At 64.1% G+C, this 115,343-nt stretch carries 82 protein-coding genes, 3 tRNA genes and 2 pseudogenes (2 of these 87 only partly in view); 30 read left to right on the forward strand and 57 right to left on the reverse strand.

Features of this window, described 5'->3' with window-relative positions; all coding sequences use genetic code 11:
• The 7 genes and pseudogenes from AC1PPK_RS24080 to AC1PPK_RS24110 form a co-directional block, all read right to left on the reverse strand.
• On the reverse strand, nucleotides 1–181 hold the 5' end (the start) of the coding sequence (locus AC1PPK_RS24080) for an aromatic/alkene/methane monooxygenase hydroxylase/oxygenase subunit alpha (protein ID WP_481115509.1). It extends 1,325 nt beyond the left edge of the window; only the first 181 of its 1,506 coding nucleotides appear in the window; the start codon lies at nucleotides 179–181; its stop codon lies beyond the left edge, outside the window.
• A gap of 381 nt (nucleotides 182–562) precedes the next feature.
• A complete protein-coding gene (gene cysC, locus AC1PPK_RS24085) occupies nucleotides 563–1,087 on the reverse strand; it encodes an adenylyl-sulfate kinase (RefSeq protein ID WP_481115510.1) in 525 nt (174 codons plus the stop codon).
• A 180-nt stretch (nucleotides 1,088–1,267) separates the two neighbouring features.
• Complete coding sequence (locus tag AC1PPK_RS24090) at nucleotides 1,268–12,145, reverse strand: Ig-like domain-containing protein (protein ID WP_481118263.1); 10,878 nt, start codon at nucleotides 12,143–12,145, stop codon at nucleotides 1,268–1,270.
• A gap of 351 nt (nucleotides 12,146–12,496) precedes the next feature.
• Nucleotides 12,497–13,144 (reverse strand): annotated as a pseudogene (locus AC1PPK_RS24095) (DUF4347 domain-containing protein); the annotation flags it as partial.
• Nucleotides 13,141–13,989, reverse strand: coding sequence for a sulfotransferase family protein (locus tag AC1PPK_RS24100; RefSeq protein ID WP_481115511.1), 849 nt, complete (start codon nucleotides 13,987–13,989; stop codon nucleotides 13,141–13,143). The gene AC1PPK_RS24100 and the pseudogene AC1PPK_RS24095, both read right to left, overlap by 4 nt.
• Before the next feature lie 9 nt (nucleotides 13,990–13,998).
• Nucleotides 13,999–15,558: a methyltransferase regulatory domain-containing protein gene (locus AC1PPK_RS24105; RefSeq protein WP_481115512.1), complete on the reverse strand. Its 1,560-nt coding sequence runs from the start codon at nucleotides 15,556–15,558 to the stop codon at nucleotides 13,999–14,001.
• A 236-nt stretch (nucleotides 15,559–15,794) separates the two neighbouring features.
• Nucleotides 15,795–16,061 (reverse strand): hypothetical protein, encoded by a 267-nt coding sequence (locus AC1PPK_RS24110; RefSeq protein ID WP_481115513.1) that lies wholly within the window; start codon nucleotides 16,059–16,061, stop codon nucleotides 15,795–15,797.
• Between the two features lie 470 nt (nucleotides 16,062–16,531).
• Here AC1PPK_RS24110 and AC1PPK_RS24115 point away from each other — a divergent pair.
• Together AC1PPK_RS24115 and AC1PPK_RS24120 are read left to right on the forward strand one after the other, a co-directional pair.
• Nucleotides 16,532–18,087 (forward strand): IS3 family transposase gene (locus tag AC1PPK_RS24115; RefSeq protein WP_481115514.1). Its coding sequence is split into 2 segments (ribosomal slippage): nucleotides 16,532–16,961 and nucleotides 16,961–18,087, totalling 1,557 coding nucleotides; the frame shifts between segments, so codons are not numbered across the junction.
• A 31-nt stretch (nucleotides 18,088–18,118) separates the two neighbouring features.
• Nucleotides 18,119–18,916, forward strand: a pseudogene (locus tag AC1PPK_RS24120) (transposase); the annotation flags it as partial.
• 169 nt (nucleotides 18,917–19,085) lie between these two features.
• Here the strand turns inward: AC1PPK_RS24120 and AC1PPK_RS24125 are convergent.
• From AC1PPK_RS24125 to AC1PPK_RS24135, 3 genes are all read right to left on the reverse strand, one after another.
• Nucleotides 19,086–19,808, reverse strand: a complete 723-nt coding sequence (locus tag AC1PPK_RS24125) for a hypothetical protein (RefSeq protein WP_481115515.1) — start codon at nucleotides 19,806–19,808, stop codon at nucleotides 19,086–19,088.
• 94 nt (nucleotides 19,809–19,902) lie between these two features.
• Nucleotides 19,903–20,976, reverse strand: coding sequence for a DGQHR domain-containing protein (locus AC1PPK_RS24130; RefSeq protein ID WP_481115516.1), 1,074 nt, complete (start codon nucleotides 20,974–20,976; stop codon nucleotides 19,903–19,905).
• 779 nt (nucleotides 20,977–21,755) lie between these two features.
• Nucleotides 21,756–22,217, reverse strand: a complete 462-nt coding sequence (locus tag AC1PPK_RS24135) for a GNAT family N-acetyltransferase (RefSeq protein WP_481115517.1) — start codon at nucleotides 22,215–22,217, stop codon at nucleotides 21,756–21,758.
• A gap of 213 nt (nucleotides 22,218–22,430) precedes the next feature.
• Here AC1PPK_RS24135 and AC1PPK_RS24140 point away from each other — a divergent pair, with 213 nt between their 5' ends.
• From AC1PPK_RS24140 to AC1PPK_RS24160, 5 genes are all read left to right on the forward strand, one after another.
• On the forward strand, nucleotides 22,431–22,634 hold the full coding sequence (locus tag AC1PPK_RS24140; RefSeq protein ID WP_481118264.1) for a cold-shock protein: 204 nt from the start codon (nucleotides 22,431–22,433) through the stop codon (nucleotides 22,632–22,634).
• Between the two features lie 361 nt (nucleotides 22,635–22,995).
• Complete coding sequence (locus AC1PPK_RS24145) at nucleotides 22,996–23,358, forward strand: hypothetical protein (RefSeq protein WP_481115518.1); 363 nt, start codon at nucleotides 22,996–22,998, stop codon at nucleotides 23,356–23,358.
• Nucleotides 23,359–23,418: 60 nt separating this feature from the next.
• On the forward strand, nucleotides 23,419–23,676 hold the full coding sequence (infA, locus tag AC1PPK_RS24150; RefSeq protein ID WP_481115519.1) for a translation initiation factor IF-1: 258 nt from the start codon (nucleotides 23,419–23,421) through the stop codon (nucleotides 23,674–23,676).
• Nucleotides 23,677–23,754: 78 nt separating this feature from the next.
• Nucleotides 23,755–23,943 (forward strand): hypothetical protein, encoded by a 189-nt coding sequence (locus tag AC1PPK_RS24155; protein WP_481115520.1) that lies wholly within the window; start codon nucleotides 23,755–23,757, stop codon nucleotides 23,941–23,943.
• Nucleotides 23,944–24,079: 136 nt separating this feature from the next.
• Entirely contained in the window at nucleotides 24,080–25,081 is a 1,002-nt protein-coding gene (locus tag AC1PPK_RS24160) for a diguanylate cyclase (RefSeq protein ID WP_481115521.1), read from the forward strand.
• Between the two features lie 110 nt (nucleotides 25,082–25,191).
• Here AC1PPK_RS24160 and AC1PPK_RS24165 read toward each other — a convergent pair whose 3' ends face one another.
• Nucleotides 25,192–26,145, reverse strand: coding sequence for a GGDEF domain-containing protein (locus AC1PPK_RS24165; protein WP_481115522.1), 954 nt, complete (start codon nucleotides 26,143–26,145; stop codon nucleotides 25,192–25,194).
• A gap of 373 nt (nucleotides 26,146–26,518) precedes the next feature.
• On the opposite strand from AC1PPK_RS24165, the gene AC1PPK_RS24170 reads away from it, so the two are divergent.
• The 5 genes from AC1PPK_RS24170 (at nucleotide 26,519) to AC1PPK_RS24190 (ending at nucleotide 31,533) form a co-directional block, all read left to right on the forward strand.
• Nucleotides 26,519–27,676 carry a helix-turn-helix transcriptional regulator gene (locus tag AC1PPK_RS24170; RefSeq protein WP_481115523.1) on the forward strand — a complete coding sequence of 386 codons (1,158 nt, stop codon included), beginning with the start codon at nucleotides 26,519–26,521 and terminating at the stop codon, nucleotides 27,674–27,676.
• A gap of 449 nt (nucleotides 27,677–28,125) precedes the next feature.
• Nucleotides 28,126–29,202: a PEP-CTERM sorting domain-containing protein gene (locus tag AC1PPK_RS24175; RefSeq protein WP_481115524.1), complete on the forward strand. Its 1,077-nt coding sequence runs from the start codon at nucleotides 28,126–28,128 to the stop codon at nucleotides 29,200–29,202.
• 15 nt (nucleotides 29,203–29,217) lie between these two features.
• Complete coding sequence (locus AC1PPK_RS24180; protein WP_481115525.1) at nucleotides 29,218–29,346, forward strand: hypothetical protein; 129 nt, start codon at nucleotides 29,218–29,220, stop codon at nucleotides 29,344–29,346.
• Nucleotides 29,347–29,779: 433 nt separating this feature from the next.
• On the forward strand, nucleotides 29,780–30,763 hold the full coding sequence (locus tag AC1PPK_RS24185; RefSeq protein WP_481115526.1) for an IS5 family transposase: 984 nt from the start codon (nucleotides 29,780–29,782) through the stop codon (nucleotides 30,761–30,763).
• Nucleotides 30,764–30,780: 17 nt separating this feature from the next.
• A complete protein-coding gene (locus AC1PPK_RS24190) occupies nucleotides 30,781–31,533 on the forward strand; it encodes a hypothetical protein (RefSeq protein ID WP_481115527.1) in 753 nt (250 codons plus the stop codon).
• A 330-nt stretch (nucleotides 31,534–31,863) separates the two neighbouring features.
• Here AC1PPK_RS24190 and AC1PPK_RS24195 read toward each other — a convergent pair whose 3' ends face one another.
• The 6 genes from AC1PPK_RS24195 to AC1PPK_RS24220 all read right to left on the reverse strand — a co-directional run bounded on the left by AC1PPK_RS24195 (nucleotide 31,864) and on the right by AC1PPK_RS24220 (nucleotide 39,256).
• Entirely contained in the window at nucleotides 31,864–33,477 is a 1,614-nt protein-coding gene (locus tag AC1PPK_RS24195; RefSeq protein ID WP_481115528.1) for a methyl-accepting chemotaxis protein, read from the reverse strand.
• A 103-nt stretch (nucleotides 33,478–33,580) separates the two neighbouring features.
• Nucleotides 33,581–35,008 carry an MFS transporter gene (locus tag AC1PPK_RS24200; RefSeq protein WP_481115529.1) on the reverse strand — a complete coding sequence of 476 codons (1,428 nt, stop codon included), beginning with the start codon at nucleotides 35,006–35,008 and terminating at the stop codon, nucleotides 33,581–33,583.
• Between the two features lie 237 nt (nucleotides 35,009–35,245).
• Entirely contained in the window at nucleotides 35,246–36,061 is an 816-nt protein-coding gene (locus AC1PPK_RS24205) for a sugar phosphate isomerase/epimerase family protein (RefSeq protein WP_481115530.1), read from the reverse strand.
• Between the two features lie 8 nt (nucleotides 36,062–36,069).
• Nucleotides 36,070–36,696 (reverse strand): NIPSNAP family protein, encoded by a 627-nt coding sequence (locus AC1PPK_RS24210; protein ID WP_481115531.1) that lies wholly within the window; start codon nucleotides 36,694–36,696, stop codon nucleotides 36,070–36,072.
• A 17-nt stretch (nucleotides 36,697–36,713) separates the two neighbouring features.
• Nucleotides 36,714–38,447 (reverse strand): FAD-dependent oxidoreductase, encoded by a 1,734-nt coding sequence (locus AC1PPK_RS24215; RefSeq protein WP_481115532.1) that lies wholly within the window; start codon nucleotides 38,445–38,447, stop codon nucleotides 36,714–36,716.
• Complete coding sequence (locus AC1PPK_RS24220; protein WP_481115533.1) at nucleotides 38,444–39,256, reverse strand: IclR family transcriptional regulator; 813 nt, start codon at nucleotides 39,254–39,256, stop codon at nucleotides 38,444–38,446. The genes AC1PPK_RS24215 and AC1PPK_RS24220 overlap by 4 nt, the downstream gene beginning before the upstream one ends.
• 211 nt (nucleotides 39,257–39,467) lie before the next feature.
• On the opposite strand from AC1PPK_RS24220, the gene AC1PPK_RS24225 reads away from it, so the two are divergent.
• From AC1PPK_RS24225 to AC1PPK_RS24235, 3 genes are all read left to right on the forward strand, one after another.
• Entirely contained in the window at nucleotides 39,468–40,262 is a 795-nt protein-coding gene (locus tag AC1PPK_RS24225) for a shikimate dehydrogenase family protein (RefSeq protein WP_481115534.1), read from the forward strand.
• A 1-nt stretch (nucleotide 40,263) separates the two neighbouring features.
• On the forward strand, nucleotides 40,264–42,000 hold the full coding sequence (locus tag AC1PPK_RS24230) for an FAD-dependent oxidoreductase (protein WP_481115535.1): 1,737 nt from the start codon (nucleotides 40,264–40,266) through the stop codon (nucleotides 41,998–42,000).
• Nucleotides 42,001–42,107: 107 nt separating this feature from the next.
• Nucleotides 42,108–43,523 carry a porin gene (locus AC1PPK_RS24235; protein ID WP_481115536.1) on the forward strand — a complete coding sequence of 472 codons (1,416 nt, stop codon included), beginning with the start codon at nucleotides 42,108–42,110 and terminating at the stop codon, nucleotides 43,521–43,523.
• A 127-nt stretch (nucleotides 43,524–43,650) separates the two neighbouring features.
• Here the strand turns inward: AC1PPK_RS24235 and AC1PPK_RS24240 are convergent.
• The 28 genes from AC1PPK_RS24240 to AC1PPK_RS24375 all read right to left on the reverse strand — a co-directional run bounded on the left by AC1PPK_RS24240 (nucleotide 43,651) and on the right by AC1PPK_RS24375 (nucleotide 82,515).
• Nucleotides 43,651–43,727, reverse strand: a tRNA-Met gene (locus tag AC1PPK_RS24240).
• Nucleotides 43,728–43,854: 127 nt separating this feature from the next.
• Nucleotides 43,855–45,165, reverse strand: coding sequence for a DUF1329 domain-containing protein (locus tag AC1PPK_RS24245; RefSeq protein WP_481115537.1), 1,311 nt, complete (start codon nucleotides 45,163–45,165; stop codon nucleotides 43,855–43,857).
• A gap of 22 nt (nucleotides 45,166–45,187) precedes the next feature.
• On the reverse strand, nucleotides 45,188–46,735 hold the full coding sequence (locus AC1PPK_RS24250) for a DUF1302 family protein (protein ID WP_481115538.1): 1,548 nt from the start codon (nucleotides 46,733–46,735) through the stop codon (nucleotides 45,188–45,190).
• 91 nt (nucleotides 46,736–46,826) lie between these two features.
• Complete coding sequence (locus AC1PPK_RS24255) at nucleotides 46,827–49,211, reverse strand: efflux RND transporter permease subunit (protein WP_481115539.1); 2,385 nt, start codon at nucleotides 49,209–49,211, stop codon at nucleotides 46,827–46,829.
• Between the two features lie 114 nt (nucleotides 49,212–49,325).
• The gene (locus AC1PPK_RS24260; RefSeq protein WP_481115540.1) at nucleotides 49,326–50,342 is read right to left on the reverse strand and encodes a WD40/YVTN/BNR-like repeat-containing protein; all 1,017 of its coding nucleotides are present in this window, start codon (nucleotides 50,340–50,342) and stop codon (nucleotides 49,326–49,328) included.
• Between the two features lie 476 nt (nucleotides 50,343–50,818).
• The gene (locus AC1PPK_RS24265) at nucleotides 50,819–51,613 is read right to left on the reverse strand and encodes a ZIP family metal transporter (RefSeq protein ID WP_481115541.1); all 795 of its coding nucleotides are present in this window, start codon (nucleotides 51,611–51,613) and stop codon (nucleotides 50,819–50,821) included.
• 67 nt (nucleotides 51,614–51,680) lie between these two features.
• A complete protein-coding gene (locus AC1PPK_RS24270; protein ID WP_481115542.1) occupies nucleotides 51,681–52,544 on the reverse strand; it encodes a hypothetical protein in 864 nt (287 codons plus the stop codon).
• Entirely contained in the window at nucleotides 52,541–54,817 is a 2,277-nt protein-coding gene (locus tag AC1PPK_RS24275) for a hydantoinase B/oxoprolinase family protein (protein ID WP_481115543.1), read from the reverse strand. The genes AC1PPK_RS24270 and AC1PPK_RS24275 overlap by 4 nt, the downstream gene beginning before the upstream one ends.
• A gap of 46 nt (nucleotides 54,818–54,863) precedes the next feature.
• Nucleotides 54,864–56,999 carry a hydantoinase/oxoprolinase family protein gene (locus AC1PPK_RS24280; RefSeq protein WP_481115544.1) on the reverse strand — a complete coding sequence of 712 codons (2,136 nt, stop codon included), beginning with the start codon at nucleotides 56,997–56,999 and terminating at the stop codon, nucleotides 54,864–54,866.
• Nucleotides 57,000–57,091: 92 nt separating this feature from the next.
• A complete protein-coding gene (locus tag AC1PPK_RS24285) occupies nucleotides 57,092–57,478 on the reverse strand; it encodes an acetone carboxylase subunit gamma (RefSeq protein WP_079436260.1) in 387 nt (128 codons plus the stop codon).
• A 17-nt stretch (nucleotides 57,479–57,495) separates the two neighbouring features.
• Nucleotides 57,496–59,433: a hydantoinase/oxoprolinase family protein gene (locus AC1PPK_RS24290; protein ID WP_481115545.1), complete on the reverse strand. Its 1,938-nt coding sequence runs from the start codon at nucleotides 59,431–59,433 to the stop codon at nucleotides 57,496–57,498.
• A gap of 425 nt (nucleotides 59,434–59,858) precedes the next feature.
• Nucleotides 59,859–62,468 (reverse strand): efflux RND transporter permease subunit, encoded by a 2,610-nt coding sequence (locus tag AC1PPK_RS24295; RefSeq protein WP_481115546.1) that lies wholly within the window; start codon nucleotides 62,466–62,468, stop codon nucleotides 59,859–59,861.
• Nucleotides 62,443–63,270, reverse strand: coding sequence for an outer membrane lipoprotein-sorting protein (locus AC1PPK_RS24300; RefSeq protein WP_481115547.1), 828 nt, complete (start codon nucleotides 63,268–63,270; stop codon nucleotides 62,443–62,445). The genes AC1PPK_RS24295 and AC1PPK_RS24300 overlap by 26 nt, the downstream gene beginning before the upstream one ends.
• A gap of 34 nt (nucleotides 63,271–63,304) precedes the next feature.
• The gene (locus tag AC1PPK_RS24305; protein WP_481115548.1) at nucleotides 63,305–64,561 is read right to left on the reverse strand and encodes a DUF1302 family protein; all 1,257 of its coding nucleotides are present in this window, start codon (nucleotides 64,559–64,561) and stop codon (nucleotides 63,305–63,307) included.
• Complete coding sequence (locus tag AC1PPK_RS24310) at nucleotides 64,549–65,316, reverse strand: SDR family NAD(P)-dependent oxidoreductase (RefSeq protein ID WP_481115549.1); 768 nt, start codon at nucleotides 65,314–65,316, stop codon at nucleotides 64,549–64,551. The genes AC1PPK_RS24305 and AC1PPK_RS24310 overlap by 13 nt, the downstream gene beginning before the upstream one ends.
• A 5-nt stretch (nucleotides 65,317–65,321) precedes the next feature.
• Nucleotides 65,322–66,125 carry an SDR family NAD(P)-dependent oxidoreductase gene (locus AC1PPK_RS24315; RefSeq protein WP_481115550.1) on the reverse strand — a complete coding sequence of 268 codons (804 nt, stop codon included), beginning with the start codon at nucleotides 66,123–66,125 and terminating at the stop codon, nucleotides 65,322–65,324.
• A 29-nt stretch (nucleotides 66,126–66,154) separates the two neighbouring features.
• A complete protein-coding gene (locus AC1PPK_RS24320; RefSeq protein ID WP_481115551.1) occupies nucleotides 66,155–69,034 on the reverse strand; it encodes an aminotransferase class III-fold pyridoxal phosphate-dependent enzyme in 2,880 nt (959 codons plus the stop codon).
• Between the two features lie 19 nt (nucleotides 69,035–69,053).
• Nucleotides 69,054–70,343 carry a beta-ketoacyl synthase N-terminal-like domain-containing protein gene (locus AC1PPK_RS24325; protein ID WP_481115552.1) on the reverse strand — a complete coding sequence of 430 codons (1,290 nt, stop codon included), beginning with the start codon at nucleotides 70,341–70,343 and terminating at the stop codon, nucleotides 69,054–69,056.
• Entirely contained in the window at nucleotides 70,336–71,613 is a 1,278-nt protein-coding gene (locus AC1PPK_RS24330) for a beta-ketoacyl-[acyl-carrier-protein] synthase family protein (RefSeq protein ID WP_481115553.1), read from the reverse strand. Before AC1PPK_RS24330 ends, AC1PPK_RS24325 begins: the two co-directional genes overlap by 8 nt.
• Nucleotides 71,610–72,746, reverse strand: a complete 1,137-nt coding sequence (locus AC1PPK_RS24335; protein ID WP_481115554.1) for a beta-ketoacyl synthase N-terminal-like domain-containing protein — start codon at nucleotides 72,744–72,746, stop codon at nucleotides 71,610–71,612. The genes AC1PPK_RS24330 and AC1PPK_RS24335 overlap by 4 nt, the downstream gene beginning before the upstream one ends.
• Nucleotides 72,743–74,026, reverse strand: coding sequence for a beta-ketoacyl-[acyl-carrier-protein] synthase family protein (locus AC1PPK_RS24340; RefSeq protein ID WP_481115555.1), 1,284 nt, complete (start codon nucleotides 74,024–74,026; stop codon nucleotides 72,743–72,745). The genes AC1PPK_RS24335 and AC1PPK_RS24340 overlap by 4 nt, the downstream gene beginning before the upstream one ends.
• Entirely contained in the window at nucleotides 74,023–74,598 is a 576-nt protein-coding gene (locus tag AC1PPK_RS24345) for an acyl carrier protein (protein ID WP_481115556.1), read from the reverse strand. Before AC1PPK_RS24345 ends, AC1PPK_RS24340 begins: the two co-directional genes overlap by 4 nt.
• Nucleotides 74,599–74,848: 250 nt before the next feature.
• On the reverse strand, nucleotides 74,849–75,268 hold the full coding sequence (locus AC1PPK_RS24350; protein ID WP_481115557.1) for an ArsR/SmtB family transcription factor: 420 nt from the start codon (nucleotides 75,266–75,268) through the stop codon (nucleotides 74,849–74,851).
• Between the two features lie 186 nt (nucleotides 75,269–75,454).
• Complete coding sequence (locus AC1PPK_RS24355) at nucleotides 75,455–77,494, reverse strand: sigma-54-dependent Fis family transcriptional regulator (RefSeq protein WP_481115558.1); 2,040 nt, start codon at nucleotides 77,492–77,494, stop codon at nucleotides 75,455–75,457.
• Between the two features lie 615 nt (nucleotides 77,495–78,109).
• Nucleotides 78,110–78,745 carry a CoA transferase subunit B gene (locus AC1PPK_RS24360; RefSeq protein ID WP_481115559.1) on the reverse strand — a complete coding sequence of 212 codons (636 nt, stop codon included), beginning with the start codon at nucleotides 78,743–78,745 and terminating at the stop codon, nucleotides 78,110–78,112.
• Nucleotides 78,746–78,748: 3 nt separating this feature from the next.
• Nucleotides 78,749–79,471 (reverse strand): CoA transferase subunit A, encoded by a 723-nt coding sequence (locus tag AC1PPK_RS24365; protein ID WP_481115560.1) that lies wholly within the window; start codon nucleotides 79,469–79,471, stop codon nucleotides 78,749–78,751.
• A 348-nt stretch (nucleotides 79,472–79,819) separates the two neighbouring features.
• Nucleotides 79,820–81,352, reverse strand: a complete 1,533-nt coding sequence (locus tag AC1PPK_RS24370) for an AMP-binding protein (RefSeq protein WP_481115561.1) — start codon at nucleotides 81,350–81,352, stop codon at nucleotides 79,820–79,822.
• Nucleotides 81,349–82,515, reverse strand: coding sequence for an acetyl-CoA acetyltransferase (locus AC1PPK_RS24375; RefSeq protein ID WP_481115562.1), 1,167 nt, complete (start codon nucleotides 82,513–82,515; stop codon nucleotides 81,349–81,351). The genes AC1PPK_RS24370 and AC1PPK_RS24375 overlap by 4 nt, the downstream gene beginning before the upstream one ends.
• Before the next feature lie 351 nt (nucleotides 82,516–82,866).
• Here AC1PPK_RS24375 and AC1PPK_RS24380 point away from each other — a divergent pair, with 351 nt between their 5' ends.
• From AC1PPK_RS24380 to AC1PPK_RS24390, 3 genes are all read left to right on the forward strand, one after another.
• Nucleotides 82,867–84,108, forward strand: a complete 1,242-nt coding sequence (locus AC1PPK_RS24380; protein WP_481115563.1) for a CobW family GTP-binding protein — start codon at nucleotides 82,867–82,869, stop codon at nucleotides 84,106–84,108.
• Between the two features lie 203 nt (nucleotides 84,109–84,311).
• Nucleotides 84,312–85,349, forward strand: a complete 1,038-nt coding sequence (locus AC1PPK_RS24385) for a zinc-dependent alcohol dehydrogenase family protein (protein ID WP_481115564.1) — start codon at nucleotides 84,312–84,314, stop codon at nucleotides 85,347–85,349.
• A gap of 96 nt (nucleotides 85,350–85,445) precedes the next feature.
• Nucleotides 85,446–86,765, forward strand: a complete 1,320-nt coding sequence (locus AC1PPK_RS24390) for a methyl-accepting chemotaxis protein (RefSeq protein WP_481115565.1) — start codon at nucleotides 85,446–85,448, stop codon at nucleotides 86,763–86,765.
• A gap of 42 nt (nucleotides 86,766–86,807) precedes the next feature.
• Here AC1PPK_RS24390 and AC1PPK_RS24395 read toward each other — a convergent pair whose 3' ends face one another.
• The 3 genes from AC1PPK_RS24395 to leuA form a co-directional block, all read right to left on the reverse strand.
• A complete protein-coding gene (locus AC1PPK_RS24395; RefSeq protein ID WP_481115566.1) occupies nucleotides 86,808–87,989 on the reverse strand; it encodes a porin in 1,182 nt (393 codons plus the stop codon).
• A 61-nt stretch (nucleotides 87,990–88,050) separates the two neighbouring features.
• Entirely contained in the window at nucleotides 88,051–89,115 is a 1,065-nt protein-coding gene (locus tag AC1PPK_RS24400) for an NAD(P)-dependent alcohol dehydrogenase (RefSeq protein WP_481115567.1), read from the reverse strand.
• Nucleotides 89,116–89,435: 320 nt separating this feature from the next.
• A complete protein-coding gene (leuA, locus tag AC1PPK_RS24405) occupies nucleotides 89,436–91,136 on the reverse strand; it encodes a 2-isopropylmalate synthase (RefSeq protein ID WP_481115568.1) in 1,701 nt (566 codons plus the stop codon).
• Nucleotides 91,137–91,269: 133 nt separating this feature from the next.
• On the opposite strand from leuA, the gene AC1PPK_RS24410 reads away from it, so the two are divergent.
• The 3 genes from AC1PPK_RS24410 (at nucleotide 91,270) to AC1PPK_RS24420 (ending at nucleotide 93,468) form a co-directional block, all read left to right on the forward strand.
• Nucleotides 91,270–91,746 (forward strand): Lrp/AsnC family transcriptional regulator, encoded by a 477-nt coding sequence (locus AC1PPK_RS24410; RefSeq protein WP_481115569.1) that lies wholly within the window; start codon nucleotides 91,270–91,272, stop codon nucleotides 91,744–91,746.
• Between the two features lie 95 nt (nucleotides 91,747–91,841).
• A complete protein-coding gene (locus tag AC1PPK_RS24415; RefSeq protein ID WP_481115570.1) occupies nucleotides 91,842–92,540 on the forward strand; it encodes a hypothetical protein in 699 nt (232 codons plus the stop codon).
• A gap of 115 nt (nucleotides 92,541–92,655) precedes the next feature.
• A complete protein-coding gene (locus AC1PPK_RS24420; protein ID WP_481115571.1) occupies nucleotides 92,656–93,468 on the forward strand; it encodes a class I SAM-dependent methyltransferase in 813 nt (270 codons plus the stop codon).
• A gap of 358 nt (nucleotides 93,469–93,826) precedes the next feature.
• Here the strand turns inward: AC1PPK_RS24420 and AC1PPK_RS24425 are convergent, their stop codons facing one another.
• The 4 genes from AC1PPK_RS24425 to AC1PPK_RS24440 all read right to left on the reverse strand — a co-directional run bounded on the left by AC1PPK_RS24425 (nucleotide 93,827) and on the right by AC1PPK_RS24440 (nucleotide 99,364).
• The gene (locus AC1PPK_RS24425) at nucleotides 93,827–95,218 is read right to left on the reverse strand and encodes a porin (protein WP_481115572.1); all 1,392 of its coding nucleotides are present in this window, start codon (nucleotides 95,216–95,218) and stop codon (nucleotides 93,827–93,829) included.
• Nucleotides 95,219–95,402: 184 nt separating this feature from the next.
• The gene (locus tag AC1PPK_RS24430) at nucleotides 95,403–96,956 is read right to left on the reverse strand and encodes a fatty acyl-CoA synthetase (protein ID WP_481115573.1); all 1,554 of its coding nucleotides are present in this window, start codon (nucleotides 96,954–96,956) and stop codon (nucleotides 95,403–95,405) included.
• 44 nt (nucleotides 96,957–97,000) lie between these two features.
• A complete protein-coding gene (locus tag AC1PPK_RS24435; RefSeq protein WP_481115574.1) occupies nucleotides 97,001–98,191 on the reverse strand; it encodes a thiolase family protein in 1,191 nt (396 codons plus the stop codon).
• 33 nt (nucleotides 98,192–98,224) lie between these two features.
• Nucleotides 98,225–99,364: an acyl-CoA dehydrogenase family protein gene (locus tag AC1PPK_RS24440; RefSeq protein ID WP_481115575.1), complete on the reverse strand. Its 1,140-nt coding sequence runs from the start codon at nucleotides 99,362–99,364 to the stop codon at nucleotides 98,225–98,227.
• A 369-nt stretch (nucleotides 99,365–99,733) separates the two neighbouring features.
• On the opposite strand from AC1PPK_RS24440, the gene AC1PPK_RS24445 reads away from it, so the two are divergent.
• Nucleotides 99,734–100,780: an AraC family transcriptional regulator gene (locus AC1PPK_RS24445; RefSeq protein ID WP_481115576.1), complete on the forward strand. Its 1,047-nt coding sequence runs from the start codon at nucleotides 99,734–99,736 to the stop codon at nucleotides 100,778–100,780.
• A gap of 20 nt (nucleotides 100,781–100,800) precedes the next feature.
• On the opposite strand, the gene AC1PPK_RS24450 is transcribed toward AC1PPK_RS24445, so the two are convergent.
• Both AC1PPK_RS24450 and AC1PPK_RS24455 read right to left on the reverse strand, forming a co-directional pair.
• Nucleotides 100,801–104,220 carry a PAS domain S-box protein gene (locus AC1PPK_RS24450; protein WP_481115577.1) on the reverse strand — a complete coding sequence of 1,140 codons (3,420 nt, stop codon included), beginning with the start codon at nucleotides 104,218–104,220 and terminating at the stop codon, nucleotides 100,801–100,803.
• 333 nt (nucleotides 104,221–104,553) lie between these two features.
• A tRNA-Met gene (locus AC1PPK_RS24455) sits at nucleotides 104,554–104,630 on the reverse strand.
• A gap of 325 nt (nucleotides 104,631–104,955) precedes the next feature.
• Between AC1PPK_RS24455 and AC1PPK_RS24460 the strand changes: the two genes are divergently transcribed.
• Complete coding sequence (locus tag AC1PPK_RS24460) at nucleotides 104,956–105,753, forward strand: hypothetical protein (RefSeq protein ID WP_481115578.1); 798 nt, start codon at nucleotides 104,956–104,958, stop codon at nucleotides 105,751–105,753.
• Nucleotide 105,754: 1 nt separating this feature from the next.
• Here the strand turns inward: AC1PPK_RS24460 and AC1PPK_RS24465 are convergent, their stop codons facing one another.
• Nucleotides 105,755–106,381 carry an SOS response-associated peptidase gene (locus AC1PPK_RS24465; RefSeq protein ID WP_481115579.1) on the reverse strand — a complete coding sequence of 209 codons (627 nt, stop codon included), beginning with the start codon at nucleotides 106,379–106,381 and terminating at the stop codon, nucleotides 105,755–105,757.
• Between the two features lie 272 nt (nucleotides 106,382–106,653).
• Nucleotides 106,654–106,729 (reverse strand) — tRNA-Thr (locus AC1PPK_RS24470).
• A 137-nt stretch (nucleotides 106,730–106,866) separates the two neighbouring features.
• Between AC1PPK_RS24470 and AC1PPK_RS24475 the strand changes: the two genes are divergently transcribed.
• The 7 genes from AC1PPK_RS24475 to AC1PPK_RS24505 all read left to right on the forward strand — a co-directional run bounded on the left by AC1PPK_RS24475 (nucleotide 106,867) and on the right by AC1PPK_RS24505 (nucleotide 114,097).
• Complete coding sequence (locus tag AC1PPK_RS24475; protein ID WP_481115580.1) at nucleotides 106,867–108,426, forward strand: PAS domain-containing sensor histidine kinase; 1,560 nt, start codon at nucleotides 106,867–106,869, stop codon at nucleotides 108,424–108,426.
• On the forward strand, nucleotides 108,423–109,064 hold the full coding sequence (locus AC1PPK_RS24480; protein ID WP_481115581.1) for a response regulator: 642 nt from the start codon (nucleotides 108,423–108,425) through the stop codon (nucleotides 109,062–109,064). Before AC1PPK_RS24475 ends, AC1PPK_RS24480 begins: the two co-directional genes overlap by 4 nt.
• A 154-nt stretch (nucleotides 109,065–109,218) precedes the next feature.
• On the forward strand, nucleotides 109,219–111,024 hold the full coding sequence (locus tag AC1PPK_RS24485) for a GGDEF domain-containing protein (protein ID WP_481115582.1): 1,806 nt from the start codon (nucleotides 109,219–109,221) through the stop codon (nucleotides 111,022–111,024).
• A gap of 69 nt (nucleotides 111,025–111,093) precedes the next feature.
• Nucleotides 111,094–111,432, forward strand: a complete 339-nt coding sequence (locus AC1PPK_RS24490) for a hypothetical protein (RefSeq protein ID WP_481115583.1) — start codon at nucleotides 111,094–111,096, stop codon at nucleotides 111,430–111,432.
• Entirely contained in the window at nucleotides 111,429–112,622 is a 1,194-nt protein-coding gene (locus AC1PPK_RS24495; RefSeq protein ID WP_481115584.1) for a hypothetical protein, read from the forward strand. Before AC1PPK_RS24490 ends, AC1PPK_RS24495 begins: the two co-directional genes overlap by 4 nt.
• Nucleotides 112,619–113,332: a type II secretion system protein gene (locus AC1PPK_RS24500; protein WP_481115585.1), complete on the forward strand. Its 714-nt coding sequence runs from the start codon at nucleotides 112,619–112,621 to the stop codon at nucleotides 113,330–113,332. The genes AC1PPK_RS24495 and AC1PPK_RS24500 overlap by 4 nt, the downstream gene beginning before the upstream one ends.
• A 108-nt stretch (nucleotides 113,333–113,440) precedes the next feature.
• On the forward strand, nucleotides 113,441–114,097 hold the full coding sequence (locus AC1PPK_RS24505; RefSeq protein WP_481115586.1) for a prepilin-type N-terminal cleavage/methylation domain-containing protein: 657 nt from the start codon (nucleotides 113,441–113,443) through the stop codon (nucleotides 114,095–114,097).
• Between the two features lie 21 nt (nucleotides 114,098–114,118).
• Here the strand turns inward: AC1PPK_RS24505 and AC1PPK_RS24510 are convergent, their stop codons facing one another.
• Nucleotides 114,119–115,343, reverse strand: the 3' portion of a protein-coding gene (locus tag AC1PPK_RS24510) for a monovalent cation:proton antiporter-2 (CPA2) family protein (RefSeq protein WP_481118265.1). 752 nt of this gene lie beyond the right edge of the window; the window shows 1,225 of its 1,977 coding nt (coding positions 753–1,977); its start codon lies beyond the right edge, outside the window; it ends in the stop codon at nucleotides 114,119–114,121.

Raw genomic sequence — 115,343 nt, forward strand, 5'->3', positions numbered from 1 at the left:
CCTTCACGTATTCCGGATAGGTCTGCTTGTAGGGCTCGTCGTAGTTTTCCCAGGCGCTCAGCGGCAGACCGAATTCGCCCGACAGCTTGGGCGGAAACAGTTCGTCCTCGGTAACGTACTTGGGTGTCCAGTTGGTGGAACGGGCCAGGTCATACCAGTCCATCCGATTGAGTACGGCCATTCATGTCTCCTTCATAACGGGATGCAGGAGCCCTGCAGCTCCCCCTCGTATCCGGTCGATCTGCGCCGACCGGAGCGACTGATCGAAGCGACGCTGCGTTTCGATCGTGTGGAGGAAAGTTATAAGGAAACGAAAACGCGGGGTATTAGACGATGGTTTAGGTGCTGTGCAACATGGGGGCGACGAACGTCACGCAAAACGAGAAGCTGGCGCGCCACAGATCCCGCACCTCCTGGGCCAGCATCGAGCACGCCCACAGGTAATCCAATGCCTCACCAGGTGGATGTCGAATGTCCCCGGTGTGGCCTAAGCGCAGAATTCGAGTTCGCCGAGGTTTGCCGTATCGAACGAAAAACTGAGCACCATGCGTAGCGATGAAATCTAGATGATGTCCAGGTGACTGACTACCTGACGGACGATTTCAGGAGTGGCCAGGCTGAGCGTATCCAGACGGAATTCAGGCGCTTCGGGGGGCTCGTACGGGGCATCCCAGCCGGTGAGCCCGCAGATCTCGCCGGCCCGTGCCTTGGCGTACAGGCCTTTCGGGTCGCGCCGCATGCACTCCTCCAGTGGCGTGCTCAGGTGAATTTCGATGAACTGTCCGTTGGGAACCCGGTTTCTGGCCTGTTCTCTGTCGGCTCTGAAGGGCGAGACAAAGGCGCATATCACGTCCAGCCCCGCGCTCCACATCAGCCGGGCGACTTCGCCAGCGCGCCGGATATTCTCGCTGCGGTCCTCGGGCGAGAGCCCCAGGTCGGCACACAGGCCTTTGCGCAGTTCGTCCCCATCGAGTACGAAAGCTTGCCGCCCTCGATCCTTCAGCGCGGTGGCGAGCGCGTGGGCGAGTGTCGTCTTTCCAGCGGCAGGCAAGCCGGTGATCCAGTAAATTCGCGGTGGGGCAGCCATAAGGGGCGTCGGGTCAGGTTGTGTAGATATGACCAAATGTTGGGCGTTGGAGCACGATGCTCGCGCAGCAAATTACCATGAGGGGCGGCGGCTGCATGCAGCCTCGCGATTTTGAGATCAAAAAAAGACGGGGGATTTCCCCCCGTCAAAGATCTGAATCGCCTTGTTGGCCCCCGCGCCTTACGGCAGGAAGCGGTCGTGGTACTCGGTGGTCTGCGTGAACAAGCCGATGACTTCCGTGACGGGCATGCCGTCATCCAGCTTGCCCATCCAGTAGTCGAACCCGGCCGGCTCGGGGGTGCGTCCAAGCAGGCCGACGTAGTCCAGCGTCACGCCGACGGCCTGATCGGTCGCGGCCCGGGCTTCGGCGGACTGGGTGATCTCCAGCAACACGTCGCTGCGGCTGCTCCCGCCGGTCAGGCGGTCCTGCCAGTAGGTCTGCCCGGCCGTGTCCGGGGCCCGATCCAGCACGTGCTGGTAGAGCTGGCTCAGGAAGCCGGCGTTGTCGAGCCCGTCATACAGGCCCTTGAACTCGGCGCTGCCGGCAAAGTCCGCACCGATCGTGGCGAGGCTGTGGTCGCTCAGGCGTTCCGCCATCCAGTAGTCCATCCCGGCCTTGTCGGGCAGGCGACCGAAGGCGCCGAGGTAAAGCCGTGCGAGCCCCCCCGCGCCGCCCTGGAATTCCGGCGACTCAAGAAAGCGCAAGGCGACCTCGTCGCGGGTCAGCGTCCCTGAGCCGATCTGATCCATCCAGTAGTTCAGACCACCGCTTTCCGCTTCACGGAACAGGGTGTCGCGATAAAGCTGCATGACGAAGAACTTCGTGCTGCCGAAGACGTCGTTGTCCTTGGTGCCGACGGTCAAGCCATTGGCCGCTTCCAGCGCATCGGGGAACTGATCGTTGTCGCTGTCGCTGCTGCTGGTCGTGGCCCGATAGCCGGGTGCGCCCGGATCGCTGATCACGCCGTTCTTGACGCCGTCACTGTCGAACTCGCTCCCGTCGGTGATCTGGAAGTCCAGGCGCGTCTTGCCGCCTTCGATGACGACCTGGCCGCCGTATGGGGCGCTGGCCAGGTTGACCCAGTCGCCGGCCGCATCCTGCTTCCAGTAGCCGTTGATGGGGATGCTGCCATCCACATACAGGCTGAAGTGCTCCGTCCCGCCGACGGTGGCAAGGTCCGCCTGGAAGCCGATCAGCCCCAGCGGCATGGCGAGGTCGGCGGGCTTGTCGGCCGGGGCGTCGAGCTGCTGAACGGCCTTGAGGACCGTGGGCGTGGCCTGGGTCGTATCGGTCTTGCCATTGATCGAGTCGCTGACCAGCGTCACGAAGACCGGCGGGGCGTCCCCCGGATGGCTCTGGGCGGTGTCGGTGTTGAGGAATGGTACCGACGTGACATTGGCCTGCTGGCCATCGGCGACCCCATCGCCGTTGCCATCCCCCGTGACACCGCCGGCCTCGAGTACCGGGACGAGCTGCTCCGTGGAGGACGGAACGTTGTCGCCGTCATCCGCGGTGTCGATGGTGACGGACAGGCTGGGGGAGGCGAGGCTGACGTTGCCGGCCGTGTCGAGGGCTTTGGCGGTCAGCGTATGGACACCGTTGTCCAGGGCACTGGCGGTGATGCTCCAGTTGCCACTGTCGTCCGCCACGGTCGAGCCGAGCAAGGTGGTGCCGTCGGTGTCGTAGAGGGCGACGGCCATGCCGGCCTGGGCGGTGCCGACGAAGGTCGGTGTCGTGCTGGAGGTCAGGTTGTCGCTGGAGGAGGTGCCGGTATCGCTGGCCGGGGTCATGTCCGGCGCGGAGGGGGCATTTGGTGCCAGCGTGGCCACCGTGATGGTGCGTGTCGCCGTGCTGCCGACGTTGCCGGCCACATCGGTCTGGGTTGCGCCGATCGTCTTGACGCCCTCGCCCATCGCCGTGATGTCGGCAGCGACCAGCGTGTAACTCCAGCTCGTGCCGTCGACGGTGGCTGTGCGCGTGTTGCCCCCCAGGCTCAGCGCGACGGTGGCGCCGGCCTCGTTGCTGCCGGTGAGGGTGGTGCCGACCTCCTGTGCGTTGATGATGTCGTCGGCGGCAACGACGTGGATGTCGGGCGCCGCGGGCGCAAGGGTATCCACGACATAGTTGAGCGTGCTGGCGGTACCCGTACCGGTGTTGCCGGCCGCATCGGCCACGCCGGTGTTATCCAGCGTGATGAGGTTGCTGGTGTCCGTGACGCCGGCGGTCGGCGTGTAAGTCGCCGTCCAGGTGAGGCCGCCGTCGCTGGAACTGACGGCGGACAGGGTGCCGTTGGCGACGCTCAGGTCGGCATTGCTGAAGCCACTCACCGCTTCGCTGAAGGTGACGGTGACGGTGGCCGTATCGCCGATCTTGAGGGCGCTGTCGGACAGCGCGATCGTTGCCGTCGGGCGCTGCGTGTCGATGGCGTAGTGGGCCGAATCGGTGCTGCCCGTGCCGGCATTGCCCGCCGCGTCGGTGATGCCGGCGTTGTCCAGCGTGATGAGGTTGCTGGCGTCCGTGACGTTGGCGGTCGGCGTGTAGATCGCCGTCCAGGTGGTCCCGCCGTCGTTGGAGCCGACGGCGGACAGGGTGCCGTTGGCAACGCTCAGGTCGGCATTGCTGAAACCACTCACCGCTTCGCTGAAGGTCACGGTGAGGGTGGCCGTCTCGCCGACCTTGAGGGCGCTGTCGGACAGCGCGATCGTCGCCGTCGGGCGCTGCGTGTCGATGGCGTAGTGGGCCGAATCGGTGGTGCCCGTGCCGGCATTGCCCGCCGCGTCGGTGATGCCGGCGTTGTTCAGCGTGATGACGTTGCTGGCATCCGTGACGTTGGCCGTCGGCGTGTAGATCGCCGTCCAGGTGGTCCCGCCGTCGTTGGAGCCGACGGCGGACAGGGTGCCGTTGGCGACGCTCAGGTCGGCATTGCTGAAGCCGGTGACCGCTTCGCTGAAGGTGACGGTGACGGTGGCCGTCTCGCCGACCTTGAGGGCGCTGTCGGACAGCGCAATCGTTGCCGTCGGGCGCTGCGTGTCGATGGCGTAGGGGGCCGAATCGGTGGTGCCGCTACCGGCATTGCCCGCCGCATCGGCCACGCCGGCGTTGTTCAGCGTAATGGCGTTGCTGGTGTCCGTGACGTTGGCGGTCGGCGTGTAGATCGCCGTCCAGGTGGTCCCGCCGTCGTTGGAGCCGACGGCGGACAGGGTGCCGTTGGCAACGCTCAGGTCGGCATTGCTGAAGCCGCTGACCGCTTCGCTGAAGGTCACGGTGACGGTGGCCGTCTCGCCGATCTTGAGGGCGCTGTCGGACAGCGCGATCGTCGCCGTCGGGCGCTGCGTGTCGATGGCGTAGGGGGCCGAGTCGGTGCTGCCCGTGCCGGCATTGCCCGCCACGTCGGTGAGGCCGGCGTTGTTCAGCGTGATGACGTTGCTGGCGTCCGTGACGTTGGCGGTCGGCGTGTAGATCGCCGTCCAGGTGGTCCCGCCGTCGCTGGAGCCGACGGCGGACAGGGTGCCGTTGGCAACGCTCAGGTCGGCATTGCTGAAGCCGGTGACCGCTTCGCTGAAGGTGACGGTGACGGTGGCCGTGTCGCCGACCTTGAGGGCGGTGTCGGACAGCGCGATCGTTGCCGTCGGACGCTGCGTGTCGACGGCGTAGTTGGCCGAATCGACGCTCCCCGAGCCGGCGTTGCCGGCCGCATCCGAAATGCCGGTGTAGTCCAGCGTGAGGGCGTTGGTCGCGGCGGTGGTGGCCGCTGTCGGGGTCAGCGTGGCGGTCCAGGTGAGGCCGCCGTCGTTGCTGCTGAGGTTGGACAGGCTGCCATTGGCGACCGTCACGTCGGCAGTCGTAAAGCCGGTGACGGCTTCCGTGAAGGCGAAGGTGACGGTGGCCGTGTCGCCGACCTTGAGGGCCGTATCCGAGATCGCGATGCTTGAGGCGAGGGTCGGGCGCACGGTATCGACCGCGTAGCTGGCACTGTCGGCCGTGCCGGTGCCGGCATTGCCGGCCGCGTCGACGATGCCGGTGTAGTCCAGCGTGAGGACGTTGGTCGCCGCGGTGGTGCCGGCGGCCGGGGTCAGCGTGGCGGTCCAGGTGAGGCCGCCGTCGCTGCTGCTGAGCTTGGAGAGGCTGCCATTGGCGACCGCCACGTCGGCGGTCGTGAAGCCGCTGACGGCTTCCGTGAAGGCGAAGGTGACGGTGGCGGTGTCGCCGATCTTGAGGGCCGTGTCCGAGATCGTGATGCTTGAGGCGAGGCTCGGGCGCACGGTATCGATGGCGTAGTTCGGCGAATCGACGGTCCCCGAACCGGCATTGCCCGCCAGGTCGGTGATGCCGGTGCTGTCCAGCGTGAGCGCGTTGGTGGCGTCCGTGATGCTGGCCGTCGGGGTCAGCGTGGCGGTCCAGGTCGTGCCGCCGTCGCTGCTGCTGAGCTTGGAGAGGCTGCCATTGGCGACCGTCACATCGGCCGCGGTGAAGCCGGTGACGGCTTCCGTGAAGGCGAAGGTGACGGTGGCGGTATCGCCGATCTTGAGCGCCGTGTCAGAAATCGCGATGGTCGACGCGAGGCTCGGGCGCACCGTGTCGATCGCATAGTTGCCACTTTTAACCGTGCCGGTGCCGGCATTGCCGGCCGCGTTGGTCACCCCCGTGTAGTCCAGCGTGAGGACATTGGTCGCGGCGGTGGTGCCGGCCGCCGGGGTCAGCGTGGCGGTCCAGGTCGTGCCGCCGTCACTGCTGCTGAGATTGCTGAGGGCGCCATGGGACACCGTCACGTCGGCGGTGGTGAAACCGCTGACCGCCTCCATGAAAGTGAAGGTGACGGTGGCGGTATCGCCGATCTTGAGCGCCGTGTCGGAAATCCCGATGCTTGAGGCGAGGGTCGGGCGCTGCGTGTCGATGGCGTAGTTCGGCGAATCGACGGTCCCCGAACCGGCATTGCCGGCCGCATCCGTAATGCCGGTGTAGTCCAGCGTAAGGATGTTGGTGGTGTCAGCGACATTGTCCGTCGGGGTCAGCGTGGCGGTCCAGGTGGTGCCGCCGTCGCTGCTGCTGAGCTTGGAGAGGCTGCCATTGGCGACCGTCACATCGGCCACGGTGAAGTCGCTGACGGCTTCCGTGAAGGCGAAGGTGACGGTGGCGGTATCGCCGATCTTGAGCGCCGTATCCGAAATCGTGATGTCCGACGCAAGGGTCGGGCGCACCGTGTCGATCGCGTAGCTGGCACTGTCGAGGGTGCCCGATCCGGCATTGCCGGCCGTGTCGGTCACCCCCGTGTAGTCCAGCGTGATGACATTGGTCGCCGAGCTGATGCTGGCATCGGGGGTCAGCGTGGCGGTCCAGGTGATGCCGCCGTCCGACGAACTCAAGCCGCTGATCTTGCCGTTATCTGCAAGCAGATCGGCGGTGGTGAAGCCGCTGACCGCCTCCGTGAAGGTGAAGGTGACGGTGGACGTGTCGCCGATCTTGAGCGCCGTATCGGACAGCGAAATCGTCGCGGTCGGACGCTGCGTGTCGACGGCGTAGTTCGGCGAATCGACAGTGCCCGAGCCGGCGTTGCCGGCCGCATCGCTGATGCCGGTGTAGTCCAGCGTGAGGACGTTGGTCGCCGCGGTGGTGCTGGCACTGGGCGTCAGCGTGGCCGTCCAGGTCGTGCCGCCATCACTGCTGCTGAGGTTGGAGAGCGTGCCATGGGGCACCGTCACGTCGGCGGTGGTGAAGCCGCTGACCGCTTCCGTGAAGGTGAAGGTGGCCGTGGCGGTGTCGCCGATCTTGAGCGCCGTGTCCGAGATCGTGATGGCCGATGCCAGGCTCGGGCGCAGCGTGTCGATCTTGTAGTTCGGCGAATTGCTTGTCCCTGTGCCGGCATTGCCGGCCAGGTCGGCGATGCCGGTGTTGTCCAGGGTGAGGATGTTGGTGGCGTCCTCGATGTCGGCCGTCGGCGTCAGGGTCGCCGTCCAGGTGGTGCCGCCGTCACTGCTGCTGAGCTTGGAGAGGGCGCCATTGGCGACCGTCACGTCGGCGGTGGTGAAACCGCTGACCGCTTCCGTGAAGGTGAAGGTCACCGTCGAGGTGTCGCCGACCTTGAGTGCCGTGTCGGACAGCTTGATGGCACTGGCCAGGGCGGGCGCCGTGTCGTCGATCTCCACGGTGGTGGCCGGGGATGCCGCGCTGACATTGCCGGCCACGTCGGTCACTTCGAGGGTGACGCTGTGCGTACCGGCACTCAGGCTCGAACTGGTGACCGACCACTTGCCCAAGGCGTCGGCGGTCGTGGTGCCGATGACGGTCTTGCCGTCGGTATCGAACAGCTTGACGGCGGCGAAGGCTTCGGTCGAGCCGGAGAAGTCCAGGGTGGTGAGATTGGTGATGCCGTCCGAGCTGGAGACACCGGAGTCGGAGCTGGCGGACAGCGTGGGCGCGGCCGGTGTCGTGGGGACCGTGGTGTCGACGGTCACGCTGAGCGCAGAGGAGGCCGCGCTGGTGTTGCCGCCGGCATCGGTGGCCTTGGTGGTGAGGGTGTGGCTGCCCTCGCTCAGGGTGCTGCTGGTGATGGACCAGTTGCCCTTGCCATCGGCGGTCGCCGTGCCCAGCACGGTGCTGCCGTCGGTGTCGTAGAGGGTGACGGTGGAATTGGCTTCGGCGGTGCCGGTGACGGTGGGCGTGGTGGCGTTGGTGAGCTTGTCGGTGCTGGAGCTGCCGGTGTCGCTGCCGCTCGCCAGGTCCGGCGTGCCGGGGCTGCTCGGTGCGGTGGTGTCGAGGGTGACCGTCAGCTCTCCGCTGGCGACGCTGGTGTTGCCCGCCGTGTCCACCGCCTTGGTGGTGAGGGTGTGGCTGCCCTCGCTCAGGGTACTGCTGGTGATGGACCAGTTGCCGCTGCCGTCGGCGGTCGCCGTGCCCAGCACGGTGCTGCCGTCGGTGTCGTAGAGGGTGACGCTGGAATTGGCTTCGGCCGTGCCGGTGAAGGTCGGCGTGGTGCTCTTGGTGATGTCGTCAGCGTTACTTGAACCTGTGTCGCTCGCGCTATCCAGGTCGGGCGTGCTGGGGGCGCTGGGGGCGCTGGTGTCGATCGTGACGCTGAGGGTAGACGACAGCGCGCTCTGATTGCCGGCGACATCGGAAACCTTGGCTCCAATGGTATGGTCGCCGTCGCCGAGCTTGCTGCTGGTGATGCTCCACTTGCCGGAACCATTGACTGTGCCGGTGCCCAGTACGGTGGTGCCATCGGTGTCATACAAGGTCACCGTGGAGCCGATTGTGCCCGTGCCATTGAAGGTCGGAGTGGTCTTGTTGGTGATGTTGTCGCTGGAGGACACGCCGCTGTCGGTTCCCGCCGTCAAGTCCGGCGCCAATGGCGCATCGGGAGCCGTCGTGTCAATGGTGACGGACAAGCCGCCAGATGCGCTGCTGACATTGCCTGCCGTGTCGGTGGCCTTGGTGGTGAGGGTATGGCTGCCCTCGCTCAGGGTACTGCTGGTGATGGACCAGTTGCCGCTGCCGTCGGCCGTGGCGGTGCCCAGTACGGTGGTGCCGTCGGTGTCGTAGAGGGTGACGGTGGCGTTGGCTTCCGCCGTGCCGCTCAGGGTGGGCGTGGTATCGCTGGTGATGTCGTCAGAGTTACTTGAGCCGGTGTCGCTGCCAGCATCCAGATCCGGCGTCGACGGTGCCGCCGGCGCAATGCCGTCAATCACCACAGCCGAGGTTTCCGCCAGCGAATGACCGCTGCTGGTGCCGGGCAGGGTCAGGTCCGCCGCGCTGCCATTGGCCGCCGAGACGATCGTGCCGCTATTCAAATCAAATGAAGCGGTGTCGAAATACTGCAGATCGGCGCTGCTGTCGCCATCCTGAACGGTATAGGCAAACTCCAGGTCTTGGCTGCCACTGCCGGAGACATAAGCCGCATATTCGTCGTTGGTACCGGTCTCAAGCAGAATGCGCGGCGTGCCATTGGTGTAGTCAACCACCACCGCCTGGTCGAAGCTGACCTTGAAGGTCACGATGTCCCCGACCTTGTAACTCTTGTCGCCCGAGGTCTGGATCACCTCGGAGACCACTGGCGGGGGGGTCACCACGGTCAAGGTGTTGGTGGTATCGGCCGACGTCGTGACGGCGGTATTCCAGCTGGACGCCGCGCTCAAATTGTAAGTATGGCTGTCGCTCGCCTGAGTGCCGTCCTTGTTCAGCAAAGACGCCAAGATGGCAAAGTCGAGACCGTTGAGCTTCACCGAGAAGGTGGTCGCCGACGTCACATCCACATTGTTCGACGTCAGCGTGTAGGCCGACCCGCCCAAACCGCTCACCGTCAGCTTGGAAACCGTCACATCGTTGTTGCTGCCCTGCAGGGCAACCATGTTCTGCCCGGTTGCAGTCAGCACATGGGTGATGGTGTTGTAGGTCGCCGAGGAAATCGTCGGCACCACTACGCCCGACGCCGACCCCGGGTTGATCACTGCCGGCGTGCCGGCATAGTTGTCCGGGGAGTAAGCGAACGATGTATTCCATCCGGCGGCCGCTGCAATGTGGTAGGAATACCCATTCAGATTGCTTGTGCCGTCTTGGTTCATCAGTCCATCGATGAACAATTGATCGGCGGCATTCAGTTGAATCGTAAAGCCGGTCGTTCCCGTTACGGTCACTGCGCCCGCACTGTAGGGCGTAGTCAGGGTATAGCTGGCCTTCGTCGTGCCGGAATCGATCAATTCCAGCGTGAGCTTGGTCGGATCGACGGCATCGTTAACCGTGTCGAGCCCGCTCCCGACAAAGGTCATCAAACCCGCCGAAGCGCCGCTGACCACATACGAAGCCTGAGTGATGCTGGCAATCCCGCTCACCGTCATGCCAGTGCCGGAGAACGCGCTGTCCTGCGTGCCGGCAACACCGGTATCCCAGCCTTCGGCCGTGCTGACCGAATAAGTCTTACCGTTGAAAGAACTGGTCCCGTTCTTGGTCAGAATTTGCTGCAGAGCGGCCTGATCGGTGGCCGACACGGCGATCTGAAAACTGGTGGAAGACGAAATCTCCACATCCGCCGTGTCGGTCAGCGTATAGGAGCCCCCTTGCCCCTTGAAAGTGAACAACGAGGCGTCGATATCCTTGCCGCTGGCGAGCGCGACGAAACCGGTGCCGGTAACGGTGAGCACCCCGGAACGCTCGTCATACGCAATGGACGAGACCACCGGCGAGGTATCCACCACGGTCACCGTCAGGGCGCTTGTTGCCGAGCTCATGTTGCCGGCGGTATCGCCCGCCTTGGCGGTAATCGTATGCACCCCGCCACTCAGGGCTCCGGATCCGGTAATGGACCATTTGCCGGATCCATTGACGGTGCCATGACCGATTTCGGTGGTGCCGTCGGTATCGTAGATATACACCACGGACCCGATTTCACCTGTTCCGATAAAGGTGGGTGTGGTTGCGTCGGTAATGTTGTCGGTCGAAGAGGTCCCGATATCCGTGCCGGCGGTCAGATCGGGGGTACTCGGCGTGGCCGGAGCGGTGGTGTCGAGGATGACCGTCAGCTCTCCGCTGGCGACGCTGGTGTTGCCCGCCGTGTCCACCGCCTTGGTGGTCAGGGTGTGGCTGCCCTCGCTCAGGGTACTGCTGGTAATGGACCAGTTGCCGCTGCCGTCGGCCGTGGCGGTGCCCAGTACGGTGGTGCCGTCGGTGTCGTAGAGGGTGACGGTGGCGTTGGCCTCGGCGGTGCCGCTCAGGGTGGGCGTGGTATCGCTGGTGAGGTTGTCGGTGCTGGAGCTGCCGGTGTCGCTGCCTGCATCCAGATCCGGCGTCGACGGTGCCGCCGGCGCAATGCCGTCAATCACCACAGCCGAGGTTTCCGCCAGCGAATGACCGCTGCTGGTGCCGGGCAGGGTCAGGTCCGCCGCGCTGCCATTGGCCACCGAGACGATCGTGCCGCTATTCAAATCAAATGAAGCGGTGTCGAAATACTGCAGATCGGTGCTGCTGTCGCCAGCCTGAACGGTATAGGCAAACTCCAGGTCTTGGCTGCCACTGCCGGAGACATAAACCGCATATTCGTCGTTGGTACCGGTCTCAAGCAGAATGCGCGGCGTGCCGCCAGAGTCGTCAACCACCACCGCCTGGTCGAAGCTGACCTTGAAGGTCACGATGTCCCCGACCTTGTAACTCTTGTCGCCCGAGATCTGGATCACCTCGGAGATTACTGGCGGGGTGTTGGCCCCTGAAACGGTGATGCCGTTGCCAGTGAGGTCATCACCGGCGAGCGCCGAATCCCAGCCTGCGGCCCCCGCGATGTTGAATGTTGTCGAGTCGAGCGCGCTTGTGCCGTTCTTGTTCAGCAGACCATTGAGCGCGAGTTGATCGGTCGCGTTCAAGGTTACGGAAAAACCGGTGGTGCTGCTGGCCTCCACGTCGCTGGAGGTCAGGGTGTAGGTTGCGCCACCTTGACCTTTGAGGGTGAGCTTGCCGACGGTGATGTCGCTACCTGAGGCATTGCCGACCAGCCCGGAGCCGGTGACGGTCAGCACGCCGGTGGAAGCATCGTAAGTGGCCGAGGTGATGGAAGGTGAGGAAACGCTGCTGACGGTGATGGCGTTGGTAGCATCTGCCGGTGCCGATGCCGCCATGGAATCCCAGCCGGATGCCGCTGACAGGTTATACGTTGTGGACGTGACGGATGAGGACGTGCCGATCTTGTTCAGCAGGCCTTCCACCGCCAACTGGTCCGCCGCGTTCAGGGTGATCGAAAACGCGGTGGCACTGTCAGCGGTAACATCGCTCGAGGTCAGCGTATAGGTTTTACCGCTTTCGCCAGTCAGCGTCAGTTTGCTGGCGACGATGGTGTCGCCTTTTGTCAGGCCGGTTGCGGTGACCGCCAGGGTGTTGGTGCTGGCGTCATAGGTGGCGTCGGTGATGGCGGCGTCGACGGCAAGTGACTTGATTGTCGTGAATTTGAAATTGTCAATGCTCAGGTAATGGACGGTGTTGCTGTTGGTCGAGGCTGTGACCACCATTGTCTTGATGTCGGTCATATCCGTGAAGTCGACCTGAGCCGTGCTGAAGCCCTTCCCGGTTGCCTTCGTCACAGTCGATCCGACCTGGTTGCCTGACGCGTCATACCCCTTGAAAACGAGGGTCTGGCTGAGGAAACCGCTTTCATAGTTGCTGACGAACATTTGCGAAGGCGTGAATAAGTTTCCACCTTGAAATGAAATGGTCAGCGAGGTTTCATCTTTTGCTAAGGGGTCAACCACCAAGTAGCCATTGCCATACGATATAACGCCACGGGTTGCGCCATTCAGCGTCAGCTGATAATTCGCGCTTCCGCTGACCTTGTAAATCACATCACCTGATGAAGTTGTGCCGCCTTTGTCTGCAAAATTTCCAGACGTGCCAAAAGTAGCGGTGACATTCGTGGCGTCAAGCACATCCAGGTAAAGCTTCGAGAGGGCTCCATCAATAGCAACCGGGGTGTCGATCTTTCCCTCGGTCACTTCCAGGTTCCAGTCGCCCCCTAGGGTGCTGGATCCGGTGAGGTTGTTGGATGCGGCAATGTCTGCACCGGTTATCACGGCCAGGGAGTCGACGAACTGTCTTCCGGCACCTGCGCCGATGTTGCAGCCATAGAGCAGGATGTCTGCGTCACTGCTCAGGCTTTTTCCAATGCTCTGCAATTCCTGCTGGTGACTTGCCAGGTTGGATTTGTCGAGCAGCAGCGAGCCCAGATTCACCGAGGCTTCGGCTCCATGGGTTATCAGATGCAAGGCATCGATATTTGTGCGCCCCGCCAGAATCTCGGCTATTTGAGCCAACCCATCCCGAGAGGAATCGAGGACATGAACTTCTCGGCCAGCACCGATGCCGGCTAGAAGCGCGGCGATGTCCCCCACATTGTCTTCGATGAAAACAATTTCCGTTCGCCCTGTTTCTGCAGTGTCGGCAACTGACCGGCTTTGTCCCAATAGTGGATCTGTCAATATGGAGATGCTGCCGACATCGACCCCGGTCTGCTCTGCGCAGGAGGATGCTTCCTGGGATCCACGAATCACTTCAATGTCATTGGTATCGTTCAGGCTGGGGCTCATGCGGCACTTTCCTTGGCAGGTGATTTCGGGGCGATGATGTTGGCAGAGCTTCCGGTGGGGTCTGACCAGAAAGTCATCTTGGAGTATTTTTCAAACAAGTCCGGGGGCAGGACGGAGCGGCGCTCGCTGAAGCTGACCTTGGGCCGGACGCGATGCAGGCCCGGAACGCCCAGCTGCAGGTCGAAATCCGGTGCGTCATATTCGACATGCTCAAAGTCATGCTCGAAATACGGCTCGCCTAGAAAGCTATAGACCAGTGGCATCACTTTTTCAGGTGCCTGGGCCAGCAAATCGTAATCGACCACCAGCAGGCGGCTGGCATGCTCGCTGTAAAAGGCTTCGCGCAGGGCCGCCCACGCAAAGCCGACCAGCTGCTCGTGCTGCGCCAGCCCTTCCAGGCGCTGGTAGACGGTGCTGCGGCCGGGGTTACCGCCAAACAGCTTGGTGTATTCGTAAGGGTTGCTGCGGTACTTGCGCTCGATGCTGTCCATCACCCACGCGACATTGCGCGCGCAGGCAATCACCTTGGCTTCCGGAAACAGATCCTGCAGCAAAGGCATGCGGGCGCACCACAGGCGGTTCGTATCGAAGATGACCTCCTTGTCCTGCTCCCCCTGGTAATAGGAATGGAACAAGCCGGTCAGCAGGTTCTTGCGCTGGGTGTTGTCGACCTGGGCAGCAAACTCGCTGCCGGCACTGACCTGAGCCAAAAGGCTACTGACAAAGCCGCCTACCGGGCTGCTCATGCCGGCCTGAAAGCACGGGTTCTGCCGCAGGATGGCCGACAACAGCGTCGAGCCGGAACGCGGCAGGCCGCTGATGAAATGAAAACGATGTGCGCTCATGTCAGAGGGTCAGGAGGATTCAGTTGATCGGACCCGGGCGATCAACAACGCCTTCAGGATGGGGAGCTGCTTGGCGGCGAAAGCTCTCGCTCGGGCGGTCAGTTCAGCGAGGTTCTCTTCAGGGCTTTCCAGCGTCCTGCCTTCCACAACCAGTCGCTGGCCCTGGACTGCCATGATTTGCCACGCGTCCTGTACCCACTCGGCCGGCTCCTCCTTGCCTGCCGCATGCGCGGCAAGGAACAACTGCTGGAAGCGGTTCAGGGCGATCCCCCCACCGGTCACCGGGCTGGACAGGAAGCCAAGCTCATTGCTCCCCCGTGCTTTCCGGCACAGGTGAGCATTGAGCCGGTCGGTCTGCGGCCTGGCCCGGTCAATCACGCGGTCGTCCTGCACCATCGCCACGTGCCCCGCGCCGGTGAGCACCATCACCACCTCGACGATCTGTCTCAAGCTGAGTCCTGCGCCCGCCACGGCGCGCTCGATCTCGCCAAGACTACGCACCCGATGATCCGCGAGCAGATCGAGGATGGGGTGATAGACCGACTCGGTCAGCGTTGCCTCCCCCACCGTGGTACGAAGCTTCAGCGACACATCGGGGCGACCAGTGGTCAGGATTACCCGCTGAGCACGCAGGGCCTCGGCCCTCTCCAACTCATTGAGCTTGCGCGCCCCCCTGACCCAGTAATCGCGCCGGAACTGCTGATTGATCAGAAAATCGCGCGTGGTCTCGCGGAACATCGGGTCGGGAATGTCTCTCAGGAAAGCCTGCTGTTCACCAGACAGGCTCAGCGCCTCGATGTGGTCGAGACAATGCGCAGAGCAGGCGTAATCGAGCTTGGCCGGCGCCAGCCACTTGGCCATTGTCGCGAAATGCATCGGATGCCAGTCGCGGTTGAAATACTCATGCGCAAGGTACTGGCGGCTATGCTCCTTGAGCTTCTGAAGGCGCTCCGCCACGAAGGGATTGGCCTGGCTGAAAGCCGGGTTCAAGCCCAGCAACTTGTCGGCAAAAGCCAGGGCACCGTCGATCCGTTTGACGATACCGTGCCCCTCCGCTCCCAGAACCTCCGCATGCTCGGTGAGCAGATGACGCATCGGCGCAAAAGACGCCCAGCCCGGCTGCGTGTTGTAGCTGATGTAGAGAACGCCCCCGACCTTGAGCTTGCGCCGGACGAAGTCGACGATGACCTGGCGATTCTCGTCCGAGATCCAGCTCCAGATGCCGTGCAGGCCGATGAAGTCGAAGTCGGGCAAATCGGTCCGCGCTGCGAAATCGGCAAAGGCCTCGTCGAACAACTGGGCGCCAGCACCGGAGGCGGCGGCGAGTTCCTGCGCAAAGCCTGCCTGGCTGGGGTTGAAATCGGTGCCGCACCACTGCACGACACTGGCCGCGGCGTGGAGATTGGCCGACAAGCCCTGACCAAAGCCAAGCTCGCAGGCACTCCCCACCTCGGGGAACACGAGCCCCTGATACAGGAACGCGAGCCTGGCGCGCTGCGGATTCAGTTCCGTGTAATAGCCATAGGTATACCCAATATCGGCCACATAGCCCGCAGTCCAGTCATTCATCGCTCGTCCTCGTACCTTTCTCTCGGCAGCATCGGTTGTAATTCCGCGCGATTATGGCATCAAGCCGGCAAGCCCAATCCGCCCGATAGCGGGCAACGAGCGGCGTGTTTCACAAGTTCATGCTTGTACCTGACGAAACCTCGCCGGTTTCCCTGAATCCCGAGGAAAAACCATCGCGAATCCTCACCGCCGCCACGAAAATGCCCGCGCCCGGAACGCGTCCGGGCACGGGCCAATCAGGACGTCCTCTCAGCCGCCCGCAGCGCCTCGAACAGATCGCGCATCTCCTGCGCCAGCATCGAGCACGCCCACAGGTAATTGTCCTGCAGCGTCGGATTCATGCGCCGGAAGGCATCCCCCGCGTCGCCATAGGTCATGGCCAGCAAGGACAGCAACTGCACCTGACGGGCGGAAAGCTGATCGACGATGGCCAGCGCATTGGCCTCCTCGGCCAGCCGATAGAACGGCCCCGCCGGCGCGGGGAAAGTGAACGGCGTATTCATCGCAGCGCCCTCCCCTCGCCCCGCGCCCGGCGCGGAAAAGGCGGAACAATTACGACGGCATTACGGATGGACGCGTGCGAACCGACGCACGCCAGGGTGGAAACGACCATGGTGCGGACTCCTTGTTTGGAACACTTCCGCTCTCCGTCGCCAAACGGGGGGCGGGCCAAAGCAGGGTTGGCGAACCGGAAACAAGGAACCGGCAGGGCCGAAGCCCTCCCCACCCGGCCCGCCATTGATCATGGACGCACCAAGGGTGCACGGACAAAAAAAGCCGCAACGCGGCTCACCATCCGCCTTGTTTTCAGCAGGTCGCCAAACCTGATCGCTGTTGTTTCAGCGACGGACGGGAGTATCGGACGGGTGTTGCGGGGGCGTCAAGGGAGGCGGGTGACGGGGGATCCTCCCGCGTCAGAATAGTTGTCGCCTCGATAGAATCCTAAATTCGGGGGCGATGATGAGAGAACGACGTGGCGCGATACGGACAGGAATTCAAGGATAGGGCGGTGGCGAGATTGCTGCCGCCGGAGAACGCGACGGTGGAGGCCGTTGCGCGTGAGATCGGCGTGGGCGTAGCGACGCTGGAGCGTTGGAGGAGTGATGCGCTGTCCAGGCCCGCTCGCGAGCGGGCCTGGACAGCGGCGGCCCGGTTCGAGGCGGTGCTCACCACTGCGGCCCTCGATGAGACGGCCCGGAATGCCTGGTGCCGGGAGCATGGGGTTTATCCGCAGGATCTGGCCCAATGGCGTCAGGCAGCCACGCAAGCCTTGGCAACGCCCGAGGAGGCCCGTGCCAGCCCCTTGCAGACCAAGCAGGATCGGCGTCGCATCAAGGAGCTCGAGCGGGAATTGCGCCGCAAGGAGAAGGCCCTGGCGGAGGCGGCAGCGCTGCTGGTGCTTTCAAAAAAGCTCGAGGCGATCTTTCCGAAGGACAGGGACGAGGACGCATGATCGGCCTGGAAGATCGCCGGATGAAGGTCCGGAACATCGAGGCAGCCCAGGGGGCTGGAGCGCGTCTTGACGCAGCCTGCAAGGTGGCGGGCATCACGCTGCGGACCTTGCAGCGCTGGAAACGTGAGGACGGCCTCGTGCGCGGTGACCTCAGGCCGGCAACGCTGCGCCCCCGGCCTGCCCACGCCCTCACCGAGGCGGAGCGGCGTGCGGTGCTGCAGGTGGCCAACGACGCCCGCTTTGCCGACCTGCCGCCGGCGCGCATCGTTCCGATGCTGGCCGACGAAGGCGTCTATCTGGCCAGCGAATCGACCTTCCACCGTCTCCTGCGCGAAGCGGGCCAGACGACGCATCGGGGGCGCGCCAAAGCCCCCGCAGCCTCTCGCCCACCGAGCACCCACATCGCCACCGCACCGCGCCAGGTGTGGTGCTGGGACATGACCTATCTGCCGGCCACGGTAGCCGGGCGCTGGTTCCATCTGTATCTGATCCTGGATCTCTACAGCCGCAAGATCGTCGGCTGGGAAGTGCACGGCACCGACGCCGCCGAACATGCCGCCCATCTGGTGCGTCGCACGGCGCTGGCTGAAGGGATCGCCGCCCTGGCGGACAAGCCCATCCTGCACGGCGACAACGGCGCGACGCTCAAGGCCACCACGGTGCTGGCGATGCTCCATTGGCTGGGCATCAAGCCTTCCTACTCGCGGCCCCGGGTCAGCGATGACAATGCTTACGCTGAAGCGCTGTTCCGCACGGCCAAGTACCGGCCCGAGTTTCCGGCAAGGGGATTCGAGGATCTGGAAGCCGCCCGATCCTGGGCCAGCGGTTTCGTGCAGTGGTACAACGTCGAGCATCGCCACAGCGGCATCCGCTACGTGAGCCCGGCCCAGCGCCATGCGGGCGAGGATCACGCGATCCTGGCGGCGCGTCACGCACTCTATGCCCAGGCACGAGCGCGCCATCCTGCGCGCTGGACGGGCAACACCCGGGACTGGTCACCCATCACCGTGGTGACTCTCAATCCCGAGCGAGACGTAGTCCTTGCCATGGGGAATAAACAGCAAAGAGCTGCATGAATCAGGCGACAACTAGCTTGACGCGCGCCGGGCCGACGAAGGCGTCTATCTGGCCAGCGAATCGACCTTCCACCGTCTCCTGCGCGAAGCGGGCCAGACGACGCATCGGGGGCGCGCCAAAGCCCCCGCAGCCTCCCGCCCGCCGAGCACCCACATCGCCACCGCACCGCGCCAGGTGTGGTGCTGGGACATGACCTATCTGCCGGCCACGGTAGCCGGGCGCTGGTTCCATCTGTATCTGATCCTGGATCTCTACAGCCGCAAGATCGTCGGCTGGGAAGTGCACGGCACCGACGCCGCCGAACACGCCGCCCATCTGGTGCGTCGCACGGCGCTGGCCGAAGGGATTGCCGCCCTGGCGGACAAGCCCATCCTGCACGGCGACAACGGCGCGACGCTCAAGGCCACCACGGTGCTGGCGATGCTCCACTGGCTGGGCATCAAGCCTTCCTACTCGCGGCCCCGGGTCAGCGATGACAATGCTTACGCCGAAGCGCTGTTCCGCACGGCCAAGTACCGACCCGAGTTTCCGGCAAGGGGATTCGAGGATCTGGAAGCCGCCCGATCCTGGGCCAGCGGTTTCGTGCAGTGGTACAACGTCGAGCATCGCCACAGCGGCATCCGCTACGTGAGCCCGGCCCAGCGCCATGCGGGCGAGGATCACGCGATCCTGGCGGCGCGTCACGCACTCTATGCCCAGGCACGAGCGCGCCATCCTGCGCGCTGGACGGGCAACACCCGGGACTGGTCACCCATCACCGTGGTGACTCTCAATCCCGAGCGAGACGTAGTCCTTGCCATGGGGAATAAACAGCAAAGAGCTGCATGAATCAGGCGACAACTAGCTTGACGCGCGCCGACCCGGCCCGCCATTGATCATGGACGCACCAAGGGGGCACGGAAAAAAAAAAGCCGCAACGCGGCTCACCATCCGCCTTGTTTTCAGCAAGCGCTACGGTCCCTACAATCACAGTACAGCGCCGTCATGAAAGTACCAGTCATAAGCCACCTAGACTCCTGAACTTGGCTATCTCCCATAATCCTGTGGTACTTAGCATGGCTTCAATTACACCAACCTGCTTTTCCGATAATAGGTTTTGACCCACAAATGACGTAGTCAGCTCTGACTTGGCTTGCTGTGCAAACTTAAGAGCAGTAGCTAGACAACAATGATCCTCCTGAAAGCAGTAAAGGAAGTCAGCATCTGACAAGTATTGCTCAACCCAATAAGCCAACTTGCCATCGCAAAGTATAGACGATTCGAAATTTTGAAGATTCGGCTCGGAAAATGTTGGCGCACGATAATGTACATCTTCGCGCTTTTTCATCATCCACTCGAATACAGTATCATCGCCTATCTTATTTGATAGAATTTTATCATTACATCCGACTTCGCTAACGTACGTAGCAAGTACCGTTTTGTGATCACCTCGAATGTCTTGACCACGAAACTTTCCCTTATCACGCTTGATAGGACTTGCCCCAACAGTAGTTTTCAGCGTATATATCCCTGAACATTTAACAATTACCAATGAACGTGCAGCAAATACGCAACGAGTAAGAAAAAATACGGAATAATAGAGCTTTACAACCGCCCATGAGTGATACCCACGGGATAGAGCGAGAGTTGCTTCGCTTATACTGAGAAGTGCCTTGAAATACAAACCCGCAGCATCCTCACAAGAGGCTACAGTGAGCGGCCCCTGCAGCGCTTGACTCACGGTAAGTGACTCGAATGCTGACTTATATGCTTTCAGTTGCTCCGGATCACTACACCCAAGCTCCGACTCAATAAGTTGCTGAACTTGAAATCGATCAGAACTCGTACTCGTCATGGTCTGGCAGTGAATTTAAAAGATTGCTTTCCAATAGATCTTTGATGGTCTTTCGGGCTGTCTTGCCATCTTTTCCTCGCAACTCCTCCCAAGTCACCAGTCCCTCTTTATCCAACCCGATGAACTGCTTCATAACTGCTACTGAAAACGAGCCTTTTTCTGCGCAGCGTTTGACAAGTGACTCAATAAAAAAATCAACCGCCCCATTGAATCCAGCTGCTTTTAAGAAAGGATTTTTTGAGGGAACATCCCAAATCTTGGCTTCCGAATAATAGTCGCGAATTGCTTGAAAGAAATTCGAAATAGCCGCTTTTTGTCTATCGAAAGTTCTAATCTTGTACGTATAAAACGTTCCAGCCTGGGGCTTTAGATGATCCTTAAAGCTCGAAACAAACGTTGAGAGCTCGATATTACCTTGCCCTCTTGGCGCGCCGGGAAACTTAATAAGCTTATATAGCGGGGACTCCGGATCATCATTCAAATCCCTTGCAAGATCCGCTGCGCGGTTGATTGCGTGATTCTCATCATCAACCACCTCCCCAAAGAGATCAAAGATTAGACTCTTTGGCACCGGCTTTTGCTCAGTATTGATATTCAGGAAGATTTTGGCGGCTTGGGATGTAGTCAACCCAATGCACATCGTTACCAATAAATCGGTCTCACCTACATCCGGATTTGTCTCAACTGCCTGCTTTAAGCCAGTAATCCGATGTTGACCGTCGATAACTTGTGCGGCTGACGGAACTAACGGAACATTAATTGTTCTTTCTGAAAAAATCGGCAAAAAATTTTCGTCTGTCCAGTTGAGAATAAATGAATTAAAGAATGTATTCCCCTCTAGGATATAGTTGCGGATATCGTTTATGCGACGGACGCTGAGCGGGCGCTGCACAGCGCCTTCTTCGTTGTCACGTCCCCTCACAGCAACGTAGTGGAGCGATATCAGGTGTTTCGCCTTCATCGCGAGGGTGAATGCTGGAATGTTTCCAAATTGCGTCTCGAGATACGGAGCTTGGTAGCTATCGTGAGTTTGCTTCTCTTTTTCCTTAGCCATACGACCTCAAACTCTTGTTCAGTTTATCAAAACCGCGATTGAGCGCCCCCAAACGCCGGGGATACATCCTTGATATACTACACAGACGAATTGGCAAACACATCTTTTCTCGGCCCCTTTTTGAACGCCATAAATTAGCCAGACACATTCAAAATGGATGCATTTTAGCGGACGTTCATCACTGCAGCACAACTGGCTACTCAAGCTCCAACAATAGCCGTACCCGTTAGAGATGACCTCCGGCAGCTTCGGTAGAGAAGCTGCCCCCAACCTCAACAGGCTAACGCGATGCCGTCGGACTATGCGCTCCTTCTCCACTCACTTCAACCGCCGGACCCAATGTCGTTGGGCCAAGCAGCACTCACCGACCAGAACATTGCACCCACTGCCCCCCACGCCCAACCATTGGTGCTTTTCACGCAGTGCAGCTCCCTCCACGCTGAACCCACTTCCCTCCCAGCCGCGATCACTTCCCTCTGAGCCCCACCCTTGATGCTCCGATTTGAACTTGCTCAGCTCCGAGCTGAACAAGTTCAAATCAACGTTGAGCCGGCCTCCCTCCGATTGAAGGCAGCCTCCCTCCGAGCATCAAAAGCTTCCCTCTGAGCATCGATAGCTCATCGCCGAGGATCTCGAGCTCAGCTCGCCGCGTCAAAAGTTCAGGTCCGGGGATATCGAGTCCACGTCTGAGCTGAACAAGTTCAAGTCCGTGCCCCGACATTTCAAATCGGAAGGTCGAGCACTTCGTTCCGAACCCGGACGTGTTCGAAATTTTGTGCTCAGGCTTCCTGCAGCGCCATCGGTTGATAGCGTACCCCGTTCCTGGCCTGCACTTCGGCGGCGGGGGCGAAGCCGAACGCCGCATAGGTCGGCACGGCGTAGAGGGACGAATTCACCGTGAAGCGGGGGGTGTCGCCGGCGCCGGCCTTGAGGCGTTGCCACAGGGCACGGGCAATGCCTTGGCCGTGCAGGTCGGCGCGGACGAAGAGGTGGTGGACGTGGGTCTGGCCCCGTAGCGCACCGACGCCCACCAGTTCGTTTCCGACGCAGGCCAGCACGTAGTCGATGGTCGGATCGGCGATGCAGCGGGCAACCGCGTCGACGGAGAAGTTCTCGAGGAAGGCCCCCGCCTCGGCGGCGGCAGGGTCGGCGAGAAAGTAATGGGCGAGGCCGCCGATCAGGTCGGCAATAGCGGGCGCATCGGCAGGCTGGGCGGGGCGGAGCGTGAATGGAAGAGGCATGGGCAGGACTCCAGGGTTGATTTTATTTTCAGATTTAGTTTGCTATGTCACGCAATAGTGCGTATGGTGAAACACAGCGATTTCCAGTTGTGTCGTGATTTTGTTGGTCTAGTATCCGCAGTCCTGCGGCAGCATTCCCCCAATTTTTACCTGGCCCTCTTGATCTCGCCCCATCCAGGGGCTATGCCCCGTCATTTTTCGGAGATTCAAGATATGACAACAGGTACTGTGAAGTGGTTTAACGATTCCAAAGGTTTTGGTTTCATTACGCCCGATGAAGGCGGCGAAGATCTCTTCGCCCATTTTTCCGCGATTCAATCCGCGGGTTTCAAAAGCCTGACCGAAGGCCAGCGCGTCAATTTCGACGTGACGAACGGCCCGAAGGGCAAGCAAGCCAGCAACATCCAGATCGCCTGATTTTCCCGGCGTCTGTCTCAAAGGCGGCTGAGTCCTCTCAGCCGCTTGCAGGCTCTTGTGCCGACTTGATGGTCGGCACAGGCATGGAATCCGTTTTTCCCGAATTCCATGCAGCCTCAGCAAAGAAATCCATCCCTCCAGCGCAGCACAGAGCGAAGGCTCACCCACTCTGCTCCGACGCGAGCATAGCGGGCCCTGCCCTGTGGAGACGCCTGGTGGCGCCTGATTCCTCAATCAGGCCGTCGCGAATTGGCCGGTCTGTCTCTTGCCGACCTTCATCGCTATCCAGCCCCTGCGATGAGACTCAAACGGCGGGCGAGCTGCATTCAACGCACGCCGTTTCCACGACATGGAGTACAGCATGACCAATGCCATTCAGCGAACCGAACTCAAGACTTACTACTACACCCCTGTCCATTGCCCGTTCTGTGGCACGCGGGTCATGGGTGCAGATCCGGTCGACGAGACCCTCATTACGGCCTGCCCGCATACCTTGTTCATTGCCCACGATACGGCGTTCGAATACCGCTCCGAGCGATTCGACAAGAACCTCGATCTGCATGGTTTGAGCGAGCAAGAGGTGGAAGAGCGATGGCGCGGGGAGGCCGGCGGGATCGACGGTTTCACCAACCAGGTCACCCTGGCGGACGCGATCAAGCTTGCGGCCTACGCGCCGGAGCCTTCGCCCTACGGTTCTTACTACGGCTTTGCGCCGACCGAATGAGCATCACCCCTGAGCCCCGTTTCTTTCGGGCTTACCTAATTTACCCCTGGAGAAACGATTATGGCCAAGGAAGATCTGCTTGAAATGCAAGGTGTTGTGATGGAAGTGCTGCCGGATTCGCGCTTTCGCGTCACCCTCGATAACGGACACATGCTGGTGGCCTATAGCGGCGGCAAGATGCGCAAGAACCATATCCGCGTGCTGGCCGGCGACAAGGTGTCCCTTGAGTTGTCCCCTTACGATCTGAGCAAGGGCCGGATCACCTTCCGCCATATCGAGGGCCGCACGCCCCACGCTCCGCGGGCACAACGCCGTTAAAACGTATCGGACGCGCCCGTCTTTCTGCGCGGAACATCGTCGTTCATTCGGCCTATTGGGCCCTCAGTAGGAGCCATCATGGCTAAGCCAAACTACCAGTTCGAGAAACGCCAGCGAGATCTGGCCAAGAAGCAGAAGCAGGAAGAGAAGCGTCGCGAGAAGCTTGCGAACAAGGCGGCCAACGCCAGCGATTTGCAGACGGCGGAGCCGGAAGCCGGCGTGCCGGCGGACGGGAACGGCACGGATTCCGGGACGGCATCGGCTTAAGCCTGCCGCACCGTAGCAAGCCCTGACGTCTGGCGCCCCCAATCGGGAACGCCAGACGTTTTTGCATTCAAGCGCACCCCGCACGGTAAAATCACGACAATCCGCAGGTATTCGCCGCACTGACTTCATTGGCCCCATGCTTTTGCATTCTCTTCTAACGGAACGCTTTGACAGCAATCACAACAGTGATGAATTGCTGCAGCTTCTGGCTTCGGTGCTGAACGCGTTCCCCGTTGCGTGTTTCCTGATCAATAGCGAACACCGGGTGATCCACTGGAACATGGCGTGCGAGATTCTGACCGGCGTGTCTGCACGGGCCATCGTAGGCACCAAGGATCAGGGAAAGGCGTTCTACGGCTGCGACCGGATGGTCATGGCCGATCTGGTCCTCGATGGCGCGGCGAACAATCAGGTCGATGCGCTCTACCACGGCAAGTTCCGGCCTTCTTCAATCATCCCCGGCACCTATGAGGCCGAGGATTTCTTTCCCGACTTTGGCAAGGAAGGGCGCTGGCTGTATTTCACGGCCGTCCGCATCTGCGACGTGCATGGCAGGCCCCTCGGAGCGATCGAAACCTTGCAGGATGTGACAGCGCGCCGGCAGGCCGAGACGGCCCTGCACTTGAGCAATGAGCGCTTCAAGGCGCTCAGCTGGGTCGACGATCTGACGCAGCTCTACAATTCGCGCCGGTTTCATGAGGTGCTCGACACCGAGATTTCGCGGGCCGCACGCTACGCCCATCCCCTGTCGTTGATGGTCTTTGACATCGATTACTTCAAGCAGATCAACGATACCCATGGGCATCAGGAAGGCGACCGTGTCCTGCGGCTGATTGCCGAACACCTGCGCCAATGGCAGCGTGAGGCCGACCATCTGTTTCGTTTTGGCGGTGATGAGTTTGCGGTCATCCTGCCGGAGACCAATGCGGCCGCGGCGCACGCCGCCGCAACGCGATTGGTTGAGGAATGGCGGCAATTAAACGGCAACGGAGCCGACGCAGTGACCCATGGCAGTACGCTCAGCGTCGGCGTTACCCAGTTGAAAGCGGATGACACGGCCGAGACGTTTGTGCGGCGGGCCGATCAAGCGGCCTATGAGGCCAAGCGCCTCGGGCGGGACCGGGTTATCGGCGCGTAGAGCCTGCTCGATCGTCGGCGTTTTTCGTTCCGTACAGCCAACGCCTCTCTGCCCCGTCGTTCTCCCAGCGGTCCGGGCTTCAACAGTTCAAACCGGAAGGGCGAGTGCCCTCACGCGCACACGCAGTTCCGCCCGTTGCGTTTGGCCCGGTAGAGCTTCTCGTCGGCACGTTCGATCATGGCCACGTGATCACCTGCGCCGTCCGGCACCATGGTGCTGAGGCCGGCGCTGATGGTGACGATGCCGGCCGGGGACATGGCGTGGGGGAGTTCCAGATCCGCGACGATCCGGCGGCATTTCTCGGCGATCTGCAGGGCGGCGTCGGCCGGGGTTTCGGGCAGGATCAGCGTGAACTCTTCTCCGCCGTAGCGGGCGAACAGGTCGCTGGAGCGCACGGGCATGGCGCTGATCGCCTCGGCGATGCGCTGCAGGCAGGCGTCGCCGCGCACGTGGCCGTAGTGGTCGTTGTAGTTCTTGAAGTAGTCCACGTCGAACATCAACAGAGACAGCGGTTGCCCGCTGCGCCGGGCGCGCGCCCATTCGGCGGCGATGGTCTGCTCGAACATCCGGCGGTTGGCGATGCCGGTCAGTTCGTCCTGCTTGGCCAGGGCTTCGAGCTTGCGGTTGAGCTGGAGCACCTTGTCTTCCATCTGCTTGCGTTCGGTGATGTCGAACATGAAGCCGACCAGGTCGGTGGTGGCGCCGTTCGCGTCGCGGATCACATGCACCACGTCGCGGATCCACACATAGCTGCCGTCGGCCTTCAGGGCCCGGTAGTCGGCCTCGTGATCGACGCCCTGCTCCGACTGGCGGATGCAGAAACTGGCGGTGCGCTCCCGGTCTTCCTCATGGATGCGCTCGATCCAGTCCATCGCCCCCAGCCAGCTGTCCCGCGGCCAGCCGAGCAGGCTTTCGATCTGCGGGCCGATGTAGTCGAACTGCTTGGTCTGCCAGTTGATCTTCCATGGAATCGCCTTGGTCGATTCGAGCAGGGTCTTGTACACACCCCAGTCGTCGCTGCGTTCCAGCCTGTCGATACCATTGAAAGTCTGCGCTTCTGCCATCGTCCTCTCTCGCGCGGGGTCTCTCCGGCCCGCCATGACCCGAGAGATTAGCGCGGAAGTTTTGCAGGGAAGGACGGCGCAGGGCGGGACTGCGGTACTTGTGCACACTTTGGGGGAAGTGTCATGCTGCGCTCGGACGCCGTGGCTGACACTTCGTCGAGAGCATGCGCCATCCCAAGCAAATGGATCGAAGGTGAGTTATGTGTAAGGGACAGATGATGTCGACCAGAATGGACTTGCGCCATGTCGAATCTTTGCCATCATGGAGGAACAGCTATAAATAAAATCCAATGGAATATCTTCGCAACTCCCCGACGCACCGAATCCCGGGAAGATGCAATCAGGACTGCATCCGACTAATCGAGCGCATGACATGCATGATGAAATCGCCGAGATCATTGCTCTGCTCTACGAAGCAGCCGTCCACCCCGAAATCTGGCCGCGCTTTCTGGAGAGATTTGCCCGCATACTGGGCGGGCAGACTGCAGCAATATGGATGCACGACTACGCCTGTGCTGATGCGCAGATTGAGGTGCCCGGTGAACTTGCCCAGTACAGCGTGGGATTCGATCCAGATCGTTTGGCCGATTTCGCCCGTTACTACTCAAAGATCAATGTCTGGCTACCGTTCACCGAGAGAATCCCTGAAGGACAATCCGTGGTGTCCTCGGAGATATATCCCGAGTCCAAACTCGCCAAAACCGAGTATTACAACGACTGGTTACGCCCCCAGGGTCTGCGCTACTCCCTTGGCGGCGCCGCCCACAACGAGGGCAGTCGCAGTCTGCGCCTCACCACCCTACGCGAGGAGGCGCTCGGCCCCTTCGATGCCCAGGCCCTGGTCATCCATCGCCTCCTGATGCCCCACATCAAACGCGCCTACGCCTTGCACCGGGAAATGCGGGCCATCCACAGCAACATGGAGCATGCCCTTGCCGTCCTCGATCTCGTCGCCACACCAGTTTGGCTTCTTGGCGGCGACAAGCGCCTGAGTTTTGCCAACGATGCCGGCAGAACCCTGGACCGGCGCCACGACGGCGTTTGGCTGGGCCCGGACGGCAGCATCCGGGCCGCCTCCGCTCCCCTGCAACAGCAGGTCGACCGTGCCATCAGCATGGCCCTTGGCGGCAGCGACACACAGCCCTCGGGATGCTGTGCCGACATCACCATCCCGCGCAGAGCCGGAAGCGCTCCATTGCTACTGAGCGTCTATCCGGTGCGCTCCCAGTCCGCACTCGGTATGACGGCAGCCATCGCGGTATTCATCAGCGATCCGGGTGCCAGGCCTGTCATGCGGATCGATGCTCTGCGCGTGCAGTTCGGCCTCACTCCCGCGGAAGCCAACTTGGTTTCCGCGCTGGCCAACGGCCGCTCCCTGGCCGAGCATGCGGAAGCCAACAGCGTTTCGAAGAATACGGTACGGACTCATCTGCAACACGCGCTTCAGAAGTGCGGCGCACGGACCCAGGCTGATCTGGTGCGGCTCGTGACCGCCGCGGGCACAGCCTACGGCCGGGACATGCCCAGCTAAGAAAAACCCGATCCCCTGCGCCGCTCCCCTCAGGTGCACATCCATCATCTATGTCTTTCCTCTCCTGGCCCTGCCGGAGACGGCCCGAGCAACCCCAAATGCACACCGTAGTCTCCCGTCTTACCCAGATCCACGTTCAACAACTGGTCCGCCCCTGAAGTGCGCCGTCCGGCTCACGCTACCGCCCCCCAATTTCCCTTCAGCAATATCCAGCTTTCCTGCGGCACAGCCTCAACGCGTATCCCCCGCGTCTTCGGCACCGACGTCATCGCATCTCATCCATTTGGATGACGACTGCAATGGAGCTCCGCTCTACCTTAGCCACGGATGTCGCTTGGCATGAGCGCAAATCTGCTTACGCCGCGGGAGTCATTAAGAATGCCTGGCTTGAGGACATCTTGGCGGCAAGACGTCGCGGGCTTTTTTTGCAATCACACAGGGGAAGATAAATGAGGCTTAAATCGCTTATCTATGTCGCGCTTCTTCTGGGCATGGTTTCCCAGACCGCGCCGGTCTCAGCTGGCTATAGCGCACAGTCTGCCCGTTACAGCATTTTAATCGTCGATCCATACGGGGAATATGTTCAGGCGGCCAATAGCACATACAGCTATTTCAATGGCGCCCCAGTCAGCATGGAGGACAGCCTTGCAGCCCCCGATGGGGGAGGCAGTGCCTACGTGTCAGCGGACTTTGGAGTACTCAGAACCAGCGCTGGCGCATATACAACTACTTTTGGGTCCAGAGCAGAGAGCAGTACTTACGCCGGCTGGATAGACACCATCACGGTAGCATCCTCTACGCTGGCCTACGGTACGCCGGTCCAATTGACTGGAACGCTTTCTCTCCATGCTATTTTTTCCTCCGCGTGGACAGATCCATACAGTGCGGACGGATATATTGGGAGTTATCTGAACATATATCACAACGGCGCAAGAACCGAAGCCTTCAACATAACAAAATCGACAACGCCGTTCAACGAATCAGAAATAAACGAAATCCTTTCATTCACACTCTCCAGCTTTATCGGAGAAGAACTTTTGGTCGAGAATTTTCTTGCGAGTGGGGTACGTGCCGGGAACTTTGGTGAGCCCAGCCCAGCACCTGCAACCGTATTGCTTGACGCCACACATACCGCGTTGTTCACCCTCAATTCAAACACTCCCGAGGCGTCGTATATAACTGAAAGCGGCACGAGCTATGCAAGCCTCGGGGCACTTCCGAGCACATCAGTCCCGGAATCGACCACCTCCGCGTTGCTAGCTCTTGGGCTCGGCTGCCTTGGACTCTCTACCAGACTTCGCAAAAAGCCCGATGGTGAACTCAGCTGCAACGAATGGAACGCTGCAAGAAAGGCGAACTCCCCAGACTGGGTTGCAATGAGTTCGTGGCTTCACATGCAATTGACTGGCAAAACAAAAGACCTTTTTGGAATGGGCCATACGAATCGCTTGACGATCACATTGACTTACTCTGCAAAAAAGAACCGACTTCCTCATTGTCAGAAGAGGGAAAACCCTATTAATTAGAAAATGAGGATGAAGATGATGAATAAATTCACCACTATTCTGTTCGTCGCGCTGACCAATGTAACGGCTGAGAGCGCGATTGCGGGCCCCATCAGTAATGCACAAAAGGAAGGTTATGTTGTGCAAGACGACATGGTGTACTAACGACGACGGCTCTGGGATTTGGTTCGTCGACTTCCACTACGGCGTCTCCTTCGGTGCCTATGACCGCGGCGACATCAGCGCAGCAGTCCACTTGATTCGAAGCGGACGATAATTTTTTCATTCATCTAGCACTCTCTCATGGAGCCCTCCCGAGACAGGGCGCCCCATCTTCGGTTTTACGAGAGATGCGAGATCTGCTGCTATGTTCCAAGACGACGAGTGGATACCTGCGCGCCCCATAGTTGCAAATTGACTCACAGGATGCATATGAAAACACGGATCAACACTTGGACGCGGGCAGGAGTTCTGTCGAACAACTGGGCCTTGGCGGCGGTTTTTATCTTAAGGAGCCACTGATTTATTCCCCGCCCCCCGGCACACGAGCACACGCGAGATAATCCCGCAGTGCCTTCCCTTTACGAGACCTTGATCGATGCAATCGAGCTTTTCTGACCTGGAGTACGCCGCGAAGAAGAAGCTGACGCGGCGCGATCGCTTTCTTGCCGGGATCAACACGGTGACGCCTTGGGCGGCGCTGGAGGCCGAGATCGAGCCGTTCTATCCGAAGGGTGAAGGCCGTGGGCGCCCTCCGATTGGCCAGGCGCGGATGCTGCGCATGTATGTGGCCCAGCAGTGCTTCGGGCTCTCCGACGAGGGGATGGAGGATGCACTCTACGACAGCCAGGCGATCCGGGGCTTCGTGGGGATTGATCTGTCGCGGGAGTCGGCGCCGGACGCAACGACGCTGCTGAAGTTCAGACGGCTGCTCGAAACCCACGGGCTCACGCGCAAGATCTTCGAGGCCATCAATGCCCATCTGGCCGAACAAGGCCTGATCCTGCGTGAAGGAACGATTGTCGATGCCACGCTGATCGCGGCCCCGCCATCGACAAAGAACAAAGCGAAGGCGCGCGACCCGGAGATGCACCAGACAAAGAAGGGGAACAACCGGCACTTCGGCATGAAGGCTCACATCGGCGTCGATGCACAGTCGGGACTGGTGCATACGCTGGTCACGACAGCCGCCAACACCAGCGACATCAGCCAGGCCCATGCCCTGCTGCACGGCAAGGAGCACACCGTGTTCGGTGATGCGGGTTACCAAGGCGTCGAGAAACGCCCCGAGAACCAGGGCAAGACCGTTGAATGGCTGGTGGCGATGAAGCGCAGCGTGCGCAAGGCCCTGCCCGCCGATGCGTTGGGTCGGTTGCAGGAGCGCTTCGAGAAGCTCAAGGCGAGCATCCGGGCGAAGGTGGAGCATCCCTTCCACGTGATCAAGAACCTCTTCCGGCATCGCAAGACCCGCTACCGCGGGCTGGCGAAGAACGAGGCGCAACTCTTCTCGCTGTTTGGCTTCGCCAATCTGCTGCTCGCCCAAAGGCGCATGCCGGCGATGCATGCCCGAGGTGCGTCCTGAGCGGTGAAATCGGAGGCATGCTCCTCGAAAATCGGTCTTTTGATGCCTGGCGGTCAGCATGTTTGAATGGACTTGGCCGGAAACTCGCTCGGGAGAGGCTGGGCGGGGATTTGTTCAGCGTCTCCTTAAGCGGTGGTGGAGTGCTCCTTGCGATAGCGAAAGGGATAAATCAAGAGTCTGGAATCCCAACGCTTATCGCTGCACTGGCGGCAGGCCTGGTGGTTGCACATCAACTTTCCGCCAACCGCAGGGAAAAACTACGTGATCGCGATCTTCAGCGTGAGAATATCCAAAAGGCAGTAGAGGCAGATATCCGCGCCATATTGGTTGCAATTGAAATGACACACTTGGTGCAGGACTTCTGTGAGAAGCTGAGGACTCCCACAAAGAAGCTCACATGGGCTGACGCGCCACGTCACTCCGATTACTTTCAGCTTTATGGCGCAGTAAGCCAAGAACTCGGGGCGCTGGAGCATGGCAGAGTGGATGCGGTGGTGAGTTTCTATACCTTTCTCAAGGCTGCCCGAGATGCGGCGGAACCCCTTTCCATCCCAAACCTACCGGAAAAATCAGTCCAGCTACACATTTGCAATGTATTGCTGCTCATGCGTCAAGTGCTAAAAGCAGGGCGTGAGGCGTTACAAGAGAAGGGGCAACCTACATCACCACTCGATGATAGTCTGACGCTCTTGATCAGCAAGATCGACGAGATCTGCGGACCTCAGCATATGCTCTTCATGACTCCCGAAGTGACGAGCGACGCCCCCTGAACAGATTTCAGAATCAACCGCTGGTGCGCGCGCCCTACGCAGTTAATGAACACGGCCCCAGAAGGGAGGATATATGTCTGCAAAGAAGCAACAGATAGAACTTCCGTGTGTTAAAGACAGGGAGCCATGCCATCTGGTGCTCAAAGCGCTGAAGGCCGACATTGCGGCAGGCCGAGCCAGTGGTCCGCCTAAGCCGGCTGACGACATCTTCGACCGCCTCGAAACCAAGTATGCGCCCTGGGCTCGTTGATGCTGCCGCTAGGAACGGAAGCCGTCCCAGCGGCATCTGCTTCGTCCATTTGATTACGAACTCAACGGTCCAGCCCCGCCTTACAACCTGAACCGCGCCACCGACTCCCGCAGTTCGCTGGCCAGCGTCTCCAGCCGTTTCACGTCTTCATCCGCGGCCCGTACCGATGCGGCGGATTCTTCGGCCATGCGGGCGATACGTTCGACGTGCTGGGCGACGCTGGTGCCGGCCTGGCTTTGTTCGGCGGTGGCGCTGGCCACGTCGCGCACTTTGGCGACGGTGGCTTCGGCGCCAGCGCTGATTTCGCGCAGGGAGGCCGCGGCGGCGGTGGCCATGTCGACGCCGCGGCCGACCAGCGGGGTGATGGCCTGCATGCTGCCGACGACGGAGCCGGTGTCGGCCTGCACGGCGGCGACCATGGTGGTGATCTGGCCGGTGGCGCTGGTGGTGCGTTCGGCGAGCTTGCGCACTTCGTCGGCGACGACGGCGAAGCCGCGCCCTTGTTCGCCGGCCCGCGCGGCTTCGATGGCGGCGTTGAGGGCGAGCAGGTTGGTCTGGTCGGCGATTTCCTTGATGACGCTGGCGATGCCGCCGATCTGCGAGGAGCGGTCGAGCAGGCCTTCGATGAGGCGGGCGGCCTGGCTGACCTGCTGGGACACGCCCTGGATGGTGTCGGCGGCGCGCTGGACCATCTGTTCGCCGTCCCGGGCGACCTGGCTGGAGTGCTCGGAGTTTTCTTCGGTCTCCCGCGCGCTGCCGGAGATGTGGTCGATGCTGACGGACAGTTGTTCGATGGCGGCGGCGGTGGATGAGGTGGCGTCGGACGAGAGCTGGCTGGCTTCGTCGATGCGCGTCATCTGGCGGCTGAGGCTGGAGGAAATGTGGCCGAGCAGCGTGGCGCCGCGCTGGATGCCGTCGATCATCTCGCGCAGGCTGGTCTGCATGTGGGCGACGGAGGCGAGCAGGCTGTCGCTGCCCTTGGGCATGTCGAGGTGCTGGGCGAGGTTGCCGGCGGCGATCTCCCGCGCGACCTGGGCGGCGTAGTCGGGCTCCCCGCCGATGCGCCGGTAGATACTGCGCGCCATCAGGCCGGCGAGCACGGCAACGACGATCAGCACCACCGCGCCAAGACCGATAAAGCGCCAGGCGAGGCGCCAGAAGGCGTTATCGATGTCGTCCACCCAGGCGCCGTAGCCGAGGACCCAGTTCCAGCCCTGGACCTTGGTGACGCTGTTGATCTTGGGCAGTTCGGTGTCGGTGCCGGGCTTCTTGACCATCACTTCCACGTAGCCGAACTCGTTGCCGTTGAGGGCGTCGAGGTAGCGCTGGAAGTCGTAGCGACCGTCGGGCAGTTTCTTGCCGAGGTCGATCCTGCCGGTGTCCTTCATGTTGGGCAGCACCAGGCCGAGGCCGTCGGTGCTGCGTGCCCATACATATTTGGTCTTGCCGTCGCGCATTGCGGCCAGCGCTTCGATGGCGCGGGCCTGGGCGTCGGCGTGGCTGAGGGTGCCGGCCTGTTCCAGGGCCTGGTAGTGGGCCACGCTCTGGGTGGCGAGGATGAGGACGGTGCGCAGTTCGTTGCGCCGTTCGTCGAGCATGGTGGTGCGCAGCGTGGTGAGCGCCACGCCAGCCACCACGATCAGCCCCAGGATCGCGCTGGCGACGATGAGACCGAGGCGGCGGGATAGTTTCACGGTTGGGTTCCTTCCTGCTGTTTTGCGGCTCCAATTGAAAACGGCCACCGGAGACGTGTCCGGTGGCCGTTTCACGGCCTTGCCTGAGTGATTCGCGCGCTGCTTAGTGCTTCATGGAGAACGCGGAGATCCAGGAGGTCTTGCGGGCTTCGGCAAAGGCCTGCTCGCGCAGCTCGTTGTACTCGGCGTGCGGCACCGGGTTGGCATTCCGGTTGCCCAGGTCGTGGATGCGGACGCGGTAGGTTTCACGGGCAGTCCATGCGGCCAGGGCGGCGATGACGGTAACGCCGAAGGCGATGGAGCCGACGGTCATCGGGATGTTGGTGGAGCCCGGGGGCGCCACGGTGGCGAACAAGGCCGGCAGCATGGCGGTGATCATGGTGCCGATGTTCTGGGAGATGGCCATCGCGGAGACGCGGGTGCGGGTCGGGAACATTTCCGGGTAGAAGCTCGGGAAGATCGCGTTGTAGCCCTGGTACACCAGGCCCCACATCAGCAGGGACATGACGATTGCCATCGGTACGCTGTGGATGCTGATGGCGTACAGGTAGCCGAAGGACAGCAGGCCGGCGCCGAGGGAGCCACCGATGATCAGCGGACGGCGGCCGATCTTGTCGGAGAGGTTGCCGACCATGGGAATGACAAGCACGGCCAGGCAGTTGCCGAGGACTGGGATCCACAGGTAGACGTCCTTGCTGAAGCCGATGCCGTAGCCGGGCTGGACCGCGTAGGCGGCGCCGAAGATGGTGGCGACGACCGGGATGACGTTCATCAGGGATGCGCACATCACGCGCAGCATGTCGGGCCAGCATTCGCGGATGGCCTCGACGACCGGCGCCTTCGGGATCTCGCCCTTCTTGGTTTCCTGGGCAAAGGCCGGGGTTTCATCGACTTCGCGGCGGATGATGTAGCCGGCGATGATGACGACGAAACTCAGCAGGAAGGGAATGCGCCAGCCCCAGCTGTTGAAGGCTTCGGGCGGCATGAGGTAGGCGAGCGGCAGGAACACGGCAGCGGCTAGGATCTGGCCGGCCTGCACGCCCTGCAGCGTGAAGCTGGCGTAGAAGCCGCGTCGGCCGAAAGGGGCGTGTTCGAGGATCATCGAGCTGGCGCCGGAGATCTCGCCCGCCACTGCGAAGCCCTGGATCAGGCGCAGGATGACGAGAAGGACCGGAGCGAGCATGCCGACCTGGTCATAGGTGGGCAGCAGGCCAACGGCCATGGTGGAGATACCCATCAGGAACATGCAGATCAGCAGCACCTGCTTGCGGCCGTGGGTGTCGCCCCAGTGGCCGAGGACGAAGGCGCCGATGGGACGGGCCACGTAACCGACGCCGTAGGTGGCGAGGGAGGCGACGATGGCGATCTGGGGGTCGCCCTGGGGGAAGAAGATCTGCGGGAAAATCAGCGACGCGGCGGTCGCGTAGATGAAGAAGTCGTAATACTCCAGCACGGAACCGATCCAGCCACTGGCGGTGGCCTTCTTGGTCTGCTGGGTCCCATGTTGCTTGTGTTCGCTAGGACTACGCATGGTTGTCTCCACTATTTTTTGTGTGTTGCAGCAATTCGGATCGTTTGGGCGGTGCTGCCTCTGCAGCCTTCGAAGTGGGGCTAGATTAACGATAGCGATGTCCGAATTAACTGGGTCAATGCGGGTGATGCGCGATTGCCGTCACAACTTGTTCGATAATCGCGCACCACGTTGGGCTCAAGGAGCCCCCCTCCTCTCCGTTCTCCGGCACTTACGGTGCTGCAATGCAGCATCGATTCATGGCCGGGGATCGATTACCTGGCGAGTCGCGGCGAGAGCTTGGCGCGCCCATTCGACCTGCCCGACCTCGGCCATCCGGAGCATGTGCGGCACCTCCACGCTGACCGGCAGGTCGGCGGGCAAGGCCGCGAACATGCTGCGCAGATCGATGCCGCCCTCCCCCGGCAACAGGCGCTCGCAGCGCGCCGCGTGGATCATTTCCTCTACCGTCAGCGTGAGCCCGGTGGGGGCGTCGCAGATCTGCACGTAGTGCAGCAACTCCCGCGGCAACGCGCGCAGATCATCCGGCGTGGTGTCCGAGCGCGCGAAGTGCAGCGCGTCGGCGAGGATGCCGGCGCCGGCCGGGCGACCCGCCGCGTCGACGACCCGCAGCGCAGCCTTTGCGTCGGGAACCGCCGTCCAGGGCATGAACTCCAGGTCGGCGCTCATCCCGTGCTGGTGGGCGACTTCGCACAGCTGCGCGTAGTTGGCGGCGAGGCGGCCGGGCTCGGTATCGTCGCCAGCCACCAGCAGCGCCCTGGCGCCAAGCTCCGCGCCGGTCTCGATCAAGGGCAGACTGCGCCCAAGCTCGAAGTCCTCCGTCAGGCGGATGATTTCCAGGTCGAACACGCCAACGCCGGTTTCCTTTGTTGCAGCCAGGGTTTCGCGCAGTACGTCGGGCAGGCCGATCATGAACTGCTGCGGCGCACCGGCCATGTTGGGCAGCAGGCGCAAGCCGACGAAGCCGTAGCCCAGCTCCGCCGCCAGGCGGATGGCCTCGGGCGGCGTCAGGGTGTTGGACGTCAGGTAGGCAAGGGAAAAAGGACGCTCCATGGCAGGCATCACTGCAGCGGCGAAACCGCGGTGGGCAGCGCGATGGTGGAGGTCATCGCGGTGGTCAGGTGGGCCGGGCCGCCCTTCGGCGGCCAGATGCCCTTGGCGACGGCGTCGGCGCGGGCCTTGCCGCGGGCGTCGACGGTCGGGTAGGCCCAGATGTTGGTGAAGCGCAGCGGGCCGTCGAGGGCCACCATCGCCACCACGCAGGGGGAGATTTCTTCGCGGGCGGGCACGGCCTGTTCCCACAGGTCGATGGTGGCCTGCACGCCGCCCGGCTTGATGCCGTAGGTGCGGATTTCATACACCGGGCCGCGGATGCCGGACTCGGCCGACGGGCGCACCGGCTTCATCCACGGGAAGCCTTGGTAGCTGTGCTGCTCCAGGCTCTGGAAGATCTCGCCGCAGCCGAAGGGGCTGGCGCTGAGCTGGGTGCGCTGGCGCTCGGCCTGCAACGTGGCGAGGTCGTCGAAGCCACGCAGCACGATCATCTGGTTCAGCGTGCCGATGTCGGTGAACCAGCAGGCGAGCAGTTCGCCTTGGGCGTCGGGGGCGGTGGCGAAGGCCGTCACATTGGCGGCCGCCTGGGCGGCGGTGCCGAACGGCAGGGTCATGGTGGAGAGTTCGTAGAACATGGGGCTTCCTTTGCGTTTCAAGCGTAGCTGGGTTGAATCCGGGGTTCCTGCGCGTCGGCAAGCAGCGGCTGGCCGGCGGCGTGGTGGGCGGAGAGGTAGCCGAAGGTCATCGCCGGGCCGAGGGTGATGCCGCCGCTCGGGTAGTGGCCGCCCATCATGCTGGCCATGTCGTTGCCGCCGGCGTAGAGGCCGGCGATCGGCTGGCCATGGCTGTCGAGCACGCAGGCCTGGTCGTCGACACGCAGGCCGCCGAAGGTGCCAAGGCTGCCGGGGACGATCTTCACCGCGTAGAACGGGCCCTGCTCCAGCGGCGCCATGCAGGGGTTGGGCAGGCTTGATGCGGCGTCGCCCTGCACGCGGTTGTAGGGGGTCTCGCCCTTGGCGAAGTCCTCGTCGCGGCCGACTAGGGCCATCCGGTTGTAGTGCTGCACGGTCTGCGCCAAAGCATCGGGGGCGATGCCGCACTGGCGGGCCAGTTCGGCCGGCGTGGTGCCGCGCGTCAGGTAGCCGTTGTCGAGCATGCGACCGAGCGGCATCGGCGCGGGCTTGACGGCCCCCAGGCCGTAGCGGCGGATGAAGGCGTGGTCGCAGACCAGCCAGGCTTCGATGGGTCGGCCGGCCGGCACGGCGGCGAGCATGCCGCGCACGAAGTCGTGATAGGAGTCGGCTTCGTTCGTGAAGCGCTTGCCGTCCGCCGTCACTGCGATGAGGCCCGGCTTGGCCCGCTCGATGAGGTGCGGGAAGTGGGCGAAGCTGCCATCGGCGCGGGGCACCAGTGACACCGGCGCGAGGGCGGCGGCCTGGGCCAGTTGGCCGTTGAGCGCGGCGCCGATGGCCTCGCCCATGCGCAGGCCGTCGCCGGTGTTGCCGCGGGAGGCCGCCGACCAGTGTTCGCAGCCGCTGGGCGCGTGGGGCAGCCAGGCTTTCTTGCGTTCCACGTCAAAGGGGAAGCCGCCGCAGGCCAGTACCACGCCGCGGCTGGCGCGGACCTCCACGTCGCCATCCGGCCCGCCGAGCACCGCGCCGACGACGTGCCCGTCCTCCACCAGCAGGCGGCGGGCCGGGCTGTCGGTGCGGATCTCGACGCCGCGCTCGAAGGCCGACGCGGCGAGGCCGGCGATCAGCGCATTGCCATTGACGAGGCGCATGCCCCGACCGTGCCGCAGCTGGTCGCGCCAGTAGGCGAGCACCTTGCCGGTCACGTAGCGGAAGGACGCCACGCTGCGCGTGGCATTCATGAAATGCCGGAGTTCCGCCCCGGAGGCGATGCCCATGCCCCACAGGGTGGTTTCACGCAAAGGGGGTTTGAGTCGTTCGATCTGCCGGCCGAGGCGGCGGCCGTCGAAGGGCGCTGCGCACAGGGAACGTCCACCGAGCGCCGCGTCGGGCGTGCGGCCGTGGAAGTCCGGGATGGCATTGCCGTCGATGAACTGCAGCGCGGTGTGGCGGCGGAAGAAGTCCACCATGCGCGGGCCGTGTTCGAGGTAGGTCCGCGCCCGCGCTTCGTCGAACTGGTCGCCCAGCTCGTGACGCAGGTAGGACAGCGGCGTCTCGATGTCTTCGACAATCCCCGCCTCGACAGCCAGCGGATTGCGCGGAATCCACATCCAGCCGCCGGACCAGGCGGTGGTTCCGCCGTATTGGGCGTCCTTCTCGGCGACCAGCACGCGCAGCCCCAGGTGGGCCGCGGTGACGGCGGCGGACAGGCCGCCGGCGCCGGAGCCGATGACCAGCAGATCGGTTTGGATCATGGTGCGTATATGGGTTGCGCACCGGATCGGCGCGCCATGTTGAAGAAAGGCGAGGCGCCGCTGGCGGCGGCCATCTGCTCGGCGGTGGCGATCAGCTCGCCGGCCAGCGCGTGCATCTTGTCCTCGGTGAAGCGCACCGTCGGCCCGGCGATGGAGATCACGCCGATCGCCGCCTGGCCACGCAGACGCACCGGTGCGGCCATCGAGTTGAGGCCCGGCGTGTAGGTTTCCAGCGTCACGCTGTAGCCACGCTCGCGCGTTTCCTGGATGCCGGCCAACACCGCCTGCACGGTGGCTGGCGCGTTGGGGCCGAACTCCGTCGGCTGGCCGATGCCCTGCTGGGACACCAGCGCCAGCGCCTGCTCGTCGTTGAGCGTGGACAGCCACGCGAGGCCGGAGGCGGAACAGCTCAGGCGCGCATCGCTGCCCATCTCCGGGTCATAACGCAGGCCCTGGCGGGCGCCCTGGGCGCGGGCCACCCAGGTCAGGCGGTCGCCGTCCACCACGGACAGGCGGACCAGTTCGCCCGACACGCCGGCCAGCTGATCGAGCAGCGGCTGGGCGATATCGACGATGCCGGAATGGCCGAGGTAACTCAGGCCGAGGGACACCAGCTTGGTAGTGAGGACGTAGTCGCCCTGCTCGCGCACCTGGCGCACGTAGCCGCAGCGGGCGAGGTCGGTGAGCAGGCGGTGGGCGCCGCTACGCGGAATGTTGAGCTGATCGGCGATGGTGGCCAGTTCGAGGCCGTGCGCGTGACGGGCCAGCAGCTCAAGGATGCCCAGGGTTCGTTCAAGTACTCCGCTCATGATTGCTCCAGTTCGATTAACGGCGCCGCACGACGCGGCGCAATGAGGTTGGGTTTGCCAGGCTCTTACCTGCCGGATTTATCCGGGACCTGCAACCCCATGGCGGGCGGACGACTGAATTATAGATAAAACAGAACTAGATTCAATAGTGGAATCTTGTTCTGTTTTTTGTAGAATGGAATCTCCTGATACCCACAACGGAGACAAAACCATGTCGCAGCCCCTCAACGGAGCCACCCGCGTTCACTTCATCGTCGGCGACCCGATCGCCCAGGTGAAATCGCCGGCCGGCGTCACCCAGGCCTTCCACGCCCACGACCGCAACGCCTATGTAATGCCCGCCCACGTGGCGCCCGCCAAGCTGGCCGCCTGGCTGGACGGCGTGTCCCTGGCCCAGAACGTGGACGGGATCATCGTCACCGTGCCGCACAAGTTCGCCTGCTTCGACCTGTGCGCGACGACCTCCGAGCGGGCGGCCTTCCTGCACACGGTCAATGTGATGCGCCGCAACCCGGACGGCAGCTGGCATGGCGACATGTTCGACGGCCTCGGCTACGTGTCCGCTCTGCGCGACCGGGGCTGCGAGCCGAAAGGCAAGAAGGCGCTGCTGGTCGGCGCCGGCGGTGCCGGCTCGGCGATTGCCCACGCGCTGGTGGTGGCCGGCGTGAGCCAACTAGCGATCCATGACGAAGACACAGCGCGCCGCACCACGCTGGTGGACCGCCTCGCCGGCCTTGGCCAATGCCCGGTCAGCCACGGCAGCCCCGACCCGAGCGGCTTCGACATCGTGATCAACGCGACCCCGGTCGGCATGAAGGACGGCGATCCCTACCCCCTCGACGTCAGCAAGCTGACCCCGCAGACCTTCGTCGGCTGCGTGATCACCGCCCCGGCAATCACGCCGCTGATCGCCGCCGCCCGCACCCTTGGCTGCGGCACCTCCACCGGCGCCGACATGTTCGGCCGGGTTTGCGACCTGATGGTCGACTTCCTGCTGGGTGAGTGACATGCAAGTCATCACACGGCTCGCCGATCTGCCGGAGCCGCAAAGTTACGACGTGGTGGTGATCGGCGCCGGCGGCGCCGGCCTGTCGGCGGCCCTGGTCGCCGCCATCGAGGGGGCCACCGTGCTGCTGGTGGAACACACTGGCTACGTCGGCGGCACTACCGCCCTGTCCGCCGGCACCACTTGGGTGCCCGGCACCCACCATTCCGCCAAGGTCAATCCGACGGACACGCTGGCCGACGCCGCCCGCTATCTGGACAACGCAGTCGGCGAGCGCAGCCCCGCCGCATTGCGCCGGGCCTTTCTGGAAACCGGCCCGGAGGCGGTGCGCTACATAGAGGCGCAGTCGGAGGTCAAATACCGCCCCTACGCCAAGCACCCGGACTACATCTCCGACCTGGGCGGCTCGACGCTGACCGGCCGGGCGCTGGAGCCGGTCCCCTTCGACGGACGCCTGCTCGGCGAGCTGTTCGGTCTGATCCGTCCGCCGATCCCGGAATTCACGGTGCTCGGCGGGATGATGGTGGACCGCAACGACATCAACCACCTGCTCGGCATGACCCAGTCGCTGGCGTCCTTCCGGCACTCCCTGAAGATCGTGCTGCGCCACGCCCACGACCGCCTCGGCCATTCCCGCGGCACGCGCTTGGTGATGGGCAACGCGCTGGTGGCCCGCCTGTTGTATTCCCTCGCGCAGCACGACACGGTGAGCCTTGCGCTCAACACCGCGGTGACCGACATTGAACGCGGCACCGACGGCGTGGAAGCGATCACCCTGTCCCAGCAGGGGCAACAGCGCCGCGTGCAGGTAAAGGGTGGGCTGATCCTCGCCAGCGGCGGCTTCAACCGCAACCCGGCGCTGCGCAAGGCGATGCTCGGCAAGGTGGACATGAGCTGGTGCCCAGCCGCGCCGGGGCACACCGGCCAGGCCCAGGAACTGGCCCGCGGGCTTGGCGCCCACTACGGCGCCAGCCACGGCACCAACGCCTTCTGGGCGCCGGTGTCGCTGCGCAAGCGGGCGGACGGCAGCACCGCGGCCTTCCCGCACTTCGTGATGGACCGTGCCAAGCCGGGCATGCTGACGGTCAACCAGGCCGGCGACCGCTTCGTCAATGAGAGCACGTCCTACCACCTGTTCGCGCTGCGCATGCAGCAGAGCATGGCGGACCGCAACATGGCCGCCGACGTGCCGGCTTACCTGATCTGCGACGCCCGTGCGCTGCGCAAGTACGGGCTCGGCATGGTGCGGCCGGGCGGCGGCGGACTCGGCCCCTTCATTGCCGACGGCTACTTGACCGAGGCCGACAGCATCGAGGCGCTCGCCGGCAAGCTCGGCATCGATCCGGCGCGGCTGCAGGCCAGTGTCGCCAAGATCAAGGCCTACGCGGAAAGCGGCGTCGATCCGGATTTCCGGCGTGGCGAAACGGCCTACCAGCAGAACATCGGCGACGCCACCTGGCCCGGCCGCAACCCCAACCTGGGCGCGTTGAGCGAGGCGCCGTTCTACGCGGTGCGCCTCTATCCCGGCGACATCGGCGCCTCCACCGGCCTCGCGGCAGATGTGGATGCCCGTGTACTGGACGGCGCGGAGCAGCCCATCGGCGGCCTCTATGCGGTCGGCAACGATATGCACTCGATCATGGGCGGGGTTTACACGGCACCGGGCATCACCATCGGCCCCGGCCTGGTGTTCGGCTACCGGGCCGCCAAGCATGCGGTTGCGCGGGCCCGTCGCTGAGGCGGAAAAGCCCAAGCACCCGCCGCCGGCCCGGGAGACAAGCGCCGGCAGCAATCCCAGACAAGCCAGATCCCACAACTGGCACAACAAAGACAGAGGAGACATCCATGATCCGACCAAAGACCCTGCCCGCCCTGCTGGTGCTCGCCGGCATCACCACCTTCGCCGGCCCCCGCATCGCGCTCGCCGGTGAGCTCGAAGACCTCAAGGCCCAGCTGCAGGCCCTGCAGTCCCGCATCGAGAGGATGGAGGACAACCAGAAGCAAGCCGCCACCGTGAAGGCGGTCGTCCCGGCCAGCGTGCCGGCGGGCAGCCCGGCCGCCTCCAACGTGACCGTCGGCACCGCGCAAAGCCCGCTGAGCCTCGCCGTGGGCGGCGGTGTCGTCACGCTGTACGGCAACCTCGACGAATACCTCAACTACATGAAGAGCAGTTCGGGCGGCCGCATCTTCTCCGCCCAGGACGGCGCCGCCCTGCGCAGCCGCATCGGCTTCAAGGGCGAGCGGGCGATCAACGCCGACTACGTCGCCAAGTTCCAGCTCGAACAAGGCTTCAACCTCACCAACGGCAGTGCCGCCGACACCGCCAACGCCAGCAGCACCGGCCTGACCACCACCGGCCGCCTGTTCGACCGCCAGGCCTGGGCCGGCGTGCAGACGCCCTACGGCGACTTCCGCCTCGGCCGCCAGAACACCGCGATCTTCGGCCGCGGCGACTACTTCGACCTCACCTCCCGCACCCTGGGTTCGATGGTCAATAACTTCGGTGTGCCGTCCCGCTACGATGGCGACCTGTCGTGGATCTCGCCGCGCTGGAACGGCCTGCTGGCCGAGGCCCACTACGCCTTCGCCGGTGCCAACCCGGTGGCCGGCACCGCCACCTCCAGCAGCACCGTCAGCCCCAGCAATATGGCGGTCTACCAGTTCGCCCTCGACTACCTCTACGGGCCGTTCCGCATCGGCTACGCCGGCATCGAGGGCCGCCCCGACTACAAGGGCACGGAGAAGAAGAACGCCGAGTACCACAGCTTCTACGCCAACTACGACTATGGCCGCGGCAAGCTCTACGCCGCCTTCGTGCGCTCCAACAACGGCGGCGCCAACGCCAACGGCAGCGGCGCACTGAGCAACGTCGGCGGCAACATCGTCGGCAACAACCCGACCGGCAGCACCAGCGGTTCCCTCAACGCGGGCCTGCCCGGCACCGGCCTGGACATCTTCTACGAGATCTACCAGCTCTCCGCCGACTACCGCGTCACGCCCCAGTGGCGCGTCGGCGGCCTGTGGGGCACCATCAAGGACACCACCGGCCAATCCAAGGGCGCCAAGGGCTGGGCCCTCGCCAGCTACTACGATCTCAACAGCAACGTGATGCTCTACGCCCTGCTCGACTCCGTCGACAACCAGCAGAACGGCAACTGGGGCCCGGCAGGCTCGGCCGGCCTGACCAAGACCTTCTCCGGCACCGACCGCACAGGACAGCGCATCGACGGCATCCAGACCGGCTTCGTCTTCAAGTTCTGATTGCCCGACCCCGCCCGTCGCGAGCCGCGACGGGCCAGTCTTTCGCGAACCACAGGTCCGCCACGACGAACAAGCACGCACAAAAGCAAAAAGCCCAAGCACGAATGCTTGGGCTTTTTGTTGAATCTGGTTGCGGGGGCAGGATTTGAACCTGCGACCTTCGGGTTATGAGCCCGACGAGCTGCCAGACTGCTCCACCCCGCGTCTGGAGAGGCCGAATAATAGACAACTTATCGCAGTGCGTCAAACTTTATTTGCACTGCGCCAGAAAAACCCCTGCGGAACTGGGCGAGGGGCTAGTGCCGCAGGGGTCGACGAGGACGGAAGCGGCTTACTTGCCGCCGGTCGCCACTTCCTCGAGCTTGCTGAGGGAAACGTCGTTCTCCTTCACGCCCTTCGGGTTCGCCTTCATGTTGGAAGACCAGGTGGTGGAGTGGTTGCGCTTCACGTCGATGACGTGGCCGACCACCGGCATCACCGCCTTGTAGCCGTCCTCGCCGGTATCCGGGCGGTTCTGGAAGATCATGAACTTCCAGAACTCGCCCTTCTGGTCATACATCTCGCCGAGGTAGGGGCGCGGGAAGTTCACCTCCATGTACACCACCTTCTTGCTGTACGGATGCTCCGGCGGCGGCGTGCCTTCCACCACGTACACCTCGCGGGGCTCCCACTCGATGTGCTTGGCCGGGAAGTAATACGGTGCCTCGGTCAGGCCGACGGACGGGAACTCCTCCGGCGTGTCGCGCTTCTTGGCGTCCACGCTGACCAGCGGGCTGTGTGCGACGGCCAGCACCCAGCGCTTGCCGACCAGCTTGTTGGCGCGATACTTGGTCGGGAAGGCGTCCCAGATGTCCCAGTCATCGTAGAGCTGGTCGGTGCCGCCGATCGGGTCCATCCACGCCCCACCGGACAGCCGGCGGGTGCGCCGCACCGACTTCAGGTAGGCCCAGGTGTCGTCGGGCTTGGCGGAGGTCGGATCGTTGTAGCGGATCGAGAAGGTGCCAAGGCCGCGGATATCCTGCGGGCTGGTGGCGAACAAATAGGTCTTCTGGGCGATGCTGCCGTCGCCCTCGCTGACCGGCCCGCCGTCCAGGCGCCCTTCCATGTAGTAGCGGCGGGACTGCCAGCGCTGCACGCGCTCGACGCCATTCGTGCCGCTGATGAACACGAAGGAGATGTCGCGCAGGTCCATCGTCGCGCCATAGGTCGCGGCGCGCAGGTTCCAGATCACCTTGTCGCCGGCGGTCGGGTCGTCGAGCTTGATGGTTTCCGGCGGGAAGGGCATGCCCGACTTCCAGCCGCTCATGGTGCGCGTGGCCGGGTCGAACTTGACGTTCTTGACGTTGTCCTTGGTGGCATTGACGTATTTCGGGTCCATCTCGATCTTCTTCGAGTGGGCCAGCTTGATGGTCAGGCCATACTTCTTAATCATCGTTTCGAGCTTGTCGGGCACCATGCTGGCGATGGTCTTGCCTTCGAAGGTCTCGTTCTTGATCTTGTCGTAGTTGTCCTTGGTGATGACGAAACCGGGCTGCAGTTCGCCGGCCTGCGCGAGGCCGACGAAACTGGCTCCGAGGCCGATGGCCAGGGCCTGACAGGCGAACTTGCGGCGCGCCGGATTCACTTTTCTTGTTGCGTTCATGTCTTTGTCTCCTCTGTGGAACTTAGAACTGACGGGTCAAACGGAAGGTGAGCTGGCTGTTGTTGGCGAAGTAGCCGAACAACTGCACGCCGGGATTGGGGTCAAACAAAGCCTTGCTGGTGTGGCCGGACGTCCAGAAGATGTCGGCCTCGGCCTTGGCACGCCACTTGTCACCAAGAACCAGATCGATGCTGGGAATCACGAAACCGCCGCCATGGCTGACATCAACACCGACCGCGATGCCCGGGTTGATGGTGTCGCCCTTGTAGTTGAGCACCGTGAAAGCGGTCAGGATGGTGTTGTGCTCGGTAAGCGGCGCGCCGTAGGCGAACAGCCGGACCAGGTCTTCCGAATCCTTGTGGTCGCGGATCCAGGTGTCGAAGATCTGCACCGACGAGAAGGACGGCCGGTTGGTGCCGAGCAGGTTCTCGAAATGCAGGTTCTTGTCGGCCCGCAGCATCGTCGTCACCGTGTCCTTCAGCTTGATGCCGCCCAGGCCGAGGCCGGCCGCTGCGCCTAGGGTTGGGTCGGTGAGCCCACCGGTCCCCACGTTGAAGGGCTGGTCCTTGGTGTAGGCGACTTCCGCGCTGAAGACCGTGTCGAAGGTCGCCGAGTAGCCGCTGACGGTGGCCCCGAAGACGTCGATCTTGGGATGGATCAGGTCGAACAGCGGGCCGGTCGGCACCTTCTTCCACGGCGCATACACCGAGTTGGCCACCGGATCGGCGGCGTAGGTCTTCACATAGGCCAGCGAGTAGTTGAGGGAGCCGGCCTCGCCGGACCAGCGGATGCCGCCAGTCCAGTCGTCCTTGTTGCCTTCCGGATGCTTGCAGTCGTTGGTGGTCACCGCCGACAGGTCGAAGCCCCGGTAGGGCTGGAAGAACCAGCGCCCGCCGCGGATATCGTAGGTGTTGCCGATGTCCTTGCAGCGGTCCAGGCCCGGCCGCACATAGGCGTGGATCTGGCCGGCGGCCTCCGGCACGTCGAGCTTCACGCTGGCCAGCCACAGGGGCTTGCGCCACTCCTCGTTCTCCCCTTCGAAGAACAGGCGCCAGCTCATGTCGTAGCCATGGACCACGTCCATCGCGTGGAAGAAGTCCGACTCGCCCCACACGATCTGCTGCTTGCCGATGCGGAAGGTGGCCCGCTCGCCGGCCTTGAACTCACCCCAGAACTCGCGCAGGTCGCCGTTGTTGTAGTTGTCGAGGATGCTCGAATGGTCGCCGCCGGTAGTGCCGTTGATCTTGCGCAGCTCCTCCAGGTCACGCAGGTAGGGCGTCATCGCCTCCCGATCCACCCGCGCTACGGCCTTCCACTTGATCGGTCCGGTAGCCGCATCCGCGTCGAGCAGCAGGGAGCCGCGCAACATCGACAGCTTGCCCTTGTCGTTGCCCTTGGTTTCCGGGATGTCCTGCAGGTTGAACGCAGCCCAGCCGCGCACATAGCCGCCGATGTGGAAATAGTTGCCGTCCTGGTCGGCCGCCGCGTCCTCGGCATGGGCCGGCAGATACGCCGATCCCAGGCCGAGAGCTGCGCTGACGGCGAGCGCCAGCCTTCTGTTTGCCTTCATGTGTCACCTCCGCTTCTGTTGTTGTGGACAAGACTTGCCCCGCCCCCTGGCGCGGCTGCGCCGGGGGATGGAGAGGGGTACGACGGGAAAATCAGACGGCCTGGATCGGCTCGGCCGCGACGGCCTGCTCGATGGGGTGGCGCTTGGAGCCGACGATGAACTCCGGCCGGAAGACGTAGACCATCGCCGGCATCAGGAACAGCGCGGAGGCCGCCGAGATGAACAGCCAGATGGCGATCAGCACGCCCATGTCGGCCTGCAGGCGCAGGGACGAGAAGCTCCACAGCACGACACTGGTGACCAGGGTCAGCGCGGTGATCAGCACGCCCTTGCCGGAGGTGGCGATGGACTTGACGATGGCACGGCCCACGTCCTTGTGATGGTGCAACTCCTCGCGGATGCCATCGACGATGTAGAAGCTGTAATCGACGCCAAGGCCGATGCCCAGCGCCACCACCGGCAGGGTGTTGATGTTCATGCCGATGCCCTTCCAGGCCATGTAGCTGAAGGTCAGCGTGTTGGACAGCAGCACCGGCACCATGAAGAACATACCGGCGACTGTGGAGCGGTAGGTGAACATGCAGCATGCCACCAGCACCAGCAGGGCGAAGGCGATGGACTCGATCTGCCCGGCGAGGATCACCTCATTGACCGCCGCCAGCACCCCGACCAGACCGCCGGCGAGCAGGAACTCCGCGTCCTTCAGCTTGTGCGCCGCCACATACTCCTTCACGCGGGCGATGGCGGTGCGGATCGTCTCGCCCTGGTGGTCGCGGAAGAACAGGGTCACCGCGCCGTTCTTGGCTTGCGGATCGGCGAAACGGTCCATGTCACCGGGGTCGGCGCCGGAGACGAACATGTACACCAGTTCGCCGTTCTCGTCGGCGCTGCCGCCGAGCTCCTGGTAGCGGGCATTGCCCTCGCGCACCACCCGCTTCACCGCCGGCAGGATGTCGGCCAGCGAAATACTGCCGCCGACCTCGGGCTGGGCCTCCATGTACTTCTGGAATTGCTCCATGCCCTCCAGCACGCTCGGCTCCTTCAGCGCGCCTTCCTTCTTGCCTTCCACCACCACGAACATGCGGTCGGAGCCCTGGAACTTCTGGTTGATCGCCGTCGCGTCCTTGTTGTACGTGGAGTCGGGCCACAGGATCGGCGAGCCCGGATTGGCATCGCCAACCTTCAGCTTGAAGGCGTACAGGCCGGACACCACGAACAAGATCCCCGCACCGATGACCACCGCGAAACGCAGCTTCGAGGTCACGATGGCCGCACACAGGCCCAGCACCTTCTGCAGCAGCGGATAGACGTTGATCGGGTGGGCATAGCGCTTCTTCACCCCGCACCAGGACAGCAGTACCGGCGTCAGCACCATCGCGCTGAGCATGATCGACAGGATCCACACGGTGCCGATGTAGGAGATCTTTTCCAGCATCGGGATCGGCGTCAGCGCCACCACCAGCACGCAGCCGGCGTCGGCGACGATGGCCAGCATGCCCGGCTTGAACAGGTTGAGCAGGGCCGCCCGCGCCGCCGCGCCAGCCGATGTGGCACCAGCAGCCACCTCGTCGTCGAAGCGCGACACCAGCTGCACCGAGTTGGAGATGGCCTGGGCGGTGATCAGGAAGGCCACCACGATGACCAACGGGTCCAGGTGGAAGTGCATCAGCTTGGCTGCGCCAAGCGCCCAGATCGCGCTGACCAGGCCGGTGGTCAGCGGCAGGAAGGTGCCGTGCCAGGTGCGCGTGATGAGCAACAGCAACACCACCAGCGCACCGACGGTAACCATGAAGATCTGCAGCGTCTCGCCCAGGTAGTGATTGACCAGGCCGTACAGGATCGGCTCGCCGACCACCCGCACCAGCACCCCGTCGCCCCGAGCCGCGTCGGCGATCTCCTCGATCTGCTTGTAGGCCTTCACGTAGTCCACCGCGCCGTCGGTGAAGTCGGCGGTGATCAGCGTGGCCTTCATGTCGATGGACACGTAAGGCCCATACACCAGCGGGTTGTTGAGCACGGCCTCGCGCAGCGTGGCGATCTCGCCGGAGTCCTTGGGCAGGCCCGGCCACATCAGCGGCCGCGACTCGATACCCTCGGTGGAGGCGCGCACCTCCTTCATCTTCTTGGAAGCCAGCGAGGCGATCTGGTAGGTATCGACCCCTTCCACCTTCTGCAGCGCCTGGGTGATCTGCTGGACCTTCTTCAGCACCGTCATGTTGAACACATCGCCCTGCTCCACCTCCAGCATGATGCTGACCATGTTGGAGCCGCCAAAGGTCTGCTTGAAGCGGTTGTTCACCTCCACATAGGGATGGTTGCGGGGCAGCAGGTCGCTGAAGACCGTCTTCACCTCGATCTGCGCAGCCAGGTAGCCCATCACGCAGGTGAAACCGATGATGGCCGACACCACCATCACCCGGTACTGCAGGACCAGATCGATCAGGCGCGCCAGCGCCCTGAACGTCGCGTTTTTCATTCCTGTTTCCTTGTCTCAAATTGGAGGGCGCTCAAGAAAACGCCGGGCCGCCCCAGGTTTTCTTGCCCCTCTCCGGGGAGCAGGCTGGACAAAGCCCAGCCGTGGGGACACCTGTCAGTCGCGGCCGAGGATGCGCAGCTCGTCCTTGTGCAGCAGCGCCAGATTGGCGCCGGCCAGCACGTAGTCGTCGGCGAGCTTGACGATCTGGGTGTGCCAGGACAGGTCCTGATCGGAGATGCGGCCCGCCTTCCAGTCGTCGGCCTCGGGGCCGGCGCTCACGCGGATGCCCTTATCCCCCACCGCAACCCAGCCGGAGCCATCCCAGATCACGCAGTTGAGGTGCTCGCGGGTCAGGGGCGGCACATCCTTCCAGCTCGCGCCACCGTCGCTGGTGACCAGCACCGTGCCCGCCAGCCCCACCGCCACGCCATGCTGGGCGTCGCGGAAACTCACCGACATCAGGCTGGTCTTCACCGGGCTCGCTACCGGTGCCCAGGTCTGACCGCCGTCGGCGGTACGCTGGATCTGGCCGAACTCGCCGACCAGCCAGCCATCCTGGCCGACGAAGGCAATGTCGTTCCAGGCCTGGTCCTTCTCCTCCAAGGCACGGGTCCAGGTAGCGCCGTAATCGCTGGTCTTCAGCACGGCCCCCAGCTCGCCGACCGCCCACGCCACGCCGTCGGCGTAGGTGTGCACCTGGAGCAGCTTGTTGGCGACCTCCGAATGCGGCACCTTGATCTCCTTCCAGGTCTTGCCACCGTCGGCAGTCATCACCACCAGGCCGCGGTTGCCGACCGCCACCGCGCGCTGGGCGTCCCACGCCGAGATCGACTGCAGGTGGGACACCACCGGGCTGTCCTGCACGCCCCAGGTCTTGCCGCCGTCCTCGCTGCGTACGATCTTGCCGTTGGAGCCCGCCGCCCACAGGGTCGCTCCGCCGGGCGCAACGACCCCGTAGAAGGCATCGCGCCGCTCCAGCGGACGGATCTTCAGTTCGCCGGCGGTCGGTTCGGCCTTCACGAAGAAGGCCGCGTAGAGCAGGCCACCGATGATCACCACCGGCAGGGACGAAGTCCCCACCGCGCCGACCATCCGCGCCCCCTTGCCGAGTTTGTTGATGGCCTTAAGCATGCCCACCCCCCGAGCCCGGAAGCCCGCAGGCAACACGACAGGAAAGATGTGTCTCCATGATGTCTCCATTCCCATTTTTGGATTTGTGGATGTCGATTCGGAGGACGCCTTCTCATGCAGCCCGAGCGGCGCGCTTATTGTCGGAATTGATTCTGTTCGATGGCTGCAAGCGCCGTCTTATATCCGTCCGATTGAACGCCAGATCTGTCCGGGCCATCGAACGCCTCCTTGAAACGGAATTAGCAACTTGAGTGCCAATAAAAAAAATAATAAATAATCAATTAAATTCAATGGCTTGAAAAAAATCCTCACCCATTACCCAATTTGCGGCGTAGCAGCAATCCGATTGACGGCGTCCGAGAATGCTTCAGCGCATCGAACGACGTTCGGACGCTTCCGTCCGAACGAAAATAAAAAGGGGCCCCGAAGGCCCCCGCTGCATGAAATACGACAAATGAGAATTGGCGGATTGCGGATCAGGCAATACCGGCATATTCGACGAGGAAGTGCGCGGCGCCGATGGACAGCGCCCCGGCGGTGATCAACAGGCTCTGTTCGATGGTGGCGGCCAGGCAGGTACGCCGGTGCAAGCCGGGCATCAGCCCGGCTCCGGCCACGTACAGCATGCTGGCGCAGGCCAGCGCCAGCAGCACCGGCACGGCGCCATGCACCACGGGCAAGGCGACGTGGGCCAGCAGTGCTCCGGCCGCCATCGCCAGGCTGGACAACAGGTTGAAGGCCAGCGCCCGGCGCCGGCTGAAACCCGCATGCAGCAGGACCACGAAATCGCCAAGCTCCTGCGGAATCTCGTGGGCGATGATCGCCGCGGCGGTGATCAGGCCGAGCGGCATGCTTTCGGCGAAGGCCGCAGCGATCACCAGGCCATCGACGAAGTTGTGGAAGCTGTCGCCGAGCATCACCAGCATGCCGCTGCGCCGATGTCCGCCGTCATCGTGACCGGTCTCCCCATGGGGCACGGCCTCGTGGGATCCGTGATGCCCCGGGTGCCACAGGGTGGCGAGCTTTTCCAGCAGGAAGAACAGCAGCACGCCGGCAAGAACGAGGGCACTGGTTCGCCGCGGATCGCCGGACGCCTCCAGCGCATGGGGAAGGATTTCGAGGAAGGCAGCACCAAGCAGTGCCCCCACCGCGTAGCTCACCAGCCGCGCCAGCTGCCGCGGGCCGAAGCGCGCCGCCACGGATGCGGCGGCCAGCACGGACAGCAGACCGCCAACCATGCAGGTCAGCATGCTCAAGGCGAAAGGCGTCATGGAATCGGAACGTGAAAGCCAAAAAAAGCGGGGGATGGACCGCCGGTCGATCCATCCCCCGTCAAGGCTAGGCCCGGAGGCGGGCCAAGCTTTCCAGGACAAACTCGGGTTGCTGGGTCTCAGGGATCTCGACGAAGTAGAACTGCCCCGCAGCCAGGGCCGGCAGCACCGCCCCCTCCCCCAGGGGCTGGCTGACATCCACGCCGGTGGACACGGGCAGGGCCGCCTGGAAGGCCGGCGTCAGCACCGCGTCGAACTCCGCCAGCACCGGCGACTCGGCCACCGCCGCGCCCTGCGGGCGCAGCGCTAGGGACCAGCGGTAGTGATGGGCCACGTTGATCAGCGGACGGTAACGCTCCAGGTCCGTCTCGCCCATCGTGGCGTCGTCCGGGTGCTCTTCCAGCAGCACTCCGCCCACCGGACTGGCGGACACGGCGCGCAGCAGGTCCGCCATGTACATCGCGGCGTCCTCGATACCGTCCGGGTCCAGCTCCACGTCGCCACGCCCGGCCAACTGGTTGGCGTGCAGCAGCCAGTGCTTGGGCGACGGCATGGCCAGCACCAGCGGGGTCTGGCCGCGCAGGTTGGCGATCACCGCCTCCACCACTTCGGCCAGCAGCTGGCGCGGCCCATCCTGTTCCAGCAGCTTGCGCAGCGGATAGGACAGGCGCCGCTTCGCGCCCAGCTCGGCGCGCACCTCGGGATGGCGCACCAGCCAGGCATCGAAGAGCTCACCGACTTCCACCACGGCCACGTCGGGACGCAACAGGCCCTGGGCCTGGGAAAAATAGGCCAGGAACTGGGCGGCCCCCTGCCACGGGTCGCCCCCTTCCCCCAGCAGCAGCCGGCGGGTGTAGGCCGAAGCCTTCAGCCACACCTTGAGGCCGCTGCCACCGTTGCCGGGCAGGCTGTCGGCGAGGCTCTGGCTCATTGCTTTTCACCTCCCATGGCGCCCAGGGCGACGAGACGGCTTTCCAGCTCGGCAATGCGCACGTCCTTCGGATGGGGCATGTAGTTGGGACGCGGGCTGTTGGCATCGCGGAACTTGTCGGGGCTGCCCATGTAGAGCTTGCTCACGTCGTCGCCCCAGCAGCCGAAGTAGGCCAGGTGGGACGGCGGCGTCGGCTTGTTCCAGGTCTTGATGAACTCGGCGTAGGGCACGCCGCGGGCAATCCGCGCCTTGCGCTCGGCGTCGCGGGCGGCGGCGGTGGCCTCATGGTTGATGGCCAGCGTCGTCGGGTCGAACTTGACCTTGTAGAGCCGCTCGGCGACGCCCGGGGACATCAGGCCTTCCTCGATGTCGCGAATCACGCCGGCCGGGTCGCGCTCCAGCAGATCGCCATAACCGGCGCCCGCGCCCTGGGAGATCATGAACAGCTCACCGCGCTTGGAGATCTCGAAGCCCATACCCATGTGATGGGTGGTGTAGCTGGCGCCCTCGAAGGGCTGCTCGTTCATGATCTCCTCGATGGAGTGCTTGAACTTCTCCGGTTCGTTCATCAGCACGTCGTACACATCGACGCCCTTGACCTTGCACAGCGGGTAGGAGCCGCAGGCGTAACCGCCGAACAGGCCCTGCAGCGGCGGGAACTTGGCGCCCTGGCAGACCGTCATGAAGCCCCACTGCTCGCTGTCCTTGGTGGCCACCATCATGGTGTAGCCCTGGCCGCCGCGGTACTTGCCCGGGGCGATGGCGTCGCGGGTCATCTTCTTGGAGACGAGCTGCAGGAAGGGCACCTCCTCCTCGTTGAGTTCCTGCTCGCCGATGTCCGCCATCGTTGCGAAGATCGGCGCCAGCGCGTGCTCGCCGTCCCGATCCACGGTGGCGCCGGCGCCCATGCCGTTCAAGTCGGCACACAGGTTGCCGAGCGTCTCACCGTGCTGGCTGACCCCGCCCCAGATGAAGGTGTTGATCATGTTGAAGGTCGGCGCATGGACCTTGGTGTACTTCTCCGGGCAGCTGTACAGGAACTTGGCGACCGCGTGCTGGCCGGCGGTGAAGCCGGTGAAGATCGACATCAGGCTCTGGGAGTTCGGCGCGTCGTAGGAGCAATTGACGATCGAGTGCGGATCGGTGATCACCTCGATCGGCGCGAAGGCCGCCTGGCCGCGCGGCAGGTCGGGCCACACGTAGCACAGGAAAACCTGCGCCAGCATGCCCTTGAGGCCGGCAACGATGGTATTGGTGGCGCGGTTGGTGAATTCCGGGCTGGAGCCGCGGAAGTCGAAGATCAGCCGGTCGCCGGTCTTGGTGAGCTGGCAGTTGATCTTCACCACGCAGTTCTCGCGCAGCGTCGAGTCCTGGATGATGTAGGTCCGCACGGTCATGTCCGGCCATTCGCTGACGCGGCGCTTCACCTCGGCACGGACATTTTCCATGGTGGTGCGCAGCGTGGAGATCAGCGCCGCGGGGCCGTCGGTGTTCAGCGTTTCCTCGATGCGCTGCTTGATGCGCAGGCAGGCGAACAGCTTGACCTTCATGTCCTCGTACTGCAGCTTGGGCTCGCGCACCGAGTTCTGCAGGAAGGTCAGGATGTCGCGCTTGATCTGGTAGTTCTCGACCACCTTGAACGGGCACATCTTGAGGCCTTCGTCGCAGGGGCTCTCGGCCATCGACGGCATGCCGCCCGGCTCGATGGCGCCGTTCTCGCCCTCATGCACCGTGGAGGCCACCCAGCACACCAGCTTCCCTTCGTGGAAGATCGGCAGGATCATCGACTGGTCGGTGTTGTGCACGTTGCCGTAGCGGGAGTCGTTGTGGATGAAGCCGTCGCCTTCCTTCACGCCCACCGTCGGGTCATTCACCCAGTTCTTGATGATGAACTTGATCGGGTGGTGTACCAGCGCCGAGAAGATCAGCACCCCGCCGGCACTGGCGATGGCCAGATCGCCGGAGGCGGAATACACCCCGGTGATCACGTCGCCCCACTTGGCGCCGGGGGCGGCACCCATCTGCTCGACCATCTCGTAGCCTTCGTCGCAGCCAGCCTGGATGCGGTCGCGGATCTTGGCGATGGTGTGGGCGTCGCCCACCTTGCGCATGCATTCGTCCTCGACCTCGCTGCGCGGCATCAGGTCGTGGTTCTGCATGATTTCCGGGTCGGGACCCAGGAACAGGGTGGTGTCGTTGAGGAACTTCTTGATCAGCGCCACTTCCTCGGGGCTGGGCACCTTGGCCGCAACCGGCGTATTCATTTCGCTCATTTTCAATCCTGTCGTCTAGTTAGCTTGGATCGGCTCCACGCGGCGCTCAGGCGCGCAGGAACCAGGAGGCGCCTTGCTTGGCGGCGACGAAGTTCCAGCCCGGATTCACCAGGAAGGTGGTCACTTCCGAGGCGATGATCGCGGGGCCGGGGATCTGCACGCCCGGCTCGATGGCCGCGCGGCTCCACACCGGGGTCTCGAAGGAACCTTCGTGCCCAACGAAGTAGCACTTGCGGGTGCTGCTCGGCGCCGGCGGGGCCTTGCGCTGCTCGGCAGGCACCGGCTTGATGTCCTCGAACTGCACGGTCTCGTGGCGCACGTAGGCGGCAACGCGGATGGTGTTGATGCGGATGCCCGCCTCCGGCGCCTGGGAGCCTTCGCCGAAGCGCTTGCCGTAGTCGTTGGAGAACTGGGAGATCATCGCCAGCACGTCGCCGGGGCCATGCAGCTCGTGCTTCGGGATCACCGCGGTGGTCTGCACCAGCTGGTTGCCGTAGCGCATGTCTAGCTCCAGGTTGTGGCAGATATCTTCCTTGGCGATGCCCTGGCGCAGCAGATCCTGGGTGCCCTGCTCCTTCAGCTCGGCGACGATGCGGTTGAAGCGCGCGTAGTCGTCGAAGATGTGCCGGGTGTTGGAGTCGTACAGCACCATGTAGAGCGACTGCTCGTGGATGTGCAGCTGGTGCATGTTGCCGGCACCGACCGCCGAGAACACCGAGCTGAGCGGGGGCGCCAGGATCTTGTCGATGGCCAGGTTCTGGGCGATGCCGCAGCAGTGCAGCGGACCGTTGCCGCCGTAGGCCAGCATCGTGAAGTCCTTGGGGTCGTAGCCGCGGGCCCGCAGTTCGGTGAACAAGCCATTGGCCATGTTGTCGTCCACCTTCTCGCGGATCAGCAGTGCCGCCTCGACCACCGAGCAGTCCAGGTCGTCGCACAGGGCGTCCTCGATGGCCGCCGACGCGCGCCGCGGATTCAGCGGGATCGAGCCGCCGGCGTAGTTCTTGGCGTCCAGGTAGCCGAGGATCAAGTCTGCGTCGGTCACCGTCGGCTTCATGCCGCCACGGTCGTAGCAGGCCGGGCCGGGGTCGGAGCCGGCGGATTCGGGGCCGCACTTCACCGTGTCGTACATGCGGTCGTAGCTGGCCACCGAGCCACCGCCGGCGCCCAGCGTGACCAGGTGCACCATCGGCACCGACACCAGCCAGCGGTCGATGACCGGGTTGAAGTCATAGTGCTTGATGCCGCCTTCCACGACGATACCGATGTCGTAGCTGGTACCGCCCATGTCGGTCGCCACCACGTTGCCGAGGCCGGCCTGCATGGCCAGGTGCTCGGAGGCGCCGATGCCGGACACCGGGCCGGAGTGAATGGTCTGCAGCGCGTCGGTGGAGTTGAGCTGGGCCATGCCGCCGGAGTTGTGGATGACCAGCATCGGCTTCTCGTAGCGGTGGGCGCGCAGGTTCTGCTCGAGCGCCGACAGGGCATGGTACATGGTGGAGTGCAGGTAGCCGTCGACGATCGCCGAGGTGGCCCGCACGTACTCGCCCTTCCGGCCCGCCACCTGGTGGGACAGGATCACCGGGATCGCGCCGAGCAGATGGGACGGGTACTCCTCGAGCAGGATCTCCTCGATGCGCTGCTCGTGCTCGGGATTGACCACCGCATTGACCAGCGCCACGACGATGATCTCGGCGCCCTTGTCCACCAGCGTGCGGATCTGGGTACGCACATCATCCTCGTCCAGCGGCATCACCAGCTTGCCCTGGAAATCGACACGTTCGCGCACGCCGCAGATCATGTGCGGCAGCACCAGCGGATCGGGACGCTGGGCGTTGGGCATGTCCTGCTGGCCCAGGTTGTCCAGGCCTTCGCCGTAGCCACGGGCGCGGCTCAGCGGCACGGTGGCCTCGAAGCCGGCGGTCACCAGCATGCCGATCTTCGGCCCCTTGTGCTCGATCAGCGCATTGGTGCCGAGGGTGGTGGCGTAGCGCACCGAGTCCACTGCCGACAGGATGCGCTCCAGGTCCAGGTCCAGGACGTGGCAGGCCTTGCCGAGGGCCTCGTTGAAGCCGAGGGCCAGGTTGTGATGGGTGGTCAAGGCCTTGGCTTCGATGTACTTGCCATCCCAGACCACGAAACAATCGGTGAAGGTGCCACCGATATCGACTGATACGCGCCTCATGCTATCTCCTCAATTTTGTCGTACTGGCGCCCAGGGCCTCGCTGCTCATGCAGGACGGACGGCGGACGCCGGCAAATTCACAGGGGTTCCGCTCAGTGCCCGTGGCCCTTGTCGGCGGTGACCGCGGGGCCGACCACGGCGTCCTTCAACTCCTCGCGCTTGGCCCACTGGGCGCGCAGCGCCGGCAGGTCGGGCTGCATGTCGTGGAGGGGCGGATGGCCGGGCACTGCGTACTCGGTTTCCACCTGGGTGCCGCAGTGCGGGCAGTAGTACTCGAGGATGCGCACCCAATCCGGATCGGGGCTGAAGGTGAAACGGTACTTCTCCGGGTCGATGATGGGCGGGTGGATCTCGCGCGGGTCGCGGTTATGAACCAGCATCCCCTCCTTGTAGCTCTTGCTCGCCGTGCCGATCACGTGATCGCAGACGCGGCATTCCCACTGCTCGGCATCCAGGTCGAGGCGCAGGTATTCGGTCATCGGTACTTTCATTTCTTTCAGCCCTTTCTGTTGAGCAGGATGTCGCCCGCGTCGCTGATGACGAAGCTCCAGCCATCGAGCACCCGGCAGGTGAAATAGTCTTCTTCGAGGATCGCCGGACCGGCGGCGTGGTCACCCGGCTTCAGTTGGGAGAGGCGATAGACCGGCACGTCGATGCGCCCCTGGCCGCGGGTCAGCACGTTGCGGGTGCCGTCGGCCCGGGCCGGTTCGCCTTCGACAAAGGACGCGCGCTTGCCGGCTTCGCTGCGCAGCGGCTTGACGGCACGCAGTTCCAGCTCGACGGACCTGGCCTTGGCCAATTCGGCCGGGAAGGCATTGCCATCGCCGAGGGGCACGATGAGGTCGGCAGCGCCATCCACCTCGCCGACCAGCCAGGCTTCCACCTGGTACTCGCCGGCGCCGAAGCCTTCGGCGAACATGTCGCGGGAGGCCTTCACCTCAAGACTCTTGCGGGCCGCCGCAATGGCCTGCTCGCTGCGCTCTTCGAGCACCACCGCATAACGCTGGGAGATGTCGCAGGCGCCGATGCCAAAGGCGCTGAACACCGCCGCCAGCTTGGGCACGGCCACCCGGTCGATACCGGCCTTCTCCGCCACGCCGCACGCGTTGAGCGGGCCGGCGCCGCCGAAGGCGAGCATCACGGTGTCCTTGGAGATCTTGGTGAAGCGGTGCAGTTCGACCGCAATCTTGTCCTCGTAGGCGTGCTCCATCTGCAGCAGCGCGTCGTCGAGGCCGATGCCCAGCGGCTGGGCGATGGACAGGCTGACCGCCGTCGCCGCGCGGTCTAGGTCGAGGCCCATGCCGCCGCCGAAGTAGGACTTGGGATCGAAGATGCCGCACAGCAGGCTGGCGTCGGTGATCGTCGCCTCCTTGCCGCCGCGGCCGAAGCAGGCCGGGCCGGGGACCGCGCCGACACTCTCGGGACCGATCACGATGCGGTTGTTGACCACCTTGAAGATGGAGCTGCCGCCCGCGCCGGCACTCATGATCTCGCACAGCGGGAAGGACACGCTGATGCCCTCCACGTGACCGCGCTGCACCTCGGCGACCTTGCCGTTCAGACTCTGACCGATGTCGGTGGTGGTGCCGCCGACGTCGATGGCGACCACGTCCGGCATGTCGTAGAGCTTGGCGAAGGACTTGAGGCCCTCCATGCCTCCGCGCGGGCCCGAGCTGTAGGTCTTGATCGCCACCGTCTTGGCCACGCGGGATGCGTCGCCGTCGTTGCGGAAAATCAGCAGCGGGTTCTTGGTGCGGTAGTCGCGCAGGCGGTTTTCCGCGTTGAACAGGAAGGCCTCCATCGCCGGATGCAGGAAGGAGTTGATCAGCGCGGTCCAGCTGCGGCGGACCACGTCCCGGTCGGTGGTCAAGTCGCTGCCATACAGCACCGGCACGGCGCCCAGCAGATGGCGCGGGTACTTGCGCAGCACGACCTTCTTGAAGCGGGTCTCAAGGTCGAGGAAGTCGGCGCCGCCGAAGCTCACCACCAGGCGGTTGGCACCGGCCGCGGTGAGCTGGTTGATCGCCTTGACGACCTCGATGTCGGCCTCGGCGCCGGTCACTGCCGCGGTATCGAGAAAGACCACCCGGTCGCCGACCAGGGCTTCATAGACTTCCGGATCGTGCTCGGCCAGGCGCACCGGCAGGTCGCGGGCCTTGGCGTCGATGATCAGACCCAGGCGCGGCCCCTTGCGCTCGCAGATGGCGTTGGTACCTTGCGTGGTGGAATAGCGGATCAGGTCCACTTCTTCCAGCAGGCGGGCCACGTTCTGCTCGCCGTAGATCACCGCCGACGCTTTCTGCAGCCCTTCGAAGAAGCATTTGCTCAAGTCGTAGGGGGTGGTCAACACCTTCGTCTTCTTGACGGTGTCGTCCATCATGATGCAGATATCGGTGAGCGTCCCACCGTTATCGATATTGATTTGCAATGCCATACCGCATTACCTCCTGCCATCCTTTTGTGGATTGAAACCGTTCCCTATCGAGGAAAAGGAAACCGTGGTCGTGTGGACCCCAGGCTTTTATTTGTCGCGCTTCGGAAGAGCGTTTTCATTTCCGGAAGCGAACCTGGACTTTCCGGCAGGAGATATGGCAAGGGCCATGCCAACACGAAAACAAAAATTAAGTCATTAATTTTAAATAGAAAACAAAAACACCATCACCAAGACGGAATTCATCCCGTTTTCTTTGCGGATGACCCGTCCGTTTTCCGGTTGAATTAATGCAACGCAACATCGAACGACCGGACCGTCCGGATGGCGGACACCATGAAAATTTAAAAGGCCCGGAGGCCCGCAACAGAAGGCGGGACTCCGGGCCAGGCTGCGCCTGCGCGCAGGGACGGCTATGAGGGATTACGTCACTGCATGCTGATGGCCTCGTCGACCTTTGCCTTGGAGCCGCGCAGGAATACCGGCGCCAGCAGCGTGATGAGGAACAGGGACAGGCAGCCACTGATCGACAGCGCGAGGGCAACCAGGGCCCCCAGATGGACGATGGGGGTGAACTCCGACAGCAACAGCGTCAGGAATCCGAGGGAAAACACCAATACGTTGAAGATGATGGAGCGCCCCGAGTGGCGAATCGCGTGCAGCAGCGCCGTATCAAGATCCATCCCCTGGGCCCGTGCCGACTGGATGCGATGCAGGTAGTGCACCGAATAATCCACGATCCCGACCACCAGGAAGGAAATGATGGCAGTGCCGATGTTCAGATCGATCCCCAGCGCGGTCATCAAACCGTAGTAGCACACCATGGTCGTGGCCAGCGGCAGTGCCGCAAGGACTCCCTGGCTGAACGAGCGGAGCCACAGAACCAGGACCAGCGTGACGGCTGACAGCGCCAGCAGGAAGCTGGTCAGCTGCCCCTTGACGATCTCCTGCAGTACACCGGTCCAGATCACCGGGCTGCCGCCGATCCGGGCCTCCACGCCAGCCGGCGTATTGCTTGCCAGCCACGTGTCGAGGGCCTTGAGCAGTTGCTGGTATTCGGAGGCTCGTGTGGTGTTCATGGTGAACATCGAGATAGCCTTCGAAAAGTCGCTGTTCAACACGTTGGTCAGGTCCGAACCGCCGCCGTTCTCGTACATGAGGACGGATTGGGCCACCAACTCGTCACCGCTCACCTTATCGACCACGGCCTTTCCGGTATCCGGATCGATGCTACGGATGTTCTCCCACTCGTTCGGCAGGCGATCGTAGGCCGGGTCCATGTCGTTCAGCACCAGGTTCATCCGCTTCACGTACTTAGGCAGGGAGTAGGTATAAGTGACGTTAGGCTGGCTCTCCAGAAAATCGTCGAGCGCCTCGATGAAGCGTACGGTTTCGAGCTTGAGCACCCCGCCGGGACGCCCTGTGGACACGGAGACCCAGCCCGGGCTGGTACCTGCCACATGGGTATTCACGAAATCATCGGCCTGACGGAAAGGGTTGCTCGGCGCGAAATAGCTGGAACCAGCATCCTCCACGTGGATCTGGCTGGCGGAATGAGCCGCCAGGACCAGGATCAGTGCAAAGACACCGCCAAACCGCACACGATGGGCAATGACCATACGGAAGACAGCAACGAGGCCGTTGCCAAGCCACTCGTGGTGAACGGTCTCCGGTCGGCCCGCGTCCTGCGCGCCCTTGCGCCGACCTTCGCCGAAGAGATTGATCCAGGCCGGCACCAGCAGCAGCGCAATCAACTGGGCGAAGACGAGCCCGATGGCCATGTAGATGCCGAAGGACTGGATGCTGGAGATGTTGGTCGCAGTCGAGAACAGGAAGCCCGCCATGGTGGTCAAGGTGGTGAGGATCACCGGCGACACCATCTCGCGCATTGCCCGTCGTACGGCCTCCTTCACCGGATGCCCCTCGGCACGCTGGGTGTAGTACTCGTTCATCATGTGGATAGCATCGGCCCCGCATATGGTGACGAGGAACACCGGCAAGGCGCTGGTGATGAGGTCCAGCGGCGCGCGGTTGATGGCCATCAGCCCGAGGGTCCAGACGGCGGCCAGCACCACGTTGGCGAGCGGCAGGAATACACCCATCGTGCGCCGGAAGAACAGGACGAGAATCACCAGGACCACCAGGATCACTACGGGGAAAAGGGTTTCCATGTCCCGGTCGATGAGTTTCTTCTGCTCCGCGATGAAGATCGGCACCCCGGCGATATAGGTCTGGTTGGCCTTGGTGTAAGTCGGATGCGCCTTTTCATAGTCGGCAACGATGCTCCGGAAAGCCTCATAGGCTCGCAGCTGCCCTTCCGCGTCCTCCTGCTTCAGATACAGCTCGACGGCAATCAGCGCGACGGTCTCGTCACCGGACACGACCCCTTTCACCATCATGCGGTTGCCCATGACTTCCCGCCGGATGATCTCCGGATCGGTCCGTTTGTCCGGAATGGCGTTGCGCACCACCAGCACGCCGTCGCGGGCAACGATGTTCTCGGTGGCAGCCATGCCGGCCAGCTCCTTCACCGGATTGAGGCGGCTCGGCAGGAAAGCGATGAAGTCGCGCTCCGCCTGGGACAGCGGCAGGGGTTCGGCCAGGGAGACGAGCTTTTCGGCCCCGGCATAGTCGTTCTGGGTCAGCCCGTCGGCCAATACCTCCTCCACGGCCCGCGCCCAAGCCTCCGACTGCTTGCCGAAACGCACCCGGAGTTCCTCGAGGCGCTGGCGATCGTCCTCCGTCGCCAGAATGATGCGGCGCGCCGCGGCCGTCATGTCATAGACCGCGTCCAGGGTATCCCGGTTGAAGACCCCCGCCGGATTGTGAATCCCGATCAGCGCCGCGTCGAAGGTCCCAGTGAATTCCTTGCGCATGTCGAGGATGGTCTTGCGCGCGGGATGGCTCTCGGGCAACAGGTAGGGATTGCTGTCGGCGGTCAGCTCCGGCAAGTGACTGGCGAAGAATAGGGTGATTCCCAGCAACCCCAGAAGAATGGGGAGCGCAAAGCGTTCAACGAAGCGCAGGTAGATCGGCATTGCTCACTCCTGTCTTCATGATGGCCTGGCGGAACAGCTTGTCCGCCAGACTCACGTTGTAGCGCACGTTGCTGAAAATGAGGCTGGAAGCCTTGCGGCTCACCTGATCCTGCATATGGCTCTCCATTACCGTCCACACGTCCTGGATCTTCTCCAGCCTTCTGGCCGTCATGACCTTGAACTGGACGCCCTTGGCGTCGTAGTACGTCTGCTTGAGAACCACGTCGTGGGCCTTGTCCACCCACACCACCGTCTTGTGGTAACCGGTACGGTTGATCACTTCCTCACTCACCGGGAGGCGTTCGATCACCCAGCAAGGCTGGCCCAGGACGACCTCTTCACCGACCAACCTCTGCTTGTAGTCCCCCACGCGCAGCTTCTCCATGTCGATGTAGGCATATTCGCTGCCCATGAAACTGCCCCGCTTGTCTGCAGAGGCAATCCGCCGGATCTGTCGAAAGGCGGGCAGGTAGATCCATTGGTCGTCGTCCTTCCCGAGCTTCTCGTCGTAGGTCACGCTCTGGAACGCCACCCCCTTCACATCGGAAGGCTCGGTGAAATAAAGCGTCAGCTTTTCATCCTTGCCATAGTCGCGCTGCAGATAAAGCAACTCGCGAACACGGGTGCCGCCCTTCTCATCGATCAGGACGAGTTTCAGGTCCGAGTACACGTCGTCACCGTCGTTGCGATCGCGCACCCGCGAAAGAATGCTCTCCGCATCCACAGAGGCCCCCGTTGCTGGCGCTGCGGCCACCAGGCAAGGCATCAATACGGCGCTCAGCAACAATCTCGCCAGCTTCATGCGTTCTCCTTCGTTGAATTGGAAATTGCGGTGTTCAGAACAGGCGGCGCAGCCCGAGCAGAAGGCGGTCCCGCTCGCGGAACTGGCCGAAATAGCCGTTCGGCCCACCATCGAGCAGATCGATCTCGGCCTCTGCCACCCACAGATCGGTCAGCTTGTAGCTCCCGCGCAGCTGAACCCAGCTGCCATCACCGTTCTGAGGCATCCACGACAGCGCAAAACGGGTGGACAGGCGGCCCGAGAGACTCGTCCCGGTGGCCGAAAGGGTCGCGATGGACGCCCGGCGGGGGGGCGTGAAGTCAGCCTGCCACCCTGCGACGCTGCGGTCCGAAAGCTGGGTCGTGAACATCCAGTCACGCCAGCTGTAGTCGAGCCCCAGCAAGCCGGTGAAGGTCCCTGCGCGGGTCGTGCCATCACCAAGCTGACGGCTGTAGGGTGCATCCGGCGACCAGGTAGCCTCGCCGCGCAGGACCCAGCCACCATCCAGTGCCAAGGCCGCGCTGCCGCCGAAGATATGCTGGCGACGAAACTCGGGGCGCACCGCGAGCGCACCGCTGGCGGTGCTGTCCCAGCGATACACCGGGTCGTCGTTCCAGGTCGAGAAAGCCAGCAGACTCAGATCCAGTGCACCACGGGTGGTGGACAGCAGGGCTCCCAGCTCGCCGTTGCCGGGCGACGGTGCCGGCCGGCGCCCGGACAGCATGTCGATGCCGGCGGCAGCGAAGCGTTGGCGGATACCCAGATCGAAAGGCGAGCCGGCGGCTGCGTAACGATTCGCTCTGAAACCGGGCAGGTAGAGCGCCTCAAGAGTCCACTCGCCCAGTGGCCCCAGCGCGCGCAGCATGGGAACGGCGATGCGATAGTCATTCAGATCGGGCAGGACGTAGTCGCGCAGATCCAGCGGATTGACCAGATCGAAAACCCTCAGCGCATCCGCTCTTCCCCATACTACCTGCTGGAGGCCGGCGGAGATCTGCCAGTCGCCGACTCTCCGGGCGACGTAAAGTTCGCGCCAGTCGAAATTCTCCCGGTAGGCATCACAGCCGTCGGGCTGCAGGCGACCGGAACAGGCCGCCTCGTTACGGCGCAACCGCCCTTCCGCCTTGATGGTGAAGGCATCGTCAAACTCGACACTGTGGCGCAATTGCAATTGCAGGCCCCGCTCGAAGTCGGGCCCCTGCGACAGCCCTCTCCCCCAGATGGCTGCCACGGAACCGTCGAGGGCCAGGACAACGCCGGGGCTGCCACCCAGGAACGCGGCCAGCAGCACGGCGCTGGCTACATGCCGCACGTGTAGCCTCCGTCCACCACGATACCCTGGGCCGTGATGCCGGCGGCGACAGGGCTCGCCAAGTAGTGGACCAGATTAGCCACCTCCTCCACCTGGACGAACCGTTTCAGCGGGATCTGACGACGGGCGTTGCGCAACACCTGAGCAACGGGGGCGCCGACAGCGGCGGCCTGGGCACCGAGTTCCCGCTGCAACATCGGGGTATCCACCCATCCCGGCAGGATCGCATTGACGGTGATGCCCCGCAGCGCCAGATCAAGCGCCAGTGCCTTGGTGTAACCCAGCAGACCGTGCTTTGACGCGCAATAGGCGGTGTTGCGGATCTTTCCGGCCCGGGCCAGGACGGAAGCGATATTGACGATCCGGCTGCCGTCCGGAAGGTAGGGCAGACAGATAGCGCCCAGACGAAAGGGCGCATCGAGATTGATGGCCAGCACGCGCTGCCACGCGGCAACATCGTCAGGATCGTTCTCGTCTGCAACGCCAGCGTTATTGACCAGCAAATCCAGATGTCCGAACGTATCGAGCGCAGCCTTCAGCGGGGGAATCCACTGCTCGCCCAGGCCCAGTTCGGCGTACAGGGTCGTGGCAGTGGCGCCACGACTCCGGCATTCGTCAGCCAGTGCCTCCAGGGCTTCACCGTTGCGATCGAGAAGAAGCAGGACCCAGCCATCGTCCGCCAGGCGCCGTGCGACGGCCGCGCCAATCCCCAGAGCCGCGCCGGTGATCAGCGCATGGCGTGTCTCAGTCGGCATATGCTTCAAGCCATCTTCAAGCCACCGTCGAGATGCAGAACCTCGCCAGTGGCATAGCGGTTGCGCGGACTGGCCAGGTAGAGCACCGCGTCGGCAACTTCGAGGGGGGTGGCATAACGCTTGAGCAGCAGGCGAGAAAGGATCTCCCCTTCCCCCAGGGCCCGGATCTGCGCCGACATCTCGGTTTCGATCACGCCCGGCGCGACCGCATTCACCAGAATGCCCTTCGGGGCCAACTCCACAGCCATGGCTTTGGTAAAGGCCTCCAGCCCGCCCTTGGCCGCCGCATAGTTCGATTGCCCGCGCCCCGGCTTGCTCGCGGCCGACGACGAGATATTGACGATGCGACCGTAGCGCTGACGCAGCATGATGCCGGCAAACGCACGCAGCATCCGCATCGGGGCCAACAGGTTGGTGGCGATGACCTGTTGCAGGTCCTCGTCGTCCATCATCAGGAGCAACTTGTCGCGGGTGATACCGGCGTTGTTGACCAGGATGTGCAGCTGCTCGAAGTCACGGCCGAAAGCTTCTGCCAGCGCATCCACACCTTCCGGTGCCGCTAGGTCGGCTTGGTAATGCGTGGCCTGGCCTCCCTGTGCACGGATTTCGGCGACGAGGGCTTCAGCCAGCGCCGGATCACTGCGGTAATGGAGCACCACATGGGCGCCCTCGGCGGCCAGCCGCAGGGCAATAGCCCGGCCGATGCCGCGACTGGCACCGGTCACCAGGGCGACCTGGCCGGCAAGCTGCTGGCGGGGAGTCAGGTCGTCCAGGACATTGTTAGAGACTTGAATGCCGGAAACGGGCATGGCGAAACGTCCTCGTCGTACGGTGGTGTTCAAAGGGAGCTGCCGCGTTTCAAGTCGGCGAGGCGGAAACCGTGGAGCCGGGCGAGCGCGGCGATCTCCCTGACCTGCTGCGGGCTGACAGGACCGTGGGAATAATGGCCACTGTGCCCCGCCAGTCCGAGCACGGCCGTCTCGGCCATGCAGGCAAAGAGCTGCCCTTCGCCGAGGAAGGCCCGTGCTCCCGGATGCAAGCTCGTGCCGTCTGGCGTGGCAACGATGCCGCCCTGCAAGTAGGTAATGTCTGGCCGCTCACGCAGCACCGAAGGCAGGACGTTATGGGGCACGGCCACGTCGCACACCAACGCGTTACGGGTCAGGTGCTCGCTGCCGACGAATGGCTCCGGCGCGTTGGCGGCGCACAGCACGATGCGCGAGTCCCGGGCCGCCTCCAGGCTGGAATGGAGGCGCAGGAAAGGGTCATGGCCATACCGTTCGAGAAGCGCCTGGTGGATCTGCTTTCCCCGCGCCCGGGCTGGTGCGCCATCACGCAACCACTGCGCGACGAACGGCTCTTCCGCAAGGCGGGCATGGATACCATGTTGGCCATACTGACCGTTCTTCAATGCCTGCCAGGCCGCGTCATAGATGCTGTACACGGTCTGCAACAAGCGGGCCTGCGCCCCATCCCGAGCGCTGCCGACGAGCAGCAACCCCGGAGCATGCTCCGCCAGCATGGCCGCATACGTGGAGGCAATATTGCCGGCGGCCCCGATGACGGCTGGCAAGGCGTTCCGCCATGCCAGGCCTTGCTGCTCCATGCCACACTGGATGGCCTCCAGGGACATGGCGATGGTCAGGGCGTTGCCGGTCGTGAGGCCGATTTCCGGGACGGACAGCGCAGTGCCATTGTTGGTGACGATGGAGGTGTACATGCCGAGGCCAGCGATCTCACAGCCATCTTCACGCGCGGTACGTACACGCTCGTCGACGTCCTTGCGAATTTCGTCGAGCTGCCCTGTCTGCAGCCAGCGGCCCATCTGCTCGGAATCCACGCACAAGGGATAAAGGATGAAATCCACGGCCCGCCCCAGCGTCGAGACAATGCGCACCGGCGGATACGGTGCACTCTTGCGACTGGCGGACATCTTCTGCACGAAGCGACGCAACTCGCCATCGCTCAGCTCGGCCAGCGAGGAGTCCACCTGCCTCAACCAGCCGGGGCTGATCAGATGGTTGATGAACGCAACCTTGCGGACGGCATGGGGCGGCGAATTGGCCGGACGGGATTGCGCGACGACCAGGCGATGGTCACGGATATCGTCCCGCGGGAGGGGACGAGCCGCATCCGTGATGGGAAAGACCAAGTGCAATGCATCCTGTCGCTGGAGGATCAGGCAAACACGCTCCAGCGCCCCCCGCAGCCGCTCGATGGATTCATCCTGGATGTACAAGGACGGTTCCAGGCGCAACACATCCGGGGCACTGCCGGTGGGCGCCAGGCGAATACCCTCGACCCGCAGCAGATAGCCTGCAAGGAAATAGCCGAGTGAGTCGGCATGGGCGGTGGAGCGCAGGATCTGGGAGTCCGCCCTGCCCTGCCCATGGAACTCCAGACCGAGCAGCAGGCCCTGTCCGCGGACCTCGCGAATCACATCGGGATAGCGCCGCCGCAGGTCCTCCAGCATTTCCCGCAGACGTGCCCCTCGTTCGGCGGCCTGGCGGTAAAGTGCACCATCGTTCGCCTCAAGCAGCTCGAGAACCGCCAGCGCAATACCGGACGAGAAATCGTCCTCGGCAAACGTGGAGCTGTGGATCAGACCAAAACCGTCCTGATAACGGTCCCGCCGGATCAGCGTCGCCGCGATCTTCGCGAGACCACCGCCCAGGGACTTGGAAAGGGTGTAGTAATCGCCGCGCAAATTGATGTGGCTGCCAGCGAAGAAGCGGCCACTGCGTCCCATGCCGCTCTGGATCTCGTCAAGGATCAACGGGCAGTCCTGCTGGTTGCAGAAGCGGCGGACGGCACGGCCGAAATCCTGGCTGACGGGTCGGATACCGCCTTCTCCCTGGATGGGCTCCAGCAGGAAAGCCGTGAAGATCGGCAGCGGCTGACGAACCAGCTTGACCTGTCCTTCATTGATGCACAGGTCGAACAGCTCCAGGTACTCGTCCCGTGCGATCCGCTCGAGGCCAGCCACATCATCCATACCGACGAAACGCACCTTGAGCCCGAAATACTGGAAGGCACGACGGAAGTTCTTGTTGTAGGTAAGCTGGACCGTGCCGGCCAATTTGCCATGGAAGGACTTTTCCAGCGCGAGGAAGACCGGCCGCTTGCCCAGCTGGATGCTGTTGTGATTGATCAGGGCAACGATCAGATCGTCGAAGTTGCGCACATCGAAGACCTGCTCACGTACGTCGGTGAACTCGTAGAGACCCGGATCCAGCCGGATCTCACCACGGCGCAAGGCGTCACGGACAGTCTCGATGTTGAGGGTGATCCTGTTCAGCAGGGCTTCCAGCTTCAGCATGCGCTCGAGTTCGGCGTGCTTGATGGCCAGTTCCACCGCTTCAGCGCCACTGTTGGCGAAGGTGGTGATAAACCCCGTATCGTCCCCGGTTTCACGCCGCGCGATATGGTCGAGCCGGCGGGCCAGCTCACCACTTCGTCCTCGCAGGGAAAACTGCGCATGCACCGGGACCTGGCGTTCCAGCATATCCTTGGCTGCAGCCACGATGACGGGATGGTTGTGTCCCAACAGCAGGGCGCCATAGCCACCCAGCAAGTCGAGGACTCGCCGCTCCCGACCATCGGCATCGTGATGGTAAAGCCAGTCGCCCTCGGCACGGGTGTAATGCAGGTCGAGGCCAACGGCCTCCAGGACACCGGCGAGCCGGGGTTTGACGAAACGGCCATAGCTGTCGTGCATGGAGGAAGACATCCTGAAGTTAAGCCTGATCGGAGACGAGGACGGCCGAATGAAAGCCGGAAAATCCCTGCTGGAGGCAGAGCACCTGCCCGAAGTCCGCCAGGCGTGGCTCTCCGACAACCCAGTCGAGCCGGGGCGCCAACGGGGCGCCCAGCCCGGCAACGGACGGCAGGCTGCCTGTTGCCAGGACCCGCGCGGCCAGGGCCACATCGAGCAAGGCTCCGGCAGCGGGGATCGTGCCGAACAGCGGGCGTGGCGAAGAGATGGGTACACCATCGGGTAAAGCCGCAGCCAATTGGCGGCACTCCAAGGCATCGAGAACAGGAACACCCCGCCCATCGGCCAGGACAACCAACTCCGGTGCATTCCCGGGTATGCCGCCAAGCCTTTCCAGCGCCTGTCGGTAGCCTTCTTCAAAGCCACAGTCAGCCAGGCTTTCCAGGCAATTCCGAGGAGCGGCAAAGCCGCCTGGGGCGTGAACCATGGCCCCGGACCTGACACCCCGGGCTGCCGCACTGGCAGGGCGCTCGAGCAGGAGGGCCACCGCACCTTCGGCAAGGATGGTGCCCGCCGCCTCGCGGTCGAAACTCGCCAGCCCCCGCCCCGCGCCATGCTCCAGCAGAAGACCGCGCCGCCACAGCTCGGCGAGGGTGAAGGGTTCCATGTAGCTGCCACAGGCAACCACGAGGGCCACGTCGCACTGGCCTGCGTGCAGCGCGAACAAGGCCTGTTGCAGGGCTCCGATGCCGGCACTTTCATTCTGCACGAATGCAGCACCCGGACCACGGAACCGATGAGTAAGGCTGATCAAGGCCAGCGCGTTGTTGGCCAAGCCCTTGATCGACATGAAGGGATCGGCACCACGGCGGTAAAGCGCCTCTGCCGTCAGGCTCGACAAGTCGATCTCATCTCCTTGGTCGATGGCGATCAGCGCCCGTTGCAGAGACATGATGTTCGGACTGGTGTAATCCCCCTGCCCCGTAAACAACCCTCGTCGCGTCTCCGGAAAGTCGGCCCAGTCGATGCCGCTGGCCGCCATGGCCTGCTCGGCGGCATGCACTGCCCAATAGCTGGGCTCGGTCCCGTAGCGCCGCAACTTGTAGGGCACCGCGTCCCTGCTCGCCTGCCGTGCCTCCGGCGGCACGGCGCCATAACCTGCGATCAGGTACGAGTCGATCCAATCACTGACAAACGCCCCCAGCGTGCTGCGGCCGGACTGCCAGCAATTCCAGGCGGCATCCAGCCCCAGACCGCTGGGGAGCACCGCGCCGACACCCGTGAGTAGTACAGGAGGAAGAGAGCTAGTCATAGGCCTTGACTGCAATAACGGCATTGAGCCCCCCGAAGCCGAAGGAGTTGGACAGGGCGGCACGCAGGGCTTGCCTCCGCGCGCTTCCGGGAACGTAGTCCAGGTAGCAAGAAGGGTCCGGGTTCTCCAGATTCAGGGTGGGAGGGACGATGCCATCAGCGACGCTGAGCACCGTGGCAATGCATTCGGGGGCTCCGGCCGCCGCAATCAGGTGACCCAGCATGGACTTGTTGGCCGTCACGCTCAGCCGCCGATAGTGATCCCCGCTCGCAAAGGTGGTGCTGATCGCCAGCGTTTCGGCAGGATCGTTGAGTGGCGTCGAGGTTCCGTGCGCATTGATATGACCGACATCGGCCGGGTCCAGCCTCGCATCACGCAAGGCCCGCTGCATCGCAAGTCGCGCCCCCAGACCTTCCGGATGAGGGGCTGAGATGCGATAGGCATCCATCCCGCTGCCGAAGCCGGCTATCTCGGCGTAAATCTGTGCACCACGGCGCTGAGCATGGGCTTCACGCTCGAGGATCAGCACCCCTGCTCCTTCTGCGGCGACAAAACCGCTGCGATCCCGGTCGAACGGACGGCACAGGCGATCACCGAAGCGCTCGGCCGTGGACGGTGCCCCCAGCAAGTGAAGACCTATCATGGTTGGCAGGTTGAGGACCGAGTCCGCGCCGCCCACGATCATCAGGTCGCACTCGCCCCGGCGAATCATGCGCATTCCATGCCCGATGGCGTGTGTAGCCCCGGCACAGGCGGTCGAAAAATTGAGGTTCGGCCCGTTGATGCCCAGGACTTGCGCCAGACTCATGCTCAGATGGTCGTTGCTGTTCAACAAGCCGCTATTCGGATTCAATTCGGCTGCGCGCTGGTGCAGCAGGCGCCAATCAGGACCATTCGGCCCAAGAGCCAGGTGCATGTCTGCCGGATCCCGCTCGGGCACCCCCGAACCCATGGCGATACCGCTCCGCAAGGGAAGTTCAGCCGGCACCAGGCCCGCATCGGCAAGAGCCTCAAGCGCGGCAGCCAATCCGAAACGCGTGCGTTTCTCCATGGGGGCCTCCCACCACGCAGCCTGCCCATAACGCTGGGCTAAATCCGCCATGTCTACGGGGGCCGCGTACTTCACCGGAAAATCGTCCCCCCCATCCGGTTGCCAGGGGCGAATTGCCGAATGCCCGTTGCAGAGACCGCTCCACAGGGATTTCCAGCCCATTCCCAGGCCCGTGACTGCACCGAGCCCGGTGACGACGACTCGCTCCCTGTTCTTCACGACCTATCCCTTCCTATCAGCGCGACTGCGATCTGCCCCATCGGGCTGTACATGACGAGCAGCGCGCAGGACGCATCCATGGGGAGCGCTTCCCAGCGCGCCCCCTGTGTCAGCCAGCGACGCTGCCGGCGCATCCCCTCCAGCACGAGACCCACCGCAAGGGTGGCTGCAGCCGGACCGACGTAGCCAAAACGGGCCTCGATGGGAAGATGCAGAGGAGCAAAGGCAAAGAGCGCACGATGCAGACCTTCCTTGTGAGCAGCCTGCCACGGCTGATTGCTCAGGACCCAGCCTACGTCTGTACGAGCGCAACGCCCCATCTCGAGAGTCTGCGCAATCAGATCCGCAAGCATGTCCCCATGATCGTCGCGCAGGGGATGACAGCCCCGTGCATAGCCCAGCAGCACCGGGTCGTTCCGGGCCGCATTGGCAGAAGCCAGAAGAAAGGCCGAGGCCTCCCCCGGCATGCGCAGCCCTCCGACTCGCCCTCCCCAGTGGGCATGCTGGAGCGGCAGGAGTGGATCGAGCTTGGTACTGACGGCTCCAATCACCGCGTGGGAGCACTCCGCCTCGGCGACCGCGTGGACACCATCGATCACGGCGGAAAGCCCTGCGTCGGCAAAGGGGGAGTACGCCGCCATGGGACCGTTCAACCCGAACGTAGCCGCGATATGGGCGCAGGCCGAGCTGTTCAGCAAGCTCAGGCCCGAGAACGGCGGGGTCTCACGCATCAGCGTGGTATTCCAATCGTCACGCCCTCCGGCGGCATGCCACGACTCCAGCACTGCAAGGCTCGGCAGCGGCTCGTCGATGGTGGGCAGGCCCATGAACAGGCCCATTTCAGGCCTGTCCGCAAGGTAGTCGGGACGCCAGGCATCCAGCAGGCGTCCTGCACCGACCAGCGCCATGCGTGCCTGCTTCTCCATCGTGCGGACCAACTTGCGATCCACGCCATAAGGAGCCAGTTCCGGCTCCCGGGCCACGTGCGCGGAAGCTGCGGCCAGTTCGTCCGGCCAGGGCGCAGGTCCCGGAACCGCAGGACTGCCGAGTGCAGCCCAGACATTTTCCCAGTCATCCCCCATTGCACAATGTAGTTGGGGAAGATGCAGCTTGACGGTACGGACTCCGCTCATGCAGCCTCCAGTACGAGGCAAGCGTTGGCACCGCCAAAACCGAAAGAACTGCTGAGTACGTTCTTGATTCGAGCACTACGGGTGGACGTGACGATATCGAGGCCCGCGCACGGACTGCAGGCGCGCTCATAGTTCAGAGTGGGCAAGAGCATTTGTCTATGCAAGCTAAGCGTCGCCAGGACCGCCTCAACCGCACCGCTGTTGGCAAGGGAGTGGCCGAGCGCGGACTTGTTGGCCGTGATGGGAATCTCCGCGATGCGGTCGCCGAAGACCTGCTTCACGGCCAGAGCCTCACAGGCGTCGTTGGTGGGCGTCGAAGTCCCATGGGCGTTGATATGATCGATCGCATCAGGCGCAAGCCCTGCATCCTGCAACGCCTCAATCATGCATCTAGCATACTCGCTACCATCATCGGCGCTCGCGGTGATGCGACAGGCTTCCAGCAGACCGGCGAAACCGCGTACCCTGGCCAGGGGCTGGGCACCCCGTCGTGCAGCATAGCTGGCAGACTCGAGGACCAAGAAGGCGCTGCCTTCTCCCATCACGAAGCCACAACGTGCTTCATCGAAGGGACGACTGATCGCCCCGCCTTTCAGGTGCTCCCCGTCGGCCAATGCCCCCACGACGGAAAACGCCACCAAGGGCATGAAATTGCACATGGTCTCGGCTGCGCCAGCCAGCGCGACGTTGACAAGCCCGGCGCGGATGAACTGCATGGCGGCCCCGATGGCCATGGCACCGGCGGCGCAGGCCTCACCATGTGCCCCATAGCTGGCCTGCAGGCCGAATCGATGAGCCAGAGCCAGGGCGGCCTGATCCTGCTGCTTGTGGAAATACGCCTCCGGACGGGTCACGCCGGAGCGCAGAAAATCATCCAGCTGCAGACGTTCCCGCTCCCAATTCATGTGCGGGGCAAGTGAACGCAGCTGAACCTCATCGAACGTGTGCTTGTTGCTCGCCAAGAACACGCCGCCCCGTTCGACGCGGTGTTCGCCCAAACCGGCGCGCTGCCACGCTTCGGTGGCCGCACACAACGCCAGGCGCGTTTGCGGGCCCCATTCCGGCTCGAGCGGGCCCAGGCTCGCATCCACCGCCTGCCAAGTCTCGTTGTCGATGAATACACAGCTCGGATTACCGAATCCGAGCGCCGAAAGTTTGGACCAGGAACGAATCAGCGATCGTCCCTCAGCCAGCGTCCAGAACAGGCTGTCCGCCCCCACCGTACCGGCCGAGACAGCCCCCACCCCCGTGATGACGACCTCTTCCATGGCCTTGATCACGCAGCGACGCGGGTCTCCGACCAGCGGGAAACAATCCCGGGAATCGAGGCCGCCAGCGCATCGTCACCCGTACGGGCCTTCAGGGGCGAGCTGCATGCAGCGCAGATCGGCCTGCCCGACGGAGAGACCTCCGCCTTGTCATGACCGCAGTCGGGACAACGCTCGGGAAGCCCGTCCAGGATGCCCTTGCACAGATTGGCCCAGTTGCGCACCGTCGCGCAGCCCATCACCTCATAGGGCTGCATGCCGGCAGCGACCTGATCGACACGATAAGCGAAGAAGCTTTCGCGCAGGGCATAGGCAGCCAGTTCGGTCAGCCGCCCTTTGTCATAGACCTGCGACTCGTCCCCGAGCACAGCCACCAAATGATCGAGCACGCTCTTTTGAGGCAGGACGATGCCCAGTTGCTTCTCAAGATTGAAGCGCAGCTCTACGAAGTCCAGCGAATCGGCGTCCAGCTCATTCGCAATCGCCACGTCAGCCGCCACATCGTCGGGGGTGCAGCCAAGGACGCTGACCAAGGTACGTTGTACGACGGCGATCAAGTCGCTTTCTGAAAAAGGGTTGCTCACGGTCGGCTCCTGAAGATTGATATCTCAATTATCATATGCATGCGTGCACACTAATGCACGCATAATATAGAATCGAGCCGATCGCGACAATTAATTTGTCATAAAAAAACTGTGCCTTATTCGACAAATGGCTTCGAAAGCCGTTTATCCCTCATTCATGAATTTGGGGAAAGCAGGGCGTACTCGTAAACATGAAATCCACATAACCCGATGTTCTATGTGGCTCAAGGCGGAATACTGTTCAGCCAGTTCAGTTGGCGGCACTTTCAGCCTCGAAGGCTCGCATCGCCTCCGGATAGCAGAAACGCATGAGGACCCGCATTTGCTCAAGAATCCGCTGGAGACGACGCATGATCTCGAAGCCATCCAGCTCGTAATATGAAAAGCGCCCGTCCTTCACGTGGGTAACGATTCCCTGCTCGCGCAGATGCTTCAAGTGGCGCGACACGACCGAGCGGTCCTGGGGGCAATGAACCGTGATGTCGGCAATACTGAGTCGCCCATACTGCACGAGGATGGACACGATGCGCAGGCGGGTGGGATCGGACAACGCCTTGAACAAGCCCGCGTCCAGGTCATCCTGCAAGGACGCGATAGCTTCAAAAAGACGCTCATCCTTGCACGGGAGCGAATCGGTTTCTTCTTCTCGTTGAGCCACTGGCTGTTCCATTCAATGCGTGCGACGGCGACATCCTCCAGCCGCGGGCGCCGGGAAGCGTACCCGAACATAGCCGGAGTTTGGCCGCACTGAGTATCAGCCAGCTGTTTGAACATCGACAAGGCACTATTGCGCGGAAGAAAACACTTGTCCGGCGCGCTACCGCAACCGGACATCCAGGGCTGCATTCAGCCGCGCTCAGGCGCGGTAATTGCGTAAATCGTCCACCAGGCTCTCCAGCCCGAAACGCTTAAGCTTCACATACACGGTGCTCTTGGCGATGCCGAGCTCCCGCGCCACTGCCGTCATGTTGCCGCGACAGCCCTTGATGGCCCGGAGGATCGCGTCCCGCTCGGCGTTCTCGAGACAGGTCAGATCGCGGCTGTCGCCGCCGGGAAGTTCGACGCCGGCCACGGGCGTGCCGTCCAGCGAGGCACGCAGGTCCGGCGGCAGGTCCGCCTCGGTGAGCACCGCCTCCTGGGAGGTCAGCAGCATGCTCTCCATCACATTGCGGAATTCACGGATGTTGCCTGGCCAGGCGTATTGCTGGAGTTGCTCGACCGCGCCCCGCGACAGGCGCCGCGGAGCCAGGCCGTGCTGGCGGGCCAGGCGCTCCAGGTAGTGCTCGCCGAGCAGCGGAATGTCGGCGGCCCGCTCGCGCAGGGACGGGATGTTGATGCTGGTCACCGCAACCCGGTAGAACAGGTCCATGCGGAAGCGCCCGGCCTGGATTTCCTTGCGCAGATCCCGGTTGGTCGCCGCGATCAGGCGGAAATTGACCTTGCGCGGCTTGTTCTCGCCCAGGCGATACACCTCGCCCTCCTCCAGCACGCGCAGGAAGTGGGGCTGCAGGTCGATGGGCATCTCGCCGATCTCGTCGAGGAACAGGGTGCCGCCGTCCGCCGCCTCGATCTTGCCGATCATGCCGCCGCGGCGGGCGCCGGTGAAGGAGCCCTCGGTGTAGCCGAACAGCTCGCTGGTCAGCAGCTCGCGGGAGAAACCGCCGCAGTTGAGGGCCACGAAGGGCGCATCCTTGGTGGCGCCGAACTCGTGGATGCAGCGCGCGAAGACGTCCTTGCCGACGCCGGTCTCACCGAGCAGCAGCACCGGCACGCGGGACTTGGCCAGCTGCTGGGCCCGCCCGACGGCCTGCATCAGCGCCGATGACTCCCCGATCACACGCTCGAACGAGCCTTCCTTTTCCGACGGGGATTCCCCGCCCATCACCGACGTCACGATCCGCCCGCCGGCCGGGCTGGCGGAATGGCGACTCGGCAGCGTCAATACGGCACCGATCTGCTCGCCCCCCTCGATCACCGGCTCCAGCCATTCCTGGCGCATCCAGTCGGGCATTTCATCAGGCAACCGCCGGCCCTTCTTCCAGGCCAGCGACAGCGAAGCCAGCCCGTCCGGCGCCACCGCCGCCTCGCCGATGCCCATGTCGGCCATCACCACCGACGCACGGCCATTGGCCTTGATGGCGCGGCCACGCCGGTCGAAGACGATGATGCCGTCCGCCGACATACCCGACAGGCGCTCCACACACTGCTCCAGCAGACGGTAGCGGATACCCAGCTCGATCTTGGCGAGGCGGTTCTCGATGCGCCCGGCGGTCGCCACCACCAGGGCCAGGCTGTGGCGGCTGTAGGACGCGCTGAGCCCAGAGACGTCCACCACGCCGAGGATGGTGCCATCGTAGGGATCCCGGATCACCGTGGCCGAACAGGACCAGCGCTTGATCCCGGCACAGTAGTGCTCGGCGGAGTGGATCTGCACCGGCTGGCCGACCTCCAGCGCCGTGCCGATGGCGTTGGTGCCGCAGGCCAGCTCGCTCCAGTTGGCGCCGGACAGCAGATGCACGTTCTCCGCCGCGCCCCGCGTGCCCATGTCCCCCTCCAGATTGAGGATGGTGCCCAGCTGGTCGGTGAGGACCATCACCGTGCCGGTCTCGGACAGGAAGTCCCGCGCCGAGGCCATCACCGGCGCACTCGCGGTGAGCAGTTCGCCACATTCGTCGCGCAGGGAATGCAGGGACTGTTCGGCCAGCGGCTCCGGCGCCCGATGGCGCTCGGGGTCCACGCTGGCACCGTGGCAGCGCCGCCAGGAATCGTCGATCAGGCGACGCAGCGCGTCCGATCCGGTTTCGTCGCCGCTAAGGAAACGCTCCCAGGACGTCATGATGTGGCCGTCGTTTTCCGGAATGGAAAACATCTGGCCCGCTGAAACTGTGGCAGCCATACCCACCCTCCTTTGTCTGTGTCCGACCATGTCGCCGATGGAGTCCATCCTGGCGCACGGTTCTGTGTATTTCTCCCCGGTAACGCGGCTCACTGTCCGCTTGTCCGATCCGGAGAGGTCTGCTTTTCAGCCGGCCCAACGGCAACGCGTGTCCCTGCGCATCGCCACGAGGCTCTGTCCCAGCCGCCGGCTCAAGCTCCTATTGTGGACCATGGACAGGCAGAGGCACGGCAGAACGCTCGATATCCGGACATAGCAGTCTTTGTGCCACAGCCCACGGGGCAGCATATTGCCCGTATCGGGCATTTGGCAAACGCAAAAGCGTCCGCTTTCCGGACACCCCGACCGTCCGGAAAACGGACGTCCTGCGGGAAACATCCGCGGGCGAATGAATTCGCCCCCACCGGATTACATGACCAATTCCGGGACCAAATCCTGCGTCCCGGAAAGACGTGCGTCCCGTAGGGGCGAATTGATTCGCCCATCACATGAAAGAAAAAAGCGGGGGCTTCCAGGCAAAGAGGATTCCGAGGAGAGGGAGAGAGAAGAGGATTCCTCGCTGGATACCGCATTGCCCCCAAAAAGGCCCGGCGCCCGCCATCGCGGGCCTGCCGGTTACTGCAACGCCACCAGAAAATCTGCTTCGGTATTGGCCCGCACGTCGTCCAACGTAGTGTCCGGCGCCAGGTCCACCAGGGTCAGGCCGTCCGGTCCCACCTCAAACACGCACAGGTCGGTCACGATCATGTTCACCACGCCGGTGCCGGTCAGCGGCAGGGAGCATTCGCGGACGACCTTCGTCTCGCCCTTGGCGGTGTGCTCCATGATCACCACCACGCGGCCGACGCCGGCCACCAGGTCCATCGCCCCGCCGATGCCCTTGATCATCTTGCCGGGCACCGCCCAGTTGGCGAGGTCGCCCTTCTCCGACACCTGCAGCGCGCCGAGCATGGACAGCTGGATGTGACCGCCGCGGATCATCCCGAAGGATGCCGCGCTGTCGAAGAAACTGGTCGTCGGCAGGGTCGTGATGGTCTGCTTGCCGGCGTTGATAAGGTCGGCGTCCTCCTCCCCTTCCCACGGGAAGGGGCCCATGCCGAGCATGCCATTCTCGCTCTGCAGCTGGATCGACATACCCGGCGGCACATGGTTGGCTACCAGGGTCGGAATGCCGATGCCGAGGTTCACGTAATAGCCGTCACGCAGCTCACGGGCGGCGCGTGCCGCCATTTGGTCCCGAGTCCAGGGCATGGCTTATTCCTCCACCACGGCAGCGCGACGGCGTACCGTGCGCTGCTCGATCTGTTTATCCACGTTATCCAGCAACACCAGGCGATCCACGAAGATGCCCGGCGTGACGATGTGATCCGGATCGATCCCGCCGGGCTCCACCAGCTCCTCGACCTCGGCCACCGTCAGCGCGCCAGCGCTGGCCATCATCGGGTTGAAGTTGCGGGCAGTCATGCGATAGACCAGGTTGCCCTCGGTGTCGGCCTTCCAGGCATGGACAATGGCCAGGTCGGCCTTCAGGCCGCGCTCCTGCACATACAGCTTGCCGTCGAACTCGGCCAGCGGCTTGCCCTCGGCGATCACCGTGCCGACCCCGGTCCGCGTGTAGAAGGCCGGGATGCCTGCGCCGCCGGCGCGGATGCGCTCGGCCAGCGTGCCCTGCGGGTTGAACTCCACCTCCACCTCGCCGGCCATGTACTGGCGCGCAAACTCGGCGTTCTCGCCAGCGTAGGAGCAGACCAGCTTGCGCACCTGGCGGGTCTTGAACAGCTTGCCGAGCCCCATGCCCTCGGTGCCCGGGTTATTGGAAATGATCGTCAGCCCGCGCACGCCGGACTCCAGCACCGCATCGATCAAGGCCGCCGGAATACCGCACAGCCCGAAACCACCGGACATGATCGTCATGTCATCGCGCAAGACGCCGGCCAGGGCAGCCCTGGCCGACGAATGGATTTTTCTCACAGACACCTTGCATCCTCTCTATTCAAGAATTGCCCTGTCTTTCAAGCAGCCATTTCCCCGTGAATTGGAAGAACGGCCCTTCCGTGCAATCCTTATTCAGCAAGAGCGGTGCCAGCGCCAATATCCATTTGATTAAAAAAGGGAATAGAAAAACAATCCGGTTTTCTGGGGCGAATTGTCGTCCTAATAGCGGTCGCCCATTCCGGATGCTCGTACGAATTTCGGGCACCCCATCGGTCGATGATGTGCGGATAGAGCCTGGCGCCTCCCTGCCATTCCTGGCCCGCGGGCTGCGGGAACGCATTCACTCTCCCCCACAGCCTCAGGAAAGACACGACAGCGCCCCCAGCCGCCCTACACCTCGACAAGCAATCGGCGCAGGCTGGTCTTCAGCACCTTGCCGTAATTGTTCTTCGGCAGCGCGTCGACGAAGCGGTATTCCTTCGGCCGCTTGAAGCGGGCCATGCGGTCGAGACAGTGGCGGTCGAGTTCCTCCGCACCTATTCCCCTGATGCCCTCCTCCAGCACCACAAAGGCCACCACCGACTCGCCCCACTCGGCGTCCCGGCGGCCGATCACCGACACCTCCCGCACGGCCGGATGGGCGATCAGCACCTCCTCGACCTCCCGCGGATAAATGTTGGAACCGCCGGAGATGATCAAGTCCTTCGAACGGTCCTTGAGGGTCACGAAGCCGTGGGAATCCATACTCCCCATGTCGCCGGTCCACAGCCAGCCATCGCGCAGCGTGGCCTCGCTGGCCGCCGGGTTGCGCCAGTAGCCGGACATCACGGCGTCGCCCCGCACCACCACCTCGCCGACCTCGTCGCTGGCCAGGCTGCGCCCATCGGCATCGACGATGCGCACCTCGGCCAGTGCCTGGGCGACGCCGACGGACGCCACGCGGGACGCCCAGTTCGGATCGGTGCGGTCCGCCAGCACCTCCCGCGACAGCGCGGTGATCGTCATTGGCGACTCGCCCTGACCGTAGATCTGCACGAAGCGCGGCCCCATCACATCAAGGGCACTGCGGATGTCGTCGGCGTACATCGGACCGCCGCCGTAGACGATGGTCTGGAAGCCGGACGGGTCGGCGCCGCTGCGCTTCACCCCTTCCACCAGGCGGCGCACCATCGTCGGTGCAGCGAACAGGCACAGGCGGCCAACGGAATTGGACAAGGCGATCAGCTCGTCCGGCTCGAAACCACCGGATTCCGGAATCACGTGGCGACAACCACGCAGCATGTAGGGAAAGCTGTAGAGACCGGCCCCGTGGGACAGGGGCGCCGCATACACCGAGGCATCGTCGCGGGCGACCGGATCCACGTCGGTGAAGAAGCCGGCGGTCATCGTCTGCAAGTTGCGGTGGCTCAGCATCACGCCCTTCGGCTGGCCGGTGGTGCCGGAAGTGTAGAACAGCCAGGCCAGCGCGTCCGGCGCCCGCTCCTGTACCGGGATCGCCAGCGCGGTCACGGCGCGCAGATAGTGCACATCGCCGGGCACCAGCAGCGGCAGCATTTCGCCCTCGTCCTGCAGCACCGGGGCCAGCTCGCCGGCCAGATCCGCCGACACGCAGGCCAGCCGTGCCCCAGCATTGCCGATGATCCACGCCGCCTCGCGGGGATGCAGCTTGGCGTTGATCGGCACCACTACCAGGCCAGCCCACAGAATGCCATAGAGGCATTCCAGGTATTCGGCGCAGTTGCTCATGTAGATCGCTACCCGCTCGCCAGCCTCGAGCCCGAGATTCTGACGCAGGTAGCCGGCCAGCCGCGCCGAGCGGGCAGCCAGCGCCGCGTAAGTGTGTAACTGGCGCTCGCCGACGAGGAGCGCCGGGCGCTCGGGGAAGGTCCGCGCCGAGCGCGCAAGGATATGGGCCAGGTTCATTTCTGCCTCTCCAGGATGCTCACGTAGTTGGCGACCGCCGCGCCGCCCATGTTGAAGACACCGCCGAGGTGCGCGCCCGCCACCTGCATGTCGCCGGCCTCACCGGCCAGCTGCATCGCCGCCAGCGCGTGCATTGATACGCCAGTGGCACCTATCGGATGGCCCTTGGCCTTGAGACCGCCGGACACATTGACCGGCAGCGCGCCGCCGCGATAGACCGTACCGTCGGCCAGCCGGTCGGCACCGCGGCCGGGCCGTGCCAGCCCCATCGCCTCGTAAGTCAGCAGTTCGGCGATGGTGAAGCAATCATGCACCTCGGCGAAGGACAGGTCGGTCACCCGGCAGCCGGCCCCGGCCAGCGCCGTACCCCAGGCCCGCCGCGGCCCGTCGAAGCTAAGCACGTCACGTCGGGAGATCGGCAGGAAATCATTCACCTGCGCCCGCGCTCGGAAACGGATGGCCCGGCGGGCATTGGCGAGCAGGGCATCGTCGGCCAGCACCAGCGCCGCCGCCCCGTCGGAGACCAGCGAGCAGTCGGTCTTGCGCAGCGGGCCGGCGATGCGCGGATTGCGCTCCGACACTGTGTTGCAGAAGTCGAAGCCGAGGTCCTTGCGCATCTGCGCCCACGGGTTGCACACCCCGTTGGCGTGGTTCTTGGCGGCGATCCGCGCCAGCGTGGGCGAGTGGTCGCCGTAGTGCTGGAAATAGGCCTCGGCAAGATCGCCGAACAGGCCCGGGAAAGTCATGCCGTGGGCGGCCTCCTCCCGCACGTAGGACGCCGAGCCGAGGATGCGCGTGACCTCGGGGCCGGACACCGCGGTCATCTTCTCCGCGCCGACCACCAGCGCGAAGCCAGCGCGCCCGGACTCGATCGCGTCGCAGGCCGCGAACACCGCCGCCGCCCCCGACGCGCAGGCGTTCTCCACGCGGGTCGCCGGACACCAGCGCAGGCGCGGATCGGCCTGCAGGACCAGCGAGGAACAGAAGATGTCCGGCACGAAGCCGCCGTTGAGATGCCCGAGCCAGATCCCGTCCACGTCCGCCGGATCGACTCCGGCATGCGCCAGCGCGTCGCGGCTGACCTCGCCGATCAGCGCCTCCAGGTCCATGTCATCGAGCCGTCCGAAGGGCGAATGCGCCCAGCCGATGATGCTTACTCCCATGTCGTCTCCTTTTGTCGTTCGATGTGGATGCCGCGGCACTTGCGCCGCCGGCACGACGAAATGGCAAGGGCCATGCCCGCCCGGGCACCTCCCCTGGCGTCGGCCAAGCCCTTGAATCGGCGGCGCAAATCGTCACCACTGCCGGTACGGCTACGCCACGGCGCGCCGATGCGACCGGATTCCGGACGCACCTCCTCCGTGTTGCGGCTGCTTCCCGGACGTCGCCGCCACCGCAACGCCTCGCCAGCCCTTCATTCCCGGCCCTGCCAGCGCATGGCACAGCCCTTGCCACCCATGCCCTGCAGGGACCTGAACCGGCCCCGGACAGAACAAGACAACAGGAGACATTCCATGACGACCGCCCCCGTCGACCGCATCCCGGTCAGCCTGCTCACCGGCTTCCTCGGCGCCGGCAAGACGACCCTTCTCAACGCCCTGATGCAAAACCCGGCGATGGCCGGCACGGCGCTGCTGATCAACGAGTTCGGTGAGGTGGGCGTGGACCACCATCTGGTGGACAAGATCGACGACAGCACCGTGCTGCTCGACTCCGGCTGCCTGTGCTGCAGTGTGCAGGGCGACCTGGTGAAGGCACTGAAGGCACTGCACCAGCGCAGCTCCCGGCGGGAGATCCCCCCCGTTGCACGGGTCGTCATCGAGACCACCGGACTCGCCGACCCGGTGCCGGTGGTCTACACGCTGATGGAGGAACGCTTCATCGCCGCCCGCTACGTGTGCGACAGCGTACTGACCGTGGTGGATGCAACCCACTGCGACGCCCAGCTCGACGCCCACCCGGAAGCCGTGCGCCAGGTGACGCTGGCCGACCGCCTGCTGATCACCAAGGGCGACCTGGCCGGTTCCAGCCAGCTTGCGCGGCTCAGCGCCCGCCTGGCCGAGCTCAATCCCGGCGCCCCGCGCATTGAGGCGCGCCACGGCCAGGTGGAGCCAGCCCGCCTGTTCGGCGGCGGTGTCTATGCGCCCGGCGACAAGCTGCCCGATGTGGCCACCTGGCTCGGCGCGGAACGCGCCCGCGATGCGGAGGCACGCCGCGCGCCGCCGGCCGTCAGCTGGACCCGCCATGGCGGCACCCGCGCCCCGGCCCACGCGCCGCGCCACGACGGCAGCGTGTCGAGCTTCGTCGTGCGCCTGGAGGCACCGGTGCCGTGGTTCGGACTGGCGCTGACGCTTGGACGCATCCTGCAGCAATACGGCCCGCAGCTGCTGCGCGTGAAGGGGCTCGTCAACGTGGCCGGCGAGTCCCGGCCGCGGGTCGTCCAGTGCGTGCAGAGCGTCGCCTACCCGCCGGTCACCCTGCCCGCCTGGCCGGCCGAGGGCGCCTTCGAGGACCGGCGCGGCCGGCTGGTCTTCATCACCCGCGACCTGCCGGCGGAAGCCGCCGACGCCATCCGCGCCGCCCTCGCCCAGCTGCCCGGCGACGCGGCGGCCATCCGCGCCACCGCCGCCAATCCGCTGCTGCCGACCCGCTGCTGGTTCTCCGAGCGGGTCGCCCTGACCGCTCCCGACAGCCTGCAGCTCGAAGGCTGGGTGGTCCAGCCGCGGCGTTTCTCCCGTCGGACGGCCAGCGTCTGATCGTCGGACGGCTGGCGTCCGGGGATCGGTCGCCAGCCCACAGTCCGCCTTTCGGCGCCTGCCGGAAACTCCTTTTAAAACAAGATGCTCCGTTGCTACCGGGGCACACCTGCCCGAATGGCATGCCCCCTGCTGTAAAGCCCCACCCCGTGGCCGTCGTGGCGGCGGGAGCAGCAATCCATAACACAATCGGAGAAGAACCCATGAAAGCCCTCGTCTACGGCGGTCCCGGCAAGAAGTCCCTAGAAGAACGTCCCATGCCCGTGCTGAAGGACGCCAGCGACGCCATCGTGCGCATCACCAAGACCACCATCTGCGGCACCGACCTGCACATCCTCAAGGGCGACGTGCCCACCGTCGCCCCCGGCACCGTGCTCGGCCACGAAGGGGTCGGCGTGGTCGAATCGGTCGGCGCCGGCGTAACCACCTTCAAGCCCGGCGACCGGGTGCTGATCTCCTGCATCACCAGCTGCGGCAAATGTGAGTTCTGCCGCAAGGGCATGTATTCCCACTGCACCACCGGCGGCTGGCAGCTCGGCCACCTGATCGATGGCACCCAGGCCGAGTACGTGCGCGTGCCCCATGCCGACACCAGCCTCTACCCGATCCCCGCCGACGCCGACGAGGAAGCCCTGGTGATGCTCAGCGACATCCTTCCCACCGGCTTCGAGTGCGGCGTGCTCAACGGCAAGGTGCAGCCCGGCAGCACGGTGGCCATCGTCGGCGCCGGCCCGGTCGGCCTGGCCGCGCTGCTGACCGCCCAGTTCTACTCGCCGGCCCGCATCATCGTGGTGGACCTGGACGACAACCGCCTCGACGTGGCCCGGCGCTTTGGCGCCACCGACGTGGTAAACAGCAGCGACGGCAAGGCCGCCGACGCAGTGAAGGCACTCACCGAAGGCCGCGGCGTGGATACGGCCATCGAGGCGGTGGGCATTCCCGCCACCTTCGGCATCTGCGAGAACATCGTCGCCGCCGGCGGGGTGATCGCCAACGTCGGCGTACACGGCACCAAGGTGGACCTGCACCTGGAAACCCTGTGGGCCCACAACATCTCCATCACCACCCGCCTGGTGGACACCGCCACCACCGGCATGCTGCTGAAGACGGTGCAGGCCAAGAAGCTCGATCCGTCCCTGCTGATCACCCACCGCTTCACGCTGGAGCAGGCTCTCGACGCCTACGAGACCTTCGCCAGCGCGGCCAGCAGCAAGGCCCTGAAGGTCGTCATCGCCGCCTGAGGTCCGCCGCTCCGCGACACGTAGGCCGGGGATGCCCGCTGCGGGCATCCCCGCGCCCGCCCCTTCCCGCCCCTTTCTCCACGGAGATCGACCAACGTGTTTGCCAATCGCCAGTGGCTCGCCCACCTGGAGCACTTCGCCGACGCCCTCGCCGGCGAGACCCCGCTGCTCACCCCGTTCCGGGCCTCCCGCCGCCTCGCCCTTCTCGACAGCCGCCTGCAGGAAGCCCACCAGGGCGCCCTCGGCCGTGCCGCGGAAGCCCGCCGCCGGGCGGACGCCCTCACAAAAGAAACCGTCCGCCTCGAAGCCGCCCTCGCCGATGCCCGCCGCGAGGCCGCCGAACTGGCCGAGCGTTTCGAACTGATCAGCAGCGCCAGCGGCGAGGGGCTGTGGGACATCCATCTGGTGGCTGGTGACCCGGCCCATCCGGACAGCGTCGTCTGGTGGTCGCCCCAGCTGCGTCGCCTGCTTGGCTTCGACAACGAACGGGACTTTCCGGACCGGCTGGAGAGCTGGAGCACGCGCCTGCACCCGGACGACGCCCGCCGCGTCGCCGCCGCCTTCGGCGCCCACCTGGCCGACCGCGGCGGCCACACGCCCTACGACATCCACTACCGGCTGGTCCGCAAGGACGGCAGCTACCGCTGGTTCCGCGCCATCGGCACGACCCTGCGCGATGCGTCCGGCACGCCGCTGCGGGTAGCTGGCTCGCTGCAAGACATCCACGACACGCTGGAACAGGACGCCCTGCTGAAACGCAGCCTGGAACGCTTCGAGCTGGTCCGCGAACTGCTCAGCGACGGCCTGTGGGATATAGAGATCGTCGGCGGCGACGCCCTCCACCCGTCAAACACCGTGTGGTGGTCGCAACAGCTGCGGCGGATGCTCGGCTTCAACGACGAGAACGACTTTCCCAACACCCTCGACGCCTGGTCCTCACGCCTCCATCCAGAGGACAGGGAGCGCGTGCTGAAGGCCTTCCTCAACCATCTGGCCGACCGCAGCGGTCGCACGCCCTACGACGAAGCCCACCGGCTGGCCCTGAAGAGCGGCGAATACCGCTGGTTCCGCGCCTCTGCGCAGACCCGGCGGGCCACCGACGGCACGCCTCTGCGGGCGGTCGGCGCCCTCACCGACATCGACACCCGGCTGCGCGAGAACGAGCAGCGGGAGATCCGCGAGAAGCAGCAGGCCAAGCTGGAAGCCACGCTTCACCGCATCGGCGAACTGGTCGGCACGATCAAGGAGATCGCCGACCAGACCAACCTGCTGGCCCTCAACGCCGCCATCGAAGCGGCCCGCGCCGGGGAGAGCGGCCGCGGCTTCGCGGTGGTGGCCGACGAGGTGCGCAAGCTCGCCGAACGCACCCGCGAAACCACCGCCCGCATCGGTAAGATGGCCACAGAGGAACCCTGAGCGGCTGCCCGGCCCCACACGGGGCCGGGCACACACGACCGCTCAGAAGCTGTAGCTCAGCCCCAGATCGAAGCCAGTGGTGCCGTAGCCGCCCACCGGCGAGCCGACGCCGCCGGAATCCACCGCGGTGCGGGCCGGATTGGGCTGGATCGAGCAGATGCCGTTGGCACTGTTCCTGATCTTCGCCACGTCGGCATACAGGTAGGCGCTGCGCTCGAACAGGTAATACACGCCGCCGATGCCCCACTTGCGGCAGCTCGCGTCGAGGGAGGTCTTGTCGTCGAGCACCACGTAGGACGCGCGCAGGCGGGCCTGTTCACCCCAAACCGGCGCCGACGCGCCGACCATCCAGCTGCGGTGATTGAGCAGCGCGCTGTAGGTGGCGAAGCTGCCGTCGAAGACGTCCTTGTAGTTGTCGGTCTTGATGCTCTCCCAGTAGCCGTGCAGCTTGAACGGGCCGAAGTCGTAGGACGCGCCGCCGACCAGGATGTTGGTCTTGTGCTCCTCGTTGCCCTTCGGCGCCAGCTGCTCGAAATCCACAGTCAGGTTGAGTGGCCCCTTCGTGTAGGACGGGATGAAGGCCCACAGGCGGCCATCGTTCTTGTTGCCCGGGTTCTCCTGGCCGACCAGGCTGGTCGTATACGCGGCCAGGAAGGACAGACCGTTCCAGGCCGGCGAGATGTAGGCCACCGCGTTGTCGGCGCGGGTGCCATGCACCTGCACCGACGCCATGTTGGCCACCGTGCCATTGGCAAACGGATCGTACTTGCCGGCCACGCTGTAGCGGCCGCCGTCGATGCGCCCCATCACCACCGTGCCGTAACCGCCGCTGAGGCCGACGAAGGACTTGCGGCGGAACAGGCTGTGGCCCTGGGCGTCGCTGAGGGTGGATTTGCCGTCGTCGATGGAGATGCCTGCTTCGAGCTGGAACAGCGCGGTGATGCCGTTGCGCAGGTCACGGCTGCCCTTGAAGCCGAGACGGCTCTCCGATTCGATGCCGCTGGTCAGCTCCGACTTGTGGCCGGCGAAGCTGCTGCCGGCCTGGGCGGCGTAGGCGCCGTTGCTGCCACTGCGGCTGAGCAGGCCGCCGTCGAGGGTTCCGTAAATGCTCAAGCGACCCTTGTCCCCATCGAGCAGGGTGAAACCTTCGTCGGCCATCGCCGGCCCGAAAAGGGCGCACAGGGCCGCCCCTGCGCAGAGCTGCGCATGGAATTTTGCGTTCATGTCGTATTCCCGTTGCTGGATTCGCCGGACTGCGCACAGCCCGGCAGAAAGGCGCGGCGCCTCAGTCGAAATGGATGACCGGCTTGATGATGCCGTCGGCCTTGGTGGTCATCAGGTGGAGGGCCGTCTCGATTTCCGAGAACTTGAAGTGGTGGGTGGTGAGGCGGGTCGGGTCGACGCGCCCGCTCTCGATCAGGCGCATCAGGCGGCCCATGCGCTCGCGACCGCCCGGACAGAGCAGCGTGGTGATCGTCTTCTCGCCCATGCCGACGCCCCACTCGGCGCGGGGAATCTTGATGTAGTCACCGTGGCCGAAATAGCCGATGTTGGAGATCACGCCGCCGGCCCGGGTCACTTTGACGCAGTTCTCGAAGGTTGGCTGGGAGCCCAGCGCATCCATCGCCGCGTCGGCGCCATGACCACCGGTCAGGCGCAGGATCTCGGCGATCGGGTCCTGCTCTTTGTAGTTGATCACCACGTCGGCGCCGTAGTAGCGGGCCAGCTCCAGCCGCGACGGTACGCAGTCCACGGCGATCACCAGGCCGGCGCCGAGCAGGCGCGTGCCGGCCACCGCCATCAGGCCGACCGGCCCCATACCGAACACCACGCCCGAGCCGCCGAGCGGGATGCGGGCGTTTTCGGCGCCCTTGAAGCCGGTGGACATCATGTCGGTGGTGTAGCACGCGGCCTCGTCCGACACCCCGTCGGGAATCGGCGCCAGGTTGGCCTCCGCGTCATTGACGTGGAAGTACTCGGCCATGTTGCCGTCCTTCTGGGCGGTGAACTTGTAGCCGCCGAGCATCACCTGGCACTGGGAGGTGAAGCCGCGCTGGCAGTTCTCGCACTTGTAGCAGGGGGTTATCGCATTCACCGCGACCCGCTGCCCGACCTCGAAGCCGCGCACCGCACTGCCCAGCGCATGGATGACGCCGACCGCCTCGTGGCCTAGGACCCGGTCCTTCAGTTCGCCGAGGCCGCCTTCGATGGTGTGGCAGTCGGACGTGCACACCATCGCCACCGTCGTTTTGACGATCGCGTCGTTCGGCCCGGCCAGCGGGATCGGCCGCTCCAGCACCGCCACGTCGTGCAGGCCCCGCATGACGAGGGCCTTCATCGTATTTGCCATTGTGCTCCTCCAGATTCATTTGCCATTGATGGCTGTCGTTTTTCGGAATGGCTTTCCCATTTCGGAAAGCCGCGCCGATTCAGCAAACGATGTGCCAGACAAATAAACCGTTGGATTAGAGCGGCAAGGAGCCTTTATTTCCGCGGCACGCGGACCAACTCAATGGAAATCCGAAACGGATTCGCGGTGCCCTGCGGCAACCGCGTTCACAACGCCACCGTCCGACGCCGTCCGCATTCAGGACAACACCGGACGGTGAATTGGCGAATTGGAGTTGCCGGCCGGAAGCCCCCGAACGGGAGCCTCCTACGCCGCAGCGCTCAGGCCGACTGCGCCTCGGCCTTGGGTACCTGACGGCCCGCCGCCTGGGCCCGATTCACGCCGCTGACGAGGGCCTTGATCGACGCGGTGACGATGTTGGCGTCGATGCCAACCCCGTAGCAGTCGCTGCGGCTCTCTCCGGCCATTTCCATGAAGGCGCAGGCCTGGGCATTGCCGTCGTCGCCGATCGGCACCATCGAGCGCTCCTCGTAGCTGCGCACCTGGACGCGGATGCCGGCGCTCTGGAGGGCATGCACGGCGGCGTTGATCGGGCCGTTGCCTTCGCCATTGAGGATGCGCGGCTGTCCGTCAATCTCCACGCTCAAGCGGATGCCCTGCACGGCGCCGTTTTCGACGAGATGATGGCTGCAGTAGCGCACCGGCGTAGCGGTATCGAGATAGGTCTCGGAGAACAAGCGCCAGATGTCGTCGGCGCTCACCTCGCCACCATGGGCATCGGTGTAACGCTGCACGACGCCGGAGAACTCCACCTGCAAGCGGCGCGGCATCACCACGCCGTATTCGTTCTCCATCAAGTAGGCGATGCCCCCCTTGCCGGATTGGCTATTCACCCGGATCACCGAATCGTAGCTGCGACCGACGTCGGCGGGATCGATGGGCAAATAGGGCACGTTCCACGGCGCATCCGCCTTTTGAGCGGAGAAACCCTTCTTGATGGCGTCCTGGTGGGAGCCGGAGAAGGCCGTGAAGACGAGATCACCCACGTACGGATGGCGCGGATGAACAGGCAACTGGGTGCAGTGCTCGTAGGTACGGGCGACGGCGTTGATGTCCGAGAAGTCGAGCTGCGGATCGACGCCCTGGGTGTGCATGTTGAGGGCGAGGGTGACGAGGTCCACATTGCCGGTGCGCTCGCCGTTGCCGAAGAGGCAGCCCTCGACGCGGTCGGCACCGGCCATGAGGCCGAGCTCGGCGGCGGCCACCGCGGTGCCGCGGTCGTTGTGGGGGTGGAGGCTGATGATCACGCTGTCGCGGCGGGCGAGATTGCGGTGCATCCACTCGATCTGGTCGGCATAGACGTTGGGCGTGGCGATCTCGACGGTGGTCGGGAGGTTGAGGATCACCTTGCGCTCAGGCGTGGCGCCCCAGGTCTCGGTAACGGCGTCACAGATTTCCTTGGCGAAATCGAGCTCGGTGGCGGTGAAGGTTTCCGGGCTGTACTCGAGCATGATCTCGGTCTCCGCCATTTCGTCGGCAAGGGCGCGCACAAGACGGACCGCATCGGTGGCCATGGCGACGACTTCAGCTTTACTCATGTTGAAGACGGTTTCGCGGAACGGCTTGCTGGTCGCGTTATAGACATGAACGATGGCCTTCTTCGCCCCCTTGAGGGATTCGAAGGTGCGGCGGATGAGGTGCTCGCGGGCCTGGGTGAGCACCTCGATGGTTACGTCGGCGGGGATGTGGCCGCCGTCGATCAAGCCGCGCACGAAGTCGAACTCGGTCTGCGAGGCGGACGGGAAGGCGATCTCGATCTCCTTGAAACCGATGGCGCAGAGGGTCTTGAACATCTGCATCTTCTTGTCGGCGTTCATCGGCTCGAAGAGGGCCTGGTTGCCGTCGCGGAGATCGGTGCTCATCCAGATCGGCGCCTTGTCGATGACACAGCTGGGCCACTGGCGGTCGGTGAGTTGTACGGGCGGGAAAGCGCTGTACTTGGCGGGCGTCTGTTGCGGCATTTTCGTGCTCCGGAAGATTGAATTCGATGGGTGAATCTTACGGAAAGAGGCTTGGCAGGTGCTTGCGTTATCCATGCCAGAATCAAGCCAAATAGGCATAAAATTCTAACAACAAAACTTTTATAGCAATAAAATGGAACTCGACCGCTACGACCGGCAAATTCTCGCCATCCTTCAGCAGGACGGACGGATCAGCAACCAGGACCTGGCCGAGCGCATCGGCCTGTCGCCGTCCCCCTGCCTGCGCCGGGTCCGCGCGCTGGAAGAATCCGGCCTGATCACCGGCTACCGGGCCCTGCTCGACGCGAAAAAGCTCGGCCTCAGCCTGATGGCGCTGATCGGCATCTCCATGGACCAGCACACGCCGGAACGCTTCGCCAACCTGGAAGCGGCGATCAACGACATTCCGGAAGTGCTCGAATGCCTGCTGATCACCGGCCAGCAGTCGGACTACCAGCTCAAGGTGGTGATCCGCGACATGGACGCCTACCAGGACCTGCTGCTCAACCGCATCACCCGCATTCAGGGCGTCACTGGCGTGCACACCAGCTTCGTGCTGCGTCGCGTGGTGGATCGCACCGAGCTACCGGTAGGGCTGGACGGCCGCTGAGTGCAGACGAAGAAGCGGCGCGGGCTTGAAGCAAATAGTGTTATTTTGTACAGTAAATAAATCGTTTGCCTTAGCGTCCCCATGACGCAATGCCCATGAACGCCCAGATGAGTTTCGACTTCCCTCCCGACGCCGCGCCGCTCCCGCCCACCCTCGCCCCCCGCCGGCGGACGGCCCGGGCCGCGCTGGCGCCCGAGCACCATCCCACGCAGCTGGCCTTCGTCAATGCCAGCGGCGGCCTGGTAACGCCTTCAACCCCCGCAGCCGGAGCACGACGCCCCTTCCCGGCCCCCGTGCCCAAAGTCGTCGAAGCCCCGGCCAACAAGGACGACGCGATCCGCGAAAACCGTCTGTGGCAGGAAGACGGCTGGACCGCGCGGGTGCTGCGGAGCGACGGCGAATGGAGCGTCGAGCTGCGCCGGGACGGCGACAGCGAACCCGTGCTGATGACCCCGTGGGATCTGGACCGCGACCTGCGTAATCCCAAGCCCCTCAACTACGGCGAATTCCTGACCCTCGTGAAATCGGCCGAGGAGGTCATGCAGCGCCAGCGCCTGCAGCTGCAGGCCCGCCTGCACAAGCGCCTGACCGTCTTCGCCCAGGACGCCGAATGGGACGTGACGCTGGACATCGTGCCCGATGAATACGAACCCCACGCCCTGCTCAGCGCCTTCGGCGCCGATGGCGAACTGGCCGCCCAGCAGCGGGTGGCGCCGGACTTCAAGCTCAGCACCACGAGCGCGCGGGAATGGATCGCCAGCGATTTCCGCCAGAACAGCGGAGAAGCCTTCTGAGCCTCGCCCGGCCTATGCCAACCGTCTTGTCCCAGTTGATCTTTGCGGGGCAGCCGTCAGAATCGCGAGACATCGAACAGGCGGCCCCCGCCCCCCGCACTCACGAAAGGACACCGTGCCTACCCTCCGCCGCCTTCTGCTCCCCCTGCTCGCCACCGCCTGGCTGGTCGCCCCTGCCCACGCGGACGACACCCTCCGGCACTGGATCGACGGCCCCCAGCGCAGCGCGCAGAACCGCCAGCGCGACCCCGCCCGCCAGCCATTGGCAACCCTCGAATTCTTCGGCCTGCAGCCCGGCCAGACGGTCGTCGAGATCTGGCCCAGCGTCGGCGCCTGGTGGTTCGAGATCCTCGCCCCCTACCTGCGCGACCACGGCCACTACATCGCCGCGCTGCACGCCGGCGACCACAACCCCGCCGCCGCCCGCGCCGAGCACGACGCCATCGGCGGCCGCATCGCCAGCCAGGCGGCGCTGTACGGCAAGACCCAACTGGCCCTCAGCCCCGGCCTGACGACGACGCTCCCGCCGGACTCCGTCGACCTGCTGCTGACCTTCATGAACCTGCACAACTGGATCACCGACGGCAACGCCGACGCGGTGATCCGCGAATTCCACGCGGTGCTCAAGCCCGGCGGCGTGCTCGGCGTGGTGGACCACCGCGCCCGCAACGACCGCCCGTCCGCCGAGCAGCTTCAGGCCGGCTACCTGCGGGAGGACGAAGTCATCGCCCGCATCGAGAAGGCCGGCTTCAAGCTCGTCGCCCGCTCCGACGTCGCCGCCAACCCGCTGGACACCAAGGACCACCCGGCCGGCGTATGGACGCTGCCGCCCACGCTGCGCCTCAAGGACCAGGACCGCGAACACTACCTGGCCATCGGCGAGAGCGACAAGTTCACGCTCAAGTTCATCAAACGCGTCGAACAATGACAATCGGCCGACGCCCGGGGGTGCCGGCCGTGGCCGCAAGCGCTTGCCGTCCGTCTGCACCCCTGGCCCGCTTGCACGCAAGCCCCGCGGGCCCGGCCGCAAGGCTTTTTGGCTTGCGGCCAAGGTGTTTTGCCTGGCGATCAAGACGTTTCGGCTTGCGATCAACCCGCGCCCGCTCGCGCGCAAGCCGGAGGGCGCCGGCCGCGACGCATCCGGCCTTGCGCGCAGCGGCACGGCGCTCGGGCGCGAGGGAATGCACCTCGCCGCCACGCCCGCTTTGCTTGAACACAGGCGCTTCCGGCGTGAAGGCAAGCCGCTTTCCCTTGCCCCCACGCCGCCGAGCCTTGCCGGCCAGAGCTTAGAACACGTGATTGACGCCCAGCATGTAGCCGTTGGGGTCGTAGCCCGGCTTGGCGACGGTGCCGACCAGGTTGCCGCCATCCGTCAGGCTGTAGCTGGCGTTGGCCTTGTTGAGGACCTTGCCCCAGGTGCCGTACAAGGTCGTGCTGTCCTGCAGCTTGTAGGCGTAGCCGAGGCCGAGCAGGCTGGCGTCGCGGTTCTTGATGGACTTGTCGTCGAGCTGGCTATAGCTGACGAGCGCCTTGCCACGCCAGACGGGGATTCCAGCACTGACGCTCCAGCCTTCGGCTTTCGACAGCGTGGCGGTGACGTTCTCGTAGTTGCCGCCGCTGATCCGGCCATACACGTAGTTGCCGTACAGCGTCGCAAAGCCCAGGTTGTAGCTGCCGCCCACCTGCCAACCGCGGCGCTTCGCCAAGCCCGTTTCCTGCGGGCCCGTCGCCGGGGCGACGTAGCTGGCGTTGTCTACATTCCACGCCGTCACCGTGGCGTTGAGCGGACCGCCGCTGTAGTACAGGGCCAGATCGCCGCCGCGGCCGGCCTTGTCGGTGGTGACCGTCGTCGCGCCGGCAGCGGTCGGGGTGACCATGTTCACGTTGTTCTCGCTACCGCTGCTCAGGGTCAGCTGGCCCGAGAAACCGGCGACTTTCGGTGAGGCATACACCAGCGAGTTGTTGAGCCGCGTCGGCATGCCGCCGATGATCGGCAACAGGCCAGCCGACGAGCCGAAGAAACCGGCGCCCATCGCTGAGGACATCACCGACGACGTGTAGGAGCCGGCGTACTGGCGGCCGGCGGTCACCGTGCCAAAGCGGGTCGAGAGGCCAGCGTAGATCTGCCGCGAGAAGATCTGGCTGCCGTTGCTGGTCTGCCCGCCACTGGACACCGCGGTGTTGTTGATACCCGGCGTAATTGCGCCGGTGCCAACGGAACCGGTGTCGAACAAAATCCCCGCTTCCATCAGGTAGACCGCCTTCACCTCGTCGCCCAGCTCCTTCTCGCCCTTGAAGCCCAGGCGCGAGGACGTCATGCCGCCAGAGCCGATCGTCGATTTCTGGCCATAACCGCTATTCACCGTGGACGCGCTGACATCCGCCACACCGTAGATCGTCAAAGTGCCGGACGGGCCGGTCGGCACGCCCATCTGCAGGCCGGCACCGCGGGCCGGGCCACCGGTCTGGATCTCGGTCTTTTTCTGTTCTTCCTGGTTCTTCATCAGCTGCTGGATAAGCTGGCGTTGTTCAGCCAGTTCGCGCTTCAGCGCGTCGATTTCGCTTTCGGCGAAGGCCGGCGCGGCGGCGCTGCCGAAGGCGGCCAGCAACAGCAGGCTCAGCCGGCGGCGAGCGATGGAATGGTTAATGGAACACGTCTCGGACTTCTTGTTATGCACGGACAATCTCCTCTCCTGAAACCGGCTTTCGGCCGGTAACGATGTGCCCCTCTACAGGGGGCTGTGACGTGCGACGACACGGCGGGCCGAACCGTCGCGGGGCGGCGGGCGCAAGGCTCCCGCCGTGTTCTCTGAACGGATGCGTTGAACGAACGCGAAAAGGGAACCCCGGAACCGGGAAGAGCTAGGCGGAATAAACCCGTCGCAGCTCGCGCTTGAGCAGCTTTCCGGACGCGTTGCGCGGCATGTCCTCGACGAAGAAGATCTTCTTCGGGACCTTGAAGGCCGCCAGATGCTCACGTGCATGCGCCATCAGCTCGTCGGCGCTGGCCGTGGCGCCCTGCTTCAGCGCCACCACCGCGGCGACGATCTCGATCCAGCGTTCGTCGGGCAGGGCCACCACCGCCACCTCGGCCACCGCCGGGTGGGTGTACAAGGCCTCTTCCACGTCCCGGCTCGACACCAGCACGCCGCCGGTCTTGATGACGTCCTTGATGCGGTCGGTGATGTACAGGTAGCCGGCTTTGTCCACATAGCCCACGTCGCCGGAGCGGAACCAGCCGTCGGCAAAGGCGTCGGCGGTCTCCTCCAGTTTGTTCCAGTAGCCGCTCATCAGCTGCGGCGAGCGATGGACGATCTCGCCCATCTCGCCGGGCGGCACGTCGTTCATGTCGGTGTCGACGATGCGCGTTTCCACGTTGAAGATCGGCCGCCCCGCCGAAGCCGGCCGCTCGGCGTGTTCCTCGGGGCGCAGCACCGTCGCCAGCGGGGCGATCTCGCTCTGCCCGTAGCAGTTGTAGAGCTGCAGGGCCGGCAGGCGGGCGGCCAGTTCCTGCACCACCGCCACCGGCATGATGGAGGCGCCGTAATAGCCCTTTTCCAGCGAGGACAGATCACTGTTCCCGAAGGCCGGATGGCGCAGGAAGGAAATCCACACCGTTGGCGGCGCGAAGAAAGAGGTGATCTTCTCCGCGGCGATCAGTTCGAAGCACGCCTCGGCCTGGGGCGCCGGCAGGATGATGGTGGTCGCGCCGACCAGCAGCTGCGGCATCAGGAAGACGTGCATCTGCGCCGAGTGGTAGAGGGGCAACGAGGCCAGGGAACGGTCGCCGGGCTTGATGTCGGTGGCCAGCAGCGTGCTGGTGTACTCCGCCAGCAGCGCCCGATGGCTCATCATCGCGCCCTTCGGCGCGGCCGTCGTGCCCGAGGTGTACAGCAGCTGGGCGATGCTCTCCTCGTCGATGTCGAGCCGCGGCGCATCGTCGCGGCCCGGCGTGTCGGCCCAGGCCAGCACATCGTGGGCGCCCTCGCCGCCATGCAGCGTGCCCTGCCATTCGCAGGCCAGCGTCGGGCCGAGGGCCTGCACATGGCTGGCGATGTCGGTATCGCAGAACAGCGCACGGGCGCCAGACTGCTCGACGATGTAGCTCAGCTCGCTGTCGATCAGCGCGTAGTTGATCGGCACGTGGATCAGGCCGGCGCGCACGCAGCCCAGCCACAGGATCACATAGGCGTCGGAGTTGCGGCCGTAGGCGGCCACCCGGTCGCCGCTGTGCAGGCCGAGGCCCAGCAGCTGGTTGGCCACCCGGTTGGCGGCGGCGTCGAGGCGCGCGTAGGTCCAGCTGCGCGCCTGGAAGCGCAGCGCCTCCTTGGCCGGATTGCGGCGTACCGAGCGGTGCAGCGCATCGCCGATCAGGTTGCGGCTGGACCGGCGGACGTCGTTGCGGGTGTCGTTCATGGTGGTCTCCTCCTTGGCTGCTTATCGTTTTCTTATGGGGCGTGTCACAGGCGCTCGACGATGGTCGCCGTCGCCATGCCGTGGCCGATGCACATCACCTGCAGGCCGAGCTGTCCGTCCACATGGGCCAGCCCGGTGAGCATCTTGGCCAGCAGGCCGGCACCGGTGGCCCCCAGCGGATGGCCGTGGGCAATGGCGCCACCCCACGGGTTGAGCTTGCCCAGGTCAGGCTCGAACTCCCGCGCGAAGCACAGGGCCACGCTGGCGAAGGCCTCGTTGACCTCGATCCAGTCCAGGTCGCGGATAGCCAGGCCGGCACGCTGCAGCGCCAGCCGGGTGGCGGGGATCACGCCGGTGAGCTGCATGACCGGATCGGAGCCGACCGCCACGCGGGCACGGAAACGGGCCAGCGGCTTGAGGCCGAAGTCGGCGCTGGCCCGCCGGCTGCCGATCAGCACTGCGGCAGCGCCGTCGGACATCTGGCTGGCGTTGGCGGCAGTCACCACGCCGGCGTCGGTGCTGCGGAAAACCGGCTGCATCGCGGCCATCTTCGCCGGGTCGATGACAGCCCGGATGCCTTCGTCGTGGGCCAGGCGGACAGTCTGCCCGTCCTTGTCCACGCCGGCCTGCGGCAGGATCTCACGATGCACGCCGGCCGCCCGTGCCGCCTCCGCACGGCGGTGGCTCTCGATGGCGAAGGCGTCGAGCTCGGCGCGGCCGAGGGACCAGTGCTCGGCCACCCGTTCGGCGCTCTCGACCTGATGGGGGATCGGGTAACGGGCCAGCAGATCCGGATGAAGCTGGTCAAAGCCGCGGAAGTCGCCCTGGCCCAGCGTCAGGTCGAGGAACATCGGCACCCGGCTCATGCTTTCCACGCCGCAGCCGATGGCGAAGTCCAGGTCGCCGGCAGCCACCGCCTGGGCCGCCGCGTGGGTGGCGAACTGGCTGGAGCCGCACATGCGGTTCATCGTCACGCCCGGCACGTGCTCCGGCAGACCGGCCAGCAGCAGGGCCTGGCGGGCGATGTTGGCGCCCTGCTCGCCGGCCTGACTGACGCAGCCGGCCAGCACGTCGCCGACCCGCTCAGCGGGCAGGCCGGCACGCTGCAGCACGCCGTCGATAGCGGCTGCCAGCAGGCTGTCGGGACGCGTGTCGCGGAAGGCACCGCCACGGCGCCCAAAGGGCGTGCGCACAGCGGCGAGGATCAGGGGTTCAGAAGGCGAAGCGAAAGTCATTGGGACAGTCCTGTAAGACGAAGAAATCGTGGATCAGGCCGCCCGCAGCATTTCGCGGGCGATGATGTTGCGCTGGATCTCGCTGGTACCCTCATAGATCTGCAGCACCTTGGCGTCGCGGAAGAGTTTTTCGACGGGGTATTCGGTCGAGTAGCCCATGCCGCCGAAAATCTGGATCGCCTCGGTGGCGCCCCACATGGCCGCGTCGGCGGCGGTGGCCTTGGCGACGGAGGCCTGCAGCGTGTTGGGTCTGCCCTGGTCCACCAGCCAGGCAGCCTGATAGGTAAGGAGACGCGCCGCCTCGAGGCGCATGCGCATCTCGGCCAGCTTGTGGGCGATGGCCTGGTGCTCGACGAGCGTGTGCCCCATCGAACGACGCTCCCTGGCGTAGGTCAGCGATTCGTCGATGCAGCGCTCCAGCAAGCCGACACCGAAGGCCGCCACCATCGGCCGCGAGTGGTCGAAGACCGCCATCGCCAGCGCAAAGCCGCTGCCCTCCTCGCCGAGCCGCTGCTCCTCCGGCACGAAGACCTGATCGAGGAAGACCTCGGCGGTCGGCGCGGCGCGCTGGCCGAGCTTGCCGAGGGGTTCGCCGACACTCAATCCGGCGCTGTCCCGCGGCACGATGAAGGCGGTCATGCCCTTGTGGCCAGCGGCCGGATCGGTCTTTGCGAAGACCACGAAGAACTCGGCCAGCGGCGCGTTGGAGATCCAGGTCTTGCTGCCCGACAGCAGGTAGCCGCCGGCCACCCGCTCGGCACGGGTGCGGATGCCGGCCACGTCCGAGCCGGCACCGGGCTCAGTCAGCGCAAAGCTGGCCAGCGCGCCCTCGGCGATACGACCGAGGTAGTGCGCCTGCTGCGCCTCCGAACCTGCCAGCACGATGGGCTGGGCCGCCAGTGCGTTGATACACAGCGCGGTGCCGATACCCAGGCAGCCGTAGCACAGCGCCTCGGTGACCAGCACCAGGTCCAGGCAACCGAGTCCGGCGCCGCCGACCGCGGCGGGGAGGCTGACGCTGGTCAGGCCGAGCTCGACCGCCAGGGCCTGCACTTCCAGCGGGAAGGTACAGGCCCGGTCGGCCTGGACGGCCCGCGGCATGATTTCACGGTGGGCGAACTGGCGGGCCAGCTCGCGGATCTGACGGCGCTCGCCGTCCAGTTCGAAGTGCATTGGATGTCCTCGCAGCAACAGCCCGGGACGGTCGGCGAGGCACAGCAACGCCCACCTCGGAACGCCGGCAATGGCGTACAAGGATCGTCCTGGAGCAACAGGGAATTGACGAAGGGCGCCAGCCGAAAGCCGGGCCACAACCGAGCCGGAGGGCCCGTCAGGTCATGTGCGAGTGGTTCTGAAGGAATGCCATGATTGTCGTGTCTCCGTATTTATCGATCCCCAGGCTGGGGCCGGCGGGCATCTTTGAAGTACCCGTTGATGGCGACATGGTAGGAGATCGGATGGCGGGCGGGAGTGGCAGAGGCGGACGACAAATTGACATTTTCTGCCATCATTCCGTCTCACCCAGGCCAGCCCCGCCCGTCCATGAATCCGCAGCCCCAGACGATCCCAGCCCGCTTCGCCACCGACCTGATTGCCCACCTGTGCGACACGCCGGGCTTCAACCCGGACTGCGTGCTGCGCGCCGGCATCGCTCCGGCTCAGCTGCTGCACGACGATGCGCGCGTGACGATCGAACAGCTGTCATCCCTGTACCGGCTGCTCGCCATCCAGTACGACGACGAGACGCCTGGCCTGTTCTCCCGGCCGCTGCGCAACGGCACGCTGAAGTTCCTGTGCCTGTCCATGCTGGACGCCCCCAGCCTCGGCGTCGCACTGCACCGCTTCGCCGGCTTCTTCCGGCTGGTGCTGGACGACCTGCAGTTCGAAGTGGGGGAATCGGAAGCCGGCGCCTGCGTCAGGTTGGTCGAAAAGGCCGATCTGGGCGAGCGCCGCATCCTGGCGCTGGAGTTCATGCTGCTGCTGATCCAGGGCGTGGCCTCGTGGATGATCGAGAAACCCATCTCTTTCCAGCACATCGACCTGGCCTATCCACCGCAGCCCCACGCCGACGAATATCCGCACATGTATGCCGGTCCGGCCCGTTTCTCCCGGCCGGTGACGGCCCTGCATCTCGATCCGGCCTGCCTGTCCCTGCCGATCCGCCGCAACAAGGCGGCCCTGAGCGCCTTCCTGCGCAATGCGCCGATGGACTGGTTCCATGTCTCGGCCGGCAAGCGCCCGGTCACCCATCGGGTCGGCGACCATCTGCGAGAACGGCTGGCCCAACCGCTGACCATCGAGGACGTGGCCCGCGCGCTGCACACCTCGGCGCGCACTCTGGCACGCCGGCTGGCTGTAGAGGGCAGCCGCTTCCAGTCCTTGAAGGACAGTCTGCGGCGGGATGCAGCGATCACGCTGTTGTCCAAGACCGACGAGTCGATCGCGCGGATCGGTGCACAGATCGGCTTCGACGACCCGTCGGCCTTCAACCGGGCCTTCAAGCAATGGACCGGCAGCCCGCCCGGCGCCTACCGCCGCCAGCCGCGGACCGAGCGGGCAAAAAAAGACGCGCCCGAAAGCGCGTCCTGAAATTCCGTGGCAAGCCCCGCTCAACGCCAGGGCGCACTGGCCTCGACGAAATCTGCGATCTCACGCTCAAGCGCATCCAAGCCGTCGGCGAGTTCCGTCTCGCCGCGGTCGATGGCCGCCTCCAGCGCCCGCGCCGAGGCCATCAGGTCGAAAGCACACAAAAAGCCGGCGTTGCTGCCCAGAGTGTGCATGCGCCGCCCCGCCGACTCCCGGTCACCATCGGCAAGTGCATTGCGGGCCTGCTCAACCGCAGTGGCGTTGTCGTGGACAAAGAGCTCGAGCAGGCCGAGGAACATCTCCCGGTCCCGCCCCAGACGCTGAACGGCACGCTCCCGGTCGATACCGGGGATTTCCGGGAAGTCGTCCGCGGCCGTCCCGGCACCCTCCGGCGCAGCGGCTTGCGCACCCGCCGCAGCCCCCTCCGCCGAAGCCCCGCAGACCGCCGGGGCACGACCGCCCGTTCTGACCCAGCGCTCCAGCATCAGCGCCATCTGCTCCAGATCCATCGGCTTGGCGAGCACGTCGTTGGCGCCTGCAGCCCGCGCAGCGGCCTGCTGCTCTTCGCGCACACCGGCGGTGAAGGCGATGACGGGCAGGTCGATGAGGCCCAGTTCGCCGCGGATCAGGCGCATTGCGGTGAGGCCATCCATCACCGGCATCTGCACGTCCATCAGCACCGCATCAAAACGTTCCGGCCGGGTCTGCAGGATCTGGATCGCCTGCAAGCCGTCGGCGGCCTGCGTGGAGCTGGCCCCCTCAAGGCGGAGCGCCCGCTCCACGAGGTCACGATTCATCGCACTGTCATCCACCACCAGCAGGTGGGCCCCAACCAGGCGCGGGCCCGTCGGCTTGGGTGGCGTAGCGGCCACGACCATGGCCGCCATCTCGGCCTCGCTGGCCCGCTGCAGCGGCAATTCGAACCAGAAGCAACTGCCGCTTCCGGGCTGGCTGTCGGCCCCGATCTCGCCGCCCATCAATTCAATGAGGCGCTTGCAGATCGACAGGCCGAGGCCGGTGCCGCCGAAACGGCGGCCGATACCCGCATCGGCCTGCGCAAAGGGTGCGAACAAACGGCTGAGGGCTTCCGGGTCGATGCCGATGCCGGTATCCCGGATTTCGAAGCGCAACCTCAGGCACGCCTCGTCCACCACCTTGGCGCGGACACGCACCACCACTTCGCCCTGCTCGGTGAATTTGATCGCATTGCCGGTCAGGTTGAACAGGATCTGCTCCAGACGGAGCCCATCGCCCAACAGCGGGCCGGGCAGCGGGTCCGGCCCTTCGATGCGCAGCGCGAGGCCCTTGCTGCGGGCATTCTGGCCCATCAGGCTGTCGAGGTTGGCTAGTTGCACGGCCAGGTCGAAGGGCCGCCGTTCGATGCGCAACTGCCCGGCCTCGATCTTGGACAAGTCGAGTACGTCGTTGAGGATGGCCAGCAGGGACTGCCCCGCCATCCGGATGCGCTGCACCATGTCGTGCTGATGTCCGGCCAGCGGTTCGCGCTCGAGCACCTGAGCGAGGCCCAGCACCGCATTCATCGGGGTACGGATCTCGTGGCTCATGTGGGCCAGGAATTCGCTCTTCGCGGCATTGGCCGCCTCGGCCGCTTCGGAGGCCTGGCGCAACTTGTATTCGTAGCGCTTGCGTTCGCTGATGTCGCGGATCACGCCGAGAATCTCGACGACACCCCCTTCGGCGCTGAGCAACGGGCTGGCGCTGACATCGGTCCACACCGAAGTGCCGTCTTTCCGGCGCACTTCCAGTTCTTCGCGAAAATGCTCCAGCGCCCCGCCTCTGACCAGGCCGCTCTTCAGGCGGGCGAAATAGGTTTCTGCGATGCGCAGGGAGTCCTGCGTCAACACTTCGGTCAGCGGCTGGCCGATCGCCTCGTCAACGGAATAACCGCGCAGGCGTTCGACGGACGGACTGATATAGGAGGAATGCCCGTCGAGATCCATCGTAACGATGACGTCGACGGCGTTGTCGGCCAGGAGGCGGTGCCGCGTCTCGCTGATCTGCAGGCGCTCCTCCATCTCCTTGCGGGCGGTGATGTCCTCGACGATGGCCAGGTAACGGTGGCGATCCTCGTTGGCGACCTGGACCGGCGCGCAGCTCAAGCTGACCCACACCACCGATCCATCGGGCCGCAGGTAACGCTTGATCAGGCGATATCCGGAGATTTCACCGGCATTGAGCTCGGCGATGCTCTTCCGGCTCTCCGCCACATCATCGGAGTGGGTCAGGCTCATTGGGTCGAGCCCGACCATCTCCTCCGGCGCGAGTCCGACGATCTCGGCAAAGCGCCGGTTGGCTTCGGTGATGCGTCCCCCTTGGGAGTCCAGGAGGGCCACCCCCAGCGGTGCCTGCTCGAAGATCACCCGGAAACGCGCCTCGGCCGCCTGCTGGGCCTGCAGGGTCGCCATTTCCTGGCGCGCCCGGTCACGGCGCCACAGCAGGTAGCCCGCCGAATAAACGAACAGCAGGCCCAGCCCGACGACCAGTCCTGTCGCCCAGGCCAAATTATGGATGCCCGCATAGGCCTCGACCTCGTCGATTTCCGCCAGCATCAACCACGGCGTTCCTCCCACCGGGGAGGCATAGGCCAGCACCGGGACATTGCGGTAATCCCGCCCTCCGGCAAGGATGCCGTGCTCCCCGGCAGCCGCCCGCCCCGCCGGCAGGAACGGCTGATCCAGGGGCTGGGCGAGGGACAAGGCCGGCACGGCCCGGTGACGCAGCGGGGTGAGGAAACGCACGTTGTTGCCATCCCGCCGCACCAGATAGGTTTCGGCGGTACGTGTCGGAACGGGCCACGACTCCACCAGCGGATACAGGGCCCTCTCCGCCTTCCAGGTGAGATAGGCCACGCCCAGCGGCTTATCGCCGGACGCCCCGATCGGCGCGAGGACGCCGTACAGCACCTCGCCGTCTGCCGTGCGGTGCAGGTCGACGAACTCGATGCGCGGCTCGCGCAGGATGTCCCTGGCCAACGCAGCATGCTCCCGGATGTCGGCCTTGCCGACCACCACGACCGGGTGTGTATCGGTATCGACGATCGCCAGGCCGCCCCATCCCCGCACGCGGGCCACCTCCTGCATGCGGTTGCGCATCTGCTCGACGAGCCCGGCATCCTTGCGGCCACTGTTCAGCCATCCCCGGAACAACATCTCCAGCTGGGATCGGCTGGCGAAATAGAGTTCCGCATCGGTGCGTGTCTCGGCCAGCGAATCCTCGATCTGTTGCCGCTTCTGCTCAGCGATGACGGCCAGCGTGCGGTGAGTCTCCCGCCGCGTCTCCTCGCTCAGGTAGCGGTAACCGACCACACCGACCGAACCGATCAGAACGGAAACGGCAACCAGAGGCAAAGCCAGGCGAAGCCAACGCCGACGGGCGGAATTGGAGCTTTTCGAAAAGGAGACTGAGAAAGGGACTGTGATCATCGTGGCGGGAACATCGCGCCGCAGGCCTGCCACGGATGCACCGGGAGCTGCGGGCGGGGGAGCGTCCGGGCGCCATCGACCGGCCCCATATTGCGTTCTGGAGACGCAGATGGCGGCATACAGAGCCTGAAGCAATATAGGGTTTTGATTATGCACCAAGGCTGTGCATATGTCGATCATGCCCGCCGTATCCAGCAAACGCATGCACCACAAACGATCAAAACCGGGGGCTATGGCACCGCACGAGGGCGCAGCATCCTGCAACGGTGCCGATGCAGCCCATGAAGCGAAAAGGCTCAACCACCTGAGTGATTGAGCCTTTTCGCTTGAAACTGGTTGCGGGGGCAGGATTTGAACCTGCGACCTTCGGGTTATGAGCCCGACGAGCTGCCAGACTGCTCCACCCCGCGTCGGAGAGGGGCGGATATTACCTACTTGTTCGCGCTTTGCCAAGCTTTTTCGCGAACGCACTCACACCAGTCCCCTAGAGTGCATCGCCATCAGCCCCGAACCATTGAAGCAGATCATGAAAATCGCCGGGGAAGCCGGTCCTCACAGCCGACGCCGAAATACGCCATTGCCATACAACCGGCACATCGAATTGGTAATACGGCACATCTTTCATGTGCCTCGAATAACCCGTCAGAAACAGACGACTCTAGGACAATTGGGAATTCAGGAATCCCCATCCTTTCTGGCAAGCCACGCTATCGGTCGATACTCAGGAATGTGCTCATGCCCCGCCATATTCAAACCTCAACCACCCTGCTCCTGTCCTTGTCCATGGCCGCCTGCGGGGGCGGCGGCGGGAACACCGTAAATGCAGGCAACGGCAGTAACAACAGTGGAGCCCCGAATCCCTCGCTGATTGCCTCAGACACCGCGGAAGGCATGTGGCGGGGCACGAGCGACAGTTCGGCTGGCATCTACGGCGTGATTCTCAATGACGGCAGCTTCTATGCGGTCTATTCAGCCAAGGACAACAAGGACATGATTGCCGGCGTTGTTGCTGGCACAGGCCAGGCCAGCAATGGCAACTTCACGGCACGGGACGCGGTGGACATCAACTTCGACGGCTCCGGAGTCAATCCGGTCAGCATTTCCGCCAGCTACTTCGCCAAGTCGTCGCTCAGTGGCGTTCTGACCAACAAAAACCGGGAGTCCTTCGCCTTCTCGACCCAGTACAACCCGGTTTATGAGCAGCCAGCCAATGCCGCACTGGCAACCGGCACCTATGCGGGCAACACCCTTTCGCCCACTGGAGCCCAGCCCCAGCCCGCATTCATGACCCTTCAGGCCAACGGCACCATCACGGGTGTTGCATCGAACTGCAGCTTTTCCGGGATTGCCACACCACGCGGGTCGGTCAACGTATTCAACCTGTCCATCACTTTCCGCGGCGGCTCCTGTACGTTCGGCACCGACACGGTGAGCGGGGTCGGCTTCTATGACATCCCCAACAAGCAGCTCTACCTAGTAGCCCCTAACGCAACCCGCAGCAACGGCTTGTTCTTCCAGGGCACCCGCCCCTGACCTACTTACCCTCGCGGGGCGCCGGACCAATGATCAGTCCAGCGGGCTCCGTGAGCGTCAATAGCGCCCTCGCCTCATCCTCCGAACGCGCCCTCAGCCACGCCCCCCAGGCACCATCAGGCAGGATCACAACAGCACGCTTCTCGTCGCCGGGCTTGTGGAACCGTTCGAAAAGAGCGTGCCCATCTGCATTGACCGTCAGCATGGCCATCGACCAGACGACCTGCCCGTCGCCTTGCACCACTCGCTCCCACAGCCCGGCAATCCCCATCGGCCGGACATTCTGTCGTCGAATCTGCCAGCGTACGGAACGCCCTGTTTCGTAACATGGCTCGTAGAGAATCTCTGCCGGGATGATGCACAGCTGGCCGCGAGTCCAGGCATTACGGAAGGATGGCTTTTCTGCGAGGGTTTCCGTGCGAGCGTTATAGGTGGAGCGAGCGATCCTCGCGTCTTTGGCCCAGGCTGGAATCAGACCGAAGCAGGCTGGCACCCAGATACGCGGCGCAAAGTTCGTAACGATGGGGACGACAGACCTGGGATAAGCCTCGCCGTAGGCGAAATCCGGCGGCGGCAGCGGGAAGGCCGAAAGCGCCTCCGGGGAGGGTGGGCGAAAATTGGCGCACATGAAAGCAGCCTGCAGCACCAACGGCGCCAGCTACTTCGGTCGCAGGCGCGAAACGAGTTGCTGCCGGCGTTGCTCGGCTCGCTTGCTGTTTTTCATGTCGCGGAAAAACAACACTGCCGCTGCGATGGCAGCAAAGACACAGCCCAAGATGACGACGACCCCCAACAATCCATGCATGTCCATGATCGGGCGAGTTTGACTGAACCGTAACCCCGGCGTAACCCCTGTGAAAAGGCCGACCCACCCGGATCGGCCTAAATCTTTGAATCCATTGGTGCCGGTGAAAGGAATCGAACCCTCGACCTTCGCATTACAAGTGCGCTGCTCTACCAACTGAGCTACACCGGCATCATTCCGCTCGTTCCAGCCCACTATCAACATGGACTGAAAAGGCACGCCTGCACTATCCTTGAAGATTACCAAGCCCCGAGCGAGGGGCGGATTATAAACAAACCGATCCATTCGCGCAGCACGCTGATCGCCCAATGTCCATTGCGCCGCGTCCGGAGGCACCGCCCATCGAAACAGGCCGCACCAGCAAGCCCTCGATCCGGCTGCTATTCATCGAGGACTCAGAAAACGACACACTCCTGCTGCTCCGGCGCTTCCGGTCCGCCGGCTACGCTCCATGGCATCGACGCCTGGCCTCGGAGGCCGAGCTTCGCGAGGCCCTCCTGCAAGAGCACTGGGACGTCGTCCTGTGTGACCGCAACCTGCACGGCTGCAGCATGCAGGCAGCCCTTGGGGTGTTACGGGAACTCGCCCTCGACCTGCCTTTCATTATCGTCTCCGACATCATGCAGGAAGACGAGGCGATTGCCGCCATGCGTGCAGGAGCCCACGACTATCTCAGTAAACGCAAACTCGACCGGCTGATTCCCGCCGTCGAACGAGAGTTGAGGGAGGTTGCCAACCGCCGGGAAAAGCGCCTTGCCGAGCAGACGCTGCGGCAGAGCGAAGCCCGTCTGCGCGCGCTCACCGACAACATCCCCGGCGTGGTCTTCCAGATGGGCTACACCCCGGACGGCATGCTCGGCTTCCAGTATCTCAGCGAAGCGGCCGCCATGCTCTTCGGCACCGGGGCCGACGAACTCGTCGGCGGCTCGGCGAGCTGGATGACCTGGCTCCTCGACGATGACCTGCCAGGACTCGTGGCCGCAGCGGCCAGTTCCGCCGACCAGCTATGCACGCTCAACTGGGAAGGCCGCATCCAGTTACCGTCGGGGGAACAGAAATGGATCAACCTGCGCAGCTCCCCGCGTCTGTCCGAAAATGGCAACACAGTGTGGGAAGGGGTCATGTGGAACATCACCCACAGCAAGCGCGTTGAAGCCGACCTGCGCGAGTCCCGCAGCCAGCTGGCTGCGCTATCGAATCACCTGCAGCGCATCAAGGAAGAGGAGCGCGAGCGCATCGCCCGGGATGTCCACGACGTTCTCGGAGGCACGCTAGTAGCAATGAAGTTCGAAATGGCTCGGCTTGAAGCAAAACTGCGCGCCAGCCCTGCCGAGGCCACTGACGGCGTCCGCAATGTCATCCACATGCTGGACGATGCGATCGCCACGGCGGGCCGTGTTACCCGTGAGTTGCGCCCGGGCATCCTGAAGGACTTCGGCCTGGCGGCAGCCATCGAATCTCAGGGTGAAGACTTTGCCCAACGCACAGGTATCGCCTGTAACATTCTGTGCACCGATCATGATCTCGCACCGGCTTACGACACGGCGCTGGCCTTCTTCCGGATCTTTCAGGAGGCGCTGACCAACGTCAGCAAACACGCCTTGGCCAGCCAGGTAAACGTACGCCTGCTGCAGGACGGGGACGAAGCCGTGCTCGAAATCGCCGATGACGGTTGCGGCATCGCCGCTGGAGACCTTTTGAAGCCACATTCGTTCGGTCTGCGCGGCATCCGCGAACGACTTTCAAGCCTGGGAGGGCAACTCGAAGTCGGGCCAGCCAAGCCGCAGGGCGCCCGCCTCGTCCTGAGGGCGCCGCTACACCCCGCGATATCTGAAGAAAAGTCGAACGACAGGAAACTCCGTCCATGAGCAAACCGATTCGTGTCCTGATTGCCGACGATCATGCGATCGTGCGCCAAGGCCTGCGCCAGATCCTTTCCGACACCCCCGACCTGACTGTCGCCGGCGAAGCCGACAACGGCGTGGAGGCCGTACAGATGGTCCGTGGCGGGGAATGGGACGTGGTCCTGATGGACGTCTCGATGCCCGACCGAAACGGCATTGATGCGCTCAAGTTGATCAAGAAGGAATTTCCTCGCCTGCCAGTGCTTATCCTCAGCATGTATCCGGAAGAGCAGTATGCGATCCGCGCCCTCAAGGCCGGCGCAGCGGGCTACCTCACCAAACAGAGCGCCCCTGATCTGCTGGTCACAGCCATCCGGCAGGTGGCAAGCGGCAAGAAATATGTCAGCCCTTCCTTGGCCGAGGAGCTTGTCAACGCTATCGGAGAGGGCAGCGAGCGCCCCGCCCACGAGAAACTGTCCGACCGGGAGTACCAGACCCTGTGCCTGATCGCCTCCGGCAAGACCCCGGCCGAGATTGCCGAGGCCCTCAACCTGAGCGTCAAGACAGTCAGCGTTTACCGGGCCCGACTGCTCGAAAAAATGAACCTGCGCAACAACGCCGAACTCACCCATTACGGACTCAAACACGGTCTCGCCGAATAAGCATGGACCGCCGTCACCATTTTTTGCATATTGGGCCACCATCCGCCTCAAGACCATTTCCTGACGGCCGTTATCGGCGCAACCGTCATGATTCCGATGCCTGTAGAGACCTGAGTTTGGACCAGTCTCATCACGCAGAGAGCCAGTACGCCGGATGATCCAACGCCTTCCCCCGTCGCGCCGCCCGCAGATGACCGACACCAGCCAACCTTCTGAAGTTGCCCGAGAAACGCTGCGCCAGCTTGCGCTGCGGCGTATTGCCCCAACCCCGGACAATTACCGGGCGCTCTACCACGAGATTGCCGGGTCGGTCGCCGAAGACATCTTCCCGGAGCGCGCCCTCAAGCAGATTGCGTCGGCACTGCCACGCAACAATCAGGACGCTCTGCGTCTGGCGCTGGATTTCGAAGCGGCTGTCGCCGAAGGGGAATGGTCCGCACTGCGTGGTCTCCTGGTCGACAAGCTCTCGATTTCCGGCAGACCCGAACTCAATTGGGCCGTGTTGCTGCGCGACCTGCTTACCGAATGGGACCGCCGTCAGACGGGCCTGACACAGGCGCGCAAGCGAGAGATGCTGGAGCGCGTCCTGACCGGTTCCAGCAGCAATACGGCCAAACTCTTCGAGCGCTTGCAGGGCTTGCTCCGAGCCTGGGGTCGCAGCGACGACGACGAGGCCATGCCAGGTGACCTTCCTCCTCCGGTCATCAGCAATACTTCACCCAACGAAACCGAGGCCGCCTCCACCATTGGCGCCCCTCCCAGCCCCGTCTACGCGGATCTCCTGGCGGCGCTGCTTGACAGCCTTGCCGGCCAGCCCCAACTGGCAAGCACCCAACTGCCTGCAGAGGCCCGTGAGCTCGCCGCTATGCTGCGCCAAGGCCTGGACAGCATGCCACCAGCCATGCTGCTCGAGCGCCTGGACAAGCTCCGTACCGGCCTCGAGTGGGTTGCCGAAGATCAGCACGCCATACGCGACGCCCTGCAAAGGGTGCTGCAGCTGCTTCTAGCGAACATCAGCGAACTGGTCCTCGACGACCGCTGGCTGCGCGGCCAAATCGTGTTGATGGGCGAAATGTTCGAGCGACCGTTGGACGTCCGCACACTGGGCGAACTGGAAAGCCGGTTGCGCGACGTGATCCACCGTCAGGGCGCCCTCAAGCTGGAACTGAGCGACGCTCAAAGTCGGCTCAAGCAGATGCTGGCCAGCTTCGTGGACCGCCTGGGTGCCTTTTCCGAGTCCACCGGCGAGTACCACAACAAGATCGAGCAATGCGCCAAACGCATCGAAGGTGCCGCCGACATCAGCGAACTCACCAACGTGATTGCCGAGGTCATGCGTGAAACCCGTACTGTCCAGGAGTCCACGCTGCGTTCCCGCAATGAGATCGAAGAGCTGCACTCACGGGTCAACGACGCCAATGCCGAGATCACGCGCCTGCAACTCGAGCTGGAACAGACCAGCGAGTTGATCCGCCACGACCCCCTCACCGGCGTCCTCAACCGCAAAGGACTGGACGAGGCCCTGACCCGCGAAACCTCCCTGGCACGACGTCGCGGCACAGCACTCTGCATCGGGCTGCTTGACGTGGATAATTTCAAGCAGATCAACGATGTGCATGGACACCAGACCGGTGACGAAGCGCTGCAGCACCTCGTCGACGTCGTTCGTGAAAACATGCGCCCACAGGATTCCGTCGCCCGCTACGGCGGCGAAGAGTTCGTCATCCTCCTTCCGGACACCACCCTGGATAGCGCAGTCGCCACCCTGACGCGCCTGCAGCGCGCCCTCACCAAACGTTTCTTCCTGGCCCGCCAGCAGAAGCTGTTGATCACCTTCAGCGCCGGCGTCGCCGAACTCTACGAGCACGAATCCCCTGAAGACGCGCTCGACCGCGCCGACAAGGCGATGTATATCGCCAAGCGCTCCGGCAAGAACCGGGTCATCGCTGCGGGAACCTGAGGCACAGACATAGCATGTCTGTCGGGGCGCCCTTTGCGGCGCCCTTTTTTATGCTAAATTCATGTCGAAATGAATATTCAATCGACATGCATCCTGCTGGGCATCATCTGTCTCGCCGCCTCAGACAAGAGCTACGGCGAGTCGCTGGGACGGCTGTTCTTTTCTCCCGCGGAGCGCCTGCAGATCGACCGTGAGCGGCGGGCCCCCGCACGCGTCGAACCACCACCACGGCTCGACGGCTTCATCACCCGTAGTGACGGTCCACCGACACTCTTCCTGGATGGCAAGGCAAGGCCCGCCTCTCCCCTGCAAATCCATCCACAAGACGCCACCGCCAGCATCACCACCAGTGGCGGACGAACCCAGCGCCTGCAGGTCGGAGGCCCTTATCTCACGCCCCGGCCATGACCCCCTCCCGCCGGCAGCGAGGCCTTATACTCCCTATCCTGATTCTTCTGCTGTCGCTAGGCGGGCTCGGCTGGCTACTGGCACACACCGGCACCGGGGCGGATCTAGCCGCCCGCAATCTAAGACGGGAAGTCCAGACCACTCATGCCCTGGCGATGGCCAAGGACGCGCTGCTCGGCTTCGCCGCCAACTACCGCAACAACGGCCATCCCAGCGCCGACTTCGGCTATCTGCCATGCCCCGATCTGGACGGTGACGGCTCCTCTGAAACCTGTGGAGCCAAAGACCAGCCCAGCGTCGGCCGCCTGCCCTATCGGACGCTCAATCTTCCCGATTTGCGCGATGGTACTGGAGAGTGCCTGTGGTATGCCGTTGCCGGCAGCTTCAAGAACAACCCCAAAGCCGACAGCCTGAACTGGGACAGCATCGGCCAGTTCCGCTTACTCGACCGGGCAGGCCATCCCATCATGCTGGCCGGCGACCAGCAAGGCCTCGCGGCTGCGATCGTCTTCGCCCCCGGCCTGCCCCTCCCCCAGCAGCACCGTACTGCCGGCCAGGGACGCTGCGGCGACGGCCAGATGGCGCAACTTGAGCATTATCTGGAAGTGCTTGGTAGCACAAGCAACAACATCGTCGAAGTACGCACCGATGCGGAGGCAGGCAATGACGTAATAATCAGCCTAACCGGCGGAGAGATCTTCAATCAGCTGAAAAAACGTAACGACTACGCCCAACACCTGCAAGGCAGCCTGCAGGCTGTGGCCGAATGCCTGGAAAAAGCCAACCTGCCGATACCCCTCGCGGCGCAGCCCTTCGGCCCCATCCTGCTCGGCAGCCTTCCCGCCCTCAATACCCTGAACGGTCTCTGTACCACCCCCGACAGACGCGACATCGCGGGAAACTGGAGCGAACTGATGCGCTACGGCCTCTGTACCGACGGCGGCCCCTGCCTGACTTCGCCCGAAGGCCCGTGCCGCGGCGCCCTGCTGTTCGGCGGAGAACGTCGCAGCGAAGCCCCCGCCCAACAACGGATCAGCCCGCAGGACAAGCAGATGACCGCCCAGTATCTCGAGGCGCCAACCCTAGCAGGTCTTTCCGCCGGCCAACTGCATGCGTTACCCGGGCAAATAGCCCTGAAGCCCGGTGACAACAACACGAATTCGGGCGACGTCGCCCTCTGCCTGCCATGACACCCGCACGCAGTCCTTTCCACTCACACCACGCAGCCGGCTTCACCCTTGTCGAGATGGCTGTGGTCATGCTGATTCTGACCTTGCTGGCTGGCGGGCTCAGCGCCGGCCTCAGGGCACAACTTGCCCGCCGTGCCGAGGCGAATACGGACGAGGCCTTGGCGGAGGCACGGGACGCACTCCTCGGCCATGCAATCCGCAAAGGCGCGTTTCCGTGCCCTGCCAAGAGCGCGACGGACGGTAGCGAAAACCGCAACGCGGGCTTCTGTCAGACATATACGGGGCTTCTCCCATGGGCAACACTCGGCATCAACGGCACCGACGGCTGGGGGCGACGCCTTCGCTATGCAGTAACCGACAGCTACACGACCAAGATCGCAGCCCTGAACGAGGGCGACATCGACGTCTTCACGCGCAATAGCAATGGCGAAGTGCTCAAGCTGACCACTGAAGGTGGTCGGACACCGGTGTTGGTCCTGTCGCACGGCGCCAACGGACTAGGCGCCACCACCGGCGACGGTCAGGCTTTCCCGCCTCCCGCCAGCGGCTCGGACGAGGCCATCAACACCACATTGAGCGGCCGCCAGTTCTACAGCCGTAGCCTGTCGGAGAATGCCGCTGCCCCAGGCGGCGCCTTCGACGATCGGCTCACCTGGCTATCCCCCAATCTCATCGCCAACCGCCTGATCAGTAGTGGAAATTTCCCCTGAAAATGTGCCGGAAGCCTCACCAAAAAATGACATATAGATTAATATGAGACTTCCATATCACTTCATCCGGAGCCCGACTGGAGTCTCCGGTCAACCAGAGGCACACTCATGAAAAAGCGACAGTACGGCTTCACCTTGGTCGAAATAGCGGTAGTCCTGGTCATCATCGGGCTATTGCTGGGCGGCGTTCTGAAAGGACAGGAGCTCATCAACGGCGCGAAGGTGAAGAACGTGATGAACGATTTCCGCAGCACCTCGACCTATGCTTTCGGTTATCAGGACCGCTTCCGCGCACTTCCCGGCGATGATGCAAACGTAGCAACCCGTCTCGCGGGTGCAATCGCCGCCAGCACAGGGGGAACGCCGGGCAACGGACGCCTCGAGGGGTTCTGGAATTCCGTGACACCCACCGACGAAAGCGTGTTGTTCTGGCAGCACATCCGCCTTGCCAATTTCGCCGGTGGTGATGGTCGAAATCCGGGCGCCGAAGGCGTGTCCGTACAGGACTGGCTGCCCCGCAATGCCGTAGGCGGGCGAATCGGCGTCACCGGCACAAGTCCGATCGCCGGCTGGAACGGAAGCTTCTTCGTCTGCCAGGACAAGCTGTCCGGCAGTTTTGCGCGCCAGATAGACATCGCGCTGGACGATGGCCGGCCTGACAGTGGATCAGTGCGGCTGCTGAGCGATGGCACCAGCAGCGGCTCGGCCATCGCGCCTGACAAACTCGTCGACGCCGACCTTTACACGGTTTGCGCCAGCTACTGAAAAAGAGTGAAAAATCCGCCTTCACAAACCCTTGAAGAGCCGGGTCTCGGCATTGGCCAACTGCGACGGCGTGCCTAGCAACACCAACACGTCGTCGAGTTCCAGGCAGGTCTCCGGCGTCGGATCGTCCACCCGGACCCGCTGCCTCCGGAGCGCACTGACCTCCACGCCAAGTTCGTTCAGGCGCAGATCCGCCAGACTGCGTCCGATGGCATATGTCCCGGCATCCATGACCACCGAGTGCAGACGGGTCTGCTGACGCTCCTCGAGCGCCTCCTCGTGCAGGTGCTCGCCGCCACGGTAGATACCGCGCAACAGGTGATAACGCTCGGCGCGGATCTCGCGGATTCGCTTGAGGATCCGCGGCAACGGTACGCCGAGCAAGGCCAGCGCATGGGACGCCAGCATCAGCGACGACTCGACTGCTTCCGGAACCACCTCCGCGGCCCCGGCCTGCTGCAGCTTTTCCAGGTCCACCTCGTCCGCAGTCCGCACTACCACCGGCACGTCCGGACGACAGGCACGCACCTGACTCATCGCCCGCAGCGCCGCATTGGTGTCGGCATAAGTGATCACCACCACCGAGGCCCGGGAAATCCCGGCAGCCATCAGGGTCTCGCGCTTCGCTGCATCGCCGAACACCACGGTTTCGCCGGCAGCGGCTGCCTCGCGCACCCGCTCGGGATCGAGGTCGAGGGCGATATAGGTGATGCCTTCCTGCTCGAGCAGACGGCCGAGATACTGGCCGTTGCGCCCGAAGCCGCACAGGATCGCGTGCTTGTCGACGAACATCGACTGGGTGGCGATATTCGTCAGTTGCAGAGAGCGGGTCATCCACTCCGACGGAACCAGGCGCAGTACGATCCTTTCGCTGTACTGCACGACCAGCGGGGCCAGCAGCATCGACAACACCATCGCCGCAACTACCACCTGCGACAAGGCCGGCGGCAGCAGATGTGCCTCATCGATCTGCGACAACAGCACGAAACCGAACTCGCCTCCCGCGCACAGCCACAGACCGGTCCGCGCCGCCGTGCCCTGGCTGGCCCCCAGCATTCGCGACGCGGCACCAACGATCAGGAACTTGCCAACCAACAGCGCCGCCAGCATGGCCAGCACCATCGGCAGGCTGAGGATGATCTGCCCCACATCGAGGAACATCCCGACAGTCACGAAGAACAAGCCAAGCAGCACGTCGCGAAAGGGCTTGATGTCCTCTTCCACGTGATAGCGGTATTCCGTTTCG

Source organism: Zoogloea sp. JDB1 (assembly GCF_056724025.1).

Bases quoted from the DNA above. Each gene is read 5' to 3' on its own strand.
- cysC (WP_481115510.1), bottom strand. From the start codon at position 1,087: ATGGCTGCCCCACCGCGAATTTACTGGATCACCGGCTTGCCTGCCGCT.
- AC1PPK_RS24100 (WP_481115511.1), bottom strand. From the start codon at position 13,989: ATGAGCGCACATCGTTTTCATTTCATCAGCGGCCTGCCGCGTTCCGGC.
- AC1PPK_RS24105 (WP_481115512.1), bottom strand. From the start codon at position 15,558: ATGAATGACTGGACTGCGGGCTATGTGGCCGATATTGGGTATACCTAT.
- AC1PPK_RS24110 (WP_481115513.1), bottom strand. From the start codon at position 16,061: ATGAATACGCCGTTCACTTTCCCCGCGCCGGCGGGGCCGTTCTATCGG.
- AC1PPK_RS24130 (WP_481115516.1), bottom strand. From the start codon at position 20,976: ATGGCTAAGGAAAAAGAGAAGCAAACTCACGATAGCTACCAAGCTCCG.
- AC1PPK_RS24135 (WP_481115517.1), bottom strand. From the start codon at position 22,217: ATGCCTCTTCCATTCACGCTCCGCCCCGCCCAGCCTGCCGATGCGCCC.
- AC1PPK_RS24140 (WP_481118264.1), top strand. From the start codon at position 22,431: ATGACAACAGGTACTGTGAAGTGGTTTAACGATTCCAAAGGTTTTGGT.
- AC1PPK_RS24145 (WP_481115518.1), top strand. From the start codon at position 22,996: ATGACCAATGCCATTCAGCGAACCGAACTCAAGACTTACTACTACACC.
- infA (WP_481115519.1), top strand. From the start codon at position 23,419: ATGGCCAAGGAAGATCTGCTTGAAATGCAAGGTGTTGTGATGGAAGTG.
- AC1PPK_RS24155 (WP_481115520.1), top strand. From the start codon at position 23,755: ATGGCTAAGCCAAACTACCAGTTCGAGAAACGCCAGCGAGATCTGGCC.
- AC1PPK_RS24160 (WP_481115521.1), top strand. From the start codon at position 24,080: ATGCTTTTGCATTCTCTTCTAACGGAACGCTTTGACAGCAATCACAAC.
- AC1PPK_RS24165 (WP_481115522.1), bottom strand. From the start codon at position 26,145: ATGGCAGAAGCGCAGACTTTCAATGGTATCGACAGGCTGGAACGCAGC.
- AC1PPK_RS24170 (WP_481115523.1), top strand. From the start codon at position 26,519: ATGCATGATGAAATCGCCGAGATCATTGCTCTGCTCTACGAAGCAGCC.
- AC1PPK_RS24175 (WP_481115524.1), top strand. From the start codon at position 28,126: ATGAGGCTTAAATCGCTTATCTATGTCGCGCTTCTTCTGGGCATGGTT.
- AC1PPK_RS24180 (WP_481115525.1), top strand. From the start codon at position 29,218: ATGATGAATAAATTCACCACTATTCTGTTCGTCGCGCTGACCAATGTA.
- AC1PPK_RS24185 (WP_481115526.1), top strand. From the start codon at position 29,780: ATGCAATCGAGCTTTTCTGACCTGGAGTACGCCGCGAAGAAGAAGCTG.
- AC1PPK_RS24190 (WP_481115527.1), top strand. From the start codon at position 30,781: ATGCTCCTCGAAAATCGGTCTTTTGATGCCTGGCGGTCAGCATGTTTG.
- AC1PPK_RS24200 (WP_481115529.1), bottom strand. From the start codon at position 35,008: ATGCGTAGTCCTAGCGAACACAAGCAACATGGGACCCAGCAGACCAAG.
- AC1PPK_RS24205 (WP_481115530.1), bottom strand. From the start codon at position 36,061: ATGGAGCGTCCTTTTTCCCTTGCCTACCTGACGTCCAACACCCTGACG.
- AC1PPK_RS24210 (WP_481115531.1), bottom strand. From the start codon at position 36,696: ATGTTCTACGAACTCTCCACCATGACCCTGCCGTTCGGCACCGCCGCC.
- AC1PPK_RS24215 (WP_481115532.1), bottom strand. From the start codon at position 38,447: ATGATCCAAACCGATCTGCTGGTCATCGGCTCCGGCGCCGGCGGCCTG.
- AC1PPK_RS24220 (WP_481115533.1), bottom strand. From the start codon at position 39,256: ATGAGCGGAGTACTTGAACGAACCCTGGGCATCCTTGAGCTGCTGGCC.
- AC1PPK_RS24225 (WP_481115534.1), top strand. From the start codon at position 39,468: ATGTCGCAGCCCCTCAACGGAGCCACCCGCGTTCACTTCATCGTCGGC.
- AC1PPK_RS24230 (WP_481115535.1), top strand. From the start codon at position 40,264: ATGCAAGTCATCACACGGCTCGCCGATCTGCCGGAGCCGCAAAGTTAC.
- AC1PPK_RS24235 (WP_481115536.1), top strand. From the start codon at position 42,108: ATGATCCGACCAAAGACCCTGCCCGCCCTGCTGGTGCTCGCCGGCATC.
- AC1PPK_RS24245 (WP_481115537.1), bottom strand. From the start codon at position 45,165: ATGAACGCAACAAGAAAAGTGAATCCGGCGCGCCGCAAGTTCGCCTGT.
- AC1PPK_RS24250 (WP_481115538.1), bottom strand. From the start codon at position 46,735: ATGAAGGCAAACAGAAGGCTGGCGCTCGCCGTCAGCGCAGCTCTCGGC.
- AC1PPK_RS24255 (WP_481115539.1), bottom strand. From the start codon at position 49,211: ATGAAAAACGCGACGTTCAGGGCGCTGGCGCGCCTGATCGATCTGGTC.
- AC1PPK_RS24260 (WP_481115540.1), bottom strand. From the start codon at position 50,342: ATGCTTAAGGCCATCAACAAACTCGGCAAGGGGGCGCGGATGGTCGGC.
- AC1PPK_RS24265 (WP_481115541.1), bottom strand. From the start codon at position 51,613: ATGACGCCTTTCGCCTTGAGCATGCTGACCTGCATGGTTGGCGGTCTG.
- AC1PPK_RS24270 (WP_481115542.1), bottom strand. From the start codon at position 52,544: ATGAGCCAGAGCCTCGCCGACAGCCTGCCCGGCAACGGTGGCAGCGGC.
- AC1PPK_RS24275 (WP_481115543.1), bottom strand. From the start codon at position 54,817: ATGAGCGAAATGAATACGCCGGTTGCGGCCAAGGTGCCCAGCCCCGAG.
- AC1PPK_RS24280 (WP_481115544.1), bottom strand. From the start codon at position 56,999: ATGAGGCGCGTATCAGTCGATATCGGTGGCACCTTCACCGATTGTTTC.
- AC1PPK_RS24285 (WP_079436260.1), bottom strand. From the start codon at position 57,478: ATGACCGAATACCTGCGCCTCGACCTGGATGCCGAGCAGTGGGAATGC.
- AC1PPK_RS24290 (WP_481115545.1), bottom strand. From the start codon at position 59,433: ATGGCATTGCAAATCAATATCGATAACGGTGGGACGCTCACCGATATC.
- AC1PPK_RS24295 (WP_481115546.1), bottom strand. From the start codon at position 62,468: ATGCCGATCTACCTGCGCTTCGTTGAACGCTTTGCGCTCCCCATTCTT.
- AC1PPK_RS24300 (WP_481115547.1), bottom strand. From the start codon at position 63,270: ATGAAGCTGGCGAGATTGTTGCTGAGCGCCGTATTGATGCCTTGCCTG.
- AC1PPK_RS24310 (WP_481115549.1), bottom strand. From the start codon at position 65,316: ATGCCGACTGAGACACGCCATGCGCTGATCACCGGCGCGGCTCTGGGG.
- AC1PPK_RS24315 (WP_481115550.1), bottom strand. From the start codon at position 66,125: ATGCCCGTTTCCGGCATTCAAGTCTCTAACAATGTCCTGGACGACCTG.
- AC1PPK_RS24320 (WP_481115551.1), bottom strand. From the start codon at position 69,034: ATGCACGACAGCTATGGCCGTTTCGTCAAACCCCGGCTCGCCGGTGTC.
- AC1PPK_RS24325 (WP_481115552.1), bottom strand. From the start codon at position 70,343: ATGACTAGCTCTCTTCCTCCTGTACTACTCACGGGTGTCGGCGCGGTG.
- AC1PPK_RS24335 (WP_481115554.1), bottom strand. From the start codon at position 72,746: ATGAGCGGAGTCCGTACCGTCAAGCTGCATCTTCCCCAACTACATTGT.
- AC1PPK_RS24350 (WP_481115557.1), bottom strand. From the start codon at position 75,268: ATGGAACAGCCAGTGGCTCAACGAGAAGAAGAAACCGATTCGCTCCCG.
- AC1PPK_RS24355 (WP_481115558.1), bottom strand. From the start codon at position 77,494: ATGGCTGCCACAGTTTCAGCGGGCCAGATGTTTTCCATTCCGGAAAAC.
- AC1PPK_RS24360 (WP_481115559.1), bottom strand. From the start codon at position 78,745: ATGCCCTGGACTCGGGACCAAATGGCGGCACGCGCCGCCCGTGAGCTG.
- AC1PPK_RS24370 (WP_481115561.1), bottom strand. From the start codon at position 81,352: ATGAACCTGGCCCATATCCTTGCGCGCTCGGCGCGGACCTTCCCCGAG.
- AC1PPK_RS24375 (WP_481115562.1), bottom strand. From the start codon at position 82,515: ATGGGAGTAAGCATCATCGGCTGGGCGCATTCGCCCTTCGGACGGCTC.
- AC1PPK_RS24380 (WP_481115563.1), top strand. From the start codon at position 82,867: ATGACGACCGCCCCCGTCGACCGCATCCCGGTCAGCCTGCTCACCGGC.
- AC1PPK_RS24385 (WP_481115564.1), top strand. From the start codon at position 84,312: ATGAAAGCCCTCGTCTACGGCGGTCCCGGCAAGAAGTCCCTAGAAGAA.
- AC1PPK_RS24395 (WP_481115566.1), bottom strand. From the start codon at position 87,989: ATGAACGCAAAATTCCATGCGCAGCTCTGCGCAGGGGCGGCCCTGTGC.
- AC1PPK_RS24400 (WP_481115567.1), bottom strand. From the start codon at position 89,115: ATGGCAAATACGATGAAGGCCCTCGTCATGCGGGGCCTGCACGACGTG.
- leuA (WP_481115568.1), bottom strand. From the start codon at position 91,136: ATGCCGCAACAGACGCCCGCCAAGTACAGCGCTTTCCCGCCCGTACAA.
- AC1PPK_RS24410 (WP_481115569.1), top strand. From the start codon at position 91,270: ATGGAACTCGACCGCTACGACCGGCAAATTCTCGCCATCCTTCAGCAG.
- AC1PPK_RS24415 (WP_481115570.1), top strand. From the start codon at position 91,842: ATGAACGCCCAGATGAGTTTCGACTTCCCTCCCGACGCCGCGCCGCTC.
- AC1PPK_RS24430 (WP_481115573.1), bottom strand. From the start codon at position 96,956: ATGAACGACACCCGCAACGACGTCCGCCGGTCCAGCCGCAACCTGATC.
- AC1PPK_RS24435 (WP_481115574.1), bottom strand. From the start codon at position 98,191: ATGACTTTCGCTTCGCCTTCTGAACCCCTGATCCTCGCCGCTGTGCGC.
- AC1PPK_RS24440 (WP_481115575.1), bottom strand. From the start codon at position 99,364: ATGCACTTCGAACTGGACGGCGAGCGCCGTCAGATCCGCGAGCTGGCC.
- AC1PPK_RS24445 (WP_481115576.1), top strand. From the start codon at position 99,734: ATGAATCCGCAGCCCCAGACGATCCCAGCCCGCTTCGCCACCGACCTG.
- AC1PPK_RS24450 (WP_481115577.1), bottom strand. From the start codon at position 104,220: ATGATCACAGTCCCTTTCTCAGTCTCCTTTTCGAAAAGCTCCAATTCC.
- AC1PPK_RS24460 (WP_481115578.1), top strand. From the start codon at position 104,956: ATGCCCCGCCATATTCAAACCTCAACCACCCTGCTCCTGTCCTTGTCC.
- AC1PPK_RS24465 (WP_481115579.1), bottom strand. From the start codon at position 106,381: ATGTGCGCCAATTTTCGCCCACCCTCCCCGGAGGCGCTTTCGGCCTTC.
- AC1PPK_RS24475 (WP_481115580.1), top strand. From the start codon at position 106,867: ATGTCCATTGCGCCGCGTCCGGAGGCACCGCCCATCGAAACAGGCCGC.
- AC1PPK_RS24480 (WP_481115581.1), top strand. From the start codon at position 108,423: ATGAGCAAACCGATTCGTGTCCTGATTGCCGACGATCATGCGATCGTG.
- AC1PPK_RS24485 (WP_481115582.1), top strand. From the start codon at position 109,219: ATGATCCAACGCCTTCCCCCGTCGCGCCGCCCGCAGATGACCGACACC.
- AC1PPK_RS24490 (WP_481115583.1), top strand. From the start codon at position 111,094: ATGAATATTCAATCGACATGCATCCTGCTGGGCATCATCTGTCTCGCC.
- AC1PPK_RS24495 (WP_481115584.1), top strand. From the start codon at position 111,429: ATGACCCCCTCCCGCCGGCAGCGAGGCCTTATACTCCCTATCCTGATT.
- AC1PPK_RS24500 (WP_481115585.1), top strand. From the start codon at position 112,619: ATGACACCCGCACGCAGTCCTTTCCACTCACACCACGCAGCCGGCTTC.
- AC1PPK_RS24505 (WP_481115586.1), top strand. From the start codon at position 113,441: ATGAAAAAGCGACAGTACGGCTTCACCTTGGTCGAAATAGCGGTAGTC.